Here is a 115343-nt window from a genome sequence, read left to right as displayed (position 1 = left end):
GAGGGTGCCGACACCCCCGGCAAGGTGAAGTCACTGGTCGGCAAGGCCCTCACCCCCGACGCCGGCGACCTCAGTTGCCCGCGCGTCGCCGCCGTCTGCGTTTACGGCGACATGGTGAAGCACGCCGTCGCGGCCCTCGGCTCTGCGCACTCCCGGGGCACGGATGCCGGCGTGCGTGTCGCCGCCGTCGCCACCGCCTTCCCGAGCGGCCGGGCGTCCCTCGCGGTCAAGCTCGCCGACGTGCGCGACGCGGTCGACGCGGGCGCCGACGAGATCGACATGGTCATTGACCGCGGGGCGTTCCTGTCCGGGCGGTTCGCTCAGGTCTACGACGAGATCGTGGCCGTCAAGCAGAACTGCCGCCGCCCCGACGGCAGCGCCGCGCACCTCAAGGTGATCCTCGAAACCGGGGAACTGAACACCTATGACAACGTGCGCCGCGCGTCGTGGCTGGCCATTCTGGCCGGCGCCGACTTCATCAAGACCTCCACCGGCAAGGTGCCCGTCGCGGCCACCCTGCCCGTGACCCTGTCGATGCTGGAGGTCGTGCGCGACTGGCACCGCCTCACGGGGGCGAAGGTCGGCGTGAAGCCGGCCGGTGGCATCCGCACCTCCAAGGACGCCACGAAGTACCTCGTGACCGTCGCCGAGACCGTGGGCGAGGAATGGCTGTCGCCCGGCCTGTTCCGATTCGGGGCGTCGAGCCTGCTGAACGACGTGCTGATGCAGCGCCAGAAGATGACCTCCGGGCACTACTCCGGTCCCGACTACGTGACGATGGATTAAGGATTACCCCATGAGCTTTCTTGACTACGCTCCGGCCCCGGAGTCCCAGGCCGTGCTGAACCTTCGTGCGGACTACGGACTCTTCATCGACGGCGAGTTCGTCGCCGGTCGGGGGGAGCCGTTCCAAAGCATCAACCCCGCCACCGAGAAGCAGATCGCCATGATCGCGCACGCCAATGCGGCGGATGTCGACATGGCCGTTGCCGCCGCTCGTCGCGCCTACGACAAAACCTGGTCGAAGCTCTCCGGCAGCGACCGCGGCAAATACCTGTTCCGAATCGCGCGTCTGGTGCAGGAGCGGGCCCGCGAGCTCGCCGTCGCCGAGACCCTCGACAATGGCAAGCCGATCAAGGAGAGCCGCGACGTCGACGTGCCCCTGGTCGCCGCCTGGTTCTTCTACTACGCCGGCTGGGCCGACAAACTCGACCACGCCGGGGTCGGCCCGACGCCATCGGCACGGGGCGTCGCCGCCCAGGTGATCCCGTGGAACTTCCCTCTGCTGATGCTCGCCTGGAAGATCGCCCCGGCCCTCGCGGCCGGCAACACGGTCGTGCTCAAACCGGCCGAGACCACCTCGCTGACCGCCCTGCTCTTCGCCGAGATCCTGCAGCAGGCCGACCTGCCGGCCGGCGTCGTCAACATCGTCACGGGGGGACGTGACACCGGCCAGGCCCTCGTAGGTCACCCCGGTGTCAACCTGGTCGCCTTCACCGGGTCCACCGGCGCCGGCCGGGCCATCGCCCGGTCGATCGCCGGCACCGACAAGAAGGTCATCCTCGAGCTCGGCGGCAAGGCTGCCAACATCGTCTTCGACGACGCCCCCATCGACCAGGCCATCGAGGGCATCGTCAACGGCATCTTCTTCAACCAGGGCCACGTCTGCTGCGCCGGCAGCCGCCTGCTCGTGCAGGAGTCGATCCACGACGACGTCATCGAGCGCCTCAAGGCGCGTCTGTCCACGTTGCGCCTCGGCGATCCGCTGGACAAGAACACCGACATCGGCGCCATCAACAGCGCGGAGCAGCTGGCCCGCATCCGTGAACTGACCGACATCGGCGAGCAGGAAGGCGCCGAGCGCTGGAGCCCGGACTGCGTGCTGCCGGAGACCGGCTTCTGGTTCAAACCGACCATCTTCACGAACGTCTCCACCAGCCACCGCATCGCCCGCGACGAGGTGTTCGGCCCCGTGCTCTCGGTGCTCACCTTCCGCACCCCGGCCGAGGCCGTGGCCAAGGCGAACAACACGCCCTACGGTCTCTCCGCCGGAATCTGGACGGAGAAGGGCAGCCGGATGCTGGCCGTGGCCGACAAGCTGCGCGCCGGTGTGATCTGGGCCAACACCTTCAACCGGTTCGACCCGGCCAGCCCCTTCGGCGGGTACAAGGAATCCGGCTACGGACGCGAGGGCGGCCGCCACGGTCTCGCCGCCTATCTCAAACCCGCCGCCGGCCGTTCGGCCGCGCGCGCCGTGCCCCCCGCGGAGAAGACCGCCGTTCCCCGAAAGAAGGCCGCGAAGTGACCCGTCTCGCCGTTCCCAAGACGTACAAGCTCTACCTCGGCGGCAAATTCCCGCGCAGTGAATCGGGACGGGTCTATGCGATCCAGTCCCACGACGGGGAATTCCTCGCCAATGCTGCCAAGGCCAGCCGCAAGGATGCCCGCGATGCGGTCGTCGCCGCCCGGTCCGCCCTCGGCGGCTGGGCCGGGGCCACGGCCTACAACCGTGGCCAGGTGCTCTACCGCATCGCAGAACTGCTCGAGGGGCGCCGGGCGCAGTTCACGGCGGAGATCGTTCAATCGGAGGGGGTGAGCGTCGCGGTCGCCGCCGCCCAGGTCGACGAGGCCATCGACCGCTGGGTCTGGTACGCAGGCTGGGCCGACAAATACCTGCAGGTCGCCGGCAACGCCAACCCGGTGTCGGGGCCGTACTTCAACCTGTCGGTGCCGGAGCCCACGGGCGTCGTCGCCATCATCGCGCCGCAGACCGGCGGTTCGCTGCTCGGACTGGTCAGCGCGGTCGCCCCGGCACTGGTGTCCGGCAACACGGTGGTCGTCGTGGCGAACGAGACCATGCCGCTGTCGGCGATCAGCCTGGGAGAGGTGCTGGCCACGAGCGACGTTCCCGGAGGCGTGGTCAACGTGCTCACCGGGTCTCCGGCCGAGATGGCGCCGTGGCTGGCCAGCCACGCCGACGTCAACGCCCTCGACCTGGTCGGCGCCGGCGACCTCGACTGGATCCACCTCGAGATCGACGCGGCCGAGACGCTCACCCGGGTGCTCCAGCCCGAGAACGGTCCGGATGCCGCGAGCCCCTCGCTCGCCCGCATCCTGGCGTTCACCGAGACCAAGACGATCTGGCACACCAAGGGCCTGATCTAGCCGCCTTACGCCTCGTGCGGCCGCTCGGTGTCGTCGTCGCGGAGCAGATCCTCGAGGGCCTGGTCCACCTCGTCGAGCACGGGCTCGGCACCCTCAGCCGAGCTGGTCAGGCGGGCCACGAGGGCCTGCGGGTCGTCGAGGTCGGTGGACGAGGGCAGAAGGTCAGGGTGGGCCCACAGTTCGTCGCGCTTCTCGTTGCCGACGGCATCCGTCACGGCTTGCCACATGAAGGCGGCCTCGCGGAGGCGGCGGGGGCGCAGTTCGAGCCCGACCAGGGTGGCGAACGCGGACTCGGCGGGGCCACCGGATGCCCGGCGTCGCTTCACCGTCTCGGCGATGGCGTCCGCGCGGGGCAACCGGCTCGTGGCCTCGAGGGTGACCACGTCGACCCAGCCCTCGATCAGGGCGAGCATCGTCTCCAGCCGGGCGAGGGCGGCCAGCTGGGCCTCACTCTTCGGCGGGATCAGCGAGCCGTCGACCATGGCCGCACGCAATTCCTCCGGGTTGGCCGGGTCGAAACCGTCGGCCAGTTGCTCGAGACGGCTCGAATCGATGTGGATGCCGCGGGCGAAGTCTGTGATCGAGCTGATCAGGTGCAGGCGCAGCCAGCGCGAGTGGCGGAACAAACGCGCGTGGGCGAGTTCGCGCACGGCGAGGTAGATCTGGACCTGGTCGGCGGGAACGTCGAGACCCTCGCCGAACGCGGCCACGTTCTGCGGAAGCAGGGCGGCCTGTTGGTCGCTGAGCAGGGGGATCCCGATATCGCCGCCGGAGACGACCTCGGTAGACAGCTGGCCGACAACCTGGCCGAGCTGCATGGCGAACAGGGTGCCGCCGATGCTGCGCATCATCTGACCGGCGCCGGCCATCATGCCCTTGAGCTCTTCCGGGGCCTGGTCCGTGAGCACGCGGGTCAAAGAATCGGAGATGCTCGTCGCCACGGGTTCGGCCAGTTGCGTCCACAACGGCATGGTCGCGGTGACCCACTCCTTGCGGGTGATCAGGCGCGGGGGAGCGGTGAGCTCGGCGACCAAGATCACCTCGTCCAGCCACAGGGCGGCGATGTGGAAGGCCTGGTCAAGGGCCACCCGTTCGTCGGGGGTCACGACGAGCTGCCCCTGCGCTGCGCGTTCCTGCCCCTGGCTGAGCGCGGCGTCCCAGTTGGGGGACCCGTCGCCGCCTCCGCGCAGAGCACCCTGAAGCTGGCTCATCAGCGCTGAGATGCTCGCGGGGTCACCCGGCAGTCCGGCCGCACCGGCCAATTGGCTCGGATCGATTGACGACTTCCCGCTCAGGATGTCGCGCAGCATGTCCCGAAACTCATCTTCGGGATTGGGACCCGCATCGGGTCGGGAGTCATCGTCGGCCATTTCAGGCACCTCTCAGTCACGTGCTTCTACGCTAGCCCGAGATCCCCGGCGCGGACTGGGAAATGTCCTACGCTGGTAAACCGGTGTCCGCCTGTCGCGAACAGCCCGCATAATCCCTGGAAGGAAACCGGTGGCCCTCTTCACCGATCACTCAGCACGACCGCCTGCTCGGTCCGATCGCGCCGTCAGTGCCGGCTGGGTGGTCCTCGGTATAGCGATGATCATCGGCCTCATTCTGGCCGTGACCCCGTCGCCGTACGTGATCGAGAAGCCCGGACCCGTCTACAACACCATCGGCACAGCCGAAAAGGACGGCGAGCAGATTCCTCTCATCTCCGTGTCCGGCGAGCCCGTCTATCCCACCGAGGGAACCCTGGATCTGCTGACCGTCTCGCTGGTGGGCAACCCCGACAACCGACCGAGCTGGTTGACGGTTGCCGCCGCCTGGCTGGATCCCAACCAGGCTGTGATCCCGATCGAGTCGGCCTTCCCGCCCGATGTGAGCACGAAGCAGCGGGAGGAGCAGAACCAGGTGCAGATGGTGAACTCGCAGCAGGATGCGATCGCCGCAGCCCTGACCAACCTCGACTACGACTACCCGACGATCCTCTCGGTCGTCTCCCTGCCCGACGACTCGCCCGCAGCGGGCATCATCGAGGCCGGCGACCAGGTGGTCTCTGTGAACGGTGAAGACGTCGGCGACATCACGGCACTGCGCGGCGCGCTCGCCAGGAACGGGATCGACTCCCCGGCCTCGATCGGCGTCATCCGCGACGGAGAGGCCCGGACCGTGGAAATCACCCCGATTGCGTCGGGCGACGCCGTGGTGGTCGGGATCAACGTCACAAGCGAGTACGACTTCCCGTTCGACGTGGCCATTCAACTGGACTCGGTCGGCGGACCCAGCGCCGGACTGATGTTCGCGCTCGGCATCATCGACACGCTCACCCCGGGCTTCCTGCAGGGTGGCGCGGATGTCGCGGGCACCGGCACGATCAACCAGGCCGGCGAAGTGGGTCCCATCGGCGGCATCCGTCAGAAACTGATCGGAGCAGACGACAGCGGCGCGGACTGGTTCCTCGCACCGGCCGACAACTGCGACGAGGTCACCGGTCATGTACCGGAGGGGATGACCGTCTTCTCCATCGAGACGCTCGACGATGCGCTGGCCACGCTCGACGCCATCCGTACCGACGCGGACACTGCCGCGGACACCGACGCGCTGGAGCAGTGCCCACTCGGTTAAGCCCGGGCTGCTGCCCAGCGAACGTGCGGCATTCGTTCGGAACGGCTGTCTAGAATGAAACCTGACCGTCGATTTCGAGATCAAGAGGCCAATCCGTGAGTTCACAACAAGCCCGTAGCGCTCCCCAGCGCAGCCGTGCTCCCCTCGCCATTACGGCAGCGATCATTGCCGGGCTGGTGATCATCTTCTTCGTATTCGCAGGGCTCTATGCCGACGTGCTCTGGTTCGACCAACTGGGCTTCCTGAGTGTGCTGACCACACAGTGGTTCGCCGGTGCCGGCCTCTTCGTCATCGGATTCGTCGCGATGGCGGTTCCGGTCTGGGTGAGTATCCAGATCGCCTACCGTTTGCGGCCCGTCTACGCGAAGCTCAATTCGCAGCTCGACCGTTACCAGCAGGTCATCGAGCCGCTGCGCCGGCTGGCGATGTTCGGTATCCCCGCTCTGCTCGGCCTGTTCGCCGGTGTTGCCGCCGCGACCCGGTGGCAGGTCGTGCTGATGTGGCTGAACCGCACGGAGACCGGCCGGGTCGACCCGCAGTTCAAGTTCGACATCTCGTTCTACCTGTTCGACCTTCCCTTCTTCCAGTCGGTGCTGGGCTTCGCCTCGGCCGTTGTGCTCATCTCGGCCCTGGTCGCCGCGGCAACGAGCTACCTGTACGGTTCGATCCGGGTGAGCGGGCGCGAGGTCATCGTCTCCAAGGCCGCACGCGTTCAGATCGCCGTCACCGCGAGCCTCTACCTGCTGTTGCAGGCCGCGAGCATCTGGCTCGAGCAGTATTCCACTCTGACCAACGCGAACGACCTGATCACGGGCGCCGGCTACACCGACGTCAACGCGACGATCCCCGGCCGCGCCATTCTGGCCGGCATCGCCGCGGTCGTCGCGATCCTGTTCCTCGTCACGGCTGTCGTCGGTCGCTGGCGTCTGCCCATCGTCGGCACAGCGCTGCTGATCGTGAGCAGCCTGCTGGTCGGGTCCCTCTACCCGTGGGTCGTGCAGCGCTTCCAGGTGGACCCGAGCGCGAAGACGCTCGAGGAACCCTATATCCAACGCAATATCGACCTCACCCGCGATGCCTACGGTCTGGCGGACATCGAAGAGATCCCCTATAACGCGAGCACGACTGCCGAGCCCGGCGCACTGCGCGCCGACGCCGAGACCACGGCGAACATCCGTATTCTCGACCCGGCCCTGGTCAGCGATGCGTTCTCCCAGCTCGAGCAGTTCAAGCAGTACTACCAGTTCCCGCAGAACCTCGACGTTGACCGCTACACGATCGACGGCAAGTCGCAGGACACCGTGGTCACCGTGCGCGACCTCAAACTCGAGGGTCTGAACGCGGGCAACACCTGGGTCAACTCCACCGTGGTGTACACGCACGGTTACGGCGTGGTGGCGGCGTACGGCAACCAGCGCTCGGCCGACGGCCAGCCTGTGTTCCTCGAGTCCGGCATCCCGACCACCGGGTCGCTGCCCGAGTACGAGCCGCGGATCTACTTCGGTGAGACGAGCCCGCCGTATTCCATCGTGGGTGCGCCCGAGGGCAGCAAGCCCGTCGAGCTCGACTACCCGTCGGGCACGGATGGCGCGCAGCAGACGTACACGACGTTCACCGGTGACGGCGGGCCGAAGCTCGACAACGCGTTCAACAAGTTGATCTACGCGCTCAAGTTCCAGTCGGAGCAGATCTTCCTGGCCAACGCCGTGAACGAGAAGTCGCAGATCCTCTACGACCGCGACCCGGTCACCCGCGTGCAGAAGGTGGCGCCGTACCTCACCCTCGACTCCGACGCCTACCCGTCGGTCGTCGACGGCAAGGTCAAGTGGATCGTCGACGGCTACACGACGTCGGCCAGCTACCCGTACTCCACCTCGGTGGGTCTGAGCGACGCGATCGCCGACACGGAGACGCCCCCGCAGCCGTTCGCACTCGACCAGATCAACTACATGCGCAACTCGGTCAAGGCCACGGTCGACGCCTACGACGGCTCGGTCACCCTGTACGCCTGGGACGACGAGGATCCGCTGCTCAAGACCTGGCAGAAGATCTTCCCGACGACCATCAAGCCGATGACCGAGATGAGCGGCGACCTGATGAGCCACGTGCGCTACCCGGCGGACCTGTTCAAGGTGCAGCGCAAGGTTCTCGGCAAGTACCACGTCACCGACCCAGGGTCCTTCTACTCGGTCGACGACGCCTGGACCACCCCGAACGACCCGGTGTCGCCGTCGACGAACACGACCCTGCAGCCGCCGTACTACCTGACCATGCAGGTGCCCGGCCAGGAATCGCCGTCGTTCTCGCTGTACTCGACCTTCATCCCGGATGCCAGTGGAGCCACCAGCCGTAACGTGCTGACCGGTTACCTGGCGGTCGACGCGGATGCCGGTTCGACCGACGGCAAACGGTCAGAGGGGTACGGCAAGCTTCGTCTGCTCAACCTTCCGGAGGATGTGACCGTGCCCGGCCCCGGCCAGGTGCAGGCGAAGTTCAACGCCGACCCGACCGTGTCCACCCAGTTGAACCTGCTCAAGCAGGGTCAGTCGAAGGTGCTCAACGGCAACCTGCTCACGTTGCCCGTCGGTGGCGGTCTGCTCTACGTACAGCCTGTCTACGTGCAGTCAACCGGTGAAACCAGCTACCCGCTGCTGCAGAAGGTGCTCGTCGCCTTCGGAGACCAGATCGCGTTCGAGGACACGCTGGACAAGGCGCTCGACGTGCTCTTCGGAGGTGACTCCGGCGCCAACGCCGGTGACACCTCGGTGCCGCCGTCGGAGACGCCCGTCGAAGGGGAGGCGCCCGCTGAGGGCGACACCACGCCGTCGACCTCGACCGGGGACCCGGCGACGGATGCCCAGCTGAAGTCGCTCCTGGCGGAAGCCAAGATCGCCGTCACCGACAAGCAGGCTGCCTTGACGACCGGTGACTTCACGGCTTACGGCGCCGCCGACAAGAAGCTGAACGACGCGGTCGCCAAGATGCTGGTGCTGCTCGACCAGTAGCGCCCAGTAGGCCGCTTCACATCCGTTGCGCGGGTGCTGCGCCGTTTCGCGGGAGGCATGCCTCCCGCAGAGCGGCGCAGCACCCGCGTTTCGCATTGCGGGCATGCGCCGCGCCCGTGTGGTCGGACCGCACCCGGGGCTGTGGTAAATTGGTACTTGTAACGCGGGGTGGAGCAGTTCGGTAGCTCGCTGGGCTCATAACCCAGAGGTCGTAGGTTCAAATCCTGCCCCCGCAACCACTGCACAAAACAGGCCGGTCCAGCAGAAATGCTGGGCCGGTCTTTTTTCTTGTCCGGTCGTCGTCCGTCCCCTGGAGGAATCCGCAATGGCTGAACTGCTCTACCGTCTGGGGAGGCTGGCGGCTCGCCGTGCCTGGGCCGTGATCGCGGTCTGGGGTGTCATCCTCGTCCTCACCGGGGTCGGGTTCCTCGTGGGATTCAAGGGCCTCACGACGAACTTCGACATCCCCGGCACCGCGTCGGGCGCAGTCGCCGAGAAACTCCAGGAGCAGCTTCCGGACTTCGCCGGGGCATCGGGCACCGTGGTCTTCGAGACCACCGACGGGTCGGCATTCAACGACGATCAACGTGCGCAGATCGGTTCACTCGTCGCCGGTGCCGGCGAACTGCCGGACGTCGCCGACGTCATCGACCCGTTCGAGGCCGAGCAACAGCGGGCTGATCGCGAGCAGGACGTGGTCGATGGGCGCGTTCAGATCGATGCCGGACGGGCGCAGCTCGACGCCGGGCAGGCCGGGCTCGATGCCGGTCGTGCCCAACTCGCCGCCGCGCAGACCCAGCTCGAGCAGGCCTGGCTACAGCCCGACCAGCCCCTCGAGCAGCTGGCCGCCTACGAGCAGCAGCAGGCTCAGCTCGACGCCGGGGTGGTGGAGCTGGACGCCCAGCAGACCACGCTCGACGACTCCCGCAGCCAGCTCGACCAGGATGCGGAAGAGCTTGAACTGGGCGCCGTGCTCCTCGATCTCTCCGCCGGAATCCGCGTCGTCTCGGAAGACGGTGCGGCCGCCCTCGTGAACGTCTCTTTCTCCGAGCCGCGCATGGAGCTTCCCGCCGAGTCGCAGCAGGCCGTCATGGACCACTTCGAGTCCGAGCCGGTCGACGGTGCTCGGGTGTCGTTCTCCTCCGACATCGCGCAAACCGTGCCGCAGCTGATCGGGATGGGCGAGATCGTGGGCGTCGGTTTCGCTGCGATCATCCTGCTCGTGATGCTCGGCTCGGTGCTGGCCGCCGCACTACCCATCGTCACGGCCCTCGTCGGCGTCGCGATCGCCTCCCTCGGAGCGCTCTCGTTCTCCGGCGTCATCCAGATGGCCTCGGTCACACCGTTCCTCGGGGTCATGCTCGGCCTGGCGGTCGGCATCGACTACTCACTCTTCGTGATCAACCGGCACCGCAGGCAGCTGCTCGAGGGCGCCGAGGTGCGCGAATCGATCGGCCTGGCGAACGGAACCGCCGGCAACGCGGTGGTCTTCGCCGGCACCACGGTCATCGTCGCGCTGCTCGCGCTGAATGTCACGGGTGTGCCGTTCCTCGGCCTGATGGGGACCGTCGGAGCCGTGGCCGTCGCAGTCGCCGTGATGATCTCGATCAGCCTGACGCCCGCGATCCTCGGGCTGCTCGGTGAGCGCGTGCTCGGCCGCCGTGCCCGCACGCGCATCGGCCAGGCACACCACGAAGACACGCAGGCCCGGCCGATGCCCACCTGGCGCGCGATCGCCACCGTGCTGGCGGCCGTCGCGGTGCTGCTCATCCTCGCCATCCCGTCACTGTCGATGCGGGTCGGCCTGCCCGACGGGTCCGTCGAACCGGTCGAATCCGCGTCCTACCAGGCGTTCACGGCTACTGAGGAGAACTTCGGTGCCGGCGCGAACGGACCGTTACTCGTCACCGCCACCCTGCCTGAGGGTCTGGATCGCCCCGGGGTGCTCGGCGCCCAGGTCGGTGTGGCGCGCACTCTCGCCGGTCAGGACGGCGTTGTCGGCGTCGCTCCCATCGCCGTCTCCGCGGACAACTCGCTCGCCGCTTTCCAGGTCGTTCCGACCGGGGGACCGAACAGCGAGTCCACGGAGCAGCTCGTGCGGGACATCCGTTCGATGCCGCCCCATAACAGCGGCGTGACGCTCGGCGTTGCAGGTCAGGCTGCCATCAACATCGACATCTCCGAGAACCTCGCAGACGTGCTGCCGACCTATCTGGCGGTCGTCGTCGGGTTGTCGCTGCTGATCATGATTCTGGTGTTCCGCTCGATCCTGGTGCCACTGATCGCGACCGGCGGATTCATCCTGTCGCTGTTCGCGACCTACGGGGCGACCGTCGCCGTGTTCCAGTGGGGGTGGTTCGCCGGCCCGCTCGGCATCGCGACCGGCCCGATCCTGAGCTTTCTGCCGGTGATCCTGGTGGGAGTGCTTTTCGGGCTGGCGATGGACTACCAGCTGTTCCTAGCCTCCGGGATGCGCGAGGCGTACGTGCGCGGGGCATCCGCCCGGCTCGCGGTGGCCCGTGGGTTCCGCGCCGGCCGCTCGGTGGTCACTGCCGCCGGGCTCATCATGGTGTCGGTCTTCGGCGGTTTCGTTTTCTCCGAGTCGACGATGATCCGCTCCATCGGATTCGGGCTCGCGTTCGGTGTGCTCATTGACGCGTTCGTGGTGCGGATGCTGCTCATGCCGGCACTCATGCACCTGCTGGGCCGCGCCGCCTGGTGGCTGCCGCGCCGGCTCGACCGTATCCTGCCCAACGTCGACGTGGAGGGCACAGCGCTCGCGCGACGCCACCACGGCTGAGCCCAGGGCAGGCCGCGCCTGTGGGCTGCCTAGGCCGCGGCGCCGGCCGTTGTGGCTGCGGGTACCTCGACCAGCCGGCCCGTCGCCACATCGTAGATGTAGCCGTAAACCGGGATGCCGCGCGGAACGAGCGGGTGAGCCTTGATGCGGGCCACGTCCTCGAGCACGCTCGCCGCCTGGTCGGTGATGGTCAGCCAGTCGATGTAGTTCCCCTCGGTGGAACCCGGGCCGGAACCGACCTCGTAGAACCCGGCGTCGCCCAGGGCTGCCGTCTCCAGACTGTTGGCGAGCAGCCCACGGATCACCTCGTCGGTGAAGAACTCCATCCCGCAATTGGTGTGGTGGATGACGAACCACTCCTTCGTGCCCAGGAGTTTGTAGGAGATGACGAGCGACCGGATGGCGTCGTCGGACGCGCGTCCGCCTGCGTTGCGAATGACGTGGGCGTCGCCCTCGCTCAATCCGGCGTACTTGGCCGGATCGAGGCGGGCGTCCATGCAGGTGAGGATCGCGAAACCGCGCGCCGGCGGCAAGGCGAGTGCGGACTTGTCGCCGAATTCGTTGGCGTACGCGGCGTTGGCGGACAGGACTTCTGCGAGAACGGTCACGGAGGGATCCTTCACTGTCGAGGGGTGCGGGGGGGTCGTGCCGCCATCGTAGCCACCCTCTCTGAGGCGCAGCCCGGCGTCGCAGAATGATTACCCCGTGTGTCGGCCTGCCCCGAGGCTGTGGTAAGCTTGTCCTTGCAGCGCGGGGTGGAGCAGTTCGGTAGCTCGCTGGGCTCATAACCCAGAGGTCGTAGGTTCAAATCCTGCCCCCGCAACCATCAGCCCCCGGAACCACACGGTTCCGGGGGCTTTTCTGTTCCCGCCGCACAGGTTTGTGCGACGGGCGTTCCATCAGAAGGAGTCGCTCATGCCACTGGTTCGAATCGATCTGAACCGAGGCCGTTCGAATGCGGCCGTGACCGCAATCGCCGATGCGATCCACGAGGCGATCGTCGAGGTCTATGGCATTCCTCTGCGCGACCGTTTCCAGATCGTCACCCAGCACGATGCGGGCGCGATCATTGCACAGGATGCCGGTCTCGGCTTCGAACGCAGCGAGGGCGTGGTGATGATCCAGATCTTCACCCAGCGGGGTCGTAGCGTCGCCACCAAGCAGGCGCTCTACTCCGGCATCAACGCCCGACTGGGACTGGCCGGGGTCTCCGGTGAGGACGTCTTCATCGGCTATGTGGAGAGCGGTCCGGAGGACTGGTCCTTCGGCTTCGGAACCGCCCAGTACATCACCGGCGAGATCGCGGTCCCGGCGAGCGGGTCCCCGGTCGAGTAAGTTCGATATGCACCAGGTCACCGGCGAACCCCCGCTGTTTCAGGCCACCGCACGACAGTCGGGAACAGTTCAGTTATGAAGCTCAAGATCAGCCTTCTAGCCGCTTTCGGTGTCGCTTCGCTGGCGCTGGCGGGATGCACCGGCACCGGCACCGGTTCGGGCGACGGCGGTTCGCCGGCGGGGGAGCCGGTCACGATCGCCGTGGTCACCCACGGCACCGCCGGCGACGCCTTCTGGGACGTCGTCAAGAGCGGCGCCGAGCAGGCCGGCACCGACCTCGGAGCCACCGTCACCTACCAGGGCGACGGTGACCCGGTCAAGCAGAGCCAGCTGATCGAGGCGGCCATCGCCACCGATCCGGACGGCCTGATCGTGTCGATGGCCAACCCGGATGGAGTCAGGGGTGCGGTCGAGAAGGCCGTGGCCGCGGGCATCCCCGTGATCACCATCAACTCGGGCCTGGAGAAGTCCCGCGAGTTCGGCGCGCAGACCCACATCGGCCAGAGTGAGTTCATCGCGGGCCAGGGAGCCGGCGAGAAACTGGCTGAGGCCGGTGTGTCCAACGTGATCTGCGTCATCCACGAGGCCGGTAACTCCGGGCTCGAAGAGCGCTGCGCGGGCGCAGCGGACACGGTCGGCGCAACCGTGAGCAACGTGCAGGTCGACGTCGCCAACCTCGCCGATGCCCAGAACACCATCAAGAGCAAACTCCTGGCCGATCCGTCCATCGACGCCGTGCTCACGCTGCAGACCGGCGTAGCCGTGGCCGCGAGCCAGGCCGTCGATGAAGCGGGCAGCTCGGCCACGCTGGCCACCTTCGACGTCTCGGCCGACGTGACCCGGCTCATCCTGGACGGTGGCATGTTGTTCGCCGTCGACCAGCAGCCGTACTCGCAGGGTTACCTGCCGGTGTCGTTCCTGACTCTGCAGAAGCGCAATGGCGATGTCGTCGGTGGCGGGCTGCCCGTCTATTCCGGTCCGGGCTTCGTGACGAAGGAGAACGCGGCCGAGGTCGCCACGTTCGCGGAGAACGGCACGAGATGACCGTCGTCGTGGAGGCAGAGTTCACGGATCGGCTGAAACGGTCGCATCCGCTGCTCACTCTGTTGCGCCGGCCCGAGGTCGGCGCGCTTGTCGCGGCCGTGGCGATCTTCCTGTTCTTCTCTTTCTTCACGCAGGCATTCCTGACCCCTGCTGGTGTGTCCACCTGGCTGTACTCGGCCTCTCTCTTCGGGATCATGGCCGTGGCCGTCGCCCTGCTCATGATCGGCGGAGAGTTCGACCTCTCGGCCGGGGCGATGACGGGCACCACCGGGCTCATCGTGGGTGTGGTGACCACCCAGTGGGGACTGAACCTCGCGCTCGCGCTCGTGCTGGCCCTGGCCGTTGCCCTCGCGATCGGCGCCGCCAACGCGTTCGTCGTGATGAAGACCGGCCTGCCGAGCTTCATCGTGACTTTGGCCACGTTCTTCATCCTGCAGGGCTGCAACCTGGCTGTGACGAAGCTCGTGACCGGCAGCGTCGCCATCCAGGGCATGAATGCTGTGCCCGGTTTCCAGCAGGCCAAGGTCTTCTTCGGGTCGTCGTTCCCCGTGCTGGGCCTGGAAGTCAAAGTCTCCATCGTCTGGTGGATCGCACTCACCGCACTGGCCACCTGGGTATTGCTGCGCACCCGGCCCGGCAACTGGGTCTTCGCCGTCGGCGGCGAGGTCACGAGTGCCCGACAGGTCGGGGTGCCCGTCTTCCGGGTGAAGCTCGGCCTGTTCATGACCACGGCCGGCGCCGGCTGGCTGGTGGGCATGCTGCAACTCTTCGACGTGTCGACGGTGCAGGCCACCACCGGAGTCGGCCAGGAGTTCATCTACATCATCTGTGCCGTCGTGGGCGGATGCCTGCTCACTGGCGGTTACGGTTCGGCGATCGGCGCGGCCCTCGGTGCCCTGATCTACGGCATGGCGCTGCAGGGCATCGTGTTCGCGCAATGGGACAACAACTGGCTGAAGGCCTTCCTCGGCGGGATGCTGCTGCTCGCCGTGCTGGTCAACCTCCTCGTTCGCCGCCAGGCCGGGATGCGCTCATGACGCCGGCGCCGAGCCGTCCGGAGCCGATCCTCGAGGTGCGAGACATCGGCAAGGCCTATGGCGCAGTGCGGGCGCTGCAGGGCGTGTCGGCATCCGTCGGCGCCGGAGAGGTGCTCTGCGTTCTGGGAGACAACGGCGCGGGAAAGTCCACGTTCATCAAGATCCTGGCGGGCGCCCACCCGCACTCGGAGGGCACGCTCCTCGCCTTCGGGGCGGAACGCCGATTCATGCATCCACGGGAGGCACTCGACCTCGGGATCGCCACCGTCTATCAGGACCTGGCCGTGGTCGGGCTGATGCCGGTGTGGCGTAACTTCTTCCTCGGTGCCGAGCTGACCCGCGGCAGAGGCCCGCTGCGGCGACTCGATGCGGCCCGGATGCGCGCCACGACGAAGCACGAGCTCGCCCGGATGGGCATCGACCTGCGCGACGTGGACCAGCCGATCGGTACGCTCTCCGGCGGTGAACGGCAGTCCGTCGCCATCGCGCGCGCGGTGTACTTCGGGGCGAAGGTCGTCATCCTCGACGAACCCACGTCGGCGCTCGGCGTGAAGCAGGCCGGGGTCGTGCTCTCCTACATCGCCCGGGCCCGGGACCGGGGGCTCGGCGTGGTCTTCATCACGCACAATCCCCACCACGCCTACCCGGTCGGCGACCGTTTTCTGCTGCTGCAGCGCGGCCGGAGCCTGGGTGACTTCGCCAAGAGCGAGATCACGATCGACGAGATGACGGCTCTGATGGCCGGCGGTGCCGAACTCGAGGCGCTGGCCCACGAGCTGGAGCGCCGGTAGATTTCGGAGCAGTGCCGAGCGATCACCGATCGTTATTATGTCTGATGCTCACCAGAATTTATTTCTGCTTTCACTAGAATATGTGTTCTAACTGAGCTAGAATCATCTTGTGACCAACCCCACCGAAACCCTCGCAGCGGATGCCGCGCCCGGCCCGTCAGCCGCGGCGCTGGTGGTGGCTGAGCTGCGGGCTCTCGCGGGTGAACTGGGGTCGACCCTGGCGTGTGCGGGGGTGCGGAGCTTTGACGATGACGGGTTGCTGCAGGTGACCACGGCGGTCGAGGTGCTCGGCCGCCGCGTCGACGCCCTCCGGGTGGCGGCGGCCGGGGAGGTCGCCGACCGGTCCCGCCCCGAGCTCGGCACCTCGCAGTTGTCGGCGAGGAAGGGCTGCCGCACCGCCGGGGAACTGCTCGAGCGGCTCACCCTGGTGTCGGGCCCGACCGCCGGGCGACGGATGCGGCTGGGCAAGCAGCTCCGCACCGGCCGCTCCCTGAGCGGCGAACCGCTGCCGCCCACCTTTCCGGCGACCTCGATCGCTCTGGCCACCGGCGCGATCGGCGTCGACACGGCCGACGCCATCCTGACCGCGTTGGCGCCCACGCTGCGGTGCACCGACCTGGACTCGGTGCAGGCCGCGGAGAGCGAGCTGGTGGCGTCGGCGACGGGCACGAGTGCGCAGACCCCGGTGCCCGCGTCGGCGGATGAGGTCCGGTTGCAGGGCTCCGTCTGGAAGGCCGTGCTCGCGCCCGACGGGTCGCGGCCCGACGACCACGCCGTGGTGGCGCGGTCGTTCCGGCTCGGCCGGGAACGCGACGGCGTGGTGCCGGTGTCGGGGTCGTTGATGCCCGAGATCGCGGGCAAGCTGCGCCGCCTGTTCGACGCGTATCTGTCGCCGAAGAGTGCGCCGGTCGCCTTCCACGCCGAGGAAGACGCCGACACAAACCGGGAGGGGCTCACACCGGAGCAGGCGCGGCTCGAACGGGACGACCGCACGCCCGACCAGCGGCGGCACGACGTGCTCGCCGTGATCGTCGACGTCGCCTCCCGCGCCGGCGAGGCACCGACCATCGGCGGCGCCCCCGCCACGGTCCTCGTCAGCGTGCGGGAACAAGATCTCAGCGCGGACTTCGGTCAGGGCCGCGGCGTCGGCTGGATCGACGGCGTCGATTCCCCGATCCCGATCAGTGCCGTCAAGGATCTGGTCAGCACCGGCGGACAGCAGAAGGTCGTGATCAACGACGAGGGCCGCATCATCAAGCTCGGCTCACCCGAACGCTGCTTCACCCCCGCCCAGAGACGCGCGATCCAACTCCGCGACGGCACCTGCATCATCCCCTGGTGCAAAATCCCCGCCGGCATGACCGAGATCCACCACGTCATCCCGCATTCCGAGGGCGGGGCAACCCACACCGACAACGGCGTCTGCCTCTGCTGGTGGCACCACCGCTACCTCGCCGCCTCCGGCTGGGCGATCCGCATGGTCCGCGGCGCCGTGCAGATCATGGCACCACCCTGGCTCGAAACCGGGGCACGCAAATGGCGAAGGGTCACGAAGTCACGCACCCGGATGACGGACGCCATCGAACGCAAGAACATGACCCGCGACGATCAGTAGCCTGTTATCGTCGCGTACCGTGGAGTCCCAGGTTGTCCGACGACAGGAGCCCCATGATCACACCCCGCGATGCGTCCGATCTGGCCGCCCGGCAATCGACCCTGGCCCTTGCGCGGCAGGGTACGAAATTCTTCGGCCGCGAGCTGCACTCGCTCACCGATGACGAACTCGATGGCGACTCGCTTCTGCCGGGTTGGACCCGCCGTCACGTGGTGGCACACGTGGCATCCAACGCCCGGGCGCTGGGCCGACTGGCACAGTGGGCCGACACGGGCGTGGAGACCGTGATGTACGCCTCGCCGGAGGCGCGGAACGCCGAGGTCGCTGCGGGCAGCATCCTCCGCCCTGACGCGTTGCGTCGATCCTGGGCCGATTCGGCCGCCGACCTCGATCTCCGGTGGCAGAGTCTGCCGGCCGATCGCTGGTGTGCGCCGGTGCGGAACGGTCAGGGTGCCGCGATCCCACTGCGGGACAGCATCTGGATGCGCGCCCGCGAACTGTGGATCCATGCCGTCGACCTGGGCCACGGCGCCGGCTTCGAGAGTCTCCCCGGGGAGGTCCTCACGAGGCTGCTCGGCGATATCGTCGGAGCGTGGACGGCTCGCGGTGATGCCGACTACCGGCTCACCGCCACCGATTCGGCGCACGAGAGCTACGGCAGCGCGGATGCCGCCGAGCACGTCACCGGCAGCCTCGCCGACCTTGCCGCCTGGGCAGCCGGCCGGGGCAGTGGCGGCGTGGTGTCCAGCACGGGGGAGCCCTCAGCGGCCCCGCGCTGGCTCTGATCTGGCCTCAGTCCCCGCAGAGCGGCTTCGACCGGCTTCGACCGGCAGAGCCCGGCAGAGCCCGGCAGAGCCCGGCAGAGCCCGGCAGAGCGGCCACGACATGAAGAACGGCCCCGCACCTGGAGGTACGGGGCCGTTCTTCATTCATTCAGGCGGAGAGACTACTTGCCTGTCTTGCGGGCCGGCTTCTTCTCGGCCGGTGCCAGTGCTTCCACGGCCGCGCGACCGGCGCGGACCTCGTTGAACGAGGTGCCGTAGTAGGCGGCTTCCATGATCGTCTTCATGTCCGCGAGCATGGGCATCCGCGGGTTGGCGGGTGCACACTGGTCGCCGTAGGCGCCCATCGCGAGGGAATCGAGGCGACCGATGAAGTCCTGCTCGTCGACACCCTGAGCCTGGAAGGACGGCTTGATGCCGACCTGGTCGCGCAGCTTCTCGACGGCCTGTGCGTAGGACTCGATGCCCTCTTCAGGCGTCGAGGCCGGGAGGCCGAGGTGCTTGGCGATCTGCTGGAAACGCTCGGGAGCAATGTAGCTCTCGTACTTGGGCCAGCTGGTCAGCTTCGTCGGGATGAGGCCGTTGTAGCGGATCACGTGCGGCAGGTACGTCGCGTTCACCCGACCGTGGATCAGGTGGAGCTGCGCGCCGGTGACGTGAGCCATCGCGTGACAAATACCCAGGAAGGCGTTACCGAACGCCATGCCGGCGATCGACGAGGCGTTGTGCATCTTCTCGCGCGACTTGATGACGGCGGCATCCGTGCTGTTCGACGTGCCGTTGGCGCTCGTGACGATGTTCTCGAAGATGAGCTTGATCGCGTGCAGGCACAGGCCGTCGGTGAAGTCGTTCGCGTAGACGGAGACGTAGGCCTCGGTCGCGTGCGTCAGAGCGTCGAAGCCCGAGTCTGCTACCAGGAACGACGGCATCGCTGCGGTGAGCGACGGGTCGATGATCGCGACGGTCGGCAGGAGCGCGTAGTCGGCGAGCGGGTACTTCACTCCGGTCACTTCGTCCGTGATCACGGCGAAGGGGGTCATCTCAGAACCGGTACCCGACGTGGTCGGGATGCAGACGAGCTTGGCCAGTTCACCGAGGTCAGGGAACTTGAACGCGCGCTTGCGCACGTCGAAGAACTTTTCCTTCATGTCCGAGAATTCAATTTCGGGGTGTTCGTACAGCAGCCACATGACCTTCGCGGCGTCCATCGGCGAGCCTCCGCCGAGGGCGATGATCGTGTCCGGCTTGAACGCGCGCATTTCCTCTGCGCCCTTCTTGACGGCGGCGACGGTCGGCTCCGGGAGCACGTTGTCGATGATCTGCAGGGAGACGCGGTTCTCGCGACGGTTGAGCACGTCAAGGATCTTGTCGACGAAACCGAGCTTGGTCATGGTGGCGTCGGTCACGATGGTGACGCGCTCGACGTTGCGCATGTCCGCCAGGTAGCGAACGGCGTTCGGCTCGAAGTAGGTCTTTGCGGGAACCTTGAACCACTGCAAGTTGTTGTTCCTTCTGCCGATGCGCTTGACGTTGATGAGGTTGATCGCCGAGACGTTGTTCGAGACGGAGTTGTGTCCGTAAGAACCACACCCGAGCGTGAGCGACGGGATGAACGCGTTGTAGATGTCGCCGATGCCACCGAGCGAGCTCGGTGCGTTCGTGATGATCCGGACCGCCTTGACGCGGATTCCGAACTCCTCGATGATCGCCGGGTTTTCGCTGTGGATGGAGCCCGAGTGGCCGAGGCCGTCGAATTCAACCATCTGCTCGGAGAGCGAGATGCCCTCTTCCGCGTCCTTGGCGTGCAGCACGGCGAGAACCGGCGCGAGCTTTTCGCGGGTCATCGGCTCGTGCGGTCCGACTCCGCTGACCTCGACCAGGAGGATCGAGGTGTCCTCGGGAACGGTGAATCCGGCCTGCTGGGCGATCCAGACCGGCGACTTGCCGACGACGGCCGCGTTGAGCTTGGCCTCGCCGCAGTTGGTCGAGTTGGCCTGGACTCCGAAGATGTAGTCCTCGAGGAGGGTCTTCTCGGCCGGGGTCACGAGGTAGGTGTGAAGGCGCTTGAATTCCGTCATGGCCTCGTTGTAGAGGGGCTCTTCGATGATGACGGCCTGCTCCGACGCGCAGATCATGCCGTAGTCGAAGGCCTTGGAGAGCACGACGTCGTTGATGGCGCGCTTGAGCTTGGCGCTCTTCTCGATGAAGGCAGGAACGTTACCTGCACCGACGCCGAGGGCGGGCTTGCCGCAGGAGTAGGCTGCCCGAACCATGGCGTTACCACCGGTGGCGAGGATGGTTGCGACGCCCGGGTGGTTCATCAGCAGGCTGCTGGCCTCGAGTGAGGGCGTTTCGATCCACTGGATGCAGTTCGCCGGTGCGCCGGCGAGGATGGCGGCGTCACGCACGACGCGCGCTGCGGCCACGGAGGACTGCTGGGCGCCCGGGTGGAAACCGAAAACGATCGGGTTGCGGGTCTTCAGCGCGATCAGCGACTTGAAGATCGCGGTGGAGGTGGGGTTCGTGACGGGGGTCACACCGCAGATAACACCGACCGGCTCGGCGATTTCGGTGATGCCGGTAATTTCGTCGTGGCTGATGACACCGACTGTTTTAAGGTTCTGCATGGAGTTCGTAACGTGCTCACATGCGAAGAGGTTCTTCACGGCCTTGTCTTCGAAGACGCCGCGTCCAGTCTCTTCGACTGCGTGAACTGCCAGCTCAGCGTGCTTGCTGAGGGCGGCTACGGATGCTTTTTTAACGATGTGATCAATTTGCTCTTGCGTGAAGTTCGCGTAATCCAGAAGCGCGACCTGAGCGGCTTTAACCAGGGAGTCAATTTGAGTGGCAAGTGACTCGGTGACTGGTTTGTCGATTATTGTCATTGTGTCCCTTTTTGGCGGCCCAACTTGGGCTTATCGCCTCTTGTCTATAACCTTACGACTTCAGCCAGATGGTCGCATGTCAGGGGAGGCGTATTCGGCCTCCCCGAGACCGGGTCTCGGTAAGAGATATCCTGATCGAGGCACGTTTCTTCGGGCGTGACGGGTCCTTCGTTAATTGTCTGACAACTCTCCTCGCTTTGTCGGGTCGCGCGCGTGCACACGCGCGAAGTCCGCGCGTGCACACACGCGTGCGCACACTGTGCGCCAGCGCCGTTGGGACCGGGTAAGGCCGTTCAGCTGCCGAGACCGCGCACGGTGGCCACGGCACCCTCAACGGATGCGGCGGCGTGCGCGGCATCCGCTGCTGTCGTCGTGGAGGCGAGCGTGAACCGCACGGCGGTCTGGGCGACCTCGGCCGGGTAGCCCAGCGCGGTCAGAACGTGGGAGGGCTCGTCACTGCCTGCCGCGCAGGCCGACCCGCTGGAGCAGACGATGCCGCGCGCTTCGAGTTCGAGCAGCACAGCCTCGCCACTCGTTCCAGGGAAGACGAACGACGCGGTGCCGGGCAGACGCTCGGTCGGATGTCCGGTGAGGCGGGCGGACGGCGTGCCCGCCAGCACTGTGGCGATGAACGCGTCACGCAGGGCAATGATGCGGGGGGCAGCCTCCGCGCGCTCGGCCTCGGCCAGGCGCAGTGCGGTGGCCAATGCCAGAGCCCCCGGGACGTTCTCCGTGCCGCTTCGGCGCCCGCGCTCCTGGCCACCGCCGTGCAGCACCGGCTCGACTGCGATCCGCCGGCGGAGGAAGAGGACGCCGGTGCCGCTCGGCGCACCCAATTTGTGGCCGGAGATGCTCAGCGCGTCCACACCCAGGGCGCCGACGTCGACCGGAAGCCAGCCGGCAGCCTGGACGGCATCCGTGTGGAACGGCACCCGGGCAGAGCGGGCGAGTGCCGCGAGCTCGGTCAACGGTTGGAGGGTGCCGACCTCGTTGTTGGCGTACTGCACCGAGACGAGGGTGGTGTCCGCGCGCAGGACGCCGCGGAGCTGTTCCGGGTCGACCCGGCCGGAGACATCCGTGTCGAGGAGGGTGACCTCGAAGCCGTGCAGGCGTCGCAGATAATCGCAGGACTCGAGCACGGCCTCGTGCTCGATCGCCGTGGTGATGAGGTGGCGTCCGCGCGGGGCGCCGAGGGCGATGCCCTTGATCGCGAGATTGTCGGCCTCGGTGCCGCCGGTCGTGAAGACCACGTCCGCCGGGCGGCAACCGAGCACGTCGGCAACGCTCGCCCGTGCCTCGGCCAGGGCTGCGGCAGCAGCCTCGCCCACCCGGTGGTGGCTCGACGGGTTGCCGAATCGGCCGGCGAGCTGCTGCCAGAGCACCTCGAGCACCTCTCGGCGCACCGGGGTGGTCGCGGCGTTGTCGAGGTAGATCATGACGGCGTCCGATCAGCCCTCGGTGAGGATGACGACGTCGAGGCCGAGGTCGAGGGAGCGCACGCTGTGCGTGATGGCCCCGACCGAGATCACGTCGACGCCGGTGGCGGCGATGCCGCGCACGGTCGCCAGCGACACACCGCCGCTGGCCTCAACGAGAGCTCGGCCGTTCGTCAGGCGTACGCCCTCGCTCAGGTCGTCGAGCGAGAAGTTGTCCAGCATGATCGTGTCGACGCCGGCGGCGAGCACCGGCTCGATCTGGTCGATCCGGTCCACCTCCACCTCCAGGTGCGTGGTGTGGGAGATGCGGTCGCGAACCTGGCGGAGCGCCTCGGTGAGGTTGAGGCCGCCGGCGGTGAGCACAGCGAGGTGGTTGTCCTTGGCCATCACCGCGTCGGAGAGACTGAATCGGTGGTTGTGGCCGCCCCCGTCCCGCACGGCCGCGCGCTCCAGGACGCGCAGGCCGGGGGTGGTCTTCCGGGTGTCGACGATGCGGGCCCGGGTGCCCTCGATCTCGGCCACGTAGAGCGCGGTCAGAGTGGCGATCCCGCTCATCCGCTGCACGAAGTTCAGCCCGATGCGCTCGGCCTGCAGGATGCCGCGGGCGGACCCCGATACCTCGGCCAGGGCGTCGCCGGCCGCGAATGCCATGCCGTCTGCCACCAGCATCCGCACGACGATTCCTGCGTCGGTCAGCCGGAATGCCGATGCGAACACGGCCCCGCCGCTGAAGACCCCGGCCTCGCGCGCCACCAGCTGGGCGGTGGCAACGGCGTCCGCCGGGATGAGCACCTGCGAGGTCAGGTCACCCCAGGGGGCGTCCTCATCGAGTGCGGCGCGCACGACGGTGTCGATGGCGTTCATGGTCAGCATGCAATGGCCTCCTCGGCCTCGGTGAGGTGGTCCAGGTTCACGGTGCTGTTCATCTCGGCGGCGGTCTCCCCGGCGCCGCGGCTCCAGACGATGGAGTGGGCGAGCTCAGGGCGACTATCGGGAAAGTCCGAGCGGTGGTGGGCACCGCGAGATTCCTGCCGGGCCAGGGCCGAGGCCACAGTGACCCCCGCCAGGTCGAGCAGGTTGGCGTCCTCATATGCCCGAATACGCATATTCAGCGGGGCGGTGCCGTCGGGCTCCGGCCTCCGGGTCGCCCAGTCGGCCAGGGTGACGGATGCGGCGGCGAGTTTCGCCCCGCTCCGCAGCACTCCGGCACACTCCCACATCAGCTGCTGCACGGCCGCCCGATCCCCGGTGGTCGAGCCTGTCGAGACCGGGCCTCCGGTGGTCGAGCCTGTCGAGACCGGGCCTCCGGTGGTCGAGCCTGTCGTGACCGGGCCTCCGGTGGTCGAGCCTGTCGAGACCGAGGTCCCCCCATTCCGCACACCCCGTACCGGCAGGCGCAGCGCGCGCACCGCACGGTCGGCGAACACGGCGGCTTCGAGCAGGGAGTTGGACGCCAGCCGGTTGGCGCCATGAGCGCCCGTGCGGGCCGCTTCTCCCACCGCGAAAAGGCCGGGCAGGCTGCTGCGGCCCCAGATATCGGTGAGCACGCCGCCCATCCAGTAGTGCGCGGCCGGCGCGACCGGGATCGATTCAACGGCCCAGTCCAGGCCGGCCGCACGGCAGGCCGCGGTGATGGTCGGGAATCGTCGCTCAAGCAGCTCCCGGCCGAGACCGGTCGCGTCCAGCCGCACCGGAACGCCGCCCTGCCGGGCCATTTCCCGGGCGATGCCCCGGGCAACGACGTCGCGCGGGGCGAGTTCGCCGTCGGGGTGCACCTCGAGCATGAAACGGTGGCCGGCGGAGTTTCGCAGCACGGCGCCTTCCCCGCGCACCGCCTCGGACACCAGCGGGGTGCCGGGTACAGCGAGCGCGGTCGGGTGGAACTGGTAGAACTCGAGGTCGGACACGGATGCCCCGGCTCGCCACGCGGCCGCGACTCCGTCGCCCGTCGCCAGGGTGGGGTTCGTGGTGTGCGGGAACAGCTCGCCGGCGCCGCCCGTCGCCAGGATCACCGTGTCGGAGACCAGCGGGGTGAGAATCTCGTCGGGCCCGAGCAGTACGGCCCCGGTCACCCTCCCGTCCCGCACGGTCAGGTCCACCAGCATGGTGTGTTCCAGTATGTTCAGGCGGGCACCGGGGTCCCGCAGCGATCGGGCGGCGCGCTCCCGCACCGTCGCCACCAGGGCAGCCTCGATGGCGGCGCCGGTGGCGTCCCCGCCGGCGTGCAGCACGCGCGAGCGCGAATGGGCGGCCTCGAGACCCCGGGTCACCCCGGACTCGTCACGGTCGAAGTCGACGCCGAAGCGGATCAGATCGCGCACCCGGGCCGGCCCCTCGGAGCAGAGCACGCGCACCGCGACGGGGTCGCAGAGCCCGGCCCCGGCCCGCAGGGTGTCCTGAACGTGGGATTCGACGGAGTCGTCGGGGAACATGGCCGCGGCGATGCCGCCCTGGGCGTAACGGGTGTTGCTGTCGGGCAGGCCCGCCTTCGTGACGAGCGTGACCCGGTGGCCGGCATCCGTCGCCCGCACCGCCGCGATGAGTCCGGCCAGTCCGCTGCCGACGACGAGCACATGGGTCATGGTCAGGCTCCGCGCGAGACTGGCGGCTTCGCGGCGAGCATCCGCTCGAGCGCGATGCGGGCATTACCGGCGACGTCCAGGGGCACCTGAATCCGGTTCAGCACCTCGGGCGCACGGTCGGCCGTGCCCACAAGCGCCTCGAGCACCCAGGCCAGGTAGCCGGAGTGGATGCGATACATGGTGGAGCAGGGGCAGACCACAGGGTCGAGGCAGAAGATGGTGTGCTCGGGGTGCTCGGCGGCGAGGCGCTGCACCAGGTTGATCTCGGTGCCGATGGCGAACGTGGTTCCGGCCGGGGCTGCCTCGATGGCCTTTTTGATGAAGTCCGTGGAACCGTAGGAGTCGGCGGCGTCGACCACGCTCATCGGGCACTCCGGGTGCACGATCACTCTCACGCCGGGATGTTCCTGTCGCGCCACCGCGATCTGGTCCACCGTGAACCGCCGGTGCACGCTGCAGAATCCGTGCCAGAGCACGACCTGCGCGGCTTCGAGCTCCGCCGTGCTGTTGCCGCCCAGGGGCTTGCGCGGGTTCCACATCGGCATGCGGTCGAGCGGCACACCCATCGCCTTGGCCGTATTGCGGCCGAGGTGCTGGTCGGGGAAGAACAGCACTCGGCGGCCGCGTTCGAACGCCCACTCGAGCACGGTTTCGGCGTTCGACGACGTGCAGACGATGCCGCCGTGCTCGCCGCAGAACGCCTTGAGCGCGGCCGAGGAGTTCATGTACGTCACCGGGATCACGGGCACGCGGCCGTCGGCGTCAGGCTCGGTGCCGTAGAGGTCTTCGAGCTGCTCCCAGCAGTCGGTGACGGAGTCGATGTCGGCCATGTCGGCCATGGAGCAGCCGGCGGCGAGGTTCGGCAGGATGACGGCCTGATCCGCGGTGGAGAGCAGGTCGGCGGTCTCGGCCATGAAGTGCACACCGCAGAAGATGATCGCCTCGGCGTCGGGCCGGCTCTTCGTCGCCTGCGCCAGCTGGAAGGAGTCGCCCACGAAGTCCGCGTGCGCCAGCACCTCGTCGCGCTGGTAGAAGTGCCCGAGAATCACCACCCGGTCGCCGAGCGTGGCCTTGGCGGCGCGGATGCGCTCACCCAGTTCCTGCGTCGTCGCGCGACGGTAGACCTCGGGCAGGTCGCCCTGGCGTGGTGACCCGGTGGGGATGACGTCGCCCATCGACGCCCCGGGGCCGTAGCCCGGCGTGCCGGAATCGAACTCCCAGGGGGCGGTGACCAGGTCGGGGCTGCAGGTGCTTCCGGCGGCCGCTCCCGTGCTGATGAGTCGGATGGTCTGGTCGACCGATGCGATGGTCATGGGGTAACTCCTCGGTGTTCAGAAAAGCGGTGTTCAGAAAAGCGGTGTTCAGAAAAGCGGCGTTCAGACAAGGGGCGTTCAGGCAGGTTGTGCGTGGCCAGGGGGCCTGCGGGGCGGGTGGTCGTCATGCTTATCCGATCGCCGGCTCGAGTGCACCCGAATCGACCGCGTGCACGGAGTCGTTGTAGCGGTACAGCCGCGGCGGGCGGTGCGGCACCCCGGCGACGCGCTGGCCGGTGTCGACGACCGTGCCCGACGATTCGATCGTTCGCCGGAAGTTGGCCGGGTCGAGCGCCTTCTGCAGCACGGCCTCGTGCACCTCCCGCAGCTGCGCGAGAGTGAACGTCTCGCCCAGGAATGCGTGCGCGATGCGGGAATACTCGACCTTCGTGCGCAGGCGCCAGAGGGCGTACTCGACGATGCGGTTGTGGTCGAAGGCCAGCGGCGGCAGATGGTCGGCGGAGAACCACTGCACGTTCTTGTCCACGACCGCCAGGGCGGCCTCGTCGGACTCCACGAGTGCCCAGTAGACGACCGAGACCACCCGGCCGCCGGGGGAGCGGCCCGGATCACCGAACGTGTAGAGCTGTTCGAGGTATTTGGGGGTCAGCCCGGTGGTTTCGCGCAGGGTGCGGGCGGCGGCGCCGGCCAGTTCCTCGTCGGTCGGCAGTCCGCCGCCGGGGAGTGCCCACTGGTCGAGGTAGGGCTCGCGGGTGCGGCGCACGAGCGGCAGCCACAGGGTCGAGAAACCCGACTCAAGGTCCGGCCGCAGGGCGAAGATGACCGTCGACACGGCGAGGGCCGCCCCGATCTGTCCGTTCATCCGCACCATCCACTCGGTAAAGGTCAATCTGACTCTAACTGAATGGGACCATCTTATAGTCAGACTGACCAGAAGTCACGCGCCTGGGGCGGGTGACGGGGAGGGCGGGGACTCCGTCAGGCCGCCCGGTCAGCGGCCCTGCGGCACGGATGCCGGTGGGAGCACAGCAGCGCGGCGGGCGTTCCTGCCGGTGAGACCCCAGATCGTGACCCGACCCATGGCCTCGGCCACGATCGAGCCGCTCATCTTCGAGGATCCGAGGGTGCGTTCCACGAATGTGATCGGAATCTCGACCACCGTGAGCCCGGCCCGCACCGCACGCAGCAGCATGTCGATCTGGAAGCAGTAGCCCAGGCTGTCGACACTGGACAGGTCCATGCGCTCGAGCGCGTGGGCGGAGTAGACGCGGTAACCGCCGGTGACGTCACGCTGGCGCAGGCGCAGCAGAACGCGCGAGTAGACGGAACCACCCCGAGACAGCAGGCGGCGGTGCCACGGCCAGTTCTCGACCGCGCCGCCGGTCACCCAGCGCGAGCCCAGCACCACGTCGGCCGCATCCGTCGCCCTCAGCAGCGCCGGCAGCTGTTCGGGGAGGTGCGATCCGTCGGCATCGAGCTGCACCAACCGTTCGTAGCCGCGGGACAGACCCCAGGTGAACGCTTCGAGGTAGGCGGCGCCGAGGCCCTCCTTCCGAGTGCGGTGCAGCGTGTGTACCTGGGAATCCGCGGCGGCCAGCGCGTCGGCCAGCGCTCCCGTGCCGTCGGGGGAGGAATCATCCACCACGAGCACGTCGCCCGCCGGCACGCTCGCCCGCACTCGGCCCACGATCGACGCGATATTGTCACGTTCGTTGTAGGTCGGGATGATGATCAGGGTCCGAGCCATGGAGCTACCTTGCCATTTCGATGATGAGCGTGCGGTTCAGCAGGGTCGACGACGTGACCGTGAAGCCGAGTTGCTGCAGGCTGCGGATGTCGTCCCCGCGTCTATTCTCGCCGCTGCCCTCGTACTGCAGCACCCAGACCCGGTCGGTTCCGGTGAGCCGGTCGGTGACGTCGGCCAGAGGCAGCGTCACATCCCACAGGGCGTCGGTCGAGTCGAAGGAGCGGCCCAGGGTGACGTCGTTCAGTCCCGCGAAGGCGTCCGGGTACACGTGCAGGGCCAGCCGGGGTTTCCGCGACGGTCTCACACTCTCGTCGAACACGACCGCATCGCCCGGCTGGGCGCCGGCCCGCACGACCTCGGCCGCCTGACGCAGGTCGGCGCCGTAATTCTTGCCGAATTCGCTGCGCTGGTCGAGGTAGCTGGGCAGGGCCAGCGCCGCGATGAGCACGAGGGCCGCGGCCTGAGTCCAGCGTGGCCGCAGGCAGGCGATCCCCACGGCGATGGCGATCGCGGCGGCCGGTGTGCAGACCGACAGGTACCGTAGCGAGTACATCGGGGTGATGAGCTGTGTGCCGATCAGGAGTGCTGCGCTCGGCAGGATCATCCAGGCCAGCATCACCGCCAGAGCGGCCCTGGTGTTCGGCCCCGCCGATTCGACCATGGGCACGGCGAACCGACCGCGGCCGGTCACGACCAGGCCGGCGAACACCAGCACGACGGCCACCAGCACCAGACCCCAGGCCAGAATCGCCAGGGACGTGTTGCCGAACCACTGGTACACCGCGGCGGTCAGCACCGCGATCGGAGGGCGGCGCCCGATGAAGGCGATCTGGTCCCGCTGCTCGATACTGGCCAGCATCACGGGTGCGGCCAGGGCGAGGCCGGCGGCGGTCGCCAGCACCCAGGCGCGAAGGCTCGCCATCCTGGCACCTGCGTTCGGCGTCAGCAGCAGCACGGCGAGGCCGAGAACCGGAACCAGGAGCAACACATAGAGGAAGAAGTAGATGCCGGCGGCCAGCAACAGGGAATAGCCGCCCCAGAGCGCGAACCGCGTGCCGGCATCCAGGTCGCGGTCGCGCAGCAGGCGCACCAGCAGCACGGTCAGCCAGACGGCGACCGCCGTGGCGATGGCGGTGGAGCGTGCCTCCGCGCCCATATAGGTCACCCGCGGGAGCACCGCGAAGACGAGGGCTGCGATCACGCCGACCCGGGTGGAGATCAGGGTGCGGGCCAGCGCGAACGTCCCGGCCGTCGCGACGCCGACGGCCAGGGCGCTCAGGGCCCTGGTCGACAGTTCGGAGGACCCGAAGAGGTCGATCCAGACGTGCAGAACGAGGTAGTAGGCGCCGTGCACGGCATCGACATTCCCGAGCAGCGCGAACAACCCGGGAATCGACCGTTCCGCCGACATGACGCTGGCCGCCTCGTCGCCCCAGAACGACGGCTGCCATGACCCGGCCACCGACACGAGAAAGCCGAACAGACCGAGGAGCGCTGCCAGCCCACCCGTTCGACCCGGGGGACGGGTCGGCGCTTCGGTGCGAGCGAGGCGGGAAACCACAGACGGGGAGGACACGCATACACGTTAGGCCACCTCGCTGAACCCTGATACCCGGTCGGGCAGGGCTGCCTGCGGGTGTCGACGGGCAGACGGGCACGGATGCGGCGGGCCGGTTCGCGGTTTCCCACGGCGGCTAGGCTGGCGGCATGATCGATCCCCGCGTGACCCGCGCTGTCGCAGCCGTCGATCCCGGCGCCCACCCCGTGGGGTCTGGTGTGGGAGTGGCCGTGGCCCAATTCGCCCCCGGTCCCGACCAGGCCGCCAACCTCTCCGTCATGCGCGCGCTCGCCGGGACGGCCGTCGCCCGCGGGGCCCGGCTGATCGTCTTCCCCGAATACTCAGCGTTCTTCGAGCCGGTGATGGGGCCGTCCTTCGCCGCAGCGTCCGAGCCGCTCGACGGGGCCTTCGTCGCGGCCCTGGGGACGATCGCCGCCGATCTCGGCGTGCATGTCGTGGCCGGCATGCTCGAGACGACCGACGACCCGGACCGATTCTCGAACACGCTCGTTGCCCTGGACCCGGCCGGCCGCCTGGTCGCGAAGTATCGCAAACTGCACCTCTACGATGCGTTCGGCGACCGCGAGTCCGACTGGGTGCTGGCCGGACCGGTGCAGGAGCCCGAGACGTTCCAGGTGGCGGGGGTGCGGGTGGGCATGCAGACCTGCTACGACATCCGTTTTCCGGAGGTCACGCGACGCCTGGTCGACGTGGGGGTCGAGCTTGTTCTGGTGCCCGCGGAATGGGTGCGGGGCCCATTGAAGGAACAACACTGGCGCACCCTGCTGACCGCGCGGGCCCTGGAGAACACCGTCTACGTGGCCGCGGCCGACCACGCGCCGCCGGTGGGAGTCGGCAACAGCATGGTGGTCGACCCGATGGGTGTGGAACTGGTCACGATCGGCGAGACGACGGATGTCGCGGTCGCCTGGGTGGCGACGGAGCGGCTGGAATCCGTGCGCGCCCGCAACCCCGCGCTGGCGCTGCGCCGGTTCACCGTGGTTCCACGCTGACGGGACGTACGATCAGAGGTCGGTGGCGATGGTGTCCTGCGAGGCAGGCGCGGCGCGCACCGTGAACTTCTGGTCCGGGCGCTGGCTTCGCTCGGATCGTTCCGGCCGTTCGGGCTCGGCCATCGCCCGCTCCTCGCCCGTGGCAACCAGACCCTGCGAGCTGTTCGCGGAACGGGTGAGCTGCGCGAGCCAGAGCGGGTTGATGCTGGGCGGCTGGCCGCCGGAGAACTTGAAGTACAGGGGGATGGCCGGATGCAGCCAGGCGGAACTGCGACCGTTCCCGGCTTCGGCGGCGTTGCGCCAGGAGAGCAGGAAACTCTCCCCGCGGCGAAGTTTCTGCACGATCACGATCTGGAGATGTGCCAGAATCCGGTCGTCGAACTCAACCGTGACTCTGTCATACGTCAACGAACCCATGGCGCGCCGCTCTCAATCGATAGGGCTGTGCAGAAGGCCGCCCACAGCGAGTGGCCTCCTGAGGAATGATCCTCAGTTTGGTCGTATTGATCCCGGTTGACAAGTGAATCCGCCACGCCGCCGCGATCGCCCCCTACTGCGGGACGGGTGGCTGCAGGAGGCCGTGCAGCACCACATCGATCTCGGCGCTGAGAACCCGGGGCAGATCCGTCGCGGTCGAGCGCCCGATGCTCGCACGGATCAGTTCCATATGCAGCACCGAGAACACGGTGCGCGCCGCCAGCGAGGCATCCGTTCCCGGTCGGAGGCGCTCGACGCCGGGCATCGTGCCGTCGAAGCTGAGGAGCGCCGTTCCGATCGCCTCTTCCAGCTGATCGACCAGGGTCAGTGCCTCGGAGCGATACGGTCCCGGTTCGCCGAAGAGGATCTCACGCTGGTAGACGGCCGTATTCTCCCGGTGGCGGGCCCCTGCGGTGACCAGCGGCCCCAGCAGGGCCATGATCCGGGTGCGCGGGTCCGAGCCGGCCGCCGCAGGCTCGTGCTCCAGGCTGCGGCGCCAGTCGTCGTTGAAGACCATCAGGAGCAGCTCCGCCTTCGATGAGGCATACCGGAAGAGGGTGCCGATGGCGACATCCGCCCGGTCGGCGATGTCCTGTGTCGTCACCGCGGAGTAGCCCCGCTCGGTGAACAGGGCCGCCGCGGCGGTGTGGATGCGGGACTGCTTGTCCTGCTTGTTGCGCTCCCGCCGACCGGGGGCGACGGCGCTCGTCGGAGCCTCGTTCGGGGCGGCGCTGGTCGCCTGGCTGTGATCCATCGCCTTCAGCCTAGGCGGCGGACCGGCTTCGGCAGTCGGACAAAAGAAAGGAGTACGCTCATTTATGAGTTACTTATAATTTCAAATCAGGAGTTGGTCATCATGGGTCGGGTTCAAGGCAAAGTCGCACTGATCAGTGGGGGCGCTCGGGGGATGGGTGCATCGCACGCCCGGCGTCTGCTTTCCGAGGGAGCGCAGGTCGTCATCGGGGACCTCCTCGACGACGAGGGAGCCGCCCTCGCGGCGGAACTGGGTGAGAATGCGCGCTACGTGCACCTCAACGTCACGGAGGAGGCGGACTGGACGCAGGCGGTGACCTTCACAGTCGAGACCTTCGGCGGCCTCGACGTGCTCGTCAACAACGCCGGCATCGCCAGCGCGGCCCCGATCGAGAACTTTCCGATCGACGTGTGGACGCGCACCCTGGAGATCAACCTCACCGGCACGTTCCTCGGAATGCGCGCCGCCATCCCGGCACTGTCCCGGCGGGGCGGCGGATCGATCGTCAACGTCTCCTCGGTGGAAGGGCTCCTGGGCAGTGCGGGGCTGCACGCCTACGTCGCATCCAAGTTCGGCGTTCGCGGCATCACGAAGTCGGTCGCACTGGACGTGGCGCCTCTCGGCATCCGGGTCAACTCGATTCACCCGGGGTTCATCGAAACGGCGATGACCAAGTCCCTCGACGTGAACATGGTCGAGATCCCCCTCCGTCGCGGGGCGAAGCCTGAAGAGGTCTCGAGCCTGGTGCTGTACCTGGCCAGCGACGAGTCCAGCTACTCGACCGGAGCCGAGTTCGTGATCGACGGCGGGCTGACGATCGGAATCCCGCACAACTGACCACGCAGGCCCGGCACAAGGTGTCGCAGCGTGGCGAAGGGCTTCTCCACGTGCGCGAAATGACCGGTGCCGGGCATTGTGGTGTGCTCGAAGCGGGGGATGACAGCATGGAGCCGCGCAGCATCCGTGTGCGCGACGAAGATGTCGGCGTCACCCTGCACCGCACGCACCGCGCACTGGATCCGGGACCACGACCGGTCGGCGTCGTAGCCCCCGGCCAGATCGGATGCCACGGCGAAGGCGTGCGGGCGCAGCTCGGTGGCGAGCGCACCGACCACGCTCTCGTGCAGCAGCTGCGGACGACGAAAGAGCGGAGCCGCAAGTAAGCGCAGCAGGTTCGTGCGGTGGAGTAGTCGGATCAGGACGTCACCATGGCGCCCGGCCCAGGCAAGAGCCCGCATCACCGGCAGCAGGGCGCCATACCCGGGCAGCGCGGCGAATCGGGCGACCGGGTGCCGCACGGTGTCGATGACCGAATAGGTGGTGGCCGAGACGAGGCCGACGAACGCGGTCGACCGGGTTTCGCAGGCGGCAAGTTCGAGGGCGACGAAGCCGCCCAGGGAATGGCCGATCACGCTCCACGACGTGTAACCGAGTGCCCGGGCGATCTCGGCGACGGCGGCCGCGGTCGCCTCGATCGAGCGGGAGGGCCCATCGGCCGGGAACGGCGAATCGCCCCAGCCGGGGAGGTCGGGGATGATCAGGTCGGTCAGGGCCAGCCCGGAGGCGTCGGCTGCGGCCAGCAGCGGCGTCCACGTGGTCCACGAACCGGCGGCGCCGTGCAGCAGGATCGTTGCCGTGGTGCTGCCGGTGCGGCGGCCGTGCCGAACCGAGACGGTGGTCCGGCTCAGGCGCATGGAACTCGTCGTGAGCCGCAGGCTGCGGGCATCCTTTGTCAGCGGGAACGGGCAGTAGGCACCCTGGTCCGGTACTTTCGGCGCCGGGGGGATCCGGCTCGGCAGGACCCGCGGATAGGTGGTCGGCCTGGTCTGGGCGAGGATGCTCATGGGGGTGGTTCGTCACGGCCGCCGCTGTGGATTGCCCGTTGTCATTCGCGGAACGGAATATGTGAGGGATCGGTGCCGTTGCCATCAGGGGGAACCTGCTTCCCCAGGCCGGCTGCGGCGCACGCGTCCCGATGGCACCCCTGCCCCACAGAAAGAGCTATTCGTGAATCTTTTCTCCCCGCTGACCCTCGGTGACCTGCAACTGCCCAACCGGCTCGTGATGGCGCCGCTGACCCGGGTGCGTTCCGGCATCGAAGGTGTGCCCGGCCCCCTCGTCGTGGAGCACTACAAGCAGCGCGCGTCCCTCGGCCTGATCGTGACCGAGGGTACCTACCCCAGCCACGCGGGCCAGGGTTTCCCGGGCCAGCCCGGCCTCGTGACCCCCGAGCAGATCGCCGGCTGGACCAACGTGGCCGACGCCGTGCACTCCGCCGGCGGGCGCCTGGTCGCCCAGGTCATGCATGCCGGTCGCGTCACGCACGAAGGCACGAACGGCGGCCGCGAAGTCGTGGCACCCAGCGCCATCGCCATTGCGGGTGAGACCCGCACCTACGAGGGCAAGGCCGCCTACCCGGTGCCGCACGCCCTCACGACGGACGAACTCCCCGGCGTGATCGCGGACTTCGTGCAGGCCTCCCGCAACGCCATCGCCGCCGGACTCGACGGCGTCGAGATCCACTCCGCGAACGGCTACCTGCTGCACGAGTTCCTGTCTCCCGCCTCCAACCAGCGCGACGACATCTACGGCGGCTCGCCGGAGAACCGCGCGCGCTTCGTCGTTGAGGTCGTCACCGCGGTGGCCGAGGCTATCGGTGCCGGCCGGGTGGGCATCCGTGTCTCCCCAGAGCACAACATTCAGGACGCCCTCGAGACGGATGCCGCCGATGTGCTGGCGACGTACGGCGCCCTGGCCGACGCACTCGCCCCGCTGGGACTGGCCTACCTGAGCGTCCTGCACCGCGAGCCGGCCGGTGACCTCGTGCAGCAGTTGCGGACCCGTTTCGGAGGTCCCCTCCTGGTCAACAGCGGTTTCGGCGAGGTCACCAACCGGGACGAGGCGATGGCCATCATCGCCGACGACCTGGCCGATGCTGTCGTCGTCGGACGTGCCGTGATCGCCAACCCCGACCTGGTCGCCCGCTGGCTCAAGGACCTGCCGCTGAACGCGCCCGATCCGCTCACCTTCTACGGTGCCGGAGCCGAGGGCTACACGGACTACCCGGCCCTGGCGCACTAGCACCAGCTTCCCGGCCCTCTGGCCTGACCTCATCCCGGCCCTCATCCGGCCCGGCCCTCATCCCGACCCGGCCCTCATCCAGCTCCGGCCATGTGCATAACTCCTGCAATTTCTGAAGCGTTCGCGCCCCACCCCCGGAATTCCGGGGTCGGGATGTCGGCGCCGACGAAATTGCAGGAGTTATGCACGAGGAAGCCGGGCTCCCGGCAGACTGCGGGCACGGCCGGGAGGCTACGGGGGCTGCCGGCTGTTACCGGGGGACGAGGCCTGCCAGTTGTGCGGTGGCGCGCTCGAGCACGTCCACCTTCTTGCAGTAGGCGAAGCGCACCAGCGAGGAGAACTCCGGACGGTGCGCTGCGGAGCAGAACGCGCTGATCGGCACCGCCACCACCCCGGCCAGGTCGGGCAGCGCCCGGCAGAGCTCGGCTCCGTCGGTGTAGCCGAGCGGCGCGGCATCCGCCACGATGAAATACGACCCCTGCGGCCGGCTGACTGCGAAGCCCGCCGCGGTCAGCCCTCGTTCGAGCACGTCCCGCTTGGCCTCAAGGTCGGCGGCGATGCCGGTGTAGAAGCTGTCCGGCAGGTCGAGGCCCCGAGCGATCGCGGGCTGGAATGGCGCACCGTTCACATAGGTGAGGAACTGCTTCACGGCGAGGATCGCAGTGACCAGGGAAGCCGGTGCGGTGAGCCAGCCGATCTTCCAGCCGGTGGTGCTGAAGGTCTTGCCACCGGAGGAGATCGTGATCGTGCGTTCGGCCGCGCCCGCCAGCGCCGCAACCGGAAGGTGGGGAACACCGAAAGTGAGGTGCTCGTAAACCTCGTCGGTCACGATGAGGGCGTCGTGCCGGTGCGCGAGGGCAACGATGAGCTCGAGAGTCTCGGGCGGCAGCACGGTGCCCGTGGGGTTGTGCGGGTTGTTCACGATGATCAGCCGGGTGCGGTCGGTGATCGCGGCGCGGAGATCATCGGGGTCCGGCTGGAAGTCGGGCGCCCGCAGGCGCACAGTTCGATGGATGCCGCCGCCCAGCGCAATCAGACCCCCGTAGGCGTCGTAGAACGGCTCCAGGGTGACCACCTCGTCGCCCGGCTCGATCAGAGCGAGAATGGTGGCGGCCAGCGCCTCGGTGGCGCCCGCCGTCACCAGGACTTCGGTGTCCGGGTCGACGGACAAGCCGTAGAAACGGTGCTGGTGACGCGCAATGGCACCGCGTAGCACGGGCAGACCACGCCCCGGCGGGTATTGGTTCACCCCGTCGGAAATCGCCTGGCGTGCGGCCTCGAGCACCTCAGCCGGACCGTCTTCGTCGGGAAAACCCTGACCCAGGTTGATGGCACCGGTGCGCAGGGCGAGGGCGCTCATCTCCGCGAAAATACTCGCGGCGACGCTGCCGTCTTGCGCCAGCAGCCCGGCCCCCCGGGCCGTGCGTCGCCAGGCTCCGGAGATTGTCATCGTGTCACCTGCATTCCTCCAAACTACGACATGTGGATAGTTCGAGCGCCGCCGGGCCGGATGCCCTAGGTTGGCCGGATGCGGACCGTCACGCGTCACCTCAGCCTGAGCCTGGTGCTGCTCGCCGCGCTGTCACTCGCCGGCTGCGCCCCCGAGCCGGCACCGCAGGCATCGGAGACGACCGCGCCAACGGATGCCCCCGTCTTCGCCTCGGACGCCGAGGCCCTCGCCGCGGCCACAGAGGCCTATGCGGCGTACCTGGCCATGTCGGACAAGATCCTTGCTGAGGGTGGAAATGATCCCGATCGTATCCGTGCATTTGCGAGCCAGAAGCTGGCCGAGATTGAGATGGAAGGCTATGCCAACTTCCGTTCCAAGGGGCTCAAGAGCGTGGGTGAGAGTCGGTTTTCGGATTTGATCCTCCAAGACGAGAGCCCATCAGATATAGCTGGACTCGGCGCGGTCACGACGTACCTATGCTCTGATGTCTCACAAGTGGACGTTGTGGATACGAATGGGGTCTCCGTGGTCGCGGATTCTCGACCGGATTTCACTCCGTTCATCGTGTCTTTTGATCTCGTCTCTCGGGACCCAGTCGCGCTCATCGTGGCCAGCGCCGATGTCTGGGAGGGCGCAGGAGTATGCACCTGAATTGGACGCTCGTCGCTTTCATGATTGCAGCCTCAATATCCGTGGCGGTGCTCTCACAACCAGCTCACGCTGAAACCGGTTCCTGCAGCCGTGCGGACGTTCAAATTGGGGGTTGCCCGGCGGCGAATGGTGCCATCAACAACGGCGGAGTGGACCTGTCGGCGGGGTACGAGACCGGCGGCGGCCAGGCATCCGGCGGCCAGGAGGCCGACGGCGGGTCAGGTTCCGGCGGTGAGGGCGACGGGAGCGGCGACGGGAACGGCCCCGGGGGCGGCGCTCCGGGGGCCGCACCCGTAGCCGATCCGCTGACGGTCGTGCGGGACGACTTCACGGTCGGCTGTATCCCCGGGTCGCCGTGTGATCCCAATCTCATCGTGCGGGTCAGCGACCTCGTCAACTTCCAGCCGTCGGCGCCGACCCAGGCGATGGAGCCTCGCGGCTGGAGCGTGGTGGGGTTGCCTGCGAACTTCATCGCCGCAGCATCCGTTCACACACTGTCGGGCACACTGCTGGGGTTTCCGGCTGAGGTGCGCTTCACCCCGATCGGCTACCGCTGGTCATACGGCGACGGGGCGGAGGCCCGCACCACGGGGGGCGGGGCAACCTGGGCGGCGCTGGGCCTGCCGGAGTTCTCCGATACCGCGACCAGCCACGTGTTCCGCCGTGCGGGCGTCTACTCGGTGCAGGCCTCGGCCGTCTACTCGGCTGAGTTCCGGTTCGCCGGCCCCTCCTGGCGCGCGGTTCAGGGTACGCTGCCGGTGTCGGCCGGCCCCCTCGGCGTGACCGTGGGCGACGCTCGCACGGTGCTCGTCAACCGAACCTGCACCACGAATCCGGCCGGTCCGGGCTGCTAACCGCGGGGATCGACGGGGTGCGGACCAAGTCACGGCTTCGTCATTGAACGCTCCCAGCTTGCGCATAGCATTCGTACAGGTTCACGCGTCAAGGTGGAATCGCTTGGAAGGAGCACCCATGACCGACAACACACCGGAAACCGGCTCATCACCCGACTCCGACAAAGACGCAGTTCCGTTCGAAGTGAACGCGGCCGGCGAGGCCAACGCCCCGGTGCAGCCCACCTCCGTCAATTCCTCCCCGAGTACCCCCACCGCCCCCACCCCGGCGGATGAGCAGGCGACCGAGGTCATCGCACCCGATTCCCTGCCCACGGGCGCTCAGCCGGCACCTGCCCAGCCTGCCGCCGCTCAGCAGCCCGCTTCGGCCACCCACCCGACACAGTCATACGCCACGGATGCCTTCGGCCGCCCGATCCAGGGTGCACCGTCCCCGAGCACCCAGAACGCCTACGCGCCGACCGCGGCCCCGCAGGCCTACGCCCAGCAGAACGGTCAGACCGGATACCCCGCCGATCAGGCCGGCGCTGCCCGCAAGGCCCCCCGTCGCTCGGGAAACGTCGCCCTGATCGCGGCCCTCGCCATCGGAGCACTCGTCGGCGGGGCATCCGGCGCCGGCGTCACCGCGTTCATGCTCACCAGCCAGAGCAGCGGCATCCCGGTGAGCGAGGCCAGCGGCCCCAGCAGCGTCGTGGTCAACAACACGGACAGTGTCAACCAGATCACCGCCGTCGCGGCCAAAGCCACGCCCAGCGTCGTCACCATCAGTGCGTCCAGCGACGGCTCGGGCGGAACCGGATCCGGCGTCATCCTGAGCGAAGACGGTTACATTCTGACCAACACCCACGTGGTCACCCTCGATGGCGCCGCCTCCGACGCCGCGCTCCAGGTCACCGGCAGTGACGGTAAGCTGTACACCGCCACCCTCGTCGGCACCGACCCGATCTCTGACCTCGCCGTGATCAAGCTCGACGACGTCAGCGGGCTGACGCCGATCAAGTGGGCCGACTCCAGCAAGCTCAACGTCGGCGACACGGCCATCGCCATCGGAGCCCCGCTCGGCCTCTCCGGCAGCGTCACCGACGGCATCGTGAGCGCGCTCAACCGCAGCATCTCGATCGCCTCCTCGGCCGCACCGTCCACCCCGGACAGGACCGAACCCGACGACCAGAGCCCGTTCTTCTTCGACCTGCCCGACCAGAACGGCGGCCAGGCTCAGGCTCCCTCCACCGGCAGCATCTCGCTCTCGGTGATCCAGACGGATGCCGCGATCAACCCCGGCAACTCCGGCGGCGCCCTGCTCAATTCCAAGGGTGAACTGATCGGCATCAACGTCGCCATCGCCAGCGCCGGCGGAGACTCGGCTGCGGCCGGCAGCATCGGCGTGGGTTTCTCGATCCCGTCCAACCTGGCCAAGCGCATCTCCGACGAACTGATCGCCACCGGCTCTGCCAGCCACGGCCTCCTCGGCGCCAGCGTCACCAGCGCGGCCGGCAGCGAGGGGAGCACCACCGTCGGCGCCCTGATCAGCGAGGTCTCGCAGGGCGGTGCGGCCGACAAGGGCGGCCTGAAGGCAGGCGACATCGTCACCAACCTGAACGACGTTCCGATCACCGACGCGAACGACCTCACCGCCCAGGTGCGCGCTCTTGCTGCAGGCGAGAAGGCCGACGTGACCTATGTGCGCGACGGCAAGTCGGTCACCGTCTCCGTCACGCTCGGCGAGCTCACCAGCTGACCCCTGCTCCTTCACAGCACCCGCTGCGCCTTCGGTGATTCCACCGGCGGCGCAGTCGGCGTTAACGGGCCTGATGCGGGCTCTAAAGGGGTGGCTGGTAGGCTCGGACATCCCTCCAGAAGAATGGAACTATGACCAGCCAGGAGCCCACTTCCGGAGTCAAATCCCTGCTCGGGATTTCCTATGTGATGCCGGTCCTGAACGACGTGACGCATGTGCGCGCCGCCGTGACCAGCCTGCTTCGTCAGGACTATGAGGGACCGTTCGAGGTCACTCTGGCCCTCGGCCCGAGCATCGACGGAACGACCGAACTGGTCGAGGAGATGGCGGCGGTCGATCCGCGCATCCGTATCGTCGCCAATGAGATCGGTTCCACCCCGGCCGGACTGAACACCGCCATTCGCGCTTCGCAGTATCCGGTCGTCATTCGCGTCGACGCCCACTCGGTACTGCCGTCGGACTATGCCCGCATCGCGGTCGAGACCCTGGAGCGCACCGGTGCCGACAATGTCGGCGGTGTGATGGACGCCCAGGGTGAGCAACCGTTCCAGAAGGCCGTCGCCCGCGCCTACGGCACAAAAATCGGGCTCGGCGGAACGCCCCTGCATGTGGGCGGGCCGGAAGGCGCGGCGGAAACCGTGTACCTGGGGTGTTTCCGGATGGACGGCATCGTGCGGGTCGGTCTCTTCGACGAGGGCATCAAACGCGGCCAGGACTGGGAACTCAACCGGCGGCTGCGGGAGGCCGGGGGCGTCGTGTGGTTCACGCCCCGGCTCCGGGTCGTCTACCGGCCGCGCCCGAGCCTGGCCCGGCTGGCCCGGCAGATGGTCTCCACCGGCCTCTGGCGGGGCGAGCTCGCGCGCCGCTATCCGGCGTCCAACGGCATCCGTTACTTCGCGCCGCCCGTAATGGTCCTGGGCGTCTCGGTCGGAATCCTGGCCGGAGTGGCCGGTCTGGTTCAGCTGGTCACCGGGGTGACCCCGTGGCTGCTGCTCGGGTTCCTGATCCCCGCGGCCTATCTGCTCCTCGTGGCCATGGCCACGGTGCTCGTCACCCGGCCGGACGGGTTTCGTGCCGGGGTGTGGTTTCTCGTAGTCTTGCCCTGCATTCACTTCTGCTGGGGGATCGGCTTCCTGCTCGGGTATTTGAAACTCACCACCAACATCACGGCCCATACCGGAAGGCAACCATGACGTCAGCGAATCCCGCGGCGGCTCGCCCCTCCTCGATCGACGAACTCCGCCGGGTGGCCCAGCCGCCCGAGGTGCGGCTGCGGGCGAACGCCGAGCACTGGACGGCGTCGCTCTACCTGCGCGACATCTCCCCGTACCTGACCTGGATGCTGCTGAAGACCCGCATCTCCGCGAACGGGGTCACCGGCCTGATGATCCTGGTCGGCTGGTCCACGGCCGCAGCCCTGCTCATCCCCGGCATCTGGGGTGCGTTGCTCGCGCTGGTGCTCGGGCAGCTGCAGATGCTGGTCGATTGCTCCGACGGCGAGGTCGCCCGGTGGCGCCGACAGTCCTCCCCAGCCGGCGTGTTCCTCGACAAGGTCGGGCACTACACGACCGAGGCCCTCATCCCGATCGCATTCGGCATCCGGTGCGCCTTCTACCCGTTCGAAGCTCCGGCCGACTTCCTCTGGACGACCCTCGCCCTGCTGCTCGCCCTGATCATCGTGCTGAACAAGGCGCTCAATGACATGGTGCACGTGGCCCGTGCGAACGCGGGGATGACGAAGCTCGCCGATCGCAAGCATGAGCAGACGCCGACGTCCAGCCTCATCGCCCGTGCCCGGCGCCTGGCCCGATTCCTCCCGTTCCACCGGCTGTACCACTCGGTCGAACTGACCATGCTGATCTTCGTCGCCGCGGTCGTCGGCAGCTTCCTTGGTGAGCCGACGGTCGACAGGTTCGTGCTGGTCGCGCTCGTCCCGCTGGCTTTCATCTCGCTGGTGGGCCACTTCGTGGCCATCATGGCGTCCAAACGTGTCCGGTCCTGACGCGTCTCCGGTCAGCCGCACCGTGCCGACCGTGGGGGTCGTACTGCTCACGCAGGGCACCAGACCCGATGACCTGACCCGCGGCATCCGGAGCATACTGGCCCAGAAGGGCGTACTCCTGGACGTGGTGTGCGTGGGCAACGGCTGGCAGCCGACCGGCCTGCCCGCCGAGGTGAAGACCCTCGGGCTGCCCGAGAACCTGGGCATCCCGGCCGGCCGTAACCGGGGCGTGTCCCAGGTCTCCGGGCAATATCTGTTCTTCCTCGATGACGACGCGAGCATCCCGGACCCGAATTTCCTGCGTGATGCCATTGCGGTGCTGGTCGCTGACCCGACCATCGGACTCCTCCAGCCCCGGGTGGTGGACCCGACCGGGATCGAATCGCCTCGCCGCTGGATCCCGCGAATCCGCAAGGGCGAAGCCACGCAGTCCAGCAATGTCTTCTCGGTGTGGGAAGGTGCCGTGCTGCTTCCCCGGGCCGTCTTCGACGCCACCGGGGGCTGGGCCGAACCGTTCTTCTACGCCCACGAGGGCATCGAGCTGGCCTGGCGGGTGTGGGATTTGGGGCTGCGCGCCTGGTACGCCGGCGAGCTGGAAGCCAACCACCCGGTCATCCAGCCCACCCGCCACGCCGACTACTACCGCCTGAACGCCCGCAACCGGGTCTGGCTGGCCCGGCGAAACCTCCCGGCCCTGCTGGTGCCCGTCTATGCCGGGTCATGGCTCCTGATCCAGCTGCTGCGGTGGGCGCGCACGCCGAGTGCCCTGCGTGCCTGGCTCGCCGGGTTCCGCGAGGGCTGGACCACCGACCCAGGGGAGCGGCGTCCGCTGAAGCTACGCACGGTGTGGCGGATGACGCGGGCCGGCCGGCCACCTGTCGTCTAACGATTCCGTCGTCAAGATCCCCTTCGGGGGTCATCGTCGCTCGAGGCGACCGGCAACGCCGGTATTCTTGACGCGTGGGTATACAACGGGACGTCAGGCTTGGGCTCAAGCTGGTCAGGGACGTCTCGGCGTCGCGTAAGGCGCAGCGTCTGCTGAACGGGCGGCTGTCGACGCGTGAGCCATTGCCCCGGCAGCATTTCAAGATCGCCGTGTACTTCGCCGATGGCGGCGTCAACCTCTACCAGATGCGCCAGTGGTACAAGCCGCTGGCCAAGCTTGCCGAAACCTGGCCGGTGCTCGTGCTCAGCCGGAGCGGGGCAGGCGCGCTCCCGCTGATCGAGGAGTCGCCGGTGCCGGTTGCCTACGTGCGCCGGGTCGCCGACCTCGAGCGGGTCCTGGCGGAGCAGGACATCCGGATCGTGTTCTATGTGAACCAGAATCCGCGCAACTTCCAGATGATGCGCTACGGGCGCCGCTGGCACGTCTTCATCAATCACGGTGAGAGCGACAAGATGTACATGGTCACCAACCAGATCAAGGCCTATGACTACGCCTTCGTCGCCGGTGACGCCGCCCTCGCCCGCCTCGACAAGGTGCTCTGGGACTACGACTTCGACAAGCGGGCGATCAAGATCGGGCGCCCTCAGGCCGACTACTACTCCGGGACGACCCCCTACCTCGCCGACGAGCGCCAGGTCATCCTCTACGCCCCGACCTGGGAAGGAGACCGGCCGGCCGCCGCCTACGGCTCCATCGCCACCCACGGTGTCGCCCTCGTGACGGCCCTTCTGAAATCAGGCCGCCACCGGGTGATCTACCGGCCGCATCCCCGCAGCGGCGTGGTCGACGCCGAGTACGGCGCCGCCAACAAGGCCATCATCGCCGCCATCGCCGCGGCCAACGCCCGGGATGCGTCCGCCCGGCACATCTACGACGCCAGCCCTGACCTCGGGTGGCAGCTCTCGGCCGCGGATGTCGCGATCGTCGACATTTCCGCGATGGTCTATGACCGCCTGGCCTCGGGCAAGGCCTTGATGGTCACGCGCCCGGTTGATCCGGCCGCCCAGATCGACACCAGCGGCTACCTCTCCGACTGCGAGTGGCTGCAGGACGACCGGGCCGGGAATATCCTCGACGTGCTTGACGACCTCACACACGACAGTGAGGCCCAGGACCGGCTCTCGGTCTGGGTCGAGCGCTACTTCGGCGACACCGGACCCGGGGTGGCCACCGATCGATTCCACGCCGCCGTGGCCCACCTGATGCAAGAGTGGGAACGGTGCGACGCCGCCCACCCGCAGGCCGTGCGCATCGAGACGACGAACCCGACCGTCGAGGGGCCGGCGCTCGAAACCACGGACGTCGAGCCGCTTTAGTCCACGCTCCCGGGGGCCTGCGGATCCGGCGTGGGGGGCATCCGTCGACGCCCCATGCGCCCGGTGAGGCCGGCCAACGGGATGCGGGCCAGGCCGGGGATGCGGCGAGGCGAGGTGGTGCGGTCGACGATCTCCCGCACCCTGGGGTCGAGTTCCGGGCGGAAGCCGAACGGGGGCTGGCCGAAAGCCAGGCGCGAGGAATGCACGACCCGCTTGCCCAGGATGTGGTTGCCGGCACCCCCGATGATGGCCCCTACGCCGAACGGCAGGGCCTTGCCGATCACGCTGGCGCCCCCCTTCGCGGCGAACTGCCGGATGAAGGAGCTCTGCAGCCGGTCGGTGAGCGGACCCATGATGGCCCGGGGGATGCTGGTCGTGACGAGTTCGCCCCAGTAGGCGGTGCGCGGGGCTCCGGCTCCGGATGCCTGGCCGGCCAGCTGACGCACGAGATCGGATCCTTCCCGGCCGAGCATCATGGTCATGACGAGGGCGCGTGCCCGGTCGGGATCGTCGACGGCGATTCCGTGCACCTCGCTCACGGATTGGGTGAACAGCGCGGTGGCCTCGAGGAACCCGGCCGTCTCGACTCCGGACAGGGCCAGCGTGACGCCCGTCCCGACGCCCGGGATCACGGCGGTCGCACCGACGGCAGCACCCCCGGTGGTGACGGCGGCAAGGTAGCGTCGCTCGAGGATCTGGATGATCTCCACCGGCGACGCGTGGGGTGAGCGACGCCGAACCGAACGGATGTGCGCCAGAACGGCGGGACGGTGGATCGCCATCACACGGTCGAAGCCGGTGATGATTCCCGACGGCAGCTGGCCGCCTTTCGGCATGCCGCCCGTCTCAGAGATCAGTGGTTGTGGCTTTCTGGCCATCAGAGTGCCCTCCTTCGGTCTCGCGTCGAGTTTACGTGCCCAGCCTGCGCCTCTGGCGAAAAACACGGTCCGCGCCTATACACAGAGAATGCCCGAGCCGAAGTCAGAAGCATCCCGCATCCTCGGTGTCCGTCTGCGTCACCGGCGCCGCCAGCTGTCCCTCAACCAGGAAGCAGTCGCGCATCTGGCCGGCCTCAACGTGTCCAATTACGCCAGGATCGACCGCGGCACCGGCAACCCCACCTTCCATACCCTGATTCGGCTCGCCTCGGTGCTCGGCATGGAGCCGGGCGATCTGGTCACCGGGTTCAACGCCGATCACCTGCCGCCCAGCGGAAACGGTGTGCCGGCAACGGATGTCGCAGCCGGCCGTTTGGGTTAGGCCGGTTTGATCCCGTATTGCGAGTTGTAGAGCGCCAGAACCTCGGCGATGGGAGCGTCCAGGACCAGCGCGCCCTTGTCGAGGTAGAGGCCGCGGGTGCAGAACCGCTTCAGGTCCCGCTCGTTGTGGGACACGAAGAACAGGGTTCGCCCGCCGGCGAGCAGTTCCTCGATGCGGCGGTAGCACTTCTCCCGAAACGCCTTGTCACCGACGGCGAGCACCTCGTCGACGAGCAGGATGGGCTCTTCGAGCCGCGAGATCACGGCGAACGCGATGCGCACCTTCATCCCGCTGGAGAGATGCTTGTAGGGGGTCTCGACGAACTCGGCGATCTCCGCGAATTCGATGATCTCGTCGAAGCGCTCGGCGATCTGCTTCTTGGTCATGCCGTGCAGACCCGCGGTCAGATAGACGTTCTCGCGCACGGTGAGGTCGTCGACGAACCCACCCGTGATCTCGATCAGGGGAGCGACGCCCTCGGCTACGCGCACGGTACCCTCGTCCGGCAGGACGACGCCGGTGACCAGCTTCAACAGGGTCGATTTGCCTTGGCCGTTGCGCCCGACCACTCCGATGGCCTCGCCGGGCTGCACGGTGAACGCCACGTTCCGCAGGGCCCAGAACTCGCCGGGACGGATGCGACGCCGTCGCGCCGAGAACATGTCCTTGAACGAACGTCGGCCGCGTCGGTTGCGGCGGAAACGGATGCCGACGCCCGACAGGGTGATCACCGGTGCCGGCATCAGATCTCCTTCAAGACCGCGCGCTCGGTGCGCGTGAAGACAATCAGGCCGATCCCGAGGAAGAGCAACGACATCAGCGCGCTGATCAGAACGAGGGTCCAATCGAGCTGCTCGGGGAAGAACGCGGCCCGGTACAGATTGAACAATCCGCTGAGCGGGTTGAAGCCGGCCCAGAACTGCAGTTCCGTGGGCAGGTCCGCGGTGCCGTAGATGATCGGGGAGGCGTAGAACAGGAAGCGAAGGATGAGCTTCACCGCCCGCTCCAGGTCGCGGAAGAAGACCACGAGAGGAGCGACGATCAGCCCGATCCCCGCGGTCAGGATGGTCTGGATCAGGATCGCAAGGGGGAAGAGCACCACCCACCCGCTCAGCTCGGCGCCGGCGACAGTCGCGAACAGCAACAGCACCGGGATGGAGGCCACGAACTCGATGCCCTTGGACAACACGAGCCGGTTCACCCAGATCGTTCGGGGGATGCGCGTGGACCGAATCAGCTTCGCCTCGCGCAGGAACGCGCGGGTGCAATCGGACACGGTGCCGTTGAACCACATCCACGGCAGCAGCGCCGAGAGCAGAAAGACGATGTACGGTTCGTGGCCGACGGTGCGCTGGAAAACCTGGGTGAAGACGAACCAGTAGATCCCCGCCATCACCAGCGGGTCGAGGATCGACCAGAAGTAGCCGAGCAGCGACGTCGAGTAGCGCACCCGAAGGTCCCGCTGTGTGAGCAACCAGAGGGAATGCCGATACCGGGCGAACGATGTGCGCTGCTCAGGGCGCACTTCCGCGTAACTACTCACGCGCTCTATCGTAGGGGCGCAACACGCGCCCTACGAAAGGCACCGCTAGACGAAGAGGTTAGCCCGCTCGAGATCTTCGGCGAAGTCGACCTCGACCGCGTAGAAATCGGAGATGTCGAGAGGTTCGACCAGAAGGTTGTTCTTCTCGATCGCGAGCTCGATGCCGCGTTCGAAGTAGTCCTGGTCAGCAACCTTGGTGAGGTGGTGCAGCAGCACGGCCTTGTACGAGCTGGAAATGTAGTTGATGCCCACGGCCTCACCGAGGCCGCCCGTGACGGTCTTGGAGAGTTCCTTGATGTAGCCCTCGGCGCTGGTCGTGTACTTGACCTCTTCGTCGGACACCTTGGAGGTGTTCACGGTCACGAAGGACTGGTCACGGGCGACCATTGCCGCGGCGCGGTCGAGGATGGCCGGGTCGAAGACGACGTCGCCGTTCATCCACAGAACGCCGCCGGTGGTGGATGCCTGAAGGGCGCGCATCAGGCTCTTCGACGTGTTGGTCTGGTCATACTCTTCGTTATAAACAAAGGATGCCTGCGGAAAGGCCTCGATGATGTGCTCGAGCTTGTAACCGACGACGATGGTGACCTTCGCCTTCTTGCCGAAGGCGTGGGCAATGTTGTCGAACTGCTGCTGCATGATCGTTCGACCGTCGTTGAGCTCTGTGAGCGGCTTCGGCAGCGAACGGCCCAGTCTGCTGCCCATGCCCGCTGCCAAAATGACTACCTGGGTGGTCACGATTGTCTCCTCAAAAAGAATTCGAGTGAACGAGAAAACTCGTGTTCGTACCGAGTTTGTCTAAGGTTCACTTCTAAGTTCATGTATAGACACACCGTTATGCCAACTCCAGAGTACCCTACGGCTTCCAAAGGAGGGAAGGGGCGCAACCCTTCCGTGTCGTTTTCGTGACCCTCTGGCCGTGGCCGGACCCCGAAGAAATGTGTGCGCGGATGACCCCCGACCTCTGCGATGTCAGACGGTCCTTGGTAGGTTAGCGAGGTGACTCCCGAGCCCCCGAAATCAGAGCCCGACAAGAAGCTGGCGGCTGCGACCGCGCCAGAATCCGCAGAAAAACAGGCATCGGCACCGGCCGAGGTGCGCACAGCGCCGGTGCGTAAGGCCCCGGTCCGCAAGCCGTCGGCTCGCCCCGCGGCTACCCCCCGAACGACCACAGCCCGAACAACCGCACCGCGTAAGCCCGCTGCCACACCGACGCCCACGAAGACGCCGGTTGTCACGCCGGACGGCGAAGCAACTGCACCGACGAAAAGCGCCGGTACGTCGAAGTCCGTTCCGGCCGGCGCGACCGCGGCCCGGGCAACGGCTGCGCGCACAGCCACAGCGAAGTCGGATTCCACCGCCAAGACCGGCGCGGCCCGGGCGACCGCGGCGAAGGCCAGTGCGGCCCGTGCTGCGGCGAAGCGCGCGGCGGCCCTTGCCGCTGCCGCGGCGGCGCTCACTCCGGTCGCCCCCGAACCCACGGCAGTCCCTGCCGATCCGGTGTCTCCTGCTCCGGCGCCGCCGGAGAACGAGATTCCGCTCGTTCCGGAGGCAGGCGCTCCGTCCCTCCCCACAGTGGACGCCCCGGTCGGGCCGGAGATCGACGTGACCGTGGCGGCAGAGCCGGTCGAAAGTGACGCGGCCGTCGAGGCTGACGCGGCCGTCGAGTCCGACGAGAACGTCGAGTCCGACGAGAACGTCGGGTCTGGCGAGAGTGTCGAGCCTGTCCAGTCAGACGAGCCTGACGAAGCGGACGAGCCTGTCCAGTCAGACGAGCCTGACGAAGCGGACGAGCCTGACGAGTCGGACGAGTATGTCGCATCCGTCGCCGAGGTGTCGGCGAAACGTCCCGCGGGGAAACGCGTGCCGCGCAAGCGCACCCCGGTGCCGGTGGCGGCGACGCCGGATCCGGAGGCGCCCGTGGTTCTCTCCGTCAGCGGACTGCAGAAGAGCTTCGGACATACCGTGGCGGTCTCGGGGATCGACCTCGAGGTTCGCGCCGGATCGTTCTTCGGGATCGTCGGGCCGAACGGTGCCGGCAAGACCACGACGCTCTCCATGGTCACGGGGCTGCTCCGGCCGGACGCCGGCAGCGTCACTGTGAACGGAATCGACGTCTGGGGCAGCCCCATGTCGGCCAAACGCGTCATCGGGGTTCTGCCCGACCGTCTGCGGCTCTTCGACCGCCTGACCGGCGCCCAGCTGCTCTACTACTCCGGTGTGCTTCGCGGCCTCGACGATGTCACGGTGCGCCAGCGGTCGGCCGACCTGGCCACCGCCTTCGGCCTGGAGGACGCGCTCAACCGTCTTGTGGCCGACTATTCCGCCGGTATGACGAAGAAGATCGCGCTTGCCTGCGCCATGATCCACTCACCCCGCCTGCTCGTGCTCGATGAGCCGTTCGAGTCCGTCGACCCGGTTTCCGCCGTCAACGTCACGGAGATCCTGCAGAAATACGTCGCCAGCGGCGGAACCGTGGTGCTGTCCAGCCACGGTATGGACCTGATCCAGCGCGTCTGCGACCATGTGGCCATCATTGTGCAGGGCGCCGTGCTGGCGTCCGGCACCATCGACGAGGTCAGAGGCGAGAAGACGCTCGAGGAGCGGTTCATCGAGCTGGCCGGGGGACGCAAAGTGGCGGAGGGCATGGAGTGGTTGCACAGTTTCTCGGACTGAAGGTCCGCCTGCTCGCCAATCTGTTCCGGCGCAGTCCTTGGCAGGTCGTCGGCATCATCGTCGGCCTGCTCTACGGGCTCGCTCTCGCTGTCGGCCTCTTCGTCGTGCTCGTGGGGCTGCGTTTCACGGGTGACGTGGTGGCCGTGCGCGACGGCGTCATCGTCGCCGGGTCGCTGGTCGTACTCGGTTTCGCGCTGTTCCCGCTCGTGTTCGGGATCGACGACAGCATGGACCCGCGCAAATTCGCGACCATGGGCATCCCGACCCGGCGGTTATCTCTCGGTCTGGCGTTGTCTTCGCTGATCGGCGTGCCGGCGCTCGTCCTGACGGTCGTCCTGGTCGGCACCGTTGTGACCTGGTCCAGGGGGGTGGGGGAGACACTGTTCGCCCTCGTCGCCGGCGCACTATTGCTGGCCACGTGCATGCTGGTGTCGCGGGTGAGCACATCCGTGGCGGCATTCCTGCTGGCGACGCGTCGGTCGCGGGAATTCACCGGCATCATCGGGGTGCTGCTGCTGGTCATGATCGCTCCCGTCGTGCTGCTGGCGCTCAACTTCGACTGGGACCGGTACGGGCTCGATCTGATCGGCGGGGTGGCGGCGATTCTGGGCTGGACCCCCCTCGGGGCAGCCTGGGCCGCGCCCGGGGACGCGTCGACCGGTCTCTGGGGAGAGGCCGTGCTGAAGCTGCTCCTCGCCACGGTCACGACCTACCTGTTGTGGCTGGCGTGGCAGGCGCTGGTGGCACGGATGCTCGTCACACCCGGTCGCGAGGCCCAGGTGCGCCACTACGGCGGGCTGGGATGGTTCGACAGCCTGCCGCACACCCCGATGGGCGCGATCGCCGCCCGCAGCCTCACCTACTGGCGCCGGGACTCGCGCTATTGGATGTCGGTCCTCATCATCCCGGTCATCCCCGTGATCGTGATCCTGCCGCTGTCCTTCGCTGGGGTTCCGATCAGCTATCTGGCGCTGCTCCCGGTGCCGCTGATGAGCGTGTTCCTGGGCTGGACCCTGCACAACGACGTCGCCCTGGACCACACCGCCGTGTGGTTGCACGTGGCCTCCGGCACCCGGGGCTTCGCGGACCGGATCGGTCGGCTGGTTCCGGCTCTCTTCGTCGGGATCCCCATGATCGCGGCCGGCTCAGCCATCAGCGTGTCGGTGTACGGCGACTGGGCGGTGATGCCGGCGATCCTGGGGGTGAGCACCAGCATCCTTCTGACCGGGCTTGGTTTCTCGAGCTATTCGTCGGCCCGCTTCCCGTACCCGGCCAGCAAGCCGGGGGACAGCCCCTTCGTGCAGCCGCAGGCATCGGACACGGCCGCGGCTCTGATTCAATCCCTGACCTTCGCGGGGTCCATCATCCTGTCCCTCCCGGCGCTTGTGTGCGGCATTCTGGGCGTGTTCGTGGACCCGGTCTGGAACATCCCGGCGCTCGCCCTCGGCGTCGGTGTGGGCCTGTTCACCCTCGTCGTCGGGGTGTGGCTGGGCTCGCGCGCGTTCGAGCGGCGCGGTCCGGAGATGATCTCCTCGGCCGTCCGCGCCTAGGGAAGCCGACGCTGGCGCGGCATCCCCAGCGGCCGGCATGCGCAGCCAGTGCGCCCGTTCCGCCGGTCACTCTCGACCGGAACGGGCACTCTCGGTGCCGGGACCAGGCCGGCCTGCCCATCCGGGCACGGGTTGTTTTAGACTGGGAGCATGACTGAAAATTTTCGCGTGAGCATCGCAGAGCCCGGCAACCCGGGCGCAGGCGGCGGCACGTCTACGCTCGACCGCGAGCTCGAGGAGCTCATCAACCAGGAGCAGATCGAGCCGGGCGACCACGAGCGTTTCTCGCACTACGTGCCCAAGGACAAGATTCTCGAATCGGCCATCTCCGGCAAGCCCGTGCGCGCCCTCTGCGGCAAGAAGTGGCTGCCCGGACGCGACCCGGAGAAGTTCCCGGTCTGCCCGAGCTGCAAGGCCATCTACGAGAAGATGAAGGCCTGACCGACCGGGTGTTCACGACCGGGTGATCACGGCCGGTACAGGGTCGGAATCACGGGATCGCCGCGGCCGAGACGGAACGCCTCGATCGGCAGTTCCTGCATGACGGATGCATGGTGCGCGCGGGCGAGGGACGTGCCGGCGGCTCCGAGGTAGCGCTCGTCGATCACGCCGTCGGTGATCAGTGGCACGAGCAGCACCCGGTCCCTGCCCTCGGCCTCAACCGGCAGGGCGGCATCGGCGGGATCCTCGCCGATCAGGATGACCTCCGCGCGGGCGATCCCCGCGGCGTCGAGACGGCGCACGGATCGCTTGCGGCCGCCGACCGAGACCTTCGCAGCCGAGGTCTTGGCGACCGACACCCACTCCCCGGCATCATCGCGGTGGGCGACCAGTTTGTAGACCATGCCCGCGGCGGGTGAGCCTGACCCGGTCACGACCGAGGTGCCAACGCCGAAGGCGTCCACAGGCGAGGCGGACAGCGCGGCGATGGAGAACTCGTCAAGGTCGCTGGTGACCGTGATGTGAGTGTTGACAGCGCCGAGGGAGTCGAGCTGGGCGCGGGCTTCGGCGACCATTGTGGGCAGGTCTCCGGAGTCGATCCGGATCGAGCCGAGGTCGGGGCCGGCCACCGTGACGGCCAGGTCGATGCCCTTCACGACGTCGAAGGTGTCGACGAGGAGGGTGGTCGACGGACCGAAGGCGGCGACCTGGGCGCGGAAGGCATCTTCCTCGCTGTCGTGAAGGAGGGTGAAGGAGTGCGCGGCCGTGCCCATAGTCGGGACACCCCAGCTGCGGCCGGCCTCGAGGTTGCTGGTGGAGGCGAACCCGGCGATGTAGGCGGCGCGGGCGGCGGCGACCCCGGAGTACTCGCCCGTGCGGCGCGAACCCATTTCGGCGAGCGGGCGGCCCAGGCTGACCGACACCATCCGTGCGGCCGCACTGGCGACGGAGCTGTCGTAGTTGAGAACACTGAGAATGAGTGTCTCGAGAATCACGCACTCGGCGAAGGTGCCGTCGACCGTGAACAGGGGGGAGCCGGGGAAGTATGCCTCGCCCTCCTGGTAGCCCCAGATGGTGCCTCGGAACGCGTAATCGGCGAGCCAGTCGAGGGTGGGCTCTCGGACCACGTTGTTGTCCCGGAGCCAGGTGAGTTCGGCGTCCGTGAACCGGAAGGCGCGGATCAGTTCGAGCAGGCGCCCGGTGCCGGCCACGATGCCATAACGACGCCCGGAGGGCAGGCGGCGGGCGAAGGCCTCGAACTGGCACTCCCGGCCCGCGGTTCCGCTCTGGATCGCGGCGTCCACCATGGTGAGTTCGTACCGGTCGGTGCGGAATGCTGAAGATTCGGTCACCGTCGAAGCCTATCCGGCCTGGTCGGTGCGCATTCGTGCCTGGGCCGAGGCACCGGGCCTACAGTGCCCCGAAGGCGACGATGCAGTTCTGGCCGCCGAAGCCGAAGGCGTTGGCCAGGGCGAACTTCACCGGCTTCTCCCGGGCGACCTTCGGCACGTAGTCGAGGGTGCAGTCCGGATCGGGGGTCGTGTAGTTGATGGTGGGCGGGATGATGCCGGTGCGGACCGACAGGGCGCAGAGCAGTCCGGAGAGGGCGCCGGCGGCGCCGATCATGTGGCCGGTCATCGACTTGGGGGCGGTGACGGCGATGGAGTCGGCGGCGTGCCCGAGTGCCTGGCGGATCGCCGAGGTCTCCGCCCGGTCGTTGGCCTGGGTGGACGTGCCGTGGGCGCAGATCATGTCGATGTCGCTCGGGTTGAGTTTCGACTTGATCAGGGCGCGGGTCATGGCCAGGCTCGCGAACTTGCCGGTGGGTTCGGGCGCGACGATGCTGTGGCCGTCGCTGGTCAGGGCGCCGCCCAGCACCTCGGCGTAGATCTGGGCGCCGCGGGCTCGGGCGTGGGAGAGGAGCTCCATCACGAAGACGACCGCACCCTCGCCGAAGACGAGGCCGTTGCGGTCGGCATCGAAGGGGCGGCTGGCCTCCGCCGGGGAGTCGTTGTTCGTGGACGCCGCGTGCATGGCGTTCAGGCCGGCGAACATGACGGGTGTGATCGCGGCCTCCACGCCGCCGGCGATCACGACGTCCGCGTCGCCCATCATGAGCATGGTTCGCGCTTCGAGGAGGGCGTACGCGCCGCTGGCGCAGGCCAGGGCGCTCGCGTTGACCGGCCCATGGATGCCGAGGTCGATGGCAACCTCGCAGGCAGCCATGTTCAGCAGGGCGGAGGGCACGAAGCGCGGCGGGATACGGCGGGAGTCGCCGGAGTTGACCAGCTCGGTGGCCTCCTGGATCTCCGCGAACCCGCTGACGGCGCTATTGACGACGACCGCCGTGTCGATGCCTTCCATGGAGGTGCCGAAGCCGGCATCCGCCACTGCCTCGCGGGCGGCGGCGATGGCGAGCTGGGAGGACCGGGACGCGCGCTTGACCTGCTTCACGGTCATCCGCTCGGCCGGAACGAAGTTCTTCACTTCAGCTGCGATCTGCGTCGGCAGGCCGGTGGGGTCGAAGTGGGTGATCCGCGCGACGCCGCTGCGGCCGCTGGTGAGACCAGACCACGTATCGCGCCAATTGTTGCCCAGGGGGGTCAGAGCGCCCAAACCGGTGATTACGACTCGATCATTCACGGTGATCATCTCCTCAAACGACGCATGTGACGAAAACTTCGGTGCGGCATCCGTCGGTTGGCGGTGGCCATATTCCGAGTGTAGTTACGGCCATATTCCCCGATGGGAACGTGCTGGAGCCCCGAAGCGGAGCCTGAGAATATGCCTTCAATCTCCCTGTTCGGGGGTCGAACGCGTCTTGTGCCGGTGCCACCTCCGACGTACACGGGTGGGGGTCAGGGATTCCGACTAAGCTCGAACGTCGTGACGGATGCACCGATTGGAATCTTCGATTCCGGAGTGGGCGGCCTGACTGTCGCCCGGGCGATCAAGGATCAGCTGCCCAACGAATCGATCCTCTATATCGGAGATACCGCGCATTCTCCGTATGGCCCGAAGAAGATCGCGGATGTGCGTGGCTTCGCCCTTGACGTGCTCGACGACCTGGTCGCCCAGGACGTGAAAATGCTGGTCATCGCCTGTAACACCGCGTCGGCCGCGATGCTCCGCGATGCCCGTGAACGCTACAGCGTTCCTGTGGTCGAGGTCATCCAGCCCGCCGTGCGGAGCGCCGTGCGCACCACCCGCAACAAGCGCGTCGGCGTGATCGGGACCCTCGGTACCGTCAAGTCGCGCGCCTATGAGGACGCATTCGCCGCGGCCACCGACATCACGCTGCTGACCCAGGCCTGCCCGCGGTTCGTCGAGTTCGTCGAAGCGGGAATCACCACGGGCGACGAACTACTCTCGGTTGCCGAGGGCTACCTCGCCCCGCTGCGCGCAGCGGAGGTCGACACGCTCGTGCTCGGCTGCACGCACTATCCGTTCCTGCGCGGTGCCATCTCCTATGTGATGGGGGATACCGTGACTCTCGTCTCCAGCGATACCGAGACGGCCAACGACGTGTACCGGCTGCTGGTCAGTCAGGGTCTGGAACGCACTGAGAAGGCGCCGCCCAGCTACCGCTACGAGGCGACCGGCGACAGCGCCGACGATTTTCTGCACCTGGCCCACCGACTGATCGGCCCGGAAATCGGCCGCGTCGACCTGGTAGAGACCGGGTCCTACAACTTGAGCGAGCTTGCCGAGTTCGCCGCATCGCATCCCAACCTCAAGGAGACCCCGTGACCGACACCGTGCGCGTAGACGGACGAACGAACGACCAGCTGCGCCCCGTCACGATCGAGCGCGGGTGGAGTGACCAGGCCGAGGGGTCGGCCCTGATCTCGTTCGGACGCACCAAGGTACTCTGCACGGCCTCGTTCACCAACGGTGTGCCGCGCTGGATGGCCGGCAAGGGCAAGGGCTGGGTCACGGCCGAGTACTCCATGCTGCCGCGCTCGACCAACTCCCGGATGGACCGCGAATCGGTCAAGGGCCGCATCGGCGGACGCACCCACGAGATCAGCCGGCTGGTCGGTCGCAGCCTGCGCGCCGTGGTCGACATGAAGGCCCTCGGCGAGAACACCATCGTGATCGACTGCGATGTGCTGCAGGCCGACGGCGGAACCCGCACCGCGGCGATCACGGGCGCCTACGTCGCCCTCGCCGACGCCCTGGAGTGGGGCCGGGAGAAGAAGTTCCTCAGCCAGAAGGCCCAGCCGCTGACCGACAGCGTCGCGGCCATCTCCGTGGGCATCGTAGGCGGCAAGCCCATGCTCGACCTGGCTTACACGGAGGACTCACGCGCCGAAACCGACATGAACGTGGTCGTCACCGGCCGCGGACTCTTCGTGGAGGTGCAGGGCACGGCCGAGGCCGCGCCGTTCGACCGCACGGAACTCAACTCGCTGCTCGACCTGGCCCTGGCCGGGACGATTTCCCTGACCGAGTTCCAGAACACGTCGCTGGGGCGCTAGAGCCATGCAGGTCGTTCTCGCCACCCACAATCAGCACAAGGTGCAGGAGCTGCGCCGCATTCTCGCGCCGCGGTTGCCCGATCTCGAGGTGCTGGCGTACGACGGCCCGGAGCCGGTCGAGGACGGCGTCACGTTCGCTGAGAACGCGCTGATCAAGGCCCGGGCCGCTGCGGCGCACACCGGCCTGCCGGCCATCGCCGATGACTCCGGCATCTGCGTGGACGTGCTCGGCGGTTCACCCGGAATCTTTTCCGCCCGCTGGGCCGGGCCCGCCCGGGACTCCGACCAGAACCTGCAGCTGCTGCTCTGGCAGCTGGGCGACGTGTCCGCGGAGCACCGTGGCGGGCACTTCACCTGCGTTGCCGCCCTCGCCATGCCCGACGGCACCGAATGGCACGTCACCGGGGAATGGCCAGGCCAAATCCTGACCGAGCCCAGCGGCGACGGAGGCTTCGGCTATGACCCGATCTTCCTGCCCGACGGCTACGCGATCTCGGCGGCCGAGCTGACCCCGAACGTGAAGAATGAGCACAGCCACCGGGCGAGGGCCTTCGGCAAGCTGATTCCGGTGCTGGAGACGCTGCTGGACGCCTGACCGGCGCATCCGCCCGGCTTGGTGAGAACGGCATTCATTCCCAACTGGCGGCTGAACTGGCGGTCGGGTGCCCACGGCCATACCGTGGAGGCATGGGCCACGACCACGCGCACACCTCAAAGACGAACCGCGCGCGCCTGTCGGCGGCGATCGCCATCGTCGCCGTGGTGCTCGTGGTACAGATCGTCGGGGCCTGGCTCACCGGATCGCTGGCCCTGCTGGCGGACGCCGGGCACATGTTCTCCGACCTCGCGGGCCTGGTCATCGCACTCACGGCCACCGTCGTCGCCGCCCGGCCCGCCACAGACCGACAGACCTTCGGCTACCAGCGGGCCGAGGTATTCGGCGCACTGCTGAACGGCCTCATCCTGCTGGCGGTGGCCGTGGCCGTCGTGATCGGCGCCGTCAGGCGCCTTGTCGACGCCGGCGGCACCGAGGTGCGGGCAACGCCCATGCTGGTCGTCGCCGTGGTCGGCCTTCTGGCCAACGTGGCGGCGCTGCTCCTGCTGCGGCCCGCGGCAGGGTCGTCGATCAACATGCGCGGTGCCTACCTCGAGGTGCTGGGGGACACCCTGGGATCGGTGGCAGTCATCGTGGCGGCCGGGGTCATCCTGCTCACCGGTTTCATGCAGGCGGATGCGATCGCGTCGCTGGTCATCGCCGGCATGATCGCGCCGCGCGCCTTCGTGCTGCTGCGGGATGTGATGCGCGTGCTGAGCGAATCGGTGCCCGCCGACACGGATGTCGCTGAGATCCGGCGGCACCTGCTGGACACTCCGGGCGTGGTGGCGGTGCACGATGTGCACGTCTGGATGATCACCTCCGGCGCCCACGTCTTCAGCGCCCACATCGTGGTCGAGCCGGCCGTGCTCAGTTCAGGAGGATCCGGTGCGCTGCTCGACGCCCTGTCCGGCTGCCTGGCCGAGCACTTCGACGTAGACCACTCCACGTTTCAGCTCGAACCGGCCGAACACGCCGAGCACGAGGAGAACCCGCACCGTTAGTCGTGCTTGTGCTCGTCGTGTTTGTGGTCGTGGGTCTGCTCGAAGGCGTCGGAATCGAGCACGAGGCTACCCGTGGCGGTGGCCGGCGTCGCGGAGGATGCGGTGGTCGCATCCCGACGGGCCTTGGACGCGGCCTGCAGATAGTGGATGACGGTGGGGATGAGGGTGATGACGACCGCACCGATCAGGATGATGTCGATGTAGTTCTGCACGAAGTCCGCGACGGGCGGGATATAGCCGAGGAAGAATCCGAAATAGGTGAGTCCGGCACCCCAGAGCAGTGCCCCGATCAGGTTGTACAGCGAGTACTTGCGGTAGTCCATGTGACCGACTCCCGCGGCGACCGGGGCGAAGGTGCGCACGATCGGCACGAAGCGCGCGACGATCACGGCGACGCCGCCGAACCGCACGAAGAACGCGTTGGTGCGTTCCACGTTCTTGATGCTGAAGAGCCCCGATTCCTTGCGTTCGAACACCTTGGGCCCGAACCTGTGCCCGATCAGGTAGCCGACTTCACCGCCGAGGAACGCCGCGAAGCCGATGGCGAGGGCCACCCACCAGATGTCGATCTGGATCACTCCCGCGAAGGTGAGCAGGCCGGTGATCACCAGCAGCGTGTCGCCGGGGAGCAGGAAGCCGACCAGCAGGCCGGTCTCGGCGAAAACGATGGCGCACACACCCAGGAGGGCCCAGGGTCCGAAGCCGTTGATCAGGACTTCCGGGTCGAGCCAGGGGATGACGGCAGTAGGAACCAGGCTGGTGTGGATCACGAAGAAACTCCTGTGGGCGACGGTCAGATCGGCCGGGCGGCGGGATCACTGTGTGCTCAGGTACAGGCTAGCCCGCTTTGCCGTCAGGAAGCCGTGCGCGATCAGGCCGCGGGGTCGTCGAGGACGGCGCCCCGGGCATCCCGGCGGTTCTGAGCACGGTCGGCGATCCAGGTGCGCACGCCGAACACGATCGAGGCGGTGATGAAGACACCGGCGATCACATAGGCGGCGCTCTTCACTCCCGGGATGGCGGCCGCGTAGTACCCGGTCAGGGTGAGGCCCACACCCCAGGCCAGGGCTCCGACCAGATTGCTGGTCAGGAACTTGTAGTAGTTCATGCGGCCGACGCCCGCGATGACCGGCACGAACACCCGGCCCCAGGGCATGAACCGGGCCACGACCACCGACCACCAGCCGTATTTGTGATAAAAAGTCTCCGTCTTGGCGATGGCCGCCCGTGTGCGGCGCCCGCCATGGCGGTCCAGGTAGGAGCGACCGTAGTGGCGGCCGAGCAGGAATCCGACCTGGTCGCCCAGGAATGCGGCGATACCGGTGCCGACGGCCAAAACGGCGATACTCAGATTCGGGGTCGACGCGGCCACCAGACCGGAGCCGAAGAGCAGCGAATCGCCCGTGATGAACGGAATGAACACCCCGAGGAACACCGCCGTTCCGGCGAAGACCAGCGCCCAGACAAGCAGGTAGAAGACCACGACGCCGGTGTTGGCCAGCAGGTCGCTCAGTTGGCCGTCCAGGGCCGACATATTTCTCATGTGCGGGAGAGGGGACTTGAACCCCCACGCTCGAAAGCACAGGAACCTAAATCCTGCGTGTCTGCCAATTTCACCACTCCCGCGAAGTGCGCCCCCAGTCTACTTCGTGAGCCTGCCCTGCTCGGGAGTACGCAGGTCAGTCGGAGGACGCGGCCCCGAGCAGCGCCGCCGTGAACGCGGACGTCTGCGCCCGGAGGGCCGTGACGACGGCCGCGACCGCAGGTTGGTGCAGGGACTCCTGCCGGAGAACCATCCAGTACTGCAAACGTTCCTGGAACTGCTCCGGCAACAGACGCACCAGGTCCGGATGCTGATCGCCCATGAAGCAGGGCAGGAATCCGATTCCCGCTCCGGCCCGGGTGGCTTCGACGTGCACGAACACGTTGGTCGAGCTGATCGAAGCCTGCATCGACGGAACGAGGCGCCTGGGCGCATCCAGATCATCGACCAGCAGCATCGCGTCGACGAAATAGACCAGCGGATGCTGCGTCAGCTCGGCCACGGTCGTTGGTGTGCCGTGCTCGGCGAGGTAGTCGCGCGAGGCGTACATGCCCAGCAGGTAGTAGCCCAGCCGGAACGATTCGGCCCGGTGAGTCTGAGGCTCGCCCACCACCACCTCGATATCCAGACCCGAGCGGTGCTGCAGGGCCCGGCGGGTCACCGTCACGATCTCGACGCGGAGGGACGGATGCGTGCGCTGCAGGCCCGCGATGGCGGGGGCGGCGATGTAGGCGCTGAAGCCATCCGTCGCGGACATGCGAACGACGCCGGACAGCTGATGCGGCTCGCCCGTCGGTCCGTTCAGAATGGCGATCGCGGATTCGACGTTCTCGGCGGCGTTGAAGGCACGTTTGCCCAGCTCGGTCAGCTCCCAGCCGCCGATCGTGCGGGAGAGCACACGCCCGTCGAGCGCCTTCTCCAGGGCGGTGATGCGGCGGGACACGGTGGTGTGATTCACGCCCAGGCTGTCGGCGGCCGTGGTGAACCGGCCGGTGCGGGCGACGGCGAGGAGGATGAGCAGGTCGTCCGGGTTGGGCAGGGACGCGGAGGCAGACTCGAAGCTCATATCTGCAAGTATGCACACTGCATGTGTCAAAGTGGTTATTGATGCAGAACTGACTGGCGGGAATACTCGGGGGAGCCGTGCTGGGCCGTCAAGGTCCATCCGCCATCCACCACGACGTGTCAGAGACGACACCGAAGGAGACAGACATGAGCGTCAATTCGCGCGTCGAGGCCGGTTCCGGAGGAACCACCTCGAACAGCGGTAACGAGAAGTCCGGCCTGAAGAAGATTGTTGCCGCCTCCATGGTGGGAACGGTCGTCGAGTGGTACGAATTCTTCCTCTACGCCACGGCCGCGAGCCTGGTGTTCGGGACGGTGTTCTTCCCCAACGCCGGCAGCGAGCTGGACGGCATCCTCGCCGCCTTCCTGACCTACGCGGTCGGTTTCCTCGCCCGACCGTTGGGCGGCATCGTGTTCGGCCAGATCGGCGACCGCCTGGGCCGCAAGCACACCCTCCAGGTCACAATCATTCTCGTCGGCGTGGCCACCTTCCTGATGGGGTGCCTGCCCGGCTTCGACACCATCGGCTACTGGGCGCCGGCGCTGCTGATCGGGCTTCGTTTCATCCAGGGTTTCGCCGTGGGCGGTGAGTGGGGCGGCGCCGTGCTGCTCGTCGCCGAGCACAGCCCCGACAAGTCCCGTGGGTTCTGGTCGAGCTGGCCCCAGGCCGCCGTTCCGGTCGGCAACCTGCTCGCCACCCTCGTTCTGCTGACCATGTCCTGGATCCTGCCGGCCGAGCAGTTCATGAGTTGGGGCTGGCGCGTCGCGTTCTGGCTGTCCGCCGTGATCGTGGTCATCGGCTACTACATCCGCACGCACGTCAACGAAGCACCGATCTTCCTTGAGGCTCGCGCCCAGGTCGAGGCCGAACAGGCCATCAGCTACGGGGTCACGGAAGTCATCCGCAAGTACCCGCGCGGGATCCTCAGCGCCATGGGCCTGCGGTTCGCCGAGAATATCCTGTACTACATCATCGTGAGCTTCTCGATCGTCTATCTGGTCACGGTGCACGCGTATGACACCAGCCAGCTCCTGTTCGCACTGCTGCTGGCCCACGTCGTGCACTTCCTCGTGATCCCGCAGGTCGGCCGGCTCTCCGACCGTTTCGGACGCAGGCCCGTGTACCTGGCCGGAGCGATCCTCGGCGCGACCTGGGCGCTGTTCGCCTTCCCGCTGTTCGACACGCAGAACCCCGTGCTGATCATCCTGGCCATCACCCTCGGCCTGTGCTTCCACGCGCTGATGTATGCGGGTCAGCCCGCGATCATGGCCGAGCTGTTCCCCACCCGGATGCGCTACTCCGGCGTCTCCCTGGGCTACCAGGTGACGTCGATCCTGGCCGGCTCAATGGCGCCCATCATCGCCGTCGCCCTGCTCAAGGAATACAACTCCTGGGTGCCGGTCGCGCTGTACCTCGCAGGCGCCTGTGCGATCACCGTCGTGGCTGTGCTCACGCTCAAGGAAACCAGGGGGATCTCGCTGCGTGAGGTCGACGCCGTCGATGCGCGCAAGCACGGCCTGGCGCCGGCTACGCCCGTTCGCTGAGTGCCGCGCGCCGGCTTCACTCCCTCGGGCATGACACACAAAGGAAACCGTAATGACTGATGCATCCGTGGCCGCTTCCATCGCAGGATGGGAGCGGCCCCGGCCGCTCTCCGGCCGAACCGCCCTGGTCACCGGGGGTGGGAGCGGCATCGGGGCCGCCGTCGTGCGTTCGCTCGCGGCCCGTGGCGCCCACGTCATCGTCGCGGACATCCACCGCTCGTCAGCGGACGAACTCGCCGATGAGGTCGGCGGCTCCAGCTGGATAGTCGACCTGGCGAACCCGCTCGCGCTGACCGACGAGGTGCTGCAGAAGGCCTGTGCGGGGGTGGACATCCTCGTCAATAACGCGGGCATCCAACGGATCAACCCGATCCAGGACTTCGCCCCGGCCGACTTCCGGCTCATCCTCGCCCTGATGCTGGAGGCACCGTTCCTGTTGACCCGGGCGGTGCTGCCGCACATGTACGCCTCCGGCTTCGGGCGCGTGATCAACGTCACCTCGGTGCACGGTATCCGGGCATCGCCGTTCAAGAGCGCCTATGTCGCCGCCAAGCACGGCCTCGAGGGGCTGTCGAAGGTCACCGCACTGGAGGGCGGGGAGCACGGGGTGACCAGTAACTGTGTCAGCCCCGGGTATGTTCGAACGCCCCTGGTGGAGAAGCAGATCGCCGACCAGGCGCTGGTGCACGGCATCCCCGAATCGGAGGTGCTCAGCAAGATCATGCTGACCGAGAGCGCCATCAAACGCCTGGTCGAACCGGATGAGGTCGGGTCGCTCGTCGCCTGGCTGGCCGGGACCGAGGCTGCCATGGTCACCGGCGCCAGCTACACGATGGACGGCGGCTGGTCGGCCCGCTGAGCCGGGCGCTGCTCCGCTGCCTGCGCTGCCTGCCCTGCCTGCGCTGCTCGCCCTCAGGACGTGCCTCCGTGCATAACTCCTGCAAATGCTGTGCGGCGGCGCTGCCGCGGCCCGGAATTCCGGGTGTATCCGGCCGGCCCTGAAGATTTTGCAGGAGTTATGCCCACGGTGTTGGCGCGAGGAGAGGCTCGGGCGTCGCGGCGGGTGGGAACGGCGTCGGGCGGGAAACGTCGGCAGGCTGTGGATAAGTCGGGCGTGGCCGGCGGGGCATGGGCGAGTATGCAGGAATGAGCGAAGCCGTACGCATCATCACCGAGCAGGTTCGCACCCGGGTGCGCCGTGACGGCGTCGACCTCTCCTCGAGCAACGGGCTCACCGAGCAGTACGTGCGCGACGAGGTGCAGCGCTACGCCGAGCGGGCGCTCGGCAACTCCTTGCCGCTGATCGCCGACGAGCGCCAGGCGGCCCGCGAGGTCGTGGCCTCGCTGACGGGGTTCGGGGCGCTGCAACCGTTCCTCGACGATCCCGGCATCGAGGAGATCTGGATCAACGCCCCTACCCGCGTATTCATCGCCCGCGACGGAGTGCCCGAGCTGACCACGATGGTGCTCACCGAGCGGGAGGTGCGCGACCTGGTCGAACGGATGCTGCAGGCATCCGGCCGCCGCGTCGACCTCTCGTCCCCGTTCGTCGACGCCTCTCTGCCCGACGGGTCGAGGCTGCACGTGGTCATTCCCGACATCACCCGCCGGCACTGGGCGGTGAACATCCGCAAGTTCACCCGGCGCATCCGTGACCTGAACCAGCTGGTCGGGCTCGGATCGCTCACGCAGCAGTCGTCCGAGTTTCTGCGGATGTGTGTGCTGGCCGGGCAGAACATCCTGGTCTCGGGGGCCACGCAGACCGGCAAGACCACCATGCTCAACGCCCTGCTCTCGGCCACGCGCACGACTGAGCGCATCGTGACGGTGGAGGAGACCTTCGAGCTCGACCTCGCCGCGCGCGATGTCGTGGCGATGCAGTGCCGTCAGCCCAGCCTCGAGGGCACCGGGGAGATCACCCTGCGCCGCCTGATCAAGGAGTCGCTGCGGATGCGCCCCGACCGGCTGATCGTCGGCGAGGTGCGCGAGGCCGAGAGTCTCGACCTGCTCATCGCCCTGAACAGCGGGCTGCCGGGCATGTGCTCGATCCATGCGAACAGTGCGCGTGATGCGCTCGGCAAACTGTCCACGCTGCCCCTGCTCGCCGGCCGCAACATCGACTCGTCTTTCGTTCTGCCGACCGTGGCCGGCTGTATCGACATCGTCGTGCACTGCGAGATCGACCGGCACGGGCGGCGCCGGGTGACGGAGATCCTCGCACCGAGCGGTCAGCTGTCGGGCGCGTTGATCGAGGCCAGCCCGATCTTCCTGGCGCGGAACGGCGTGCTCGAGCCCACCGGGGGCTACCCGACGAAGCTGGCCAAATTCCACGCCGCCGGACTCGACCCGGCCATCGTGCTGCGGGCGGGGGCCGCATGACGCTCGCCCTGGGGGGACTGCTCGGCGCTGGCCTGTTGCTGCTCGCCGCACCGTTCCTGTGGCCGCGCCAGACCGGGCCCGCCCGCATGCGTACCCCGGGGCGGTGGCGCACGGTCCTGGCCCAGGCCGGGCTCGGAAACCTGCCGCTGCCGGCCTTCGTCGCCCTGTCCCTGGTTCTGGCGCTCGCCGCGTCGGCGCTCAGCCACGCCCTTCTCGGTATCGCGGCGCTGTCGCTGGTCGCGGCGCTGGCCGGCCTGGCGCTGCCCGCACTGATGGTGGTCTGGCGGGCGCGCGCCAGGCGGCGGGCGAACCGCGCCGTCTGGCCCGACGTCGTCGACCACCTGGTCTCGGCGGTGCGGTCGGGACTGGCGCTGCCCGACAGCGTGGGCAGCCTGGCCGGGGCCGGTCCGCTGTCGACGCGGCCCGCGTTCGCCGAGTTCGCCCGGGATTATCAGGCCACCGGCAACTTCAGCTCCGCTGTCGACGGGCTCAAGGCGTCGCTGGCCGATCCCGTCGCCGACCGCATCCTCGAAACGCTGCGCATGGCGAGGGAGGTGGGCGGCAGCGATCTCACCGCCGTGCTGCGCAGCCTGGCGGCCTGGATCCGTCAGGATGCCGCGATCCGGTCGGAGGTGGAAGCCCGGCAATCCTGGATCGTCAACGCGGCCCGGCTGGGCGTGGCCGCGCCCTGGATCGTGCTGTTGCTCCTGGCCTCCCGGCCGGAGGCAGCCGTGGCATACAACACCTCCGCCGGGGTGGTCGTGATCGTCGGCGGCCTGGGGGTCTCCGTGGTCGCCTACCGGGTGATGGTGGCTCTGGGGCGGCTGCCCGAGGAACGCCGGTGGTTCCGGTGAGTGCCGCGCAGGCCTGGGCGCTGTTCTTGGGCACGGCACTCGGCGTCGGTCTCTGGTCGCTCGCCAGCCTCGTGCCTCGGCTGAGCCGCCCCCGCCTCGCGCAAAGGCTCGCGCCGTACATCCAGGACGTGTCGGCGGAGGCGCGGCTGTTCGTGGGGCGCACGACGGTGCATCCGTTGCCGGTGCTCGGCACCCTGTTCGCCCCCGTGTTCGGTGCCCTGAAACGCGCGTTCGGCGCGGTTCTCGGCGGGTCGGAGTCGATCGAGCGGAGACTGCGGCAGTCGGGGTCGGACCGCAGCACCGATGAATTCCGGTCGGAGCAGGTGGTCTGGGCTCTCGTGGGTCTTGCCGCCGGTGCCGGGGCGATCGTGGCTCTGCCGACGTTCCGGTCGCTGCCGCTGCCCGTGCAGGTCTTCCTGCCCGTGGTCGCCGGGGCGGGCGGCGCACTGACCCGCGACTGGATGCTCAGCCGCGCTGCCACCGCGCGACTGGCCCGCATGCAGAGCGAGTTTCCGACCGTGCTCGAGTTCATGACGCTGTCGTTGTCGGCGGGGGAGGGCATTCTGGACGCCCTCGGCCGCGTCTCTCGCACGAGCATGGGCGAGTTGGCGAAGGAGTTGGCGGGCGTGGTGGCGGATGTGCGCACCGGAGTGCCGCTCGCGGTCGCCCTGCATGAACTGTCGCGGCAGATCGCATTGCCCTCGGTGACGCGGCTGGTCGACCAGGTCACCGGTGCCCTCGACCGCGGAACCCCGCTCGCTGAGGTGCTGCGCGCCCAGGCGCAGGACGCCCGGGACGAGGCCAGGAGGGGGTTGATCGAGGTGGCCGGCAAGAAGGAGGTGGCCATGCTCGTGCCGCTGGTGTTCCTGATACTGCCGATGACGATTCTGTTCGCGATCTTCCCCGGCCTGTTCATCCTGCAGAGCGGTTTCTGACCCGATTGCCGACGAGAACCCCATGAAAGTCGAACCCGCCCCGAACCCACGAAAAGAATGAGGAGCAATCATGACGACATTGAGACGGCGATTCCAGGACTGGTCGGGCGACGAGCGCGGTGACGTGCCGGGTTGGGTGCTGATCACCCTGATGACCGCCGGCCTGGTCATCATCATCTGGGGGCTCGCCGGACCCGCCCTGAGCGGTGTGTTCCAACAGGCGATCGACCGGGTCAGCGGGATCTGACCGGGCATGGTCGGCACACGGGGGCACCGGACACGATCGCCCGGTGGTGACGAGGGCTCGGCGGCGGCCGAGTTCGTGATGGTCGGGGCGCTGCTGACCGTGCTGACGCTTGCCGTCCTGCAGCTCGGGATCGCCCTGCTCGTGCGCAACACCGTGCTCGACGCCGCCGCGGAGGGCGCGCGGCATGCCGCGCTCGCCGACAGCGGGCTGGGCGAGGGAGCGGCCCGAACCCGCGAGCTGATCACGGCGACGATCGGCCCGGCCTATGCGACCGATGTGGAGGCGACATTCGGGGACTACGGCGGGTTCCCGAGCGTGCAGGTGCGCGTCGTGGCGCCCCTGCCGCTGCTCGCACTGTTCGGCGTGGATCGCGGGCTCGAGGTGGTGGGGCATGCGGCGGTCGAGACCCTGGATTAGCGGGAGCGCGGCTCGTCGGTGCGCTCCGGGCGGTCGCACCGTTCTTCGGAGCGGCGCCGGCCGGTGGGGACCGTCGGCGGCGGCCGACACCGAGCGGGGTTCGGCGTCGCTGGAGTTCATCACGGCCGGGCTGATCCTGCTGGTGCCGCTCGTCTACCTGGTGCTGGCGATGGCGGCGCTGCAGGGCGGCGCCCTCGCCGTGGAGGGGGCCGCTCGCCAGGCCGCCCGCGTCTACGTGCAGGCGCCCGACGAGGCCACGGCCGCGGCGAGGGCCGAACGGGCCGTGCAGTTCGGGCTCCTGGACTACGGCATCGACCCGGTCGGCGCCGAGGTGAACGTGGCCTGCACGGGCGGTGTGAACGGATGCCTGACGCGGCAGAACACGGTCACGGTGACGGTGCGCATCCGGGTGGCCTTGCCGCTGCTGCCCGACCTGCTCTCGCTCCGCGACTCGGCCAGCGTGCCCCTGGAGGCCCAGGCCACACAGACGGTGTCCCGGTTCTGGCGGGCCGGATGAGCGGCGCCGGCGTGGGCTCTCCGGTTGCGCCCACCGGAGCACGGGCCGCGCGTATGCCGGGCCGGCTGCCGATCCGGGCCGGCGGCGACGACGGTTCGACGCTCATCCTGACCATTTTCTACGGCTTCCTGGCTATGGTGCTGATCCTCATCGTCGTGGCGGCGACGTCCCTCTATCTGGAGCGCAAACGCCTGCTGACCCTCGCGGACGGTGCGGCGCTCGCCGGGGCCGAAGCATTCAACCTGGGCGAGGTGACCGTCGCCGGCGACGGTTCGGGCGGTGTGCTGCGGCCGGCCCTGTCGTCGGCGGAGGTGTGGGCCGGCCACGGAGTATCTCGCCGCCGCCCCGCACGGCCGGATGGAGGAGCTGAGGGTGAGCGGCGCGGCATCCGTGGACGGGCAGAGCGCCACGGTCTCGCTGACCGCCTACTGGCGCCCGCCGGTGCTGAGCATCCTGCTGCCGGAGGGGGTGCCGCTCGAGGTCACGGCGGTGGCGCGGTCGGTGTTCCGCTAGCGTTAGCGTGACGCGCCTGCCCCGGCGCCGGGGGAGGAGCATCGTGACGGCTGAACGCGACCGCCTGACCGGTGCCGGCGCCCAGCTCGTGACCGAGGTGAGCATCAACTTCGGGTCGTCGCTGGCGGGCCTCGCCATCCCGCTCGTGGGCTCTCCCGTCGTGGTCGCCGTGCGGCAACTGGTGATGGCGGCCACGGTGCTGCCGTTCTACCGGCCCAAGCTCGCCGGCCTGACCTGGCGGCGGCTGTGGCCCGCGTTGGCGCTCGGCGTCGTGCTCGCCGTGATGAACCTGACCTTTTACGAGGCCGTCGACCTGCTCGGACTCGGCATCGCCGCCACGATCGAGTTCCTGGGCCCGTTCGCACTCGCTCTGGCCTCGTCGCGTCGTCTGCTCGACTTCGTCTATGCCGCGGCGGCGGCGGGCGGGGTGTTCATGCTGACCTGGTCGGACGGGGCGTTGAACGTGCTCGGCATCCTCTTCGCCCTGACCGCGGCGGCATCGTGGGCTGCCTATATTCTGCTCACCCGCAAGGTGGCCGTGACCTTCCCGGGGCTCGAGGGCATCTCCGTGGCCAGCGTCGTGAGCCTGACGCTTCTGGTGCCGTTCGCGCTGCTCACGGTCGATTGGACCACCCTCAACTGGGGTGTGATCGGGCTGCTGCTGGCCATCGGCGTGCTCTCGTCGGCGTTCCCGTACACGCTGGACACCTACATTTTGCGCCGCATCACCCCGCGCCTCTACGCGATCATCACCAGCTTCGGCCCGGTGATCGCGGCCCTGTTCGGCGCGCTGGTGCTGGGGGAGACCTTCCTGCTGCAACAGCAGATCGCCATTCTGGTGGTGTGCGTGGCGGCCGGCGCGGCCATCGCCAGTCAGCGCGACACCCCGAAATCCGAACTGGAGATCATCGCGGGCGCGACTCCCTGACCGGGCGTGCGGGTATCCGTCACAGGCCGCCCCGGAGCGCCCTGCCCGGCGTTCGGGCCGGTGAGCCGACGAGCCTCTAGGTGACGATGATGCCCAGGTGCGCGGCGAGAACGGGCGCGAGCAGGCTGAGCTGGGCGTCGTCGATGGTGGCGCCGCGCAGACCCTCGAGTCCGTGGATGGCGCTGAAATCGCTCGAGCGCAGGTCGGCGTCCTTGAGGGTGGCGCGGGTGACGTCGAGGGTGCCGATGCGGCAGTTGCGCAGTTCCAGGCGTTGCACGGTGGCGCCGCCCAGGTCGAGCTCCTCGATGATGCAGTCGGAGAGCAGCACGTCGGTGAGAGTGGCCCCGCGCAGGTTCACGAAGTCGAGCTTGGACCCGTCGATGTGCACCGAGCGCAGGGTGGCCTCGTAGAGCTCGACCGACCCGAGCCGGGAGTGCTCGATCGAAACGTCCCGCCAGCTCGAGCGTGGTGCGGAGAAGACCGACGCGTGCAGCTCGCCGGCCACGCAGTCGGCGACGGATGCCCCGCGCAGCTGGGTATCGCTCAGCGACACTCCGCGCAGCTCGCACTCCTGGAAGCCGATGCCGGTCAGGTCCCGGCCGGACAGGTCGCAGCCGGTGAAACGCTCGGCTTCCCGGCTGTCACCGGCGCGGAGGTCGCTGCCGTCGGCATCCGTCAGACCGGCCAGCACGATGGGGTCGAGCTGCGGGCCGCGGGTCTTCGCGCGCGCCACCTCTAGGAAGCAGAGGCGGCGTCGGCGGGAGGAACAGGCTCGAGCACGAACACCGGGATGACCCGGTCCGTCTTCTTCTCGTAGTCGGCGTAGTCGGGGTACGCGGCCACGGCCCGCTGCCACCACGCGGCGCGTTCGGTGCCGGTGACCTCGCGGGCCAGCATGTCCTGCCGGATCGGGCCATCCTGCAGCTCCACGAGCGGGTGGGCCACCACATTGCCGTACCAGACCGGGTTCTTCGGGCTGCCGCCGAGGGAGGCGATCGCGGCGTAGGCCCCCTCGTGCTCCACGCGCATGAGCGGGGTCTTGCGCAGCTTGCCCGATTTGGCCCCGAGGGTGGTCAGCACGATGACGGGCATGCCGCGGAGGGTGGTGCCCTGAGTGCCGCCGGAGCTTTCGTACAGGTCGACCTGGTCGCGCACCCACTGCTGGGTGCCGGGCTCGTATTCTCCGATGAGGGGCATACGACCATTAAACGCCCTCGGGTGGACATCTGTTCTTAGTCAGCGGGCAGGTCTGCGGAGGCTCAGGGGCGAAGGCGCGGACGGCGGGGTGCGTAGCGGGGGATATAGCGGCCGAGGATCACGGCGCCGAGCAGCCCGAACACGCCCACCACGCCGCTGGCGATCGAGATGGTGGCGACCGCGGTCAGGCCGGCCACGGCCAGGGGGGCGACCGCGCCGCCCAGGTCCGCGGTGAAGCGCCACGCGCCCAGGAACGGCGCCGGGCTGGTGTTCTTCGGCGCCAGGTCGGCGCCGAGGGTCATCAGCAGGCCGCTGCCGATGCCGTTGGCGAGCGACAGGAGCATGGCCACGGCGATGAACCACTCCACGTTGCCGGGCAGGTCGTGCGTGAACGCGAGGATGAGGTGCCCGGTGCCCAGGCCGATCATCGACGGGATGGCGGTCCACATGCGGCCGAAGCGGTCCATGATCTGGCCGCTGGCATAGAAGAGGGCGAAGTCGACCGCGCCGGCGATGCCGATGATCAACGCGATGTCGGGCACGCTGATGCCGATGCTGACCGCCCAGAGCGGGAGCAGCACCGTGCGGGAGGCGCGCATCGCCCCGACCAGGCCGGCGCCGGTGCCGAGGCGGAGCAGCACCGCCCGATAGCCCCAGATGGTGCGGAACAGCCCCTGGGACTCCTCGGCCGCAAGCTCTCGTCCGGCCGGCACGACGGAGCCGTCGGGCGCCGTCACCAGCTCTGGGCCGCCGAAGGTGCTCTCGGGGTCGGGCAGCAGGAGCAGCATCGCCGCCGCGCCGAGGCAGCAGACCACGAATACCCAGAACACCGACTCGGTGCTTCCGGTGAGGCTGAGCAGGGCGGCGGCGATGAACGGGCCGATGAACCAGCCGGCGCGGAAGATGCCGCCGAGGGTCGACAGTGCCCGGGCCCGGTAGACCAGCGGCACGTAGCTGGTCATGAACGCGTGCCGGGCGAGGGCGAAGACGGCGGTGGCCAGGCCGATCAGGAAGACGCCGACGCCCAGCACGAGCGGATTGGGAGCGACGATGCAGATCAGCACGGCGATGATCGCGAGCAGGGAAGCCCAGAGCATCGCGTTGCGCTCGCCGATGTGGGCGACCACCCAGCCGCTCGGGATGTCCCCGGCCAGTTCGCCCACCATGATCATGGCGGCGATGAACCCGGCGATCGCGAGCGTGGCCCCGAGATCGTCGGCCACGATCGGGATCAGCGGGATGATGGCGCCCTCGCCGATCGAGAACAGCAGCGTCGGGAGAAACGCGGCGAGTGCGACGGAGCGCATCTGGAAGGGGCGCTCGGCGTTACTCATGGCGTTTCGATGCTATCTCGCGCCGGGCCCGGCGCGTTCCGGCCCGGTAGGCTGGGGTCCGACATGATTGAGCTGGAATTCTCGGAGCAGATCGCCGCACTGCGGGCCACGTTTGACGACATCCGGTCGGTGATCGATATCGATCGACTCCGTACCGATATCGCCGACCTGAATGAACAGGCCGGTGCGCCCGACCTGTGGGACGACTCCGACCATGCGCAGAAGGTGACCAGCGAACTGAGCCACCGCCAGTCGGAACTGGCCCGCATCGTCAGCATCGAATCCCGCCTCGACGACCTCGAGGTGCTGGTCGAGCTCGCCAACGCCGAGGGAGATCAGGAATCGGCCGACGAGGCCACCGCGGAACTTGCGAGCATCACGAAGGTGCTCGGCGACCTCGAGGTGCACACGCTGCTCAACGGCGAATTCGACGTGCGCCCGGCGGTCATCACCATTCGTTCCGGCGCCGGCGGCGTGGACGCGGCCGACTTCGCCGAGATGCTGCTGCGCATGTACCTGCGCTGGGCCGAGCAGCACAACTACCCGGTGCAGGTGCTCGACGTGGGCTACGCCGAAGAGGCCGGCATCAAGAGTGCGACCATCCAGGTGGATGCGCCGTACGCTTTCGGCACGCTCAGCGTCGAGGCCGGCACCCACCGCCTCGTGCGGATGAGCCCGTTCAACTCCGCCGGCAAACGCCAGACCTCGTTCGCCGCCGTCGAGGTGGTGCCGTTGATCGAGCAGACCGAATCGATCGAGGTGCCCGAGAACGACATCCGCGTCGACGTCTTCCGCTCCAGCGGCCCCGGTGGCCAGTCCGTGAACACCACCGACTCCGCCGTACGCATCACCCACCTCCCCACGGGCACGGTGGTGAGCTGCCAGAACGAGAAGAGCCAGATCCAGAACCGGGCCGCCGCCATGCGCGTGCTTCAGTCCCGTCTGCTGCTGCTGCAGCGCGAGCAGGAGGCCGCCACCAAGAAGGAACTCGCCGGGGTCATCACGGCCAGCTGGGGCGACCAGATGCGCAGCTACGTGCTCGCTCCGTACCAAATGGTCAAGGACCTGCGCACCAACTACGAGGTCAACAACCCCAGCCAGGTTTTCGACGGTGACCTCGACGGTTTCATCGCCGCCGGCATCCGTTGGCGCAAGCAGGCCCCGCAGGATTAGGCGCTCGATCTGTGTCTCCTGTTTCCGGTTCGGTATGTCGGAGTAGGAATTATCAGGATGCCTGCTTAGGCTCAAGGGGCCATGATTCGTTTTGACACCATCACCAAGAAGTATCCGGGAACGAACCGACCGGCACTGGACGCGATCAGCGTCGAGGTGCTGCGCGGAGAGTTCGTCTTTCTCGTCGGTGCTTCCGGCTCGGGGAAGTCCACCTGCCTGCGCCTGGTGCTGAAGGAGGACCGGCCCACCAGCGGCAGCATTCACGTGCTCGGCCAGGACCTCAAGTCGATCTCCAACCGCAAGGTGCCGTACTTCCGGCGCAACATGGGCGTGGTCTTCCAGGACTTCCGGTTGCTGCCGAACAAGAGCGTCTTCGACAATGTCGCGTTCAGCCTGCAGGTCATCGGCAAGTCGCGCGGTTTCATCCAGGAAGCCGTGCCCGACACCCTGGAGATGGTCGGCCTGGCCGAGAAGGCCCTGCGCCTGCCGCACGAACTCTCCGGCGGTGAGCAGCAGCGCGTGGCGATCGCCCGCGCCATCGTCAACAAGCCGCAGATCCTGCTGGCCGACGAGCCCACCGGAAACCTCGACCCCACCACCAGCGCCGGCATCATGGCCCTGCTCGAGCGCATCAACGCCGGCGGCACGACCGTGATCATGGCCACCCACGAGGCCGGCATCGTCGACCAGATGCAGCGCCGCGTGATCGAACTCGTCGGCGGACGCATCGTGCGCGACGAACGCCAGGGCGGCTACGCCACCGCGGCCATCCCGACCGTGGCGGCCGGCACCGGCCGACGCTCGGCCCGGTCGGCGCCCAGCGGCACGTCCAGCGTCGCGCCCGCGGCTCCGGCCCCGGCATCCGTGTTCGCCCCGGCTCCCGCTCCGGCTACGACTCCTGCTCCTGCTCCGGCTCCTGCTCCCGCTTCCGTGAACGCGACCGCCGCCGCTGAGGTTCTCCCGGCCGACCATCCGCCGCTCACCTTCCCCGCGGTGCCCGTACGTGCCCCGGAGCCCGCACCTGCGCCTGCGCCTGCCCCGCTCCCGGCCCTGGACACCCCGGTCGAACCGGCACCCGTCGACGCTGACGACACCCAGGACGCAAAGACGGATGTCGCCGACGACGCCCCGGTGAGCGACCTCAGCCGCGCCATGACCCGCCCCGTCGTTCCGATCACCCAGCACGACGTGCCGGAGCAGCTGACCCTGGCCGAGAAGCTCGGGCTGCGCGCGCCGGGCGAGAAACCGGACCAGACCGGCGAACAGAATGTAGGACCTACCCGATGAGACTCGGACTCGTGCTCTCCGAAGCCGCCAACGGCCTGCGCCGCAACGCCTCCATGGTCGTCTCCGTGGTGCTCGTGACCTTCATCTCGTTGACCTTCGTCGGCGCCGCGATCCTGATGCAGATGCAGATCGGCCAGATGAAGAATTTCTGGTACGACCGCGCTCAGGTGGGCATCTACATGTGCACCACCATCTCCTCCGGCGAAACGTGCACGGCGGGCGAGGCCACTCCCGAGCAGATCGACACGGTCAAGGCGCAACTCGAATCGCCCACCCTGTCGCCGTTCATCGACAAGTACTACTTCGAGACCCATGACCAGGCTTTCGAGAACTTCAAGAAGCAGTTCGCCGACAACCCCGTCGTCGACTACGTCACAGCGGACCAGCTGAACGAGACGTTCTGGGTCAACCTCGACGACCCGTCCCAATCGGATGTGCTTGTGGAAGGTCTGTCCGGAATTGCCGGCGTGGAGAATGTGGCTGACCAGCGCAAATACCTGGACCAGATCTTCTCGGTGCTCAACGTGGCCAGTTACACCGCGATCGGCATCGCCGCGCTGATGCTCGTGGCGGCCGCCCTGCTGATCGCCACCACCATCCGTCTCTCCGCGTTCTCCAGGCGGCGTGAGCTGGGCATCATGCGGCTCGTCGGCGCATCGAACCGGTTCATTCAAACGCCCTTCATCCTGGAGGGGGTCTTCGCGGCCCTGCTCGGATCACTGCTGGCGGGGGGCGCGGTTCTCGGCGGCGTGTACTGGTTCGTGCAGGGCTATCTGGGTGATCGTCTGACCAACTTCTCGCTCGTCGGCATGCAGGACGCCCTGGTGGTTGTACCCATCCTGCTGGTTGTCGGCGCGGTCCTGGCCGCGTTCTCCGCGCAATTCGCCATCACGCGCTATCTGAAGGTCTGACCCAGCCCGCTCGCCTCGCCCCCAGTGCGCGCTAGACTGATGGGCTGGTCGGCATCGCGTCGGACACACACCGAGTTGAGGAGCATGCCGTGCCCAGGGAAATAGGCGAGAAGGTCGTTTCGACCAATCGCAAGGCACGCCACGATTACCTCATCGAGGAGACGTACGAGGCCGGAATGGTGCTCAGCGGCACCGAGGTGAAGTCGCTTCGGGCCGGACGGGCTTCGCTCGTCGACGGCTATGCCTTCATCGAGAACGGCGAGATCTGGCTCGACGCCGTGCACATCCAGGAGTACGTCGCCGGCACGTGGACCAACCATCCGCCGCGGCGCAAGCGCAAGCTCCTGATGCACAAGCAGGAGATCATCAAGATCAGCCACAAGACCAAAGAGGGCGGCTACACGCTCGTTCCCCTGCGGCTGTATTTCAAGAACGGCAATGCCAAAGTGGAGATCGCGGTCGCGAAGGGCAAGAAGGAATACGACAAGCGCCAGACGCTGCGCGAGCGTCAGGACAAACGCGAGTCCGACCGGGCCATCTCCGCCCGAAAGAACCTGGGCGACTAGCCTTCCAGGCCTGGTCTGTTGTAGGCTAAGGGGCTGTACGAAACGGTCGATCAGATCGGGCCGTGCAGAAGGCAACTAAGTAGATTGACAACTCAACAGCGTGTGACAGTAACCCACTTGATTGCCGGAATGAAGGCAGTGAGTGCACATGGGGATGATCGGTTTCGACATTGCCTGCGCAATTATGAGAAGCGGGTCGAGGATGCAGGGTTATCTCGTAAACGATCTCTGCAAAACAATAAGTGCCAAATCAAACCGCACTGACTTCGCCCTCGCTGCCTAAGCGAGCGCACTAAGAAGTCCGCCAGACCGGGAATGCTCTCTACCCGGATCCTGACGTCATTTAGAGAGATTGCTCCTACTCTGAGCCGCGGGGTGTAGGGGGACTTGAACGAGGGCTGGGCTCGTCGGATCAGATGCCAGTGGCAAGTTCCGGGGCCGAGTAGAACGATTTCACTGGATACACCCGTAGAAGGCATATGACCACAGCAGTGGACCGGGGTTCAATTCCCCGCATCTCCACCATCGGTTGCTGTCACACCTATTGAGCGAAAGCCCGCAATCCTCGTGATTGCGGGCTTTTTTCGTTACCCGTACATCTTCCCCGACTGCTGCAGGCCGACCTTCGAGCGGGCGCGAGCGGCACGTTCGCCGACGGCGACGGATGGCTCCGGGTCGTGTGTGCCGTGCCGTGCCTGATCCACGCGGTGACCATTGTTCTCGGCACAGTCTTCCTGCTCCGTGCTCTGCGCGGGATCGCGCAGGCGCGCCCCCTCTACTCCTTCGTGCTCACCAACTGGCGCCGTTTCAGCGTCGTGCTGCGCGCCGGCGGAGTGCTGCACGGTCTGGCCGATACGGTCGCGACCGTCTATCTCGCCTCGGGGACCGGCCTGCTCTTCGGTAGCGGGCGTGTCTCCAGTGAACCGCAGGAGCTGTTCTCGATCCGTGCGCAGTAGCAGGCCACTGATGGGGGCGGCATGACGGCCAGCCGCAGACGCGACCGCCCGGATGTACCAAGATAGGGCCGGGAGGAAGTGCATGGCGGCTGGCTGGGTGAAGAAGTGGGTGCCGGGTGTCGATACCGCGCTCAACTACCGGCGCGCGTGGCTGATCCCCGACCTCAGGGCGGGACTCGTGCTGACCGCACTCCTCATCCCGGTGGGCATCGGTTATGCCAAGGTGGCGGGTCTCCCTCCGGAGACCGGCTTGTACGCCACAATCATTCCCCTGGCCGCCTACGCCCTATTCGGTCCCTCGCGCGTGCTGGTGCTCGGCCCCGACTCCGCGCTGGCGCCCATCATCGCCGCCGTGATCCTGCCGCTCGCCCTCGGCGATGGCGAGCGGTCGGTGGCCCTCGCCGGTCTGCTGGCGATCATGGTCGGCCTGATCCTCCTGCTGGGCGGACTGCTGCGCCTCGGTTTCGTGACCGACCTGCTGTCCAGGCCGATCCGGGTCGGCTACCTGAACGCCCTCGGGCTGCTCGTGATCCTGTCGCAGTTGCCGGCGCTCCTGGGCTTCTCGATCGACTCGGAGACGCCGTACAGCGATGTGGTCGCCATCGTCTCCGGTGTCATCGACGGCCAGATCGATCAGACCGCCCTGCTCTTCGGCCTCGGGTCGCTGTCCATCATCGTCGGACTGTCCTGGGCCAAATCACGCATTCCGGGCGTGCTCGTAGCGGTTGTGCTGGCCACAGCCCTGACCGCTTTCCTCGGGCTGCAGGACGAACTGCCCGTGGTCGGGGCGATGCCGCAAGGACTGCCGGCGCCGGCACTCGGCGGCCTGGTCTGGGCGGATGTGGCCGCGCTGGCCCTCCCCGCCCTCGGCGTGGCCCTGATCGCCTTCGCCGACACCGCCGTGCTGTCGCGCACCTTCGCCGCACGGCGCGGCGAGACCGTCGACGGCAGCCAGGAGATGGCCGCCATCGGCCTGGCGAACGTGGCGGGCGGCCTGTTCGGCGGCTTCGCCATCTCAGGGTCGTCGTCGCGCACCCCCGTCGCGGAGAACGCGGGGTCACGCACGCAACTCACCGGCGTCGTCGGGGCGGTGCTGATCGTCCTGTTCATGCTGCTCGTACCCGGCCTCACCGTCTTCCTGCCGTCGGCGACCATCGCCGCGGTCGTCATCGTCGCCGTCGCCGGGCTGATTGACGTGACAGGGTTCATCGCGCTGGTGCGGATGAACAAAGTGGATGCCGCGCTGTCGCTCGCCTCCTTCCTCGGCGTTCTGGTGGTGGGCGTGATCGAGGGCATCGGGGTGGCGATCGCACTGTCGCTCGGAGCGTTCGTGAGCCACTCCTGGCGACCCTACCGGGCCGAGCTCGGGCGCATCCACGGGCAGCGCGGGTATCACGACCTGTCCCGGCACCCGGAGGGGGAGCGACTGCCCGGAATCGTCATCGTGCGCTTCGATGCGCCGCTGTTCTTCGCCAACGGCGGCATCTTCGACGACTACGTGCGCCGCATCGTCACCGAGGCCGGCAGCGATGTGCGCACAGTCATCCTGGCGGCCGAGCCGATCACCGACATCGACACGACCGCCGTGGAGGAACTGCTCGAACTCGATGACTTTCTCGCCTCACGCGGGATCACCCTGATCTTCGCCGAGATGAAGGGTCCCGTGAAAGACCACCTGCGCGACTACGGTCTGGCCCGACGGTTCCCGCCGGAACGGTTCGCGGACACCGTCGGCGAGGCCGTCGACGAGGCGACCGGCACCCTGCGCGGGGACCTCGAGGGCACCGAATGGGAGAACGAAGCCTGACGCCCGGCCTGGGTCAGACGCCGGCGAGCCAGAGGTCAGGGCCGAAGATCTCATAGTGGATGCGATCGGCCGGCACGCCGGACCCCAGCGCCTGGGAGCGCAGGCTGCGCATGAACGGGAGCGGACCGCAAAGGTAGACCGAGGCATCCTCGGGGATCGTCACGTTCTCCAGAGACATGAAGCCCTCGTGATGGCCCTCGCTCGGTGTTTCCAACCAGAGTTCCAGCTCGGCCGTCTCCAGGAGGGCAATGTCTTCGCTCATCTGGTCCCGCAAAGCCCAACGCTCGAGGTTGCTCTCGGCATGCAGCACGAGCACTTCGCGCTTCGAGCCGCTGTCCACCAGCGAGCGCAGGATCGACGCGCTCGGCGTGCACCCGATTCCGGCCGAGGCCAGGATCAGCGGACCGGTGCCCTGATCGAGGGTCACGTCGCCGCACGGCACCGAGAGGATCAGGGTGTCGCCGACCTGCACGTCACGGTGCAGCACGGGGGAGACCTCGCCGTCGGCGTCGAGCTTGGTGGTGAAGACGCGGGTCGTTGCCGTGCCGGCGGAGAGGGAGTACTGGCGCACCTGGCGGATTCCGTCGGGCATGGTGGCCGTGACGCTCACGTACTGGCCCGGCAGGGCGGGCGTCACGGGGGTGTCGTCGGCCGGCTCGAGGGTGAACGTCACAGCGTCGGTGCCGGCGGCCTCTTTCTTCACGACGACCCAGGGCGCGAGCGGCCGGTCGCTGGCGAGGCCGGAGTAGAGACCCTTCTCCATCTTGATCAGGGCGTGGGCCATCAGCCAGTAGACCTCGGTCCAGGCGCCGGCGATCTCGGCCGTGATGACGTCGCTGAGCTCCTCGGCGATGGCCTCGAAGAGGTACTTGTAGACAATGTCATACTGCTCGGGCTGGATATCGAGCGAGATGTGCTTGTGCGCGATGCGGGAGAGCATGGCCTCCGGCGTGGTGTCGGGGTTCTGCACCAGGTAGGTTGCGAAGACGGCGATGCTGCCGGCCAACGCCTGCTGCTGCGATCCGTTCTTCTGGTTGGACCGGCTGAACAAGCCGTCGAAGAGCTCGGGGTGGGCGGTCAACATCCTGCTGTAGAAGTTCTTCGCGATCTCGGGCATACGCTCGCCCACGAGGGGCAGAGTCGCTTCGATGAGGGGCAGTGACTGGGTGGAAAGCATGCGGACTCCAAGCTATTGGGGGACGCTCAAAAGTAGCATTTATAATGCTAATTAGCCGATCTGACCGCATTACCCCTGATCGGGGCGGCGTGGCGGCATGGTCGGCGTCTGCAGGGGAACCAGAACCGGCCCGGGGAAGCCGACGTGGGGGAGTTCAGAGATCACGATGTCGTCGAGCTCCGCGTAGAACGCCTCCCGGGCCCGGCGCAGGGCCGTGCGCAGCCCACAGCCCAGGTGGAGCGGGCAGTCGCCGTGGGGCGTTTCGCAGTCGGCCACGTCGGCGCGGGTGTCGAGCCGGCGCAGCAGCCAGCCCACCGTCGCCGCGCGGCCGGCCGGGCTGATGCGCACGCCGCCGGTGCGCCCACGCACCGACTCGACCAGTCCCAGCTCGCGCAGGCGGATGATGGCCTTGCTGACGTGGGTGTACGGAGTGTCCACCGCCTCGGCGATGATGCGGGAAGTCTGCAGGTCGCCCTCGGGGAGGGTCGCCAGAAACATGAGCGCCCGCAGCGAGACGTCCGAGAAGGCGTTGATCCTCATGGACTAACAGTACGGCCGCCGACCGCGGTGCCGCGCGGTCAGCGTGCTGCGCCGGCCAGAGTGCCGGTCACGGGGCCGGCCGGGTCGGTGATCAGGCAGGAGACGTCGGGGCCGGCTCCACCCCAGCTCTGCTCGGTCGGTGTCAGATAGGCGAAATCGAGCGAGGACGAGCGGTAGTCGATCAGGGCGAACTCCGCGAACCGGGACTCGCAGCCTGATTCGGCCGCTGCGGTCACCGAGTCGTCGCCGGGGAAGGCGTCGCCCGGTACCTTGAACCGGCCGAAGACCTCGAAGTCGTGGCTGTCGGCACAGTCGACGACCGGAACGGTCGAGGCGGTCGCGTCCAGTCCCTCCCAGGCCTCGCGCAGGCAATCCCCGACCAGCAGGGTCGACACCTCGGTGACCTGGCCGAGAGCGGAGGCCGGCACGGGCGCCACGCTCCGCACCGGGGTCGGCAGCATGTCTCCGATCACGCTGCAGCCGCTGAGGGCGCCGGTCATCACGCCGGCCGTCAGGACCAGCATCAGCGACCTGACGCCGGGACGAGGGCGCACGGGGGAACGCCGGCGAGCAGGCTGGCGGGCCGACGAGCGGGCAAGCGGCGAGGGCATGGGGTGGGGACTCGGTTAGCGCGCCGGCAGGGTGGGGGGCGCCGCGGCATCCGTTGTCGGAGCTGCCCCGCAAAGGACCTGCAGTGCCGGCTCGTGCAGCAGGCCGTTGGTGGCCAGCGCGCTGCCGTGCCAGGGGCCGGACTGGCCGTCGGCCGAGGTGAACCGGCCACCTGCCTCCTGCACAATGGGGGCGAGGGCGGCCATGTCGTAGGGCTGCAGGTCGTATTCCGCGACGATGTCGAGGAGCCCCTCGGCGAGGAGCATATACGACCACATGTCGCCGTAGGCACGGGTGCGCCAGACCTGACGGGACAGCGTGACGAGCTCGTCGAGGTGTCCGGTCTGGTCCCACTGCTGGATGCTGTTGTAGCTGAGTGAAGCGTCGGCGAGCTCGGCGACACCGGACACCTGCAGCCGCACGGGGGCGGCGCCGGGAGTGCGCTCATCGGTCATCCAGGCGCCGCCACCGGAGCGGGCCCACCAGCGTTTGCCGAGGGCGGGGGAGCTGACCACTCCCACCACCGGGATGCCGTCGACGGCAAGGGCGATGAGGGTGCCCCAGATCGGGATGCCGCGGAGGAAGCCGGCGGTGCCGTCGATCGGATCGATGATCCACTGGCGCACGCTCGTGCCCTCGGTGCCGAATTCCTCGCCGAGGATACCGTCGGCCGGGCGGCGTTCGGCCAAAGCCGTGCGGATGGCACGCTCGACGGCCTGGTCGGCATCCGTCACCGGGGTGCGGTCGGGTTTGGTCGTCACGACGAGGTCCATCGCGGTGAACCGGTCACGCGAAATCGCATCGGCCAGATCGGCGAGCTCGATCGCTTGCAGAAGGTCGTCGTCGAGGGAGTAATTCTGAGTCTGGGTCACAGTCCAAGACTAGTAATTCTGGCGCGACTCACCGGTTTGTGCCTCGATTGGCGCCGGGGGCAATCCGGCTGTTAGTATCTAGAGTCGGTTCGGGTCGCCCCGGATCGGAGAGAAAAAGAATAAGCACCTCTAGCTCAATTGGCAGAGCAACTGACTCTTAATCAGTGGGTTCCCGGTTCAAGTCCGGGGGGGTGCACCATCAGGAAAAGGCCAGGCCCGTTGCAAACGGGACCCGGCCTTTTTTGTACTCGCTAGCCTGATTTGCAGTCCACAGAACCTTCAGCGTAAGGCGGAAAAAATCAGATCTGCACGAGCCACTAAGGACAGGTCCCACGCGGTTCGAATCTGGCACGATGTCATAGTCAATTGGCTCCTGGCATCGCCCCTGATCATCAATGGGGCGCATCGGTCTCGGCTGCTCAGCCTTGCCGGGATGAACGTCAGAGGTTCCCGAGTGTTGAAAGGGGTCTCGTTCGGATCCAGGATGGTCGTTCTGAAGCCCGGCGCCTTCGTGAATGAGGGCTGCTACTTCGACGGGAATGAGCGCGTGGTCATCGGGCGCGCGGCTGTGGCCCAGGGTGTGCGATTCGTCACGAGCACCCATGAGATCGGACCAAGCGAGTTCCGAGTCGGGCCGCTGGTGACCAAGCCCATCCATGTCGGCGATGGAGCCTGGATCGGTGCCTTCGCCACCATTCTGCCCGGTGTCACGATCGGCAATGGGGCCATCGTGGCCGCCGGCAGCGTGGTGACCAGGGACGTTGAGCCCAACACCGTCCATGGTGGCGTGCCGGCTCGACTGATCAGGTCGCTGGAGGGCTAGCTGACCCGGTGATCGAACAAGCCTCGCCGAGATAGAACTGAACTTCGAAAAAACATTGACAAATAGGTGACAGACTCTCGACTACACCTACTATTCCTGGTATTCTCGAATCATGACCACCACCGCAGACGACCTCAGACAGGCAACGGATGCCGTCGCCCGCCTGGGCTCCTCCTGCGCCGACTACGAGGCTCTTCCCGACGCCGAAGTGCTGGCCGGTCAGAGGCAGATCGCGGCAGCCCGGCGGCTTCTCGACACCCGCTCGGCGTGGATGGCCGCGACCATCGCCCGTCGCTCCCGGCCCGAGCTCGGCCACTCCGGCCTGGCCGCCCAGCAGGGGTTCCTCTCGCCCGAGGCACTGATCCAGACGGTGACCGGGTCGACGAAGAACGACGCGTTCAAGCTCGTCGCGGTCGGCACGATGATGGCCGATGCTGAAGCGGCGGAGAAGCTCGTCGAGGCGGCCCTGGAGTCGCCCGACGCGGATCCCGGTCTCGTCGCCGCTTTCGAGGCGAAGGTGCCCTGGCAGGCGCCGATCGCCCGGGCCGTCACCGAGGGCACTCTCTCGGTCGATGCGGCCGAGTCGATCCGTTCCGGCCTCGGCGAGATCGATGCCGCGGTCACCGCCGACAAGCTCGGCACCGCCCTCGATTCCCTCCTCGTCGAGGCCGCGTCACTGAACGCAGATCAGGTCTTCAAGCTCGCCCGCCGCCTCCGTGACCAGCTCGACGAGGCCGGCATCGCCGCCCGCGAGAAGCAGGCCCACGACGACCGGTTCCTGCGGGTCTACCGGCTGGGAAACGGCAAGGTGCGCTTGCACGGCCTCTTCGCCCCCGAAGACGGCGAGTTCGTGCTCTCGACTTTCGACTCCGTGACCAGCCCCCGCCGCGGCGGGGTACGCTTCGTCGACAAGGAGAAGGCCGCCTGGGCCAAACGTGTGCAGGACGACCCGCGCAGCACCGAGCAGATCGCCGCCGACGCCCTGGTGCAGTTGCTGAAGATTGCCGGTGAGGCCGACCAGGGCCGGGTCTTCGGCGGGCGCCGCCCCGCGGTTCGGGTCATCGTGACCGAAAAGGCGCTGACGCCGGGCCAGCCGGCCGCCCCGGAGACCGCCGAAGCAACCGAAACCCGCGAAGCCGCCGCCCACGGGCAGATCGAGGGAAACCCCGTTCCCATCTCGCAGGAAACCATCGACCGGCTGCTCTGCGACACCGGAACCCGCGGCATCCAGGTTGACGACACCGGACAGATCATCAACGTCGGCCGTGACCAACGACTCTTCACCGAAGCGCAGCGCGCCGCGATGGGGGTCCGCGACGGGGGCTGCCGGTGGGTCGACTGCGATAGATCGCCCGCGTGGACCGAAGCGCATCACATCAACGAATGGTTGAAAGACAACGGCTACACCGACCTCGCCGACGGAGTGCTGCTCTGTCACCCGCACCACCTGTTGCTGCACAACCAGCACTGGAGCATCATCCGCACCGGCAACGACTACTGGCTCCGGCCACCGGTCGAGGTCGACCCGGAGCAGATCCTCATCGCGCTGCCGAGCAAGCGGGCGACGCTGTAGGAGTTGGTGTCTGGTGTCTGGTCTCGACGGGCTTGACCGCCGGGTGGGTCTCGACGGGCTTGACCGCCGGGTGGGTCTCGACGGGCTCGACGATCGGCCGGGGCTATTCTGTCTGCGGTGCCACCGAGGTGGCACGAACGATGCCAGTCGAGACACGAGACGTGAGGAGAACGGATGCTGTCGAGCTACCTGATCGCCGAAGCCCACGGACACATCCGGGGCATCGTGCATGTCGTGCTCGAGGATGCCGACGAGCAGCTGCTGACCTTCCGCCCCGACCCGGAGGCGAACAGCATCGCATGGCTGATCTGGCACCTGACCCGGGTGCAGGATGACCACCTGTCCGAGATCATGAACGAGGAGCAGCTCTGGGAGAGCGCCGGCTGGGCTGACAGGTTCGCGCTCCCATTCGACCGAGCGGCCACCGGCTACGGGCAAACCGCTGAGGAAACTGGGCAGGTGCGCGCTGACGCATCCGTTCTGGCCGGATACTACGACGCCGTGCACTCCCGCACCGTCGCCTGGCTGCCGACTTTCACCGCGGCAGATTTCTCCCGCGTCGTCGACACCCGGTGGACCCCGCCGGTCACCCTAGCGGTGCGCCTGATCAGCGTTCTCGCCGACGATCTGCAACATGCCGGCCAGGCTGCCTACGTGCGTGGGCTCGCGGAACGGGCAGGGCGGTGAGAGCCCACGCAGTGAGACACACCGCCCACGGGACCGGTCACTGCGTCAGCCGCTTCCAGGCATACTCGTTCTCCGGCCGGCCCGGTGTTCCGTAGCGAGGCGACCGGTCCAGCGACCCGGTGTCGGCCAGATGCTCCAGGTAGCGCCTGGCCGTCACCCGCGAGATTCCCAGCTGTTCCATGACCTCACTGGAGGAGACCGGGGCGGTCTGCAGCTTGAGGAACTCGATCACCGCGCCGAGGGTGCCCTCCGACAATCCCTTCGGCCGGGGCAGTTCGGTGGGCGTGCGCAGGCTGGCAAAGGCGTGATCCACATCGGTCTGGCTGGTCACCACGGACTGGCTGCCCAGCTGCTTCCGGAACTCCCGGTACTGCACCAGCTTCTGCGCGAATGTCGCATACGTGAACGGTTTGATCAGGTACTGCACGATCCCGGCCGCGACGGCACCCCGCACGATCTGCAGTTCGCGCACCGCCGTGATGGCGATGATGTCCGTGGTCAGGCCGGCCGCGCGCATCCGTCGGCTCACGTCGAGGCCATGCAGATCCGGCAAGGTCATATCCATCAGCACAAGGTCGATGGGCGTGCCGGCGGACGCGGCGGCGGTGAGGGCGCGCAGCGCGGAGTGGCCGTTCCCGGCCGTGCCCGCGTGCACGAACCCGGTCAGCCGACCGAGATAGGCCGCGTGAGCCTCGGCCGCGATGGCTTCGTCTTCGACGACGAGCACACGGATATCCCCGTCAGCCATGGAAGCCCGTCGTCCTCGTCGCGAGGCCGGGTTCGTCCGCCGCGCGGGACGGCGCCGGCTGCCAGGGGAGGGTGACCGTGAACACGGCCCCGTCGCGGCGGCTGATGCCCAGGCTGCCGCCGAGCCGGTTCACGGTCTGCCGCACCAACGCGAGGCCGAGGCCTCGGCCGAAGGTGCCGGGTTCCTTGGTGCTGTAGCCACGACGGAGGATGTCGGTCACGGCGTCCGGGGCGACGCCGGGCCCGGAATCGGCTACCTCGATCACCACCGCTGTGCCGGTGGACGTCACCGCGAGGTGTACCCGGCGAGGAGCCTCCCCGCCGGCGGCAGCGTCCAGCGCGTTGTCGACCAGGTTGCCCACGACCGTGACCAGGTCCTGTGCCGACAGTCCTGACTCGGCGAGCGTGCCCGCGGCCTCGACCGTGAGCAGCACCCCCAATTCGCTGGCCTGGGCGAACTTGCCCATCAGCAGGGCGCTGAGCACGGGCTCGTCGACCGAGTCGATCATGTCGTCGGTGAGCTGCTGGCTGAGCTCCAGGTCCTGGGTGGCGAAATCGAGGGCTTCGGCGCCACGACCGAGCTCCATCAGGGAAACGATGGTGTGCAGGCGGTTGGCGTGCTCATGAGTCTGGGCGCGGAGGGCATCCGAGAGCGTGCGCATCAACCGCAGCTCGCTGTCGAGCGACTGCAGGTCGGTGTGGTCGCGGATCGTGGCAACCCAGCCCATCGGAGCGGGTTTGGTTCGACCGCTGCCCGGTTTCAGCGCCGGCTGCTGGCTGACGACCAGCACGCGCTCGTCGGTGACGTAGATCTCGTCCAGGGTCGGACGGCCGCTCTGCAACAGGTCGCTGAGGGCCGGCGGAAGGTTCAACCGGTCCAGGCTCTGGGTGGTGGTCGCGGCGGCGGACGCCCGTTCTGCGCCCATGGGGCGTGGCGGCAGGCCGAGCAGCCGGGCGGCCTGATCGTTGTACAGCACGACCTCCCCGGTCAGGCCGACCAGCACGAGACCCTCCCGCACGGAGTGCAGCACGGAGTCGTAGTACACGAAGAGTTGGGCGAGCTGCTCGGGACCCCAGCCGAGCGTGACCCGGCTGAGGTAGCGGCCGAGGAACCACGCGGCGACCGTGCCGGCGGCCAGCAGGATCAGGGCCACGCCGAGCACGGCCGGCAGGCGCGCGCTCAGGGCGATGGACAGGTTGCTCGTCTTGACGCCCGCGGCCACCAGAGCGAGCACCGTGCCATCGTCGTCGGTGACCGGCACGACGGCCCGCACCGACGGCCCCAGGGTGCCGGTGGTCACCTCCGTGAACGCCTCCCCGGACAGGGCCGGCTCGACGGCACCGATATAGGGCTGGCCGATCTCCGACTCGGTCGGGTGGGTCCAGCGGGTGCGGTCGGGCGACATGATCGTGATGAAGTCGAGGGAGGCATCCGCCGTGACGGCCAGGGCGTAGGGCTGCAACACCGCACTGGGATCGGCCGTGCGGCTGGCGTCCTGCACGAGGGGGTTGTCGGCAATGGTGCTGGCGACCGACAGCATCCGTTCCTCGGTCGCCACGAAGCCGCGGTCTCGGGCGTCGACGAACGCTGCGGTGCCCACGAACACGGTCATCGCGATGATGAACAGGGCGTTCGCCAGAAACAGGCGGCGCGCGATGCTCCAGCCTGGCCCCATTGCATCCTTCTCTCGCGTGCACACCGTGGTGCTGCGGCCGGTCGTGACCAATATGACCGCAACAGTGACGCGGGCGCTTCGGTCGACCAGTGTGAAATGCACCACGGATGGCCCGGACGCACCAGCGCCCCACCCCAGCCTAGTTACTAGACAAAGGAGTCTTTTATGGCGTCACTGCCTCCCGCTCGTGTCGACAAGTCCACGAAAAAGTTGGACAAGTCCCACTACCTGTACATGGCGGTCATCGTCGCCGTGATTCTCGGCGTCGTCGTCGGGCTGCTCTTCGGCGGCAAGGACGGCTTCGCCGTCTCGCTCAAACCGCTCGGCGACATCTTCATCGCGCTGATCAAGATGATGATCTCGCCGATCATCTTCTGCACCATCGTCCTCGGCATCGGATCCATCGCGAAGGCGGCCACGGTCGGCAGGATCGGCGGGTTGGCCCTCGGCTACTTCCTGATCATGTCCACCTTCGCCCTCGCGATCGGTCTCTTCGTGGGCAACCTGGTCAAGCCGGGCGCGGGGCTGGACCTCAACGCGACCGCGTTCGTGCCGCCGGAGGCAGCGGAGACGAACTTCTTCCTCGGCATCATCCCCACCACCCTGTTCTCGTCGCTGACCGCCGGCAACATCCTGCAGACTCTGCTTGTCGCCCTGATCGCCGGCTTCGCCCTGCAGAAGATGGGTCCGGCCGGCAAGCCGATCCTCGAGGGCATCGCGCACGTGCAGGCCCTGGTCTTCCGCATCCTGATCATGGTGATGTGGCTCGCGCCGATCGGTGCCTTCGGCGCCATCGCCGCCGTCGTCGGCGCGACCGGTATCCAGGCCGTGATCAGTTTGTTCACCCTGATGGGTGCCTTCTACGCGACCTGCATCCTCTTCATCGTGGTCATCCTGGGCGGGCTGCTCAAACTGGTCACCGGCGTCAACATCTTCAAGCTGATGCGTTACCTCGGCCGCGAATACCTGCTGATCTTCTCGACGTCCTCCTCCGAGGCGGCCCTGCCGCGGCTGATCGCCAAGATGGAGCACCTGGGCGTCTCCAAGCCCGTCGTGGGCGTCACGGTCCCCACCGGCTACTCCTTCAACCTCGACGGCACGGCGATCTACCTGACCATGGCTTCGCTGTTCATCGCCACGGCCATGGGTCAGCCGCTCGCCCTGGGGGAGCAGATCGGGCTCCTCGCCTTCATGATCATCGCCTCCAAGGGTGCCGCCGGCGTGTCCGGTGCCGGCATCGCGACCCTCGCCGCCGGACTGCAGGCCCACGCTCCGCAGCTGCTCGACGGGGTCGGCTTCATCGTGGGGATCGACCGGTTCATGTCCGAGGCCCGCGCACTCACGAACTTCACCGGTAACGCCGTGGCCACCGTGCTGATCGGTTCCTGGACCAAGGAGATCGACCGTGATCAGGTCGACCGCGTGCTCAGCCGGGAGGAACCGTTCGACGAGACCACCATGATCGCCCACCACCACACGCCGAGCGCCGCCGAGACGGCGGCCACGACGGAGAAGGCCGCCCAGACGGCGGCGCTCACGGTCTGATCCTGCTCCGGCACGGATGTCCGCGGCGCAGGTTGTGGAAGTGGGCGCACGTTCTATCGTGCGCCGGCTTCCACAACCTGCGCCGCGAATGCGTTAACCTGCGCGGTGGGAGTTAACCGAAACGAAACCTGAGCGTCACCCGCACCGGCTGAACCAGCCCTTATCGTTGCCGTAACCCGCTGCGGGTCGCCACCCTCTTCACCGCAGCACCCCGAGCGCCGACGACGCCGCACGGTGCGTGTCCGCACGCCGGAGAGCCCCTACCTCCGGCCACCGCGAGTCACCCGCCCCCGCCGGAGTCGCCACGCGTCGTCTTCCGGCCTACCCGCAGCGCCCGTCTCCTCTTCCCCGAAAGAGAACACCGAATGACGACCCTTCATTCGCGGCCGCAGCTTTCTGCGCCCCCGCTCCAGATCGAAGCCCCGCACCCGGCCGCAACCTCCGACCTGGCCCCTGCCTCCTCAGCGGTGCTCCGGCCGGAACCGTCCCTGCTCGCCCGGCCGCCGGACCCCGGCCGGGCCCAGTCACCCTCGCTGGTGATGCTCGTGCTGATCGCGACCCTCGGCATTCTCGCCTACGCGAATTTCCTGCTCAACCCGTCCAACCGCGGAGACTGGCTGCCCTACTCGATGGTGCTCCTCGCCGAATCGATCCTGATCGTGCAGGCACTGCTGTCAATGTGGACGATTCTGTCCGCCTCCAGGGACCCGCGTGACTTCGCCTTCCACCTGGCGAGGGAGAGCCTGTTCCGTTCGAGGGAGATCGCCCGCGATGGATTCTCGCTGGCTCCCCACCGCTGGGCGATGTACCTCGGCGACGCCCCGATCACTGTGGACGTGTTCATCACCACCTACGGAGAAGACCCGGCGGTCATCCGTCGCACGGTCACCGCCGCGGTCGCCCTTCGCGGTGCGCACACGACCTGGGTGCTCGACGACGGACGCTCCGACGCGGTACGCGAGCTGGCAGCCGAGGCCGGGGCGCGCTATCTGCGACGCCTGAGCAGCAACGGGGCGAAGGCCGGCAACGTGAACCATGCGCTGGCGTTGAGCAAGGGCGACTTCTTCGTGATCTTCGACGCCGACTTCGTGCCCGACCCCGAATTCCTGGTCGAGACCGTTCCGTTCTTCACGGATGCCTCGGTCGCCTTCGTGCAGACACCGCAGTCCTACGGCAACCTGCACACGGTCATCTCCCGTGGCGCCGCGTACATGCAGTCAGTCTTCTACCGCTTCATCCAGCCCGGCCGCAACAGGTTCAACGCGGCCTTCTGCGTGGGTACCAACGTGATCCTGCGCCGCACCGCCATCGACGACGTGCACGGGCTCTACACCGGGTCGAAGTCGGAAGACGTGTGGACGACCCTGATGCTGCACGAACGGGGCTGGCACACCATTTTCATCCCCCAGGTGCTGGCCGTCGGCGCCGCCCCGGAGTCGGTGGAGGCCTACACCAAGCAGCAACTACGCTGGGCGACCGGCGGGTTCGAAATCCTGTTCCAGCACAACCCGCTGAGCTTCCGGCGCCGGCTCACCCTCGACCAGCGGTTGCAATATCTCGTCACGGGCACGTTCTACTTCACCGGCATCTGCCCGCTGCTGCTGCTGCTCGTGCCGCCGCTGGAGATCTTCTTCGATCTGCGCCCGATGAACCTCAGCACGACGGTGTTCACCTGGCTGCTCTACTACGCCGGCTTCTACGTGATGCAGATCCTGCTGGCCTTCTACACGATGGGATCGTTCCGTTGGGAGACGCTCATGCTCGCCACGGCATCCTTCCCCATCTACGTGGCTGCGCTGGTCAATGTGCTCGTCGGTCGGGAGCAGAAATGGAGTGCCACGGGCGACCGGTCACGGGCCAGTTCGCCATTCAATTTCATGATTCCGCAGGTGTTGTTCTTCGTCTTCCTGCTGCTCACCTCGGTCGTCGCCATCTGGCGGGATGTGGGGAACGGCGTGCCGACCCTGGCCATGGCGTGGAACGTGACCAACACCATCGTGCTGGGCAGCTTCGTCGTTGCGGCCGCCCGCGAGGCCCGGCTGCAGCGCCGCGCCGGCAGGGCGGTGATCCGATGACCTGGCAGAGCCGACTCAAGCTGGTCGTCGGGCTGATCGGCGTGTTCGTGCTCGTGGCAGGGCTGACCCTCGTGTTCAATCAACGCCAGGCTCAGGCCACCAGCCGGTCGGCCGCCATCGAGGCGGAGCGGTTCCCGGTGGGCACCGACTACGGCGGCACCGTGCTCGAACGTTTCGTCAGCGAGAACGAGCGCGTGCTCGCCGGCCAGCCCCTCTTCACCCTGCAGAGTGCCAGCCTGCAGGCCGACCTGGCCGAGGGACTGATCAAGGCGAACACCATCGCCTATTCGGTGACGACGGATGGCGTGATCACCCTCACCGCAGCCGTCACCGGAACCGTCTCGGACATCACGACCGAGCGCGGCTCCTTCGTTCAGGCCGGCCAGGTCCTGGCCACTGTCGACCGGGAGGGTTCGCTGTTCGTTTCGGCGGAGTACGTTCTGTCGAGCCGGGACTACTCCAGGATCGAGGAGGGTGCAGAGGTGGACATCCTGTTGCCGAACCAGCGGATGGTGCGCGGCACGGTGGAATCCCTCGACGTGGAGACCCAACTCGGCCAGGCCAGGACCCTGGTGCGCGTGACCAGCACCGGGCTCAGAGATGGTGAGGACAACGGCCTGGTGGCCCGCGGAACGCCGGTGACCGCGCGACTGCTGCTGCGGGACGACGGGATTCTCGCCGGGGTCGGAGACGGTTTCGTCGACTTTCTGCGCAAGATCGGACTCTGAGATGCATCGTCTCATCCGTCGGGCGACCACCCTGCTGACGGCGCTGCTGGTGAGTGTGCTGCTGCTGACCGGTTGTGAACCGGCGGCGGGCCCGTCTGGCCCGCCGCCCGGTGCCCGCACGTCGAACGCGGAGGGCAGTGGTGCGGAGGCGGGCAGCACGGAGGTTGTGAGCAGCGACGTGGCAATCGGGCCACTTGTCGGCGCCGTACCGCAGCGCACGCTGAAGCCGCTGCCTGCGGCCCGCCTGGCACCGGGGCTGATCCCACCGACGAACCGCTGGTTCTCGGGCCTCGTCTACGGGCAGCCGTCGATGCCCGTCTTCCCGCTGCCATTGTCGTTCCGGCTGGATGCGGGCGGATTCGCGTTCGGTGTGCCGACCGTCACAACATCCGCCAAGCTGATCGCGGGCGGCTTCACCGGGCACATTGCTGCGGACCTGGGTGCCGACACGCAGACCGTGACCGCCTATGACGAGGCGTCTGTCACCATCACGGCCCGCCGAAACGGCACAGACCTCGGGCGCACCGTGATCGCCCGGGGCTCGCCTTTCGTCACCTTCACGGCGGAGCAGCCCACTGTCGTCTCGTTGGGAACCTCGTTCGCCGCCGCCGCCGGGGCGGGCCGCGCGTGGACCGCGACGATCGCCGGCAGCACCTACGGACTGGTCAGCGGGGGAGTGCTGGATCCGGCGGGAACCGCGCTCACTCTGCAAACCGATCAGGTTGCTACCTGGTTTGCGCTCGCCGAGGGTGGGGCGCTCGCCGACTTCGTCGCCGCGGCCGGGCATCCGATCACCGCCACGGATGTCGCCTACGAGCTCGCCGATGGCCGGGCCCGCACCCGGCTCTCCTACCAAACCGCGGACGGCGGCGACACGCTCGCGGTGGCCATGCCGCACCAGTCCGGGCAGTCCGCGAGCCGGTGCGACGCGGGAACGTACCCCAGCATCTTCGGCGAACTTCGCGTCTGCGCCGGTGCCAACCTGGACTGGTCGGTCGACGAGGTGACGCCGAAGGGATCACTCGACCTCTCGGGCGTCGACGAGACCTGGCGGGTTCGCCTGGCCAAGCAGGTGGAGGAGGACATCGCGGCATCACCCGGCTTCGCCGCCGACACCTACTTCGGTGGAAAGTCCCTGTTCCGGGCCGCCAATCTGCTCAGTATCGCCGAGCAGGTCGGGGCCGACGACGCCGCCGCCGAGATCCGCGGCCGACTCGTCGACGCCCTCACCGAATGGACCGAGCCGGGCGGATGCCTCCAGCGCGACCAGCGCTGTTTCGTCTACGACCCCGAGGCATCCGGCGTTGTGGGGCTGACGCCCTCCTTCGGCTCCGATGAGTTCAACGACCACCATTTCCACTACGGATACTTCCTCTACGCCGCGGGGGTCGTGGCTGCCAGCGACCCCGCGCTGGCCGAGCGCTGGGCGCCGGTGCTCAACCTGCTTGCAGCCGACGTGGCCACCAGCGCGCCGAGCCGCTACTTCCCCGTGCGCCGCGTCTTCGACGCCTACTCCGGCCACTCCTGGGCGGGCGGAACAGCCCCGTTCGGCGACGGCAACAACCAAGAATCAAGTTCAGAGGCCGTGACCGCGTGGAACGGCCTGGCCCTCTGGGCCGCGGCGAGCAACCAGCCCGGCCTCGCGGCCGACGCCGGGTGGATGCTGTCGGCCGAGGCTGCATCCGCCCGCGCCTACTGGACCGACTTCCCTCTCGACCCGGTCAGTCAGAGTGCCTTCGAACACACCATCACCTCGTTGGTCTGGGGTGGCAAACGCGACTACGCCACCTGGTTCAGTGCCGAGCCGAGCGCCATGCTGGGCATCGTGGTGCTGCCGATGAGCCCGGTTGCCGACTATCTGGGCGTCGATCCGGCCCGGGTGCGGGTCAACCTGGCCGACTCGGCACCCGATGGCTACGACGTGCTTTTCGGGGACTATCTGCTGATGTACTCGGTGCTGGCCGGGCCGGAATCCGCTGCCGCGGCCCTCGACCTCGCCATTGCGCTGCCCGATGAGCGCATCGATGACGGCAACAGCCGGTCCTACCTGCTGGCGTGGATTCTGGCGCACCAGAAGCCCTGACATCGAAGATTCTTCGACGCAAAAGCCCCCTGTGTTACCGTTGGAGCTGGTCTTACGACCCTTCACCAGGACGCGAATGTGCAGCCGACGACCCTATCGGGACCGGCCGCCTCGTATGGTGAGGCCCTGACGGAAGCGATCCCAATGATCGCCCCAGCCCACGCTGTCCATCGCGTCGAGGCCGGTCACGGCCTACCCGTCCGACACAGCGTGCATCCGTTTCGTCGGCCGTGATTCGGCCCCGCCCGGTGTGCACCGGGAGAATCCGTGACCGAAACTATTGCCGTGAAGGCAGATCGACTGTACAAAGCGTTCGGGCGTCGCCCGCACGAGGTCGTCAAGAAACTGAAGGCTGGGGCAAGCCGCGACGCGGTGTCCTCGCTGGGTACCGCCGCCGTCATCGACGCCTCCTTCGAGGTGCGCCGCGGCGAGATCTTCGTCGTGATGGGGCTGTCCGGTTCGGGCAAGTCCACCCTGATCCGCATGCTCAACGGGCTCCTGGACGCCACGTCCGGCACCGTGACCGTGGCAGGCCAGTCGATCACCGGCATCTCCGCAGCAGCGCTGCGTGAGGTGCGCCGCAAGAACATCTCCATGGTCTTCCAGCATTTCGCGCTGCTGCCGCACCGCACGGTGATCGACAACGTCGCCTACGGTCTCGAGGTGCAGGGGATCGGCCGCGAGGAGCGACTGGCCAGGGCGCGCACGATCATCCGCCTGGTGGGGCTCGACGGCTGGGCTGACAGCCTGCCCTCGGAGCTGTCCGGCGGAATGCAGCAGCGCGTCGGCCTCGGCCGAGCCCTTGCCGCCGACACCGACGTTCTCCTGATGGACGAGGCCTTCTCCGCCCTCGATCCGCTGATCCGCCGCGAAATGCAGGAACAGCTGATCGAGCTGCAGGCTGAGCTGGGCAAGACCATCATCTTCATCACCCACGACCTCAACGAGGCCATGTTCCTCGGCGACCGCATCGCCGTCATGCGCGACGGCAGGATCGTGCAGATCGGCACGCCCGAGGAGATCCTGACCGACCCGGCCAACGACTACGTCGCCCAGTTCGTGCAGGATGTCGACCGCGCCCGGGTGCTGACCGCGGCCAGCGTGATGGAGCCTGTTCGGTCCGTTGTGACGATCACCGGCGGCCCCCGTGCGGCGCTTCGCACCATGCGGGACCTGCAGACCTCCGCCACGTTCGTGCTGAACCGCGACCGCAGCTTCGCGGGTGTGGTTCGTGACCGCGACGTGCTGGGGCAGGTCAAGGCCGGTGAGACCGACCTCCGCGCCATCGTGCGCACGGATGCGATCTCCGTCAGCCCGGACACCCCTCTGGTCGACCTGGTCGAACCGTCGGTCGGCAGCGACCTGGCCATCGCCGTGGTCGATGAGAAGAACCGGCTGCTCGGCGTCATCCCGCGGGTGACCCTGCTGGCCGCACTCGGCAACGTGAGCACGAACACGGGCGACCTGCCCGTGATCGAGCCCCCGGCGACGATCTCCATCAGCGTGATCACCGAGACACTCCGCGACACCGCTCTGGAAGGAGCCGACCTGTGAACGACTTCCGACTTCCCCTGGGCACCCTCGTCGAGGGGTTCATCGACTACGTCACCGAGACCTTCGGCTTCTTCTTCGGCTTCATCAAGGTGGTCTTCGACGGCGCGTACGAGTTCGTCGACCTGCTGCTGGTCTCACCGCCCTTCTGGGTGATCGTGCTGCTCGCGGCGGGGCTGGCCCTGGCCACCCGCGGCTGGAAGTTCATGGCCGGCTCCATCGTGGGACTGCTCGTGATCGTGGGCGTCGACCAGTGGGAGAACGCGATGGACACCCTCGCTCTCGTGCTCGTCGCCAGCCTGCTCGCGATCGCGTTCAGCGTGCCGCTCGGCATCCTGGCTGCGAAGTCCAGCGTGGCGTCGGGCATCATCCGCCCGATCCTCGATTTCATGCAGACCATGCCGGCCTTCGTCTACCTGATTCCCGCGCTGATCCTGTTCCGCGTGGGCGTCGTGCCCGGCATCGTGGCCACGATCATCTTCGCGATGGCTCCCGGTGTGCGCCTGACTGAGCTGGGCATCCGCGGTGTCGACCACGAGGTCGTCGAGGCCGGAGCGGCCTTCGGCGCCTCGCCGTGGCGCATCCTGCGCCAGATCCAGTTGCCGCTGGCGATGCCCACCATCATGGCCGGCGTCAACCAGGTCATCATGCTCTCGCTGTCGATGGTCGTCATCGCTGGCATGGTCGGCGCCGGCGGCCTGGGCGCCCAGGTGGTCGCCAGCCTGAACCGCATCGACGTGTCGCTCGGTTTCGAAGCCGGTCTGGCCGTCGTGATCCTCGCCATCTTCCTCGACCGCCTCACGGCGGCGCTGGGCACCGGCGACACTCCGGTCGGCCGCATCCTGACGGCCCGCAAGCGCCGCGCCCAGCAGGCGCTGGCCGCATGAACCGCACCCACACACTGACCTGCCGAATCACCTGATTCTCTGCTTGACCCCGGTCGCCCGCGAGGGTGACACGAAAGGAAATACATGAAGAACCGATCACTGTCCCTCATCGCCCTCGGAGCTGTCGGGCTCCTCGCTCTCAGCGGCTGCGCCTCCGCCGAGGCCGCCGTCGTCGGCGACGGCAACAAGGACCAGAAAGACATCACCATCGCTGTGTTCAACGGCTGGGACGAGGGCGTCGCGGTCTCCGAACTGTGGAAGGCCATCCTCGACGAAAAGGGCTACAACGCCGAGTTGGAATACGCCGACGTCGCCCCCGTCTACTCGGGTCTCTCCAGCGGCGACTACGACCTGAATATGGATGTCTGGATGCCGGAGACCCACGCCGCCTACGTGAAGGAGTACGGCGATGACATCGTCGACCTCGGCGCGTGGAACGAGGAATCCCGGTTGACCATCGCGGTCAACGAGGATGCCCCGATCGACTCCCTCGCCGACCTCGCCGCCAACGCGGACAAGTTCAACAACACCATCGTCGGCATCGAGCCCGGCGCCGGACTGACCCTGGCCACCACCGACCGGGTCATCCCCACCTACGGCCTCGAGGACATGGAATACCTGACCTCCTCGACCGCCGCCATGCTCACCGAGCTGACCGCCGCCACGAAGGCCGGAGAGAACATCGTCGTCACCCTGTGGGAACCGCACTGGGCCTACGGCTCCCTGCCGATCAAGACGCTCGAAGACCCTGAGGGCACCCTCGACAACACCGAGGCCCTGCACAGCTACGCGAAGGCCGACTTCGCGAAGGACTTCCCGCAGGCCACCGAGTGGATCAAGGGATTCGAGATGGACCTCGACAAGCTGTACACGCTCGAGAAGGCCATGTTCGTCGACTACGACGGCCAGGACTATGAGCCGATCGTGGCGAAGTGGATCTCCGAGAACCAGGAGTACGTGGACTCGCTGACCAGCAAGTAACACGGCAACCCGCGCTCCGTATGAGCCGGATCAGAAGGGCTCAGGTCACCACGACCTGGGTCCTTCTCTCTTTTTCCGGTCGATGACAGTTACCGGGACGTTGTCTGTCACCGACGCAGAGCGGATGCGATCAGGCCGGCCCAGGCTGCGACCCGGGTGTCCTCGCCCGGCGCCAGGGCACCGGCGCGTTTGTCGACCTTGAACCCCGTCGGTGGCGCCACGACATGGGCTCCGGCCTTCTCCAGCGCGCGGGACATACGGCCTGCAGAATTGCCGTGAAGCGACCGGCGCGCCCGGGTGTCGAAGGCGGCGGCCCGAACGCCCCTCAGCGTGCCGGGGCGGAGTTGGGCGAGGAAGGCCTGCAGTCGGGGCGGGGAGCGCCAGCCGGCGACCGGGCTGCCGACCACGAGCAGCTTCACGCCGGTCAGACTGTCTGGGCCCAACCCCGCGACCGGAACCGCGCTCGTGCCCTCGCCGAGTTCGACGGCAACGGTCTCGGCAACGGACTCTGTGGTGCTGGACAGCACAGCGGTGTCGGAGTTCACATCAAAGATGACCAGGATGCTCACGCCGTCCTCCACTGATCGGGTGCTGACCGGTTCAGTGTGCTCCGCCACCGCAGGCCGGGCAAGGCCGTCGGCTACGGGGTGCGCTCCGTCAGGAATTCCGCGAGTTCGCGGCTGATTTCGGCGGCCACGACATCCGTCGACGCGGTGGCCACGCCGTCACCGTTCTCCACGCCGTAGTCGCCGAACCGTGCGTGGTTGGCGCCCTCGATTTCGACGAAACGGGTGTCCGAGGGGAGAAGGTCGGCGCTGTCGGCGATATCTTCCGGGGTGCTCAGTCCGTCGGCGCTGCCGCTGATGCTGAGCACCCTCAGGTCGGAGCGTTGCGGTGGGGCCGCGCAGTAGCTGCCGAACAGCACCAGCCCGGCGACCGCGGGGTCGTCCGCCAGCATGCAGGCCCGCACGCCGCCGATCGAGTGGCCGCCCACGAACCAGGTCGAGACGTCGGGGACGGCGCCGGTGAAGGTGGACAGCGGGCGCTGGTCCAGGATGGCGAGGTTGAGCACCGGCTTGGCGATCGCGACGGTCACCCCGGTGCGTTCGACCGTGCCGGCAAGCTTGTAGAGGTAGGCGTAGGGGTCGACGCGAGCGCCGGGAATGAAGACCAGCCCGGTGTCTTCGGCCCCGACCGTGTCGTCGACGGGCGCGAGGATGACGGCCGTGGGCGTGTCGGTGACGCTCACGTTCGGGTTGGCGAACACCTGATCGGCCGCAGCCCGGTCGGCGACGCGCACCGTGTTCGCCCAGGCCAGGAACACGATCACGACGAGCGCGAACGCGGTCAGGCTCCACCAACCGCCGGCACGGATGCCGCGTTGCAGCCGCCCGGGGCGCCGCGCCGGGGGGAGGGTGGCCGGTCGGTTCATCGGGCTGACGTTCATCGCACTGCGCTCTTCAGGTTCGTGGTCGGTGCGGCCGAATCTGCCGCTCTCCTCCAACCTAGCCCGTGGACGGAATTCAGTCGTCCCTAGCCCGTGGACGGAATTCAGTCGTCGAGGCCGCGGGCGGCCAGGGCCTCGCCGATCGCATCCGCCGCGTAGAGCGAGCGGACGACCACCGGCACCGCCAGGGCGAGCAGGGACCCCTGGGTGCCTCGTGCCCGGCGCGCCTCGATGACCTCGGCCACGATCTCGGCGACGAGGGGGATGCAGCGCAGGGTGAGGGCGAGGAGCAGGCCGACGCGGTCGGCGTCGACCCAGCGCCGCAGCGGCCGGAGCAGCTTCTGGAATCCCTCGAGCACGGCGGTGACCGTGGTCGTCAACGTGAACAGTGCCGCCAGGGCCACGGCGATCAGGAGCCGACCCGCCATCAGGCCGGCCGTGGTCCAGCCGGCGAACAACGCCTGCAGCGGCACAGCGATCACCAGGATCCACAGGATCGGCCCGATCTGCTTCCAGGCCGCGCGGAGGGGAACGCGCGCCACCAGGAACAGTGCCCCAACAAAGACCAGGCACAGGCCGAGCTGCCAGAGCTCGCCCACCAACCCGACGCCCAGCACCGCGAGGGAGAGCAGCACGAGCTTGAGCAGCATCGGCGCACGGTGCACCAGCGAGTGGCCGGGGTAGTAGAGACCGATCATGCGGGCCCGTTCATGCCAGCAGCTGACTGTAGGCGCCGAGCGCGGCATCCGGTGCATCGTCGGCAACCACCCGGCCGTCCTCGATCACGATCACCCGGTCGAAGTCGGCGAGCAGGTCGAGCTGGTGGGTGACCACGATGACCTGCTGGCTCAGGCCGAGCAGGAGTTCGGTGATGCGCCGGGCGTTGCGGGCGTCGAGCAGCGTGGTCGGTTCGTCGGCCACCACGATTGCCGGCTCCGCCACGAGCACCGCCGCCAGGGCAAGCAGCTGCTTCTGGCCGCCCGACAGCCGGTGGGCCGGATGGTCGGCGTGCTGGTCGAGCCCGAAACGCTCGAGCGCGGCCTGGGTGCGGGTCGCGATCTCGAGCGGAGTGAGCCCTCGCCGGCGCAGAGTGAAGGCCACGTCTTCGGCGACGGTGGGCATCACGATCTGATTGTCCGGGTTGGTGAAGATGAACCCGACCTGCCGGCGCACCGCCTTGGTGTGCCGGGCCACGTCGAGGCCGCCGACGGTCACGGTGCCCGTGTCGGGCGTGATCAGGCCGTTGATCAGGCGCACCAGGGTGGACTTGCCCGAGCCGTTCGCCCCGACGATGCCGATGCGCTGTTCGGTGAGACTCAGACGGATGCCTCGCAGCACCATCCGTTCGCCGAAGGCATGCGAGACGTCATCGAAGTCGATCGTGCTCATGGCGTGGTGGTGACTGCTCCGGCGGTCGCATCGGCGGGGGCGGCGCCGGCGGTGTGACGTCGGGTGGGGATCAGTCCCGGGTAGGCCTTGTGCACCTGCCGGGCCACCAGCACGGTCACGACCACCTTGACCAGGTCGCCGGGCAGGAACTTGGCGGCGTCGACGAGCGCGACCCAGATCGGCAGACCCAGATTGATCGCGGTGAAGGGCACACCGATCAGGTAGATCACGACGACGCCGCCGAGGGCGGTGGCGCAAAGCGCCGCCCAGAGCCGGTACCGGGGGAGGAGCCGCCCGGTCAGGTAGCCGATGACCAGGGCGCCGAGCAGCCAGCCGTAGAGGTAGCCGGCGGACGGCGAGGTGGTGAACCAGACAATGCCGCCCCGCCCTCCGGACAGCAGGGGCAGACCCGCCGCAGCGAGGGCGAGCAGAAGCAGCACGGCGAAGAAACCCTTGCGCGCCCCGAGTACGGCACCGGCCAGCATCACCCCGAGGGTCTGGAAGGTGATCGGCACGGCGACGGCCCCGATGCTCAGGGCGCCGGGCAGGCCGAGCGCGGCGATGAGGGCGGCGAAGATGGCGATCTGCGCCAAGTCTCGAACGCTCAGGATGCGGGGGGCGGGGGTGCGGGCAGGGTGGGTGCTGGCAGTCATGTCCTTCAATCTAGGATTCGGCGGCACCCCGATCCCGAAGAAGACCTACAAAGAATGCTGCTGAACTCTATAGCGGCCCGTCTCCGTCCCCGTCTCCGTCCCCGTTCCCATTCCCATTCCCATTCCCATTCCCATTCCCATTCCCGCCCTCGGCCGAGGTCGGGGTGGCCGCTGGCCGGGGTTTCTGCGGGTAGAGCGTCTCCCCGCGCGCAAGCATGTCGATGTAGGTCGTAATCTTCGCGGCGCGAGTCTTCGGCCGTTTCACACTGCCGAGGCGGAACAGGATCGCGAACCGGTTCTGGGCTGTGAGCGTCCGGAAGAATTCTGCGGCAGCCGGGTTGGCATCGAGGGCGGCCTGGAGGTCATCGGGAACGGGACTCTCCTTCTGGCTGTATGCCGCCTCCCAGCGGCCGTCGGCCTTCGCGCGGTCGACCTCCGCCAACCCGGCCGGCTGCATCCGCCCCTCGGCGATGAGGGTTAGGGCCGAATCCCGGTTGCGCTGGGACCACAGGCTCCGGGCCCGCCGCGGGGTGAATCCCTGCAGGAAATAGTCGGCGTCGAGGGCGCCCGACTGCCCGTCGATCCAGCCGAAGCACAGGGCCACTTCGAGCGCCTCCGGATAGGTGATCCCCGGCGCGGATGAGTTCTTCTTGCGCAGCTGCAACCGGATGCCGTCGTGCCTGAGATTGCTTTCCAGCCACGCCGCCCACTCCGCCGTGGTGGCGAACAGCAGTACTGGTTTGTCGGAATGGGCGACCATGGCGCCCATAGTAGGGGTCCTCGCCGCCGGGGCAACCGCCGCCCTGCGCCGCCGCGGGGGTTCGCAGCCTTCGACGGCCCTCCTCCGGTGATCGAGCCTGTCGAGACCCGGCGGCCCTCCTTCGGTGGTCGAGCTTGTCGAGACCTGGCGGCCCTCCTTCGGTGGTCGAGCTTGTCGAGACCCGGCGGCCCGCCTTCGGTGGTCGAGCTTGTCGAGACCGGCGGCCCGCCTTCGGTGGTCGAGCTTGTCGAGACCCGGCGGCCCTCCTTCGGTGGTCGAGCTTGTCGAGACCCGGCGGCCCTCCTTCGGTGGTCGAGCTTGTCGAGACCTCGTAGAACACGACTTCGATATTCGTTTAAATTTTGGTGATAGACTCTCGACTACACCTACTAACTCTGGTATTCTCGACGCATGACCACCACCGCAGACGACCTCAGAACGGCGACGGATGCCGTCGCTCGCCTGGGCTCGTCCTGCGCCGACTATGAGGCACTCGCCGATGCCGAAGTGCTGGCCGGTCAGAGGCAGATCGCGGCAGCCCGGCGGCTCCTCGACACCCGGTCCGCGTGGATGGCCGCAATCATCGCCCGTCGCTCCCGGCCCGAGCTCGGCCACTCCGGTCTCGCCGCCCAACAAGGCTTCCTCTCGCCCGAGGCGCTGATCCAGACGGTGACCGGCTCAACCAAGAACGACGCGTTCAAGCTCGTTGCGGTCGGCACGATGATGGCCGATGCCGAGGCGGCGGAGAAACTGGTCGAGGCTGCCGTGGACGCACCCGACGGCGATCCCGGTCTCGTCGCCGCTTTCGTGGCGAAGGTGCCGTGGCAGGCGCCGATCGCACGGGCGGTCACCGACGGCACCCTCTCGGTCGATGCGGCCGAGTCGATCCGCGCGGGTTTGGGCCAGCTCGACGCGGCGGTCACCGCCGAGAGGCTCGGTACCGCCCTCGAATCCCTCCTCGTCGAGGCCGCGTCACTGAATGTCGACCAGGTCTTCAAACTCGCACGGCGCCTGCGCGACCAGCTCGACGAGGCCGGCATCGCCGCCCGCGAGAAGCAGGCCCACGACGATCGGTTCCTGCGGGTCTGCCGGCTCGGCAACGGCAAGGTGCGCCTGAACGGGCTCTTCGCTCCCGAAGACGGCGAATTCGTCCTTTCCGTGTTTGACTCCGTGACCAGCCCTCGCCGTGGCGGGGTGCGTTTCGTCGACAAAGAGAAGGCCGCCTGGGCGAAACGTGTGCAGGACGACCCCCGCACCACGGAGCAGATCGCCGCCGATGCCCTGGTGCAGTTGCTGAAGATTGCCGGTGAGGCCGACCAGGGCCGGGTCTTCGGCGGGCGCCGCCCCGCGGTTCGGGTCATCGTGACCGAGAAGGCCCTGAAGCCGGGCCAGCCAGGCACCCCGGAGGCCGCCGAAGCAACCGAAACCCGCGAAGCAGCCGGTCACGGGCAGATCGAGGGTAGCCCGGTCCCGGTCCCGGTCTCGCAGGAGACCATCGACCGGCTGCTCTGCGACACCGGAACCCGCGGCATCCACATCGACGACACCGGCCAGATCATCAACGTCGGCCGTGACCAACGCCTCTTCACCGAAGCGCAGCGCGCCGCGATGGGGGTCCGCGACGGGGGCTGCCGGTGGGTCGATTGCGATCGATCACCCGCGTGGACCGAAGCGCACCACATTAAGGAATGGCTCGCCGAAAACGGCTACTCCGACCTTGCCGACGGAATACTCCTCTGCCACCCGCACCACCTGCTCCTGCACAACCAGCACTGGACGATCATCCGCACCGGAAACGACTACTGGCTCAAACCACCCGTCGAGGTTGACCCGAAGCAGGCCGTGATTGCGCTGCCGAGCAAGCGGGCGGGGCTTTAGGGGCTGGTCCTGGTCCTTGGTCTCGACAGGCTCGACCACCGTCGCGGGAGTCTCTGGAGGGCGGGTTGCCGGGTCTCGACAGGCTCGACCGCCGTCGCGGGAGTCTCTGGAGGGTGGGTCCCCGGGTCTCGACAGGCCCCGGGTCTCGACAGGCTCGACCACCGTCGTGGGAGCCTCTGGAGGGCGGGTTGCCGGGTCTCGACAGGCTCGACCACCGGGTCTCGACAGGCTCGACCACCGGGTCTCGACAGGCTCGACCACCGGGTCTCGACAGGCTCGACCACCGTCGTGGGAGCCTCGGGCGGGTTCGGCGCCGGGTCTCGACAGGCTCGACCACCGGGGAGGGGAGCCTCGGGCGGGTGGCTCGCCGGGTCTCGACAGGCTCGACCACCGGGGAGGGGAGCCTCGGGCGGGTGGCTCGCCGGGTCTCGACAGGCTCGACCACCGGGGAGGCGAACCTCCGGAGGGTGGCTCGCCGGGTTGAGGGAGCGGCAGAGGTCAGGCGACGAGCCGGGCGTGGCCCTTCGAAGAATCGGCGGAGAAGCGCGGCAGCGTGACTGCAGGCATGACGATCTCCGGTTCGGCCCACACAGAGATGGGGGCCGGAGTGAAGGGCAGGGACGTGGGTTCGGCGATGACCTCGCCGCGCAGCACAGAGGTTTCGGCGCGCAGCACTGCTGCCAGAGACGACGCGATCTGGTGCGCCTTGAGACCGTGGAAGATCACGTCCGTGTCGTCGGCGCTGCGGGGAACGAGGGTCCATTGACCCTGCGTGCCGACCAGTCGGGCGATCTGGGTGTGCAGGAGCTCAAAGACCTGAGCATCGCTGAGCTCGGGAACAGGCGGGGGAGTGACCGGTGCGACCGGTACGACGCGACGTCGACGACCAAACATCCGGAGCCCCTTTCGGCAATCGTGCCCGTGAACTTCCCAGTGTGTCGCTGCCCGAGCATCGAACCCGGCTGACACGCCGGGCGAGAGTCGAGTTAGGTCTCGATCTGACGGTCGTCGGCATCCTGAATGACCGTTCCGATGGCGACGGCGGCGCTGAGCATCCAGCCGATCCACATCAACGCCAGGCGCCAGTCACGGGGACCGGTCCGTGTGGCGTGCAGGATGTTCCATCCACCGGCGAGAACGCCGATCATTGCGCTGCTGAAAACGAACTTTCGCATGTAGACCTCCGGTGCCTACGCTAACCCGGATAGCGCCTGGCTGCGTATTCCCCGACAATCTGACCGATCGGACAGGCTCTGACCGATCGGTCAGCTAGCGTTTGCCGGGTGACTTCTGACGCATCCGTGCCCCCACCCGCGAACGCCCGTCCGAGTGCCAGCGTCGAACTGCGGGCCACGGCGCTGGAACAGTTCGCCTCGGTCGGCTTCGCCGGAACCTCGTTGCAGCAGATCGCCGACGCGGCGGGCTACTCGAAGTCGAGCGTGCTCTACCACTTCGCCTCCAAGGAAGCCCTGCTCGAAGAGGTTCTGACCCCGGCCATCGACCGGCTCGAGGCCATTCTCGAGGTCTTCCTGGCCACAGCGGAAACCGTCGAGAGCCGACGACGATTCGTCAACGACTTCATCGACTTCATCCTCGAATTCCGACTCGAGCTGCACACGTTCATCAATCAGTCCCAGTCGCTGCGCGGCATTCCCGTCATCGACCGGGCGGGGGTGCTGATCGTACGTCTGTCCGACACGCTCTGCCACGGCGAGGCCAGCACGGAGGACCGCATCCGTTTCGGTATCGCCCTCGGCGGCGCCGCATACACACTCGTCGCCGGAATGACGTTCCTCGGCCAGGAGATCGCACCGGCCGACGAAATTCGACCTGCCCTGCTGGTCGTCGTCACCGAATTGCTTGCCCCCGTCACCGTTCGCACCACCCCGTCCCGGAAGTAGCACCCATGGCAACCCTCCTCTACCGAATCGGCCACTTCGCCTACCGCCGCGCGGGCCTGGTGATCGGCATCTGGGCGCTACTGCTGGTCGGGATCCTCGGCGTCGGGGTCGCGCTCGGCGGCCAGACCCAGGAGTCCTACGCGATTCCCGGCACGGAATCACAGGACTCCATCGACAAGCTCGGGGAGGTGTTCCCCCAGGCGGCGGGCGCTGCGGTGCAGGTCGTCTACACGGCGCCGGACGGGGCATCCGTCAACGACGAGCCCTACCGCACGGCCATCGTCGACATGGCCGCCGAGCTGGCGGATGTTGCCGGCGTCGACTCGGTGCTGACACCCTTCGACGAATACGCCTCAGGCGCCATCTCAGACGACACGGAGAGCGCGTTCAGCCAGGTGCAGCTGTCGGGCCTGTCGACCGACGTCACCGCGGAGACCCTCGACGATGTGACCGGGACCCGGGAGATCGCCGAGGGCGCGGGCCTGAAGGTCGCCTTCGGCGGCCAGGTGTTCGCGGACAACACCTTCGGCATCACCGTTTCCGAGGTGCTCGGCCTGATTTTTGCCGGCGTGGTTCTGCTGATCACCTTCGGCTCGCTCGTGTCCGCCGGGATGCCGCTGCTGATGGCCCTGATCGGGGTGGGGGTTGCCATCGGCGGCATCACCGTGATCTCCGCCTTCGTGCCCGTCTCCAGCACGGCGCCCATGCTCGCCCTGATGCTCGGCCTCGCCGTCGGCATCGACTACGCGCTCTTCATCCTGTCGCGGCACCGAACGCAGCTCGCCAACGGCGTCGAACCGCACGACTCGGCGGCCACGGCCGTGGCCACCGCGGGCAGCGCCGTCGTCTTCGCCGGGATCACCGTGATCATCGCCCTGCTCGGGCTGCTCGTGGTCGGAATCCCGTTCCTCAGCGTGATGGGGCTCGGGGCCGCCTTCGCCGTGCTGATCTCGATCTTCGTGGCCGTCACACTACTCCCCGCCGTTCTCGGACTGGCCAAGGGGCGCCTCACCCCCAAGGCAGGCAGTCGCGCGCACCGCCGCGCCACCCGACCCGACACCGGCCGGCCCACGCTCGGCCACCGCTGGGTGAATCTTGTACTCCGGGCGCCGATCGTGGCCGTTCTCCTGGTGGTGGGAGTGCTCGGCACTCTGGCGATCCCGGCGCTCAGCCTCGACCTGAACCTGCCCGACGGGGCGTCCGAGCCGGCCGGGTCGACGCAGCGGGAGGCGTTCACCATGCTCGAAGAGGGCTTCGGGCCTGGGTACAACGGTCCGCTCATCGTCGTCGTCGACATCACCCAGACAACGGATATCTTCGCCGACCTCGACACCATCGGCGCGGAACTGCGAACCCTTCCCGACGTCGCGTTCGTCGGCAAGGGAACACCGAACCCGACCGTCGACACCGCCATCATCCAGGTCATGCCGGAAAGCGCGCCGAATGCGCCCGAGACCAAGGCTCTCGTGCAGGCCATCCGAGATCTCGCACCCTCGATCGACGACGACCTGGGCACCCCCATAGCCGTGACCGGCGCGACCGCGGTGGGGATCGACATCTCCAACCGACTCAGCAACGCGCTCGTGCCATTCGCGCTGATCGTGGTGGGGCTCTCGATCATCCTGCTGACCATGGTGTTCCGCTCGATCTTCGTGCCGATCAAGGCGGCCCTCGGCTTCCTTTTGTCGGTGGCCGCATCGATCGGTGCGACCGTGATGATCTTCCAGTGGGGCTGGTTCTCCGACCTGCTCGGGGTCGAGACCCCCGGGCCGATCCTGAGCTTCCTGCCCATCCTGCTGATGGCCGTGCTCTTCGGCCTCGCGATGGACTACGAGGTGTTCCTCGTCTCCGGCATGAGGGAGGAGTTCGTGAAGACCGGCCTGGCCCGCGAATCCGTCGTGCACGGGTTCTCCCACGCCGCCCGGGTGGTGACGGCCGCGGCCCTGATCATGTTCTTCGTCTTCTTCGCCTTCGTGCCCGAGGGCACCGGGGCGATCAAGGGCATCGCATTCGCCCTCGCCGTCGGAGTCTTCCTCGACGCGTTCCTGGTGCGGATGACGCTGGTCCCGGCCGCAATGGCTCTCGCCGGCGACGCCGCCTGGTGGTTGCCGCGATGGCTCTCCCGCATCCTGCCCAACGTCGACATCGAGGGTGAGGGTCTGCGCCAGCACCTGGCCGACAAGGAGTGGGCCACCGGCCAGACGCACGCCATCACGGCAGAGGGGACCGTCTTCGGTCTGCCGGAGAGCCCGTTCGGACCGCTCGACCTCGCCATCGATTCCGGCACGGTCGTCCTGATGACCGGCTCCGCCACGCACCGCCGCGTCATCGCCGCCACACTGGCCGGCCGGCTTGACCCGGTGTTCGGCCGCCTCCAGGTGCAGGGTGCACCGCTGCCGTCCGAACGCGCTCGCGCCCTCCGGATGGTGGCGCTCGCCGACGTGGGCGACAGCCGGGACAACGGCCTGACCGTGGGGGAGTTGCTGGCCGAACGGCTGGACCTGGCGCATCCGTGGTACCGGGCTGCGTCCCGTCGTTCCTTGCTCTCCGGGTGGGTCGGACGCCTGAATGTGGCGGTCGGCAGCGGCCGGGCCGCTCCGGCGACCAGCCCGATCCGGTCCGGCACGACCGTGTCGTCGCTCTCCGCCCTCGATCGCGCCGCCGTGCTCGTGGCTGCGGCGCTCACCGAGAACCCGGGCGTCGTCATCGTCGACCTGGGCGAGGGGTTGCCCGTCGACCCGACGGGGCGCGACCTCGCGCAGGTGCTGGCGACCCTCGCCCCGGCATCGACCACCCTGATCCTCGGCGCAGCGTCCTTCCCGGATACCGCACCGGCCTACCGCGGTGACCGGCCCGTGCAGACCCTCCACCTCGACTCCCGTGACCGACGCTCCCTCGACGGAGCCCCTTCTGACCGAAAGGCCCTGCAGCGATGAGCACCAGGCTCGAGAAACTCTTCAGCCGCACGCCCGGGGAGCGCCGATGGACCTTCGGGGCTCTCCTGGCCGGTCTGATCGTGGTGCCGCTCGCGGTGGCCGGCCTCTTCGCCGGCGCCTTGGCGACCGCTGACCAGCGCGTGGACACCCTGCCGGCGATCGTCGTCAACAACGACGAAATCGTCACCACAACCCTCCCCGACGGCACCGAGCAACCGGTGCTCGCCGGGCGACTGCTGGTGACCGAGCTCACCAAGCCCTCCGGTGACGGATCCGAGGCCACCGGTTTCGACTGGACGATCTCCAACACCACGGATGCCGCGGCCGCCCTGGCCTCCGGCGAGGCCTACGCCGTTCTCACGATCCCGGCAGACTTCTCCTCATCGGTGACCTCGCTGGGCGGCGCCGCGCCCGTGCAGGCGGATCTGGACATCCGCACCGATGACGCGCACTCGTTCCTGGCCGGATCGGTGGCGCAGTCGGTGGGCACGGCCATGTCGGGTGTCTTCGGCCGTGAGATCACGTCGCAGTACCTCAACGGGCTGTACACGAACCTGGCCGTGCTGGGGGAGTCCCTGACCCAGGCGGCGGATGGCGCCGCTCAGGTTTCGACCGGGGTCTCCGGCGTGGCCACCGGACTGGATTCGCTGGCCGGCGGCACGGCCGCCGCGGCCACCGGGGCCTCGACGGCCGCGACCGGCGCCGCCACATTCTCCTCCGGCGTGACCGAGTACACGCAGGGCGTCACGGGCCTCAGCGACGGCCTGACCCAGCTGAACACGGGTGCGGCCGGGCTGGCCCCGCTCGCCACCGGTCTGCCGGCCTACGCCGCCGGGGTGCAGGCCAGCGCCGACGGGTTCCGGCAGCTCAACGCCGCCATGCAGAACGACCCCCGGGTCGCCGACTACGCGCCGGCCCTGCTGCGCCTTCAGGGCGGACTGGACGCGCTCGCGGCGCAGAGCCCCGGCATCAGCCAGGCCGGTCCCGGCATCCAGGGCGTGCTCGACGGTGTGTCTCAGAGCGCGACCGGTGCGAGCCTGCTCGCGGCCGGCGGCGGCGAGCTGCGCGGCGGGGCCGGCGACCTCGCCACCGGGGTCGCGGGAATCTCCACCGGCCTCTCGCAGCTGGCCACCGGGACAACGGATGCCGCCGCGGGCGCCCGCCAGCTCGAAACGGGTGCGGCCGACCTGGCCAGCGGTCTGCAGGAGGGCGCCGACGGTGCGGCCCCGCTCACCGACACCGACCCGGCCCTGACCTCGGCGGTGGTCTCCGAACCCGTGGGCATCAGCGCGGAGCGTGACAACGCGTTCGCGTCGATCGGCCCGGTGATCGGGATGGTCTTCGTGCCGATCGGGCTCTGGATCGGTGCACTGGCCATCTTCCTGGTCATGAAGCCGCTGTCCGCCATCGCCCTGGCATCGACCGCGTCCACTGGCGGCCTCGTAGTGCGCAGTCTCGGTCGCGCGTTCGGAATCGCCGCCGCCCAGGCCGCGGTCGTGGTCCTGCTGCTGCACAGCACCCTGGGGGTGGCGTGGTCGCTGCTGCCGGCCACGCTGGCCTTCGCGGTGTTCCTCGCCTTCGTGTTCGCGGCGGTGCACCACTTCCTCACGGCCGCCTTCGGCCGGGTCGGCATCGTGGTCTCCCTGGTGCTGCTCGCATTGCAGCTCACGGCGGTGGGCGGGCTCTACCCGATCGAGCTGGTGTCCGCGCCGTTCCAGCTGATCAGCCCGTACCTGCCGCTGACCTGGGCCGTGGAGGGCATGCAGGCCATCGTCTCCGGCAGCGCCGGCGGCGCCGGAGGGCCCGCGGCCATCCTGGTGATCTTCGCGCTGGTGAGCGTGCTCGCCTCCTACGCGACCGTCGCGAGGCGGCGCGGCGCCCGCTCCTTCGGGCTGGCGCAGGTGCGCGGCTGAGTGCTGCGCCCCGAACGCCTCACCCCGACCGTGCGGGGCTGGGGCTAGGGGGTGGTCGGGGTCTCGCCGATGCTCAGCCAGCCGTCGCTTCCTCCCCGGGCGTGGGTGCCCGGGGTGCGATCCCCGGCGGCGGCACGGGCCTCCTTCAGTGCGTGAAGCTGGCGGTCGACATCCGCTTTCGTCGCACCGGCCGATAGCTGCCGTTCAAGGTCCGCGTCGGGCGGTGCCGTGGCATCGTTCAGAGCGCCGCTGGAGAGCAACTCGTCGGTGGCGGCAGCGCGGGCCTGCATCTGGGCGACCCTGTCCCTGGCCCGATCCAGGCCGGCACCGGCGTCGGTCATCTCGGAGCCGAGCCCGGCCGCGGCCTCGTTGGCCTTCACCCGCGCCTCAGAGGCGGCGTAGGTGGCCTTCATCGTTTCCTTCTCTGTGCGGAAGGCGGCGATCCGTTCGGCGAGACGGCGCTCGTTGTCCTGCAGTTGCGCCTGCTGCTGTGCCAATGCCAGGTACTGCTCCCGGATCCCGGCCACCTGGCCCTCGAGGAGCGAGCGGCGTTCCAGCGCCGTGCGGGCCAGGTCTTCCCTGCCCTGGTTGAGCGCTTCCTGGGCCTGGTCGGCCAGCCGCTGGTAGCGACCACCCATATCCTGCCCCTGCAGTTCGATCCGCTTCTTCGCCGTGGCAACCTCGGCCAGGCCCTGGCGCACCTGCTGGAGCATCCGCACCTGCTGCTCATAACTGTCGTCAAGCGCCTCGCGAGGGTCCTCCATCCGGGTTAGAGCGCGGTTGGACTTGCTGCGGAGGATGACCCGCAGCCGCGAGGTGAGGCTCATGATTCACTCTTCCTACTGAGGTGGTGCACGGGGACGGGCCGACGCGCCGGGGGTGAATCGTCGCGGCCGTTGAGGGAGCGCAACTCCTCGACTCCGGCTCGGAGTGCTGCAACCTCATGCTCGACATCAGAGTGCAGCGTCGTCAGGCTGTCATCGGTGAGGTTCCCGAGGCCGGCGGAGACCGCGGAGCGGAGACGGCGCACCAGCCCGGTCACCCGGTCGACGCGGCGGCCCGCCACCGGGATCGCCTCGGCGAGCGCCACGGGATCGGTCTCGCTCGTCAGCAGCCGCAACTGCGATTGCACACTGACGCCTTCACTCTGGATCCGACGAAAGAGTCGGGGAAGCTCGCCGAGCGGACCAGCACTCTGCCGGGCCAGGTCGACGGCCGCCTGACCGCTGGCGAGGGATTCCGTCAGCCGCAACTGCAGCTTCAGAACCTCGTGCTGTGGGCCCCAGCTGAGGCGGGTGCGAGAACGCAGCACCGCGCCGGAGAGAGCGCGGCTGCGGCGAAGGCGCTTGTACACCGCCCGCACCACCAGGAAGAACGAGACGAAGACAACGAGGCTGATGGTCGCGAGCGCGATCAACACCCAGCTCAGCAGAAAACTCAGGTCCATGGGTCCGCCTTTGATCGAACAGGTCTCCGGGGTCGAGCCGTCACGTGACACAACCGATGAGGAGGGGACACGACGGGACACGATTCACACGCCAAAATACGCGCGTTACCTCAAAGTTGTCACCATGCCGATCGACCGTGTCCGAAAGGCCGCTCCGGCACCGGATTCCGGCTCGCTGATAACCTTGGAGTCCAGCAAGGTGGTCGCGCTCAGCGCTCGCCGGAACGGATGAACCCATTACTTCTGCAGCCGAGACAACGGCATCCGCCGGCACGAGCCCGACCTACTCACTGGTTGTGGTGTCCAACCGACTCCCGGTCGAGATCGAGGTCTCCGAGGACGGAACCGAAGGCTGGCGCACCTCGCCCGGCGGCCTGGTCACCGCTCTCGAACCCATGATGCGCAGTACTGACGGAGCCTGGGTGGGCTGGCCCGGCATCGCGGACCGCACGTTCGAGCCGTTCGAGAACGACGGCATCTCCATCGTCCCGGTGCGGCTCAGCGAGTCCGAACTGGAGGAGTACTACGAGGGATTCTCCAACGACACCATCTGGCCGCTCTACCACGACGTGATCGCTCCGCCACGCTTCCACCGCGAATGGTGGGAGGCGTACGTGCGGGTGAACCGCCGCTTCGCCGAAGCCGCCGCAGCCGCCGCCGCCCCCGGGGCGACGGTGTGGGTGCACGACTACCAATTGCAGCTCGTGCCACGGATGCTGCGCGACCTGCGCCCCGACCTCGTGATCGGCTTCTTCAACCACATTCCGTTCCCGCCCTACGGGATCTACGCGCAGCTGCCCTGGCGTAAGCAGATCCTCGACGGCCTGCTCGGCGCCGACCTGATCGGCTTCCAGCGCCTCGCCGACGCCGGCAACTTCTCCCGCGCCGTACGCCGGCTCTACGGCTACCCGACCCGCGGCGTCGCCATCGACGTGCCTGCCCCCGAGGGCACGCACCGCCGGGTGATCGCCAAGCATTTCCCGATCTCCATCGACGCCGCCGCCTACGAGGAACTGGCGCGGCGTCCCGAGATTCAGGAGCGGGCGCGCCAGATCCGGGAAGACCTCGGCAACCCCAAGACGATCATGCTGGGCGTGGACCGGCTCGACTACACCAAGGGCATCGCCCACCGCATCAAGGCGTTCGGCGAACTGCTCGCCGACGGCAGCCTGAGTGTGGAGGACGTGACGCTGGTGCAGGTGGCGAGCCCCTCGCGGGAACGCGTCGGTCCCTATATTGCCCTGCGGGACGAGATCGAACTGGCCGTCGGCCGCCTCAACGGCGACTTCTCCACCATCAGCCACACCGCGATCAGCTACCACCACCACGGCTACCCCCGCGAGGAGATGGTCGCACTGTACCTCGCCGCCGACGTGATGCTGGTGACCGCCCTGCGCGACGGCATGAACCTCGTCGCCAAAGAGTACGTGGCCGTGCGCTTCGACCGTGACGGAGTGCTCGTGCTGAGCGAGTTCGCCGGAGCCGCCGATGAACTCAAACAGGCCGTGCTGATCAACCCGCACGACATCGACGGGGTCAAGGCCGCCATCCTGCGCGCCGTCGCGATGCCGCGCCAGGAACGGCTGCGACGGATGCGCGCGCTCCGCCGCAAGGTCTTCGACAACGACGTCGCCGCCTGGTCCTCATCCTTCCTCCGCACCCTGACCGAGGGAGCCGCCGTGCGTCCCGGCATCCCCGACACCCTCGCCGGCGCGCTGAAGGATCTCAGCCGCGCCGACAACATCCTGGTCGCCCTCGATTTCGACGGGACTCTCGCCCCGCACGTCGACAAACCCGAAGACGCGCGCGCCGTGGCCGGCACCCGCGAAGCCGTGCAGCGCCTGCTCGACCTCGACGGGGTCCGGGTCGCGTTCGTCTCCGGACGGGCCCTGGTCAGCCTGCAGCACGTGTCGCAGCCGCAGACCGACGTGCTCCTCACCGGCTCGCACGGGATCGAGGTGCAGCTGGACACCCCCGAGATCGAACTCGACCTCGTCACCGTGGAACTCGAGCAGCTCGACGCCCTCGCGCGGGTGCTCGAGCGCATCGCCGACAGCGTCGACGGAACCTGGATCGAACGTAAACCGGCCGGCCTCGCCCTGCACACCCGGCTGGCGACGCCTCGGAACGCCGCCGCCGCCCAAAAGAGCGCGCGCGACGAGCTGGGTGCGTTGCTGCCCGGACTGACCGTGCGGGACGGCAAGGACGTGATCGAATTCGCGGTGCGCTCCAGCACCAAGGGCGACGCCCTCGAGCGGCTCCGCCGCCACACGGGCGCCGACCGGGTCTTCTACGCCGGCGACGACACCACCGACGAGGACGCCTTCGCCGTGCTCCAGCCCGGCGACGTCGGCCTCAAGATCGGTGCCGGCGATTCGCTCGCCGGCTATCGCGTGCGCGGGCCGGAAGACGTGCCACTGGTGCTGGGTCTCATCGCCGACGCCCGCGCGGCCGTCGCCGCGGAGCGTGAGGCCGCCGCCGGAGCATAAGCCCCGAACGGCGGTCCTCCCTCAGCGGACGTTCTAGACTCAGTGCATGACTGAGATCGACATGAAGCCGCGCAGCCGCGACGTCACCGACGGAATCGAAGCCACCACCTCGCGTGGGATGCTCCGGGCCGTGGGTATGGGAGACGCGGACTGGGAAAAGCCCCAGATCGGCATCGCCAGTTCGTGGAACGAGATCACGCCCTGCAACCTCTCCCTGGACCGCCTGGCGCAAGCCGCCAAGGAAGGTGTGCACGGCGGCGGCGGTTACCCGCTGCAGTTCGGCACCATCTCCGTCTCCGACGGCATCTCGATGGGCCATGAGGGTATGCACTTCTCCCTCGTCTCCCGTGAGGTCATCGCGGACTCGGTCGAGGTCGTCATGCAGGCCGAGCGCCTCGACGGCTCCGTGTTGCTCGCCGGCTGCGACAAGTCGCTCCCCGGCATGCTGATGGCCGCGGCCCGCCTCGATCTCGCCAGCGTCTTCCTCTACGCCGGCTCGATCGCCCCCGGCTGGGTCAAGCTCTCCGACGGCACCGAAAAAGACATCACCATCATCGACTCCTTTGAAGCGGTCGGCGCCGTCAAGGCCGGGCGGATGTCCGCAGCCGACGCCAAGCGCATCGAGTGCGCCTTCGCCCCCGGCGAGGGTGCCTGCGGCGGCATGTACACCGCGAACACGATGGCCAGCGTGGCCGAGGCCCTCGGCATGAGCCTGCCCGGCTCCGCGTCACCGGCCTCCGCCGACCGCCGCCGCGACTACTACGCGCACCGCTCCGGCGAGGCCGTCGTCAACCTGCTGCGTCTCGGGATCACGGCCCGGGACATCCTGACCCGCAAGGCCTTCGAGAACGCGATCGCCGTGGCGATGGCGTTCGGCGGGTCCACCAACGTGGTGCTGCACCTGCTGGCCATCGCGAACGAGGCCGAGGTCGAACTCACCCTGGACGACTTCAACCGGATCGGCGACAAGGTGCCGCACATCGGCGACCTGAAGCCGTTCGGCAAGTACGTCATGAACGACGTCGACCGTCACGGCGGCGTCCCGGCCGTGATGCGGGCCCTGCTCGAGGCCGGCCTCATCCACGGTGACGCGCTCACCGTGACCGGCAAGACCGTGGCCGAGAACCTCGCCGAGATCGATCCGCCCGATCTCGACGGCACGGTACTGCGCACCCTCGACAATCCCATCCACGTCAACGGCGGAATCACCATCCTCAAGGGTTCGATCGCGCCCGAGGGTGCCGTCGTCAAGACCGCCGGCTTCGACTCCGACGTGTTCGAGGGCCCCGCACGCGTGTTCGAACGTGAGCGCGGCGCCATGGATGCGCTCACCGCGGGGGAGATCCAGAAGGGCGACGTCGTCGTCATCCGCTACGAGGGACCCAAGGGCGGTCCCGGAATGCGGGAGATGCTCTCGATCACCGCGGCCATCAAGGGCGCCGGGCTCGGCGCGGATGTACTACTCTTAACGGACGGTCGATTCTCAGGCGGCACAACCGGACTGTGCATCGGCCATATAGCACCCGAAGCGGTGGACGCAGGTCCAATCGCCTTCGTGCGCGATGGTGATCTGATACGGGTCGATATCGCAGCTCGCACGCTCGACCTACTGGTCGACCCTGATGAGCTGGCCGCCCGGAGTGTTGGCTGGGCACCTCTGCCTCCGCGCTACACCCGAGGCGTTCTCGCAAAGTATTCGAAGCTTGTCCAGTCTGCGGCCGTCGGCGCCGTCACGGGCTAGCACACACCAATCGTCATCGAACTAGGGAACTGATCACATGACCGCGGAAACCCCCGTGCCATCACCGTCGCCCTCACCTGCCGCGCCTGTTTCGGCACCAGACTCCGGTACGCCCGAGATCCTCACCGGTTCCGGCGCGATCATCAGGTCGCTGGAGCTCCTGGGCGTCACGGACGTCTTCGGGCTTCCGGGCGGCGCCGTCATCCCGCTCTATGACGAGCTGATGAGCCAGACCGGCATCCGCCACATCCTGGTGCGCCACGAGCAGGGTGCCGGCCACGCCGCGGAAGGCTATGCCTCGGCGAGCAACCGCGTCGGAGTGGCCATCGCCACGTCCGGCCCCGGCGCCACCAACCTGGTCACGGCCATCGCCGACGCCTACATGGATTCGGTCCCGATCCTCTGCATCACCGGCCAGGTCTTCTCCACGCTGATGGGCACGGATGCCTTCCAGGAGGCCGACATCGTCGGCATCACCATGCCGATCACGAAGCATTCCTTCCTGGTCAAGCGCCCCGAGGACATCCCCGCGGCCATCGCGTCGGCGCACCTGATCG

104 protein-coding genes, 4 tRNA genes, 1 other RNA gene and 1 pseudogene (2 of these 110 cut by a window edge) are annotated in these 115343 nt (G+C 68.0%); 67 read left to right on the top strand and 43 right to left on the bottom strand.

All coding sequences use genetic code 11. The annotated features are described in order from the left end of the window. The 3 genes in view from deoC to E3T49_RS11410 are tightly spaced (at most 10 nt apart) and all read left to right on the top strand, a layout consistent with a single transcriptional unit that may run on beyond the window. On the top strand, positions 1-786 hold the 3' portion of the coding sequence (deoC, locus tag E3T49_RS11420) for a deoxyribose-phosphate aldolase (protein ID WP_134425044.1). It extends 213 nt beyond the left edge of the window; only the last 786 of its 999 coding nucleotides appear in the window; its start codon lies beyond the left edge, outside the window; it ends in the stop codon at positions 784-786. Between the two features lie 10 nt (positions 787-796). Then, positions 797-2305: an aldehyde dehydrogenase family protein gene (locus E3T49_RS11415; protein ID WP_134425017.1), complete on the top strand. Its 1509-nt coding sequence runs from the start codon at positions 797-799 to the stop codon at positions 2303-2305. Further along, on the top strand, positions 2302-3165 hold the full coding sequence (locus E3T49_RS11410; protein ID WP_134425016.1) for an aldehyde dehydrogenase family protein: 864 nt from the start codon (positions 2302-2304) through the stop codon (positions 3163-3165). Before E3T49_RS11415 ends, E3T49_RS11410 begins: the two co-directional genes overlap by 4 nt. 5 nt (positions 3166-3170) lie before the next feature. On the opposite strand, the gene E3T49_RS11405 is transcribed toward E3T49_RS11410, so the two are convergent. After that, a complete protein-coding gene (locus tag E3T49_RS11405) occupies positions 3171-4535 on the bottom strand; it encodes a zinc-dependent metalloprotease (protein WP_134425015.1) in 1365 nt (454 codons plus the stop codon). A gap of 199 nt (positions 4536-4734) precedes the next feature. On the opposite strand from E3T49_RS11405, the gene E3T49_RS11400 reads away from it, so the two are divergent. The 4 genes from E3T49_RS11400 to E3T49_RS11385 all read left to right on the top strand — a co-directional run bounded on the left by E3T49_RS11400 (position 4735) and on the right by E3T49_RS11385 (position 11586). Beyond that, a complete protein-coding gene (locus tag E3T49_RS11400; protein ID WP_338145426.1) occupies positions 4735-5781 on the top strand; it encodes a YlbL family protein in 1047 nt (348 codons plus the stop codon). Positions 5782-5876: 95 nt separating this feature from the next. Continuing rightward, positions 5877-8786, top strand: a complete 2910-nt coding sequence (locus E3T49_RS11395) for a UPF0182 family membrane protein (protein WP_174722418.1) — start codon at positions 5877-5879, stop codon at positions 8784-8786. A gap of 162 nt (positions 8787-8948) precedes the next feature. Beyond that, positions 8949-9025 (top strand) — tRNA-Met (locus tag E3T49_RS11390). 86 nt (positions 9026-9111) lie between these two features. Beyond that, positions 9112-11586, top strand: a complete 2475-nt coding sequence (locus E3T49_RS11385) for an MMPL family transporter (RefSeq protein WP_134425013.1) — start codon at positions 9112-9114, stop codon at positions 11584-11586. Between the two features lie 29 nt (positions 11587-11615). Here E3T49_RS11385 and E3T49_RS11380 read toward each other — a convergent pair whose 3' ends face one another. After that, entirely contained in the window at positions 11616-12194 is a 579-nt protein-coding gene (locus E3T49_RS11380; RefSeq protein WP_134425012.1) for a beta-class carbonic anhydrase, read from the bottom strand. A gap of 141 nt (positions 12195-12335) precedes the next feature. On the opposite strand from E3T49_RS11380, the gene E3T49_RS11375 reads away from it, so the two are divergent. From E3T49_RS11375 to E3T49_RS11345, 7 genes are all read left to right on the top strand, one after another. Then, positions 12336-12412: transfer RNA gene (locus tag E3T49_RS11375), tRNA-Met, on the top strand. A gap of 89 nt (positions 12413-12501) precedes the next feature. Then, positions 12502-12921: a tautomerase family protein gene (locus E3T49_RS11370; protein WP_134425011.1), complete on the top strand. Its 420-nt coding sequence runs from the start codon at positions 12502-12504 to the stop codon at positions 12919-12921. Positions 12922-12996: 75 nt separating this feature from the next. Next, complete coding sequence (locus tag E3T49_RS11365; RefSeq protein WP_134425010.1) at positions 12997-13965, top strand: sugar ABC transporter substrate-binding protein; 969 nt, start codon at positions 12997-12999, stop codon at positions 13963-13965. Further along, positions 13962-15002, top strand: coding sequence for an ABC transporter permease (locus tag E3T49_RS16370; protein WP_134425009.1), 1041 nt, complete (start codon positions 13962-13964; stop codon positions 15000-15002). Before E3T49_RS11365 ends, E3T49_RS16370 begins: the two co-directional genes overlap by 4 nt. Continuing rightward, entirely contained in the window at positions 14999-15793 is a 795-nt protein-coding gene (locus tag E3T49_RS11355; RefSeq protein WP_134425008.1) for an ATP-binding cassette domain-containing protein, read from the top strand. Before E3T49_RS16370 ends, E3T49_RS11355 begins: the two co-directional genes overlap by 4 nt. A gap of 109 nt (positions 15794-15902) precedes the next feature. Next, positions 15903-17408: an HNH endonuclease signature motif containing protein gene (locus tag E3T49_RS11350; RefSeq protein WP_134425007.1), complete on the top strand. Its 1506-nt coding sequence runs from the start codon at positions 15903-15905 to the stop codon at positions 17406-17408. A 53-nt stretch (positions 17409-17461) separates the two neighbouring features. Then, positions 17462-18193 (top strand): maleylpyruvate isomerase family mycothiol-dependent enzyme, encoded by a 732-nt coding sequence (locus E3T49_RS11345; RefSeq protein WP_134425006.1) that lies wholly within the window; start codon positions 17462-17464, stop codon positions 18191-18193. A 161-nt stretch (positions 18194-18354) separates the two neighbouring features. Here E3T49_RS11345 and adhE read toward each other — a convergent pair whose 3' ends face one another. The 8 genes from adhE to E3T49_RS11305 all read right to left on the bottom strand — a co-directional run bounded on the left by adhE (position 18355) and on the right by E3T49_RS11305 (position 29690). After that, the gene (gene adhE, locus E3T49_RS11340; RefSeq protein WP_134425005.1) at positions 18355-21075 is read right to left on the bottom strand and encodes a bifunctional acetaldehyde-CoA/alcohol dehydrogenase; all 2721 of its coding nucleotides are present in this window, start codon (positions 21073-21075) and stop codon (positions 18355-18357) included. Positions 21076-21368: 293 nt separating this feature from the next. Next, the gene (locus E3T49_RS11335) at positions 21369-22511 is read right to left on the bottom strand and encodes a cysteine desulfurase family protein (RefSeq protein WP_134425004.1); all 1143 of its coding nucleotides are present in this window, start codon (positions 22509-22511) and stop codon (positions 21369-21371) included. A gap of 12 nt (positions 22512-22523) precedes the next feature. After that, positions 22524-23384: a carboxylating nicotinate-nucleotide diphosphorylase gene (gene nadC, locus E3T49_RS11330; RefSeq protein ID WP_134425003.1), complete on the bottom strand. Its 861-nt coding sequence runs from the start codon at positions 23382-23384 to the stop codon at positions 22524-22526. After that, entirely contained in the window at positions 23378-25093 is a 1716-nt protein-coding gene (gene nadB / locus E3T49_RS11325) for an L-aspartate oxidase (protein ID WP_134425002.1), read from the bottom strand. Before nadB ends, nadC begins: the two co-directional genes overlap by 7 nt. Before the next feature lie 2 nt (positions 25094-25095). Next, complete coding sequence (gene nadA, locus E3T49_RS11320) at positions 25096-26406, bottom strand: quinolinate synthase NadA (RefSeq protein ID WP_134425001.1); 1311 nt, start codon at positions 26404-26406, stop codon at positions 25096-25098. 130 nt (positions 26407-26536) lie between these two features. Next, positions 26537-27238 carry an NUDIX hydrolase gene (locus E3T49_RS11315; protein ID WP_420898548.1) on the bottom strand — a complete coding sequence of 234 codons (702 nt, stop codon included), beginning with the start codon at positions 27236-27238 and terminating at the stop codon, positions 26537-26539. Between the two features lie 120 nt (positions 27239-27358). Further along, positions 27359-28114, bottom strand: coding sequence for a polyprenol monophosphomannose synthase (locus E3T49_RS11310; RefSeq protein ID WP_134424999.1), 756 nt, complete (start codon positions 28112-28114; stop codon positions 27359-27361). A 4-nt stretch (positions 28115-28118) separates the two neighbouring features. Beyond that, on the bottom strand, positions 28119-29690 hold the full coding sequence (locus E3T49_RS11305) for a glycosyltransferase family 39 protein (RefSeq protein ID WP_134424998.1): 1572 nt from the start codon (positions 29688-29690) through the stop codon (positions 28119-28121). A 131-nt stretch (positions 29691-29821) separates the two neighbouring features. Between E3T49_RS11305 and E3T49_RS11300 the strand changes: the two genes are divergently transcribed. Further along, the gene (locus E3T49_RS11300) at positions 29822-30685 is read left to right on the top strand and encodes a carbon-nitrogen hydrolase family protein (protein WP_134424997.1); all 864 of its coding nucleotides are present in this window, start codon (positions 29822-29824) and stop codon (positions 30683-30685) included. A gap of 12 nt (positions 30686-30697) precedes the next feature. On the opposite strand, the gene E3T49_RS11295 is transcribed toward E3T49_RS11300, so the two are convergent. Continuing rightward, positions 30698-31102, bottom strand: coding sequence for a DUF7882 family protein (locus E3T49_RS11295; protein WP_241972782.1), 405 nt, complete (start codon positions 31100-31102; stop codon positions 30698-30700). A gap of 133 nt (positions 31103-31235) precedes the next feature. Further along, positions 31236-31916, bottom strand: coding sequence for a TetR/AcrR family transcriptional regulator (locus E3T49_RS11290; protein WP_134424996.1), 681 nt, complete (start codon positions 31914-31916; stop codon positions 31236-31238). 102 nt (positions 31917-32018) lie between these two features. Here E3T49_RS11290 and E3T49_RS11285 point away from each other — a divergent pair, with 102 nt between their 5' ends. After that, positions 32019-32753, top strand: coding sequence for a glucose 1-dehydrogenase (locus E3T49_RS11285; protein WP_134424995.1), 735 nt, complete (start codon positions 32019-32021; stop codon positions 32751-32753). Here the strand turns inward: E3T49_RS11285 and E3T49_RS11280 are convergent. Then, on the bottom strand, positions 32690-33760 hold the full coding sequence (locus tag E3T49_RS11280; RefSeq protein ID WP_241972780.1) for an alpha/beta fold hydrolase: 1071 nt from the start codon (positions 33758-33760) through the stop codon (positions 32690-32692). The genes E3T49_RS11285 and E3T49_RS11280 overlap by 64 nt on opposite strands. Positions 33761-33923: 163 nt before the next feature. Here E3T49_RS11280 and E3T49_RS11275 point away from each other — a divergent pair, with 163 nt between their 5' ends. Then, positions 33924-34997 (top strand): alkene reductase, encoded by a 1074-nt coding sequence (locus E3T49_RS11275; RefSeq protein ID WP_134424994.1) that lies wholly within the window; start codon positions 33924-33926, stop codon positions 34995-34997. Positions 34998-35247: 250 nt separating this feature from the next. On the opposite strand, the gene E3T49_RS11270 is transcribed toward E3T49_RS11275, so the two are convergent. Then, a complete protein-coding gene (locus E3T49_RS11270) occupies positions 35248-36447 on the bottom strand; it encodes an aminotransferase class I/II-fold pyridoxal phosphate-dependent enzyme (RefSeq protein ID WP_134424993.1) in 1200 nt (399 codons plus the stop codon). Between the two features lie 78 nt (positions 36448-36525). Between E3T49_RS11270 and E3T49_RS11265 the strand changes: the two genes are divergently transcribed. From E3T49_RS11265 to E3T49_RS11235, 7 genes are all read left to right on the top strand, one after another. Next, positions 36526-37098: a hypothetical protein gene (locus E3T49_RS11265; protein ID WP_134424992.1), complete on the top strand. Its 573-nt coding sequence runs from the start codon at positions 36526-36528 to the stop codon at positions 37096-37098. A gap of 149 nt (positions 37099-37247) precedes the next feature. Next, a complete protein-coding gene (locus E3T49_RS11260; RefSeq protein WP_134424991.1) occupies positions 37248-37952 on the top strand; it encodes a hypothetical protein in 705 nt (234 codons plus the stop codon). Between the two features lie 118 nt (positions 37953-38070). Then, positions 38071-39690, top strand: coding sequence for a S1C family serine protease (locus E3T49_RS11255; protein WP_134424990.1), 1620 nt, complete (start codon positions 38071-38073; stop codon positions 39688-39690). Between the two features lie 131 nt (positions 39691-39821). After that, positions 39822-40883 (top strand): glycosyltransferase family 2 protein, encoded by a 1062-nt coding sequence (locus E3T49_RS11250; protein WP_166785530.1) that lies wholly within the window; start codon positions 39822-39824, stop codon positions 40881-40883. Further along, on the top strand, positions 40880-41692 hold the full coding sequence (locus E3T49_RS11245; protein ID WP_134424989.1) for a CDP-alcohol phosphatidyltransferase family protein: 813 nt from the start codon (positions 40880-40882) through the stop codon (positions 41690-41692). Before E3T49_RS11250 ends, E3T49_RS11245 begins: the two co-directional genes overlap by 4 nt. After that, entirely contained in the window at positions 41679-42578 is a 900-nt protein-coding gene (locus tag E3T49_RS11240) for a glycosyltransferase family 2 protein (protein ID WP_134424988.1), read from the top strand. Before E3T49_RS11245 ends, E3T49_RS11240 begins: the two co-directional genes overlap by 14 nt. Positions 42579-42652: 74 nt before the next feature. Continuing rightward, on the top strand, positions 42653-43954 hold the full coding sequence (locus E3T49_RS11235; RefSeq protein WP_174722416.1) for a hypothetical protein: 1302 nt from the start codon (positions 42653-42655) through the stop codon (positions 43952-43954). On the opposite strand, the gene E3T49_RS11230 is transcribed toward E3T49_RS11235, so the two are convergent. After that, positions 43951-44832 carry a hypothetical protein gene (locus tag E3T49_RS11230; protein WP_420898545.1) on the bottom strand — a complete coding sequence of 294 codons (882 nt, stop codon included), beginning with the start codon at positions 44830-44832 and terminating at the stop codon, positions 43951-43953. The two genes, E3T49_RS11235 and E3T49_RS11230, sit on opposite strands and share 4 nt — an antisense overlap. Positions 44833-44920: 88 nt before the next feature. On the opposite strand from E3T49_RS11230, the gene E3T49_RS16195 reads away from it, so the two are divergent. Then, positions 44921-45214: a helix-turn-helix domain-containing protein gene (locus tag E3T49_RS16195; protein WP_166785529.1), complete on the top strand. Its 294-nt coding sequence runs from the start codon at positions 44921-44923 to the stop codon at positions 45212-45214. Here E3T49_RS16195 and E3T49_RS11220 read toward each other — a convergent pair. From E3T49_RS11220 to E3T49_RS11210, 3 genes are read right to left on the bottom strand one after another with little or no spacing between them, the layout of a single operon-like run. Further along, entirely contained in the window at positions 45211-45957 is a 747-nt protein-coding gene (locus E3T49_RS11220; RefSeq protein WP_134424986.1) for an ABC transporter ATP-binding protein, read from the bottom strand. The two genes, E3T49_RS16195 and E3T49_RS11220, sit on opposite strands and share 4 nt — an antisense overlap. Beyond that, positions 45957-46757 (bottom strand): ABC transporter permease, encoded by an 801-nt coding sequence (locus tag E3T49_RS11215; RefSeq protein WP_241972779.1) that lies wholly within the window; start codon positions 46755-46757, stop codon positions 45957-45959. The genes E3T49_RS11220 and E3T49_RS11215 overlap by 1 nt, the downstream gene beginning before the upstream one ends. A gap of 45 nt (positions 46758-46802) precedes the next feature. Beyond that, positions 46803-47495 carry a phosphocholine cytidylyltransferase family protein gene (locus E3T49_RS11210; RefSeq protein WP_134424985.1) on the bottom strand — a complete coding sequence of 231 codons (693 nt, stop codon included), beginning with the start codon at positions 47493-47495 and terminating at the stop codon, positions 46803-46805. 261 nt (positions 47496-47756) lie between these two features. Here E3T49_RS11210 and E3T49_RS16615 point away from each other — a divergent pair, with 261 nt between their 5' ends. From E3T49_RS16615 to E3T49_RS11195, 3 genes are all read left to right on the top strand, one after another. Continuing rightward, positions 47757-49433, top strand: a complete 1677-nt coding sequence (locus E3T49_RS16615) for an ATP-binding cassette domain-containing protein (RefSeq protein ID WP_241972778.1) — start codon at positions 47757-47759, stop codon at positions 49431-49433. Then, a complete protein-coding gene (locus E3T49_RS11200) occupies positions 49409-50983 on the top strand; it encodes a hypothetical protein (protein WP_241972777.1) in 1575 nt (524 codons plus the stop codon). Before E3T49_RS16615 ends, E3T49_RS11200 begins: the two co-directional genes overlap by 25 nt. A gap of 150 nt (positions 50984-51133) precedes the next feature. Then, entirely contained in the window at positions 51134-51424 is a 291-nt protein-coding gene (locus E3T49_RS11195) for a DUF3039 domain-containing protein (protein ID WP_134424984.1), read from the top strand. Between the two features lie 26 nt (positions 51425-51450). Here E3T49_RS11195 and E3T49_RS11190 read toward each other — a convergent pair whose 3' ends face one another. Both E3T49_RS11190 and E3T49_RS11185 read right to left on the bottom strand, forming a co-directional pair. After that, entirely contained in the window at positions 51451-52776 is a 1326-nt protein-coding gene (locus tag E3T49_RS11190) for a nicotinate phosphoribosyltransferase (RefSeq protein WP_134424983.1), read from the bottom strand. Positions 52777-52834: 58 nt separating this feature from the next. Further along, positions 52835-54067, bottom strand: coding sequence for a beta-ketoacyl-[acyl-carrier-protein] synthase family protein (locus E3T49_RS11185; protein WP_198414247.1), 1233 nt, complete (start codon positions 54065-54067; stop codon positions 52835-52837). Between the two features lie 243 nt (positions 54068-54310). On the opposite strand from E3T49_RS11185, the gene murI reads away from it, so the two are divergent. The 4 genes from murI (at position 54311) to E3T49_RS11165 (ending at position 57504) form a co-directional block, all read left to right on the top strand. After that, positions 54311-55174 carry a glutamate racemase gene (gene murI, locus E3T49_RS11180; protein ID WP_134424981.1) on the top strand — a complete coding sequence of 288 codons (864 nt, stop codon included), beginning with the start codon at positions 54311-54313 and terminating at the stop codon, positions 55172-55174. After that, positions 55171-55905 carry a ribonuclease PH gene (gene rph / locus E3T49_RS11175; RefSeq protein WP_134424980.1) on the top strand — a complete coding sequence of 245 codons (735 nt, stop codon included), beginning with the start codon at positions 55171-55173 and terminating at the stop codon, positions 55903-55905. The genes murI and rph overlap by 4 nt, the downstream gene beginning before the upstream one ends. A 4-nt stretch (positions 55906-55909) precedes the next feature. Next, positions 55910-56500, top strand: coding sequence for an RdgB/HAM1 family non-canonical purine NTP pyrophosphatase (gene rdgB, locus E3T49_RS11170; protein WP_134424979.1), 591 nt, complete (start codon positions 55910-55912; stop codon positions 56498-56500). Between the two features lie 92 nt (positions 56501-56592). Continuing rightward, the gene (locus tag E3T49_RS11165; RefSeq protein WP_134424978.1) at positions 56593-57504 is read left to right on the top strand and encodes a cation diffusion facilitator family transporter; all 912 of its coding nucleotides are present in this window, start codon (positions 56593-56595) and stop codon (positions 57502-57504) included. Here E3T49_RS11165 and E3T49_RS11160 read toward each other — a convergent pair. The 4 genes from E3T49_RS11160 to E3T49_RS11145 form a co-directional block, all read right to left on the bottom strand. Then, complete coding sequence (locus E3T49_RS11160) at positions 57501-58274, bottom strand: DedA family protein (protein WP_420898544.1); 774 nt, start codon at positions 58272-58274, stop codon at positions 57501-57503. The genes E3T49_RS11165 and E3T49_RS11160 overlap by 4 nt on opposite strands. Positions 58275-58375: 101 nt before the next feature. Continuing rightward, positions 58376-59047 carry a DedA family protein gene (locus E3T49_RS11155; RefSeq protein ID WP_241972776.1) on the bottom strand — a complete coding sequence of 224 codons (672 nt, stop codon included), beginning with the start codon at positions 59045-59047 and terminating at the stop codon, positions 58376-58378. Between the two features lies 1 nt (position 59048). After that, positions 59049-59130: transfer RNA gene (locus E3T49_RS11150), tRNA-Leu, on the bottom strand. Positions 59131-59183: 53 nt separating this feature from the next. Next, complete coding sequence (locus E3T49_RS11145) at positions 59184-60113, bottom strand: LysR family transcriptional regulator (RefSeq protein WP_134424977.1); 930 nt, start codon at positions 60111-60113, stop codon at positions 59184-59186. 146 nt (positions 60114-60259) lie between these two features. On the opposite strand from E3T49_RS11145, the gene E3T49_RS11140 reads away from it, so the two are divergent. The 10 genes from E3T49_RS11140 to E3T49_RS11100 all read left to right on the top strand — a co-directional run bounded on the left by E3T49_RS11140 (position 60260) and on the right by E3T49_RS11100 (position 68447). Further along, the gene (locus E3T49_RS11140) at positions 60260-61657 is read left to right on the top strand and encodes an MFS transporter (protein WP_134424976.1); all 1398 of its coding nucleotides are present in this window, start codon (positions 60260-60262) and stop codon (positions 61655-61657) included. Positions 61658-61709: 52 nt separating this feature from the next. Continuing rightward, complete coding sequence (locus tag E3T49_RS11135) at positions 61710-62516, top strand: 3-hydroxybutyrate dehydrogenase (RefSeq protein WP_134424975.1); 807 nt, start codon at positions 61710-61712, stop codon at positions 62514-62516. Positions 62517-62803: 287 nt separating this feature from the next. Continuing rightward, the gene (locus E3T49_RS11130) at positions 62804-64036 is read left to right on the top strand and encodes a TadA family conjugal transfer-associated ATPase (protein WP_134424974.1); all 1233 of its coding nucleotides are present in this window, start codon (positions 62804-62806) and stop codon (positions 64034-64036) included. Beyond that, positions 64033-64890 (top strand): type II secretion system F family protein, encoded by an 858-nt coding sequence (locus tag E3T49_RS11125; RefSeq protein WP_134424973.1) that lies wholly within the window; start codon positions 64033-64035, stop codon positions 64888-64890. The genes E3T49_RS11130 and E3T49_RS11125 overlap by 4 nt, the downstream gene beginning before the upstream one ends. Continuing rightward, the gene (locus tag E3T49_RS11120) at positions 64878-65825 is read left to right on the top strand and encodes a type II secretion system F family protein (RefSeq protein WP_241972775.1); all 948 of its coding nucleotides are present in this window, start codon (positions 64878-64880) and stop codon (positions 65823-65825) included. The genes E3T49_RS11125 and E3T49_RS11120 overlap by 13 nt, the downstream gene beginning before the upstream one ends. Before the next feature lie 70 nt (positions 65826-65895). After that, on the top strand, positions 65896-66072 hold the full coding sequence (locus E3T49_RS16190; protein ID WP_166785528.1) for a hypothetical protein: 177 nt from the start codon (positions 65896-65898) through the stop codon (positions 66070-66072). A gap of 6 nt (positions 66073-66078) precedes the next feature. Continuing rightward, a complete protein-coding gene (locus tag E3T49_RS11115; protein ID WP_134424972.1) occupies positions 66079-66489 on the top strand; it encodes a TadE/TadG family type IV pilus assembly protein in 411 nt (136 codons plus the stop codon). After that, positions 66464-67006, top strand: coding sequence for a hypothetical protein (locus E3T49_RS11110; RefSeq protein ID WP_241972774.1), 543 nt, complete (start codon positions 66464-66466; stop codon positions 67004-67006). The genes E3T49_RS11115 and E3T49_RS11110 overlap by 26 nt, the downstream gene beginning before the upstream one ends. Beyond that, entirely contained in the window at positions 67003-67530 is a 528-nt protein-coding gene (locus E3T49_RS11105; protein ID WP_241972773.1) for a pilus assembly protein TadG-related protein, read from the top strand. The genes E3T49_RS11110 and E3T49_RS11105 overlap by 4 nt, the downstream gene beginning before the upstream one ends. A gap of 32 nt (positions 67531-67562) precedes the next feature. Continuing rightward, on the top strand, positions 67563-68447 hold the full coding sequence (locus tag E3T49_RS11100; RefSeq protein WP_241972772.1) for an EamA family transporter: 885 nt from the start codon (positions 67563-67565) through the stop codon (positions 68445-68447). A gap of 76 nt (positions 68448-68523) precedes the next feature. Here E3T49_RS11100 and E3T49_RS11095 read toward each other — a convergent pair whose 3' ends face one another. From E3T49_RS11095 to E3T49_RS11085, 3 genes are all read right to left on the bottom strand, one after another. Beyond that, positions 68524-69180, bottom strand: coding sequence for a pentapeptide repeat-containing protein (locus E3T49_RS11095; RefSeq protein ID WP_134424971.1), 657 nt, complete (start codon positions 69178-69180; stop codon positions 68524-68526). Between the two features lie 2 nt (positions 69181-69182). After that, on the bottom strand, positions 69183-69644 hold the full coding sequence (locus tag E3T49_RS11090) for a nitroreductase family deazaflavin-dependent oxidoreductase (RefSeq protein ID WP_134424970.1): 462 nt from the start codon (positions 69642-69644) through the stop codon (positions 69183-69185). Between the two features lie 62 nt (positions 69645-69706). Beyond that, complete coding sequence (locus E3T49_RS11085) at positions 69707-70978, bottom strand: MFS transporter (RefSeq protein WP_134424969.1); 1272 nt, start codon at positions 70976-70978, stop codon at positions 69707-69709. A 63-nt stretch (positions 70979-71041) separates the two neighbouring features. Between E3T49_RS11085 and prfB the strand changes: the two genes are divergently transcribed. The 7 genes from prfB to E3T49_RS11050 all read left to right on the top strand — a co-directional run bounded on the left by prfB (position 71042) and on the right by E3T49_RS11050 (position 77678). Continuing rightward, positions 71042-72151: a peptide chain release factor 2 gene (gene prfB, locus E3T49_RS11080; protein WP_134424968.1), complete on the top strand. Its 1110-nt coding sequence runs from the start codon at positions 71042-71044 to the stop codon at positions 72149-72151. Between the two features lie 81 nt (positions 72152-72232). Beyond that, complete coding sequence (ftsE, locus tag E3T49_RS11075) at positions 72233-73438, top strand: cell division ATP-binding protein FtsE (RefSeq protein ID WP_134424967.1); 1206 nt, start codon at positions 72233-72235, stop codon at positions 73436-73438. After that, positions 73435-74349, top strand: a complete 915-nt coding sequence (gene ftsX, locus E3T49_RS11070) for a permease-like cell division protein FtsX (RefSeq protein ID WP_134424966.1) — start codon at positions 73435-73437, stop codon at positions 74347-74349. The genes ftsE and ftsX overlap by 4 nt, the downstream gene beginning before the upstream one ends. Positions 74350-74438: 89 nt before the next feature. Beyond that, positions 74439-74915 carry an SsrA-binding protein SmpB gene (gene smpB, locus E3T49_RS11065; RefSeq protein ID WP_134362550.1) on the top strand — a complete coding sequence of 159 codons (477 nt, stop codon included), beginning with the start codon at positions 74439-74441 and terminating at the stop codon, positions 74913-74915. Positions 74916-75065: 150 nt separating this feature from the next. Then, positions 75066-75440, top strand: a transfer-messenger RNA (tmRNA) gene (gene ssrA, locus E3T49_RS11060). A 182-nt stretch (positions 75441-75622) separates the two neighbouring features. After that, positions 75623-75871, top strand: a complete 249-nt coding sequence (locus tag E3T49_RS11055; protein WP_134424965.1) for a hypothetical protein — start codon at positions 75623-75625, stop codon at positions 75869-75871. Positions 75872-75953: 82 nt separating this feature from the next. Next, complete coding sequence (locus E3T49_RS11050) at positions 75954-77678, top strand: SulP family inorganic anion transporter (RefSeq protein WP_134424964.1); 1725 nt, start codon at positions 75954-75956, stop codon at positions 77676-77678. A 13-nt stretch (positions 77679-77691) separates the two neighbouring features. On the opposite strand, the gene E3T49_RS11045 is transcribed toward E3T49_RS11050, so the two are convergent. The 4 genes from E3T49_RS11045 to E3T49_RS11030 form a co-directional block, all read right to left on the bottom strand. After that, the gene (locus E3T49_RS11045) at positions 77692-78855 is read right to left on the bottom strand and encodes a globin domain-containing protein (RefSeq protein WP_134424963.1); all 1164 of its coding nucleotides are present in this window, start codon (positions 78853-78855) and stop codon (positions 77692-77694) included. 69 nt (positions 78856-78924) lie between these two features. Further along, entirely contained in the window at positions 78925-79395 is a 471-nt protein-coding gene (locus E3T49_RS11040; RefSeq protein WP_134424962.1) for an RrF2 family transcriptional regulator, read from the bottom strand. A gap of 38 nt (positions 79396-79433) precedes the next feature. Next, positions 79434-79919 carry a septum formation family protein gene (locus E3T49_RS11035; RefSeq protein WP_166785527.1) on the bottom strand — a complete coding sequence of 162 codons (486 nt, stop codon included), beginning with the start codon at positions 79917-79919 and terminating at the stop codon, positions 79434-79436. 102 nt (positions 79920-80021) lie between these two features. Beyond that, a complete protein-coding gene (locus E3T49_RS11030) occupies positions 80022-80876 on the bottom strand; it encodes an inositol monophosphatase family protein (RefSeq protein ID WP_134424960.1) in 855 nt (284 codons plus the stop codon). 123 nt (positions 80877-80999) lie between these two features. Between E3T49_RS11030 and E3T49_RS11025 the strand changes: the two genes are divergently transcribed. The 4 genes and pseudogenes from E3T49_RS11025 (at position 81000) to E3T49_RS11010 (ending at position 83959) form a co-directional block, all read left to right on the top strand. Beyond that, a tRNA-Lys gene (locus E3T49_RS11025) sits at positions 81000-81075 on the top strand. A gap of 459 nt (positions 81076-81534) precedes the next feature. Continuing rightward, a pseudogene (locus E3T49_RS16845) lies at positions 81535-81684 on the top strand (DapH/DapD/GlmU-related protein); the annotation flags it as partial. Between the two features lie 127 nt (positions 81685-81811). Continuing rightward, the gene (locus tag E3T49_RS11015) at positions 81812-83272 is read left to right on the top strand and encodes a DUF222 domain-containing protein (RefSeq protein ID WP_134424958.1); all 1461 of its coding nucleotides are present in this window, start codon (positions 81812-81814) and stop codon (positions 83270-83272) included. 174 nt (positions 83273-83446) lie between these two features. Continuing rightward, complete coding sequence (locus E3T49_RS11010) at positions 83447-83959, top strand: mycothiol transferase (protein ID WP_134424957.1); 513 nt, start codon at positions 83447-83449, stop codon at positions 83957-83959. A gap of 37 nt (positions 83960-83996) precedes the next feature. On the opposite strand, the gene E3T49_RS11005 is transcribed toward E3T49_RS11010, so the two are convergent. Further along, positions 83997-84707, bottom strand: coding sequence for a response regulator (locus E3T49_RS11005; RefSeq protein ID WP_134424956.1), 711 nt, complete (start codon positions 84705-84707; stop codon positions 83997-83999). Then, a complete protein-coding gene (locus E3T49_RS11000; RefSeq protein ID WP_134424955.1) occupies positions 84700-86382 on the bottom strand; it encodes a sensor histidine kinase in 1683 nt (560 codons plus the stop codon). The genes E3T49_RS11005 and E3T49_RS11000 overlap by 8 nt, the downstream gene beginning before the upstream one ends. A gap of 165 nt (positions 86383-86547) precedes the next feature. Here E3T49_RS11000 and E3T49_RS10995 point away from each other — a divergent pair, with 165 nt between their 5' ends. The 7 genes from E3T49_RS10995 to E3T49_RS10965 all read left to right on the top strand — a co-directional run bounded on the left by E3T49_RS10995 (position 86548) and on the right by E3T49_RS10965 (position 96232). Beyond that, positions 86548-87927 (top strand): cation:dicarboxylate symporter family transporter, encoded by a 1380-nt coding sequence (locus E3T49_RS10995; protein WP_134424954.1) that lies wholly within the window; start codon positions 86548-86550, stop codon positions 87925-87927. A 365-nt stretch (positions 87928-88292) separates the two neighbouring features. Next, entirely contained in the window at positions 88293-90002 is a 1710-nt protein-coding gene (locus E3T49_RS10990) for a glycosyltransferase family 2 protein (RefSeq protein ID WP_134424953.1), read from the top strand. Further along, a complete protein-coding gene (locus E3T49_RS10985) occupies positions 89999-90730 on the top strand; it encodes an HlyD family efflux transporter periplasmic adaptor subunit (RefSeq protein ID WP_134424952.1) in 732 nt (243 codons plus the stop codon). Before E3T49_RS10990 ends, E3T49_RS10985 begins: the two co-directional genes overlap by 4 nt. 1 nt (position 90731) lies before the next feature. Next, complete coding sequence (locus E3T49_RS10980) at positions 90732-92813, top strand: glycosyl hydrolase (protein ID WP_134424951.1); 2082 nt, start codon at positions 90732-90734, stop codon at positions 92811-92813. A gap of 285 nt (positions 92814-93098) precedes the next feature. After that, positions 93099-94367, top strand: a complete 1269-nt coding sequence (locus tag E3T49_RS10975) for a quaternary amine ABC transporter ATP-binding protein (protein WP_241972771.1) — start codon at positions 93099-93101, stop codon at positions 94365-94367. Continuing rightward, entirely contained in the window at positions 94364-95251 is an 888-nt protein-coding gene (locus E3T49_RS10970) for an ABC transporter permease (protein WP_134424949.1), read from the top strand. The genes E3T49_RS10975 and E3T49_RS10970 overlap by 4 nt, the downstream gene beginning before the upstream one ends. A gap of 84 nt (positions 95252-95335) precedes the next feature. Continuing rightward, a complete protein-coding gene (locus tag E3T49_RS10965) occupies positions 95336-96232 on the top strand; it encodes a glycine betaine ABC transporter substrate-binding protein (RefSeq protein WP_134424948.1) in 897 nt (298 codons plus the stop codon). A gap of 107 nt (positions 96233-96339) precedes the next feature. On the opposite strand, the gene E3T49_RS10960 is transcribed toward E3T49_RS10965, so the two are convergent. The 6 genes from E3T49_RS10960 to E3T49_RS10935 form a co-directional block, all read right to left on the bottom strand. Beyond that, positions 96340-96801, bottom strand: coding sequence for a flavodoxin family protein (locus E3T49_RS10960; protein WP_134424947.1), 462 nt, complete (start codon positions 96799-96801; stop codon positions 96340-96342). A gap of 71 nt (positions 96802-96872) precedes the next feature. Then, positions 96873-97679, bottom strand: coding sequence for an alpha/beta hydrolase (locus E3T49_RS10955; protein WP_241972770.1), 807 nt, complete (start codon positions 97677-97679; stop codon positions 96873-96875). 104 nt (positions 97680-97783) lie between these two features. Further along, entirely contained in the window at positions 97784-98377 is a 594-nt protein-coding gene (locus tag E3T49_RS10950; protein WP_134424946.1) for a CbiQ family ECF transporter T component, read from the bottom strand. Positions 98378-98387: 10 nt separating this feature from the next. Then, complete coding sequence (locus tag E3T49_RS10945) at positions 98388-99068, bottom strand: energy-coupling factor ABC transporter ATP-binding protein (protein ID WP_134424945.1); 681 nt, start codon at positions 99066-99068, stop codon at positions 98388-98390. Beyond that, positions 99065-99721 (bottom strand): biotin transporter BioY, encoded by a 657-nt coding sequence (locus E3T49_RS10940; RefSeq protein ID WP_134424944.1) that lies wholly within the window; start codon positions 99719-99721, stop codon positions 99065-99067. The genes E3T49_RS10945 and E3T49_RS10940 overlap by 4 nt, the downstream gene beginning before the upstream one ends. A 67-nt stretch (positions 99722-99788) precedes the next feature. Then, positions 99789-100481: a YdeI/OmpD-associated family protein gene (locus tag E3T49_RS10935; RefSeq protein WP_134424943.1), complete on the bottom strand. Its 693-nt coding sequence runs from the start codon at positions 100479-100481 to the stop codon at positions 99789-99791. A 411-nt stretch (positions 100482-100892) separates the two neighbouring features. Here E3T49_RS10935 and E3T49_RS10930 point away from each other — a divergent pair, with 411 nt between their 5' ends. Beyond that, positions 100893-102359 carry a DUF222 domain-containing protein gene (locus E3T49_RS10930; RefSeq protein WP_134424942.1) on the top strand — a complete coding sequence of 489 codons (1467 nt, stop codon included), beginning with the start codon at positions 100893-100895 and terminating at the stop codon, positions 102357-102359. 498 nt (positions 102360-102857) lie between these two features. Here the strand turns inward: E3T49_RS10930 and E3T49_RS10925 are convergent, their stop codons facing one another. Together E3T49_RS10925 and E3T49_RS10920 are read right to left on the bottom strand one after the other, a co-directional pair. Next, complete coding sequence (locus tag E3T49_RS10925) at positions 102858-103253, bottom strand: hypothetical protein (protein WP_134424941.1); 396 nt, start codon at positions 103251-103253, stop codon at positions 102858-102860. Between the two features lie 92 nt (positions 103254-103345). Continuing rightward, the gene (locus E3T49_RS10920) at positions 103346-103534 is read right to left on the bottom strand and encodes a hypothetical protein (RefSeq protein ID WP_134424940.1); all 189 of its coding nucleotides are present in this window, start codon (positions 103532-103534) and stop codon (positions 103346-103348) included. A 108-nt stretch (positions 103535-103642) separates the two neighbouring features. Here E3T49_RS10920 and E3T49_RS10915 point away from each other — a divergent pair, with 108 nt between their 5' ends. From E3T49_RS10915 to E3T49_RS10905, 3 genes are read left to right on the top strand one after another with little or no spacing between them, the layout of a single operon-like run. After that, positions 103643-104260, top strand: a complete 618-nt coding sequence (locus E3T49_RS10915) for a TetR/AcrR family transcriptional regulator (RefSeq protein ID WP_241972769.1) — start codon at positions 103643-103645, stop codon at positions 104258-104260. Between the two features lie 5 nt (positions 104261-104265). Beyond that, the gene (locus tag E3T49_RS10910; RefSeq protein ID WP_134424939.1) at positions 104266-107196 is read left to right on the top strand and encodes an MMPL family transporter; all 2931 of its coding nucleotides are present in this window, start codon (positions 104266-104268) and stop codon (positions 107194-107196) included. After that, positions 107193-109109, top strand: coding sequence for a YhgE/Pip family protein (locus E3T49_RS10905; RefSeq protein WP_134424938.1), 1917 nt, complete (start codon positions 107193-107195; stop codon positions 109107-109109). The genes E3T49_RS10910 and E3T49_RS10905 overlap by 4 nt, the downstream gene beginning before the upstream one ends. Before the next feature lie 44 nt (positions 109110-109153). Here E3T49_RS10905 and E3T49_RS10900 read toward each other — a convergent pair whose 3' ends face one another. Beyond that, complete coding sequence (locus tag E3T49_RS10900; RefSeq protein ID WP_134424937.1) at positions 109154-109936, bottom strand: PspA/IM30 family protein; 783 nt, start codon at positions 109934-109936, stop codon at positions 109154-109156. Beyond that, on the bottom strand, positions 109933-110556 hold the full coding sequence (locus E3T49_RS10895) for a hypothetical protein (protein ID WP_134424936.1): 624 nt from the start codon (positions 110554-110556) through the stop codon (positions 109933-109935). The genes E3T49_RS10900 and E3T49_RS10895 overlap by 4 nt, the downstream gene beginning before the upstream one ends. Positions 110557-110852: 296 nt before the next feature. Between E3T49_RS10895 and E3T49_RS10890 the strand changes: the two genes are divergently transcribed. The 3 genes in view from E3T49_RS10890 to E3T49_RS10880 are tightly spaced (at most 46 nt apart) and all read left to right on the top strand, a layout consistent with a single transcriptional unit that may run on beyond the window. Beyond that, positions 110853-113045 carry a bifunctional alpha,alpha-trehalose-phosphate synthase (UDP-forming)/trehalose-phosphatase gene (locus E3T49_RS10890; RefSeq protein WP_241972768.1) on the top strand — a complete coding sequence of 731 codons (2193 nt, stop codon included), beginning with the start codon at positions 110853-110855 and terminating at the stop codon, positions 113043-113045. A 46-nt stretch (positions 113046-113091) separates the two neighbouring features. Continuing rightward, the gene (gene ilvD / locus E3T49_RS10885; protein ID WP_134424934.1) at positions 113092-114786 is read left to right on the top strand and encodes a dihydroxy-acid dehydratase; all 1695 of its coding nucleotides are present in this window, start codon (positions 113092-113094) and stop codon (positions 114784-114786) included. Positions 114787-114823: 37 nt separating this feature from the next. Continuing rightward, positions 114824-115343, top strand: the beginning of a protein-coding gene (locus E3T49_RS10880) for an acetolactate synthase large subunit (RefSeq protein WP_134424933.1). 1301 nt of this gene lie beyond the right edge of the window; only the first 520 of its 1821 coding nucleotides appear in the window; the start codon lies at positions 114824-114826; its stop codon lies beyond the right edge, outside the window.

Source organism: Cryobacterium cryoconiti, from assembly GCF_004403065.1.
GTDB lineage: Bacteria > Actinomycetota > Actinomycetes > Actinomycetales > Microbacteriaceae > Cryobacterium > Cryobacterium cryoconiti.
Note: the sequence above shows the minus strand (reverse complement) of the source record. Positions and strands in the feature narration are given on the sequence as shown.

Coding starts and splice junctions, on each gene's coding strand:
- E3T49_RS11415 (WP_134425017.1), top strand. CDS start 797: ATGAGCTTTCTTGACTACGCTCCGGCCCCGGAGTCCCAGGCCGTGCTG.
- E3T49_RS11405 (WP_134425015.1), bottom strand. CDS start 4,535: ATGGCCGACGATGACTCCCGACCCGATGCGGGTCCCAATCCCGAAGAT.
- E3T49_RS11385 (WP_134425013.1), top strand. CDS start 9,112: ATGGCTGAACTGCTCTACCGTCTGGGGAGGCTGGCGGCTCGCCGTGCC.
- E3T49_RS11370 (WP_134425011.1), top strand. CDS start 12,502: ATGCCACTGGTTCGAATCGATCTGAACCGAGGCCGTTCGAATGCGGCC.
- E3T49_RS11365 (WP_134425010.1), top strand. CDS start 12,997: ATGAAGCTCAAGATCAGCCTTCTAGCCGCTTTCGGTGTCGCTTCGCTG.
- E3T49_RS16370 (WP_134425009.1), top strand. CDS start 13,962: ATGACCGTCGTCGTGGAGGCAGAGTTCACGGATCGGCTGAAACGGTCG.
- E3T49_RS11355 (WP_134425008.1), top strand. CDS start 14,999: ATGACGCCGGCGCCGAGCCGTCCGGAGCCGATCCTCGAGGTGCGAGAC.
- E3T49_RS11345 (WP_134425006.1), top strand. CDS start 17,462: ATGATCACACCCCGCGATGCGTCCGATCTGGCCGCCCGGCAATCGACC.
- adhE (WP_134425005.1), bottom strand. CDS start 21,075: ATGACAATAATCGACAAACCAGTCACCGAGTCACTTGCCACTCAAATT.
- E3T49_RS11335 (WP_134425004.1), bottom strand. CDS start 22,511: ATGATCTACCTCGACAACGCCGCGACCACCCCGGTGCGCCGAGAGGTG.
- nadC (WP_134425003.1), bottom strand. CDS start 23,384: ATGCTGACCATGAACGCCATCGACACCGTCGTGCGCGCCGCACTCGAT.
- nadB (WP_134425002.1), bottom strand. CDS start 25,093: ATGACCCATGTGCTCGTCGTCGGCAGCGGACTGGCCGGACTCATCGCG.
- nadA (WP_134425001.1), bottom strand. CDS start 26,406: ATGACCATCGCATCGGTCGACCAGACCATCCGACTCATCAGCACGGGA.
- E3T49_RS11315 (WP_420898548.1), bottom strand. CDS start 27,238: ATGGTGCGGATGAACGGACAGATCGGGGCGGCCCTCGCCGTGTCGACG.
- E3T49_RS11310 (WP_134424999.1), bottom strand. CDS start 28,114: ATGGCTCGGACCCTGATCATCATCCCGACCTACAACGAACGTGACAAT.
- E3T49_RS11300 (WP_134424997.1), top strand. CDS start 29,822: ATGATCGATCCCCGCGTGACCCGCGCTGTCGCAGCCGTCGATCCCGGC.
- E3T49_RS11295 (WP_241972782.1), bottom strand. CDS start 31,102: ATGGGTTCGTTGACGTATGACAGAGTCACGGTTGAGTTCGACGACCGG.
- E3T49_RS11290 (WP_134424996.1), bottom strand. CDS start 31,916: ATGGATCACAGCCAGGCGACCAGCGCCGCCCCGAACGAGGCTCCGACG.
- E3T49_RS11285 (WP_134424995.1), top strand. CDS start 32,019: ATGGGTCGGGTTCAAGGCAAAGTCGCACTGATCAGTGGGGGCGCTCGG.
- E3T49_RS11280 (WP_241972780.1), bottom strand. CDS start 33,760: ATGAGCATCCTCGCCCAGACCAGGCCGACCACCTATCCGCGGGTCCTG.
- E3T49_RS11270 (WP_134424993.1), bottom strand. CDS start 36,447: ATGACAATCTCCGGAGCCTGGCGACGCACGGCCCGGGGGGCCGGGCTG.
- E3T49_RS11265 (WP_134424992.1), top strand. CDS start 36,526: ATGCGGACCGTCACGCGTCACCTCAGCCTGAGCCTGGTGCTGCTCGCC.
- E3T49_RS11255 (WP_134424990.1), top strand. CDS start 38,071: ATGACCGACAACACACCGGAAACCGGCTCATCACCCGACTCCGACAAA.
- E3T49_RS11250 (WP_166785530.1), top strand. CDS start 39,822: ATGACCAGCCAGGAGCCCACTTCCGGAGTCAAATCCCTGCTCGGGATT.
- E3T49_RS11245 (WP_134424989.1), top strand. CDS start 40,880: ATGACGTCAGCGAATCCCGCGGCGGCTCGCCCCTCCTCGATCGACGAA.
- E3T49_RS11230 (WP_420898545.1), bottom strand. CDS start 44,832: ATGGCCAGAAAGCCACAACCACTGATCTCTGAGACGGGCGGCATGCCG.
- E3T49_RS16195 (WP_166785529.1), top strand. CDS start 44,921: ATGCCCGAGCCGAAGTCAGAAGCATCCCGCATCCTCGGTGTCCGTCTG.
- E3T49_RS11220 (WP_134424986.1), bottom strand. CDS start 45,957: ATGCCGGCACCGGTGATCACCCTGTCGGGCGTCGGCATCCGTTTCCGC.
- E3T49_RS11195 (WP_134424984.1), top strand. CDS start 51,134: ATGACTGAAAATTTTCGCGTGAGCATCGCAGAGCCCGGCAACCCGGGC.
- rdgB (WP_134424979.1), top strand. CDS start 55,910: ATGCAGGTCGTTCTCGCCACCCACAATCAGCACAAGGTGCAGGAGCTG.
- E3T49_RS11165 (WP_134424978.1), top strand. CDS start 56,593: ATGGGCCACGACCACGCGCACACCTCAAAGACGAACCGCGCGCGCCTG.
- E3T49_RS11155 (WP_241972776.1), bottom strand. CDS start 59,047: ATGAGAAATATGTCGGCCCTGGACGGCCAACTGAGCGACCTGCTGGCC.
- E3T49_RS11145 (WP_134424977.1), bottom strand. CDS start 60,113: ATGAGCTTCGAGTCTGCCTCCGCGTCCCTGCCCAACCCGGACGACCTG.
- E3T49_RS11140 (WP_134424976.1), top strand. CDS start 60,260: ATGAGCGTCAATTCGCGCGTCGAGGCCGGTTCCGGAGGAACCACCTCG.
- E3T49_RS11135 (WP_134424975.1), top strand. CDS start 61,710: ATGACTGATGCATCCGTGGCCGCTTCCATCGCAGGATGGGAGCGGCCC.
- E3T49_RS11130 (WP_134424974.1), top strand. CDS start 62,804: ATGAGCGAAGCCGTACGCATCATCACCGAGCAGGTTCGCACCCGGGTG.
- E3T49_RS11125 (WP_134424973.1), top strand. CDS start 64,033: ATGACGCTCGCCCTGGGGGGACTGCTCGGCGCTGGCCTGTTGCTGCTC.
- E3T49_RS16190 (WP_166785528.1), top strand. CDS start 65,896: ATGACGACATTGAGACGGCGATTCCAGGACTGGTCGGGCGACGAGCGC.
- E3T49_RS11115 (WP_134424972.1), top strand. CDS start 66,079: ATGGTCGGCACACGGGGGCACCGGACACGATCGCCCGGTGGTGACGAG.
- E3T49_RS11110 (WP_241972774.1), top strand. CDS start 66,464: ATGCGGCGGTCGAGACCCTGGATTAGCGGGAGCGCGGCTCGTCGGTGC.
- E3T49_RS11105 (WP_241972773.1), top strand. CDS start 67,003: ATGAGCGGCGCCGGCGTGGGCTCTCCGGTTGCGCCCACCGGAGCACGG.
- E3T49_RS11090 (WP_134424970.1), bottom strand. CDS start 69,644: ATGCCCCTCATCGGAGAATACGAGCCCGGCACCCAGCAGTGGGTGCGC.
- E3T49_RS11085 (WP_134424969.1), bottom strand. CDS start 70,978: ATGAGTAACGCCGAGCGCCCCTTCCAGATGCGCTCCGTCGCACTCGCC.
- prfB (WP_134424968.1), top strand. CDS start 71,042: ATGATTGAGCTGGAATTCTCGGAGCAGATCGCCGCACTGCGGGCCACG.
- ftsE (WP_134424967.1), top strand. CDS start 72,233: ATGATTCGTTTTGACACCATCACCAAGAAGTATCCGGGAACGAACCGA.
- ftsX (WP_134424966.1), top strand. CDS start 73,435: ATGAGACTCGGACTCGTGCTCTCCGAAGCCGCCAACGGCCTGCGCCGC.
- E3T49_RS11050 (WP_134424964.1), top strand. CDS start 75,954: ATGGCGGCTGGCTGGGTGAAGAAGTGGGTGCCGGGTGTCGATACCGCG.
- E3T49_RS11045 (WP_134424963.1), bottom strand. CDS start 78,855: ATGCTTTCCACCCAGTCACTGCCCCTCATCGAAGCGACTCTGCCCCTC.
- E3T49_RS11040 (WP_134424962.1), bottom strand. CDS start 79,395: ATGAGGATCAACGCCTTCTCGGACGTCTCGCTGCGGGCGCTCATGTTT.
- E3T49_RS11035 (WP_166785527.1), bottom strand. CDS start 79,919: ATGCTGGTCCTGACGGCCGGCGTGATGACCGGCGCCCTCAGCGGCTGC.
- E3T49_RS11015 (WP_134424958.1), top strand. CDS start 81,812: ATGACCACCACCGCAGACGACCTCAGACAGGCAACGGATGCCGTCGCC.
- E3T49_RS11010 (WP_134424957.1), top strand. CDS start 83,447: ATGCTGTCGAGCTACCTGATCGCCGAAGCCCACGGACACATCCGGGGC.
- E3T49_RS11005 (WP_134424956.1), bottom strand. CDS start 84,707: ATGGCTGACGGGGATATCCGTGTGCTCGTCGTCGAAGACGAAGCCATC.
- E3T49_RS11000 (WP_134424955.1), bottom strand. CDS start 86,382: ATGGGGCCAGGCTGGAGCATCGCGCGCCGCCTGTTTCTGGCGAACGCC.
- E3T49_RS10995 (WP_134424954.1), top strand. CDS start 86,548: ATGGCGTCACTGCCTCCCGCTCGTGTCGACAAGTCCACGAAAAAGTTG.
- E3T49_RS10990 (WP_134424953.1), top strand. CDS start 88,293: ATGACGACCCTTCATTCGCGGCCGCAGCTTTCTGCGCCCCCGCTCCAG.
- E3T49_RS10985 (WP_134424952.1), top strand. CDS start 89,999: ATGACCTGGCAGAGCCGACTCAAGCTGGTCGTCGGGCTGATCGGCGTG.
- E3T49_RS10980 (WP_134424951.1), top strand. CDS start 90,732: ATGCATCGTCTCATCCGTCGGGCGACCACCCTGCTGACGGCGCTGCTG.
- E3T49_RS10965 (WP_134424948.1), top strand. CDS start 95,336: ATGAAGAACCGATCACTGTCCCTCATCGCCCTCGGAGCTGTCGGGCTC.
- E3T49_RS10955 (WP_241972770.1), bottom strand. CDS start 97,679: ATGAACGTCAGCCCGATGAACCGACCGGCCACCCTCCCCCCGGCGCGG.
- E3T49_RS10950 (WP_134424946.1), bottom strand. CDS start 98,377: ATGATCGGTCTCTACTACCCCGGCCACTCGCTGGTGCACCGTGCGCCG.
- E3T49_RS10945 (WP_134424945.1), bottom strand. CDS start 99,068: ATGAGCACGATCGACTTCGATGACGTCTCGCATGCCTTCGGCGAACGG.
- E3T49_RS10940 (WP_134424944.1), bottom strand. CDS start 99,721: ATGACTGCCAGCACCCACCCTGCCCGCACCCCCGCCCCCCGCATCCTG.
- E3T49_RS10935 (WP_134424943.1), bottom strand. CDS start 100,481: ATGGTCGCCCATTCCGACAAACCAGTACTGCTGTTCGCCACCACGGCG.
- E3T49_RS10930 (WP_134424942.1), top strand. CDS start 100,893: ATGACCACCACCGCAGACGACCTCAGAACGGCGACGGATGCCGTCGCT.
- E3T49_RS10925 (WP_134424941.1), bottom strand. CDS start 103,253: ATGTTTGGTCGTCGACGTCGCGTCGTACCGGTCGCACCGGTCACTCCC.
- E3T49_RS10920 (WP_134424940.1), bottom strand. CDS start 103,534: ATGCGAAAGTTCGTTTTCAGCAGCGCAATGATCGGCGTTCTCGCCGGT.
- E3T49_RS10910 (WP_134424939.1), top strand. CDS start 104,266: ATGGCAACCCTCCTCTACCGAATCGGCCACTTCGCCTACCGCCGCGCG.
- E3T49_RS10905 (WP_134424938.1), top strand. CDS start 107,193: ATGAGCACCAGGCTCGAGAAACTCTTCAGCCGCACGCCCGGGGAGCGC.
- E3T49_RS10900 (WP_134424937.1), bottom strand. CDS start 109,936: ATGAGCCTCACCTCGCGGCTGCGGGTCATCCTCCGCAGCAAGTCCAAC.
- E3T49_RS10895 (WP_134424936.1), bottom strand. CDS start 110,556: ATGGACCTGAGTTTTCTGCTGAGCTGGGTGTTGATCGCGCTCGCGACC.
- ilvD (WP_134424934.1), top strand. CDS start 113,092: ATGACTGAGATCGACATGAAGCCGCGCAGCCGCGACGTCACCGACGGA.